This is a genomic window from Mesotoga sp. Brook.08.105.5.1 (assembly GCF_002752635.1).
Lineage (GTDB): Bacteria > Thermotogota > Thermotogae > Petrotogales > Kosmotogaceae > Mesotoga.
Map to the genome: position 1 here is coordinate 1 of NZ_AYTW01000028.1, position 100,292 is coordinate 100,292.

Annotated in this window: 79 protein-coding genes, 1 pseudogene and 1 CRISPR repeat array; of the genes and pseudogenes, 30 read left to right on the forward strand and 50 right to left on the reverse strand. The window is 45.8% G+C overall.

The features are described 5' to 3' along the window. Positions 1–536 precede the first annotated feature (536 nt). Positions 537–1,601 carry a GntR family transcriptional regulator gene (locus V512_RS09760; RefSeq protein WP_165775387.1) on the reverse strand — a complete coding sequence of 355 codons (1,065 nt, stop codon included), beginning with the start codon at positions 1,599–1,601 and terminating at the stop codon, positions 537–539. A gap of 241 nt (positions 1,602–1,842) precedes the next feature. On the opposite strand from V512_RS09760, the gene V512_RS09765 reads away from it, so the two are divergent. Further along, positions 1,843–2,355 (forward strand): hypothetical protein, encoded by a 513-nt coding sequence (locus V512_RS09765; protein ID WP_133117338.1) that lies wholly within the window; start codon positions 1,843–1,845, stop codon positions 2,353–2,355. Positions 2,356–2,482: 127 nt separating this feature from the next. Continuing rightward, positions 2,483–3,022: a flavodoxin family protein gene (locus V512_RS09770; RefSeq protein ID WP_099830287.1), complete on the forward strand. Its 540-nt coding sequence runs from the start codon at positions 2,483–2,485 to the stop codon at positions 3,020–3,022. 341 nt (positions 3,023–3,363) lie between these two features. Here V512_RS09770 and V512_RS15310 read toward each other — a convergent pair whose 3' ends face one another. The 3 genes from V512_RS15310 to V512_RS14745 form a co-directional block, all read right to left on the reverse strand. Beyond that, complete coding sequence (locus V512_RS15310) at positions 3,364–3,495, reverse strand: hypothetical protein (protein ID WP_258001922.1); 132 nt, start codon at positions 3,493–3,495, stop codon at positions 3,364–3,366. A gap of 399 nt (positions 3,496–3,894) precedes the next feature. After that, positions 3,895–5,007, reverse strand: a complete 1,113-nt coding sequence (locus V512_RS09780) for an FAD-dependent oxidoreductase (RefSeq protein ID WP_207759757.1) — start codon at positions 5,005–5,007, stop codon at positions 3,895–3,897. Beyond that, entirely contained in the window at positions 5,004–5,387 is a 384-nt protein-coding gene (locus V512_RS14745; RefSeq protein ID WP_207759758.1) for an FAD/NAD(P)-binding protein, read from the reverse strand. The genes V512_RS09780 and V512_RS14745 overlap by 4 nt, the downstream gene beginning before the upstream one ends. A 1,411-nt stretch (positions 5,388–6,798) precedes the next feature. Between V512_RS14745 and V512_RS09790 the strand changes: the two genes are divergently transcribed. Further along, entirely contained in the window at positions 6,799–7,332 is a 534-nt protein-coding gene (locus V512_RS09790) for a hypothetical protein (protein WP_099830290.1), read from the forward strand. Here the strand turns inward: V512_RS09790 and V512_RS09795 are convergent. The 5 genes from V512_RS09795 to V512_RS15315 form a co-directional block, all read right to left on the reverse strand. After that, the gene (locus V512_RS09795) at positions 7,329–9,974 is read right to left on the reverse strand and encodes a hypothetical protein (protein WP_112109437.1); all 2,646 of its coding nucleotides are present in this window, start codon (positions 9,972–9,974) and stop codon (positions 7,329–7,331) included. The two genes, V512_RS09790 and V512_RS09795, sit on opposite strands and share 4 nt — an antisense overlap. Then, positions 9,941–10,720 carry a hypothetical protein gene (locus V512_RS09800; RefSeq protein ID WP_099830292.1) on the reverse strand — a complete coding sequence of 260 codons (780 nt, stop codon included), beginning with the start codon at positions 10,718–10,720 and terminating at the stop codon, positions 9,941–9,943. Before V512_RS09800 ends, V512_RS09795 begins: the two co-directional genes overlap by 34 nt. Before the next feature lie 34 nt (positions 10,721–10,754). Next, the gene (locus V512_RS09805; RefSeq protein ID WP_099830293.1) at positions 10,755–11,321 is read right to left on the reverse strand and encodes a hypothetical protein; all 567 of its coding nucleotides are present in this window, start codon (positions 11,319–11,321) and stop codon (positions 10,755–10,757) included. A 5-nt stretch (positions 11,322–11,326) separates the two neighbouring features. Continuing rightward, entirely contained in the window at positions 11,327–11,941 is a 615-nt protein-coding gene (locus V512_RS09810) for a hypothetical protein (protein ID WP_099830294.1), read from the reverse strand. A 1,800-nt stretch (positions 11,942–13,741) separates the two neighbouring features. Continuing rightward, positions 13,742–13,873: a hypothetical protein gene (locus V512_RS15315; protein ID WP_258001923.1), complete on the reverse strand. Its 132-nt coding sequence runs from the start codon at positions 13,871–13,873 to the stop codon at positions 13,742–13,744. A gap of 502 nt (positions 13,874–14,375) precedes the next feature. Here V512_RS15315 and V512_RS09830 point away from each other — a divergent pair. From V512_RS09830 to V512_RS15320, 3 genes are all read left to right on the forward strand, one after another. Beyond that, entirely contained in the window at positions 14,376–15,101 is a 726-nt protein-coding gene (locus V512_RS09830) for a TetR/AcrR family transcriptional regulator (protein ID WP_099830298.1), read from the forward strand. Positions 15,102–15,213: 112 nt separating this feature from the next. After that, on the forward strand, positions 15,214–17,826 hold the full coding sequence (locus V512_RS09835) for a calcium-translocating P-type ATPase, PMCA-type (protein WP_099830299.1): 2,613 nt from the start codon (positions 15,214–15,216) through the stop codon (positions 17,824–17,826). A gap of 192 nt (positions 17,827–18,018) precedes the next feature. Further along, positions 18,019–18,141 carry a hypothetical protein gene (locus V512_RS15320; protein ID WP_258006291.1) on the forward strand — a complete coding sequence of 41 codons (123 nt, stop codon included), beginning with the start codon at positions 18,019–18,021 and terminating at the stop codon, positions 18,139–18,141. Positions 18,142–19,064: 923 nt separating this feature from the next. Here V512_RS15320 and V512_RS09850 read toward each other — a convergent pair. Genes V512_RS09850 through V512_RS09870 form a run of 5 tightly spaced genes read right to left on the reverse strand, consistent with a single transcriptional unit; the run spans position 19,065 to position 23,669 of the window. Then, entirely contained in the window at positions 19,065–19,892 is an 828-nt protein-coding gene (locus tag V512_RS09850) for a carbohydrate ABC transporter permease (RefSeq protein ID WP_099830302.1), read from the reverse strand. After that, positions 19,885–20,772, reverse strand: coding sequence for a sugar ABC transporter permease (locus V512_RS09855; RefSeq protein ID WP_243392372.1), 888 nt, complete (start codon positions 20,770–20,772; stop codon positions 19,885–19,887). Before V512_RS09855 ends, V512_RS09850 begins: the two co-directional genes overlap by 8 nt. Positions 20,773–20,825: 53 nt before the next feature. Beyond that, positions 20,826–22,106 carry an extracellular solute-binding protein gene (locus tag V512_RS09860; RefSeq protein ID WP_099830304.1) on the reverse strand — a complete coding sequence of 427 codons (1,281 nt, stop codon included), beginning with the start codon at positions 22,104–22,106 and terminating at the stop codon, positions 20,826–20,828. 21 nt (positions 22,107–22,127) lie between these two features. After that, the gene (locus tag V512_RS09865) at positions 22,128–22,916 is read right to left on the reverse strand and encodes a nucleoside phosphorylase (RefSeq protein ID WP_243392373.1); all 789 of its coding nucleotides are present in this window, start codon (positions 22,914–22,916) and stop codon (positions 22,128–22,130) included. Positions 22,917–22,925: 9 nt separating this feature from the next. Then, on the reverse strand, positions 22,926–23,669 hold the full coding sequence (locus V512_RS09870) for a GntR family transcriptional regulator (protein WP_099830305.1): 744 nt from the start codon (positions 23,667–23,669) through the stop codon (positions 22,926–22,928). Positions 23,670–24,278: 609 nt separating this feature from the next. On the opposite strand from V512_RS09870, the gene V512_RS09875 reads away from it, so the two are divergent. The 8 genes from V512_RS09875 to V512_RS09915 all read left to right on the forward strand — a co-directional run bounded on the left by V512_RS09875 (position 24,279) and on the right by V512_RS09915 (position 33,291). Next, complete coding sequence (locus V512_RS09875; RefSeq protein WP_099830306.1) at positions 24,279–25,445, forward strand: ROK family transcriptional regulator; 1,167 nt, start codon at positions 24,279–24,281, stop codon at positions 25,443–25,445. Positions 25,446–25,474: 29 nt separating this feature from the next. Continuing rightward, positions 25,475–26,401, forward strand: coding sequence for a sugar ABC transporter substrate-binding protein (locus V512_RS09880; RefSeq protein ID WP_099830307.1), 927 nt, complete (start codon positions 25,475–25,477; stop codon positions 26,399–26,401). A 24-nt stretch (positions 26,402–26,425) separates the two neighbouring features. Next, positions 26,426–27,637, forward strand: a complete 1,212-nt coding sequence (locus tag V512_RS14645; protein ID WP_099830308.1) for a hypothetical protein — start codon at positions 26,426–26,428, stop codon at positions 27,635–27,637. After that, the gene (locus V512_RS09890) at positions 27,630–29,171 is read left to right on the forward strand and encodes a sugar ABC transporter ATP-binding protein (protein ID WP_243392374.1); all 1,542 of its coding nucleotides are present in this window, start codon (positions 27,630–27,632) and stop codon (positions 29,169–29,171) included. Before V512_RS14645 ends, V512_RS09890 begins: the two co-directional genes overlap by 8 nt. Then, positions 29,172–30,122, forward strand: coding sequence for an ABC transporter permease (locus V512_RS09895; protein ID WP_099830309.1), 951 nt, complete (start codon positions 29,172–29,174; stop codon positions 30,120–30,122). It begins immediately after the preceding gene. Between the two features lie 937 nt (positions 30,123–31,059). Then, positions 31,060–31,905 (forward strand): DUF5685 family protein, encoded by an 846-nt coding sequence (locus tag V512_RS09905; protein WP_099830311.1) that lies wholly within the window; start codon positions 31,060–31,062, stop codon positions 31,903–31,905. Between the two features lie 2 nt (positions 31,906–31,907). Further along, a complete protein-coding gene (locus V512_RS09910; RefSeq protein WP_099830312.1) occupies positions 31,908–32,702 on the forward strand; it encodes a J domain-containing protein in 795 nt (264 codons plus the stop codon). 7 nt (positions 32,703–32,709) lie between these two features. After that, a complete protein-coding gene (locus V512_RS09915; protein WP_133117339.1) occupies positions 32,710–33,291 on the forward strand; it encodes a hypothetical protein in 582 nt (193 codons plus the stop codon). Positions 33,292–33,463: 172 nt separating this feature from the next. Here the strand turns inward: V512_RS09915 and V512_RS09920 are convergent, their stop codons facing one another. From V512_RS09920 to V512_RS09990, 15 genes and pseudogenes are all read right to left on the reverse strand, one after another. After that, positions 33,464–33,739, reverse strand: a complete 276-nt coding sequence (locus V512_RS09920) for a type II toxin-antitoxin system RelE/ParE family toxin (protein WP_099830314.1) — start codon at positions 33,737–33,739, stop codon at positions 33,464–33,466. Further along, positions 33,723–34,010 carry a hypothetical protein gene (locus V512_RS09925; protein ID WP_099830315.1) on the reverse strand — a complete coding sequence of 96 codons (288 nt, stop codon included), beginning with the start codon at positions 34,008–34,010 and terminating at the stop codon, positions 33,723–33,725. The genes V512_RS09920 and V512_RS09925 overlap by 17 nt, the downstream gene beginning before the upstream one ends. Before the next feature lie 282 nt (positions 34,011–34,292). Continuing rightward, positions 34,293–34,397 (reverse strand): annotated as a pseudogene (locus V512_RS15390) (cytoplasmic protein); the annotation flags it as partial. 400 nt (positions 34,398–34,797) lie between these two features. Further along, positions 34,798–35,898 (reverse strand): glycoside hydrolase family 172 protein, encoded by a 1,101-nt coding sequence (locus tag V512_RS09935; protein ID WP_099830316.1) that lies wholly within the window; start codon positions 35,896–35,898, stop codon positions 34,798–34,800. A 10-nt stretch (positions 35,899–35,908) separates the two neighbouring features. Then, positions 35,909–37,540: a DUF4185 domain-containing protein gene (locus V512_RS09940; protein ID WP_243392375.1), complete on the reverse strand. Its 1,632-nt coding sequence runs from the start codon at positions 37,538–37,540 to the stop codon at positions 35,909–35,911. A gap of 4 nt (positions 37,541–37,544) precedes the next feature. Continuing rightward, entirely contained in the window at positions 37,545–38,573 is a 1,029-nt protein-coding gene (locus tag V512_RS09945; protein ID WP_099830318.1) for a LacI family DNA-binding transcriptional regulator, read from the reverse strand. A 15-nt stretch (positions 38,574–38,588) separates the two neighbouring features. Further along, complete coding sequence (locus V512_RS09950) at positions 38,589–39,413, reverse strand: carbohydrate ABC transporter permease (protein ID WP_099830319.1); 825 nt, start codon at positions 39,411–39,413, stop codon at positions 38,589–38,591. Positions 39,414–39,423: 10 nt separating this feature from the next. Then, positions 39,424–40,302 (reverse strand): sugar ABC transporter permease, encoded by an 879-nt coding sequence (locus V512_RS09955; RefSeq protein ID WP_099830320.1) that lies wholly within the window; start codon positions 40,300–40,302, stop codon positions 39,424–39,426. 55 nt (positions 40,303–40,357) lie between these two features. After that, entirely contained in the window at positions 40,358–41,602 is a 1,245-nt protein-coding gene (locus V512_RS09960) for an ABC transporter substrate-binding protein (RefSeq protein ID WP_099830321.1), read from the reverse strand. A gap of 575 nt (positions 41,603–42,177) precedes the next feature. Next, positions 42,178–43,080 carry a hypothetical protein gene (locus tag V512_RS09965; RefSeq protein ID WP_102819138.1) on the reverse strand — a complete coding sequence of 301 codons (903 nt, stop codon included), beginning with the start codon at positions 43,078–43,080 and terminating at the stop codon, positions 42,178–42,180. Between the two features lie 548 nt (positions 43,081–43,628). Further along, on the reverse strand, positions 43,629–43,838 hold the full coding sequence (locus V512_RS15115) for a hypothetical protein (protein ID WP_243392376.1): 210 nt from the start codon (positions 43,836–43,838) through the stop codon (positions 43,629–43,631). 269 nt (positions 43,839–44,107) lie between these two features. Continuing rightward, a complete protein-coding gene (locus tag V512_RS09975) occupies positions 44,108–44,962 on the reverse strand; it encodes a hypothetical protein (protein WP_099830324.1) in 855 nt (284 codons plus the stop codon). Between the two features lie 143 nt (positions 44,963–45,105). Continuing rightward, positions 45,106–45,585: a hypothetical protein gene (locus tag V512_RS09980; protein ID WP_099830325.1), complete on the reverse strand. Its 480-nt coding sequence runs from the start codon at positions 45,583–45,585 to the stop codon at positions 45,106–45,108. Beyond that, the gene (locus V512_RS09985) at positions 45,582–46,736 is read right to left on the reverse strand and encodes a nucleotidyltransferase (protein WP_099830326.1); all 1,155 of its coding nucleotides are present in this window, start codon (positions 46,734–46,736) and stop codon (positions 45,582–45,584) included. The genes V512_RS09980 and V512_RS09985 overlap by 4 nt, the downstream gene beginning before the upstream one ends. A gap of 12 nt (positions 46,737–46,748) precedes the next feature. Next, entirely contained in the window at positions 46,749–47,552 is an 804-nt protein-coding gene (locus V512_RS09990) for a hypothetical protein (RefSeq protein ID WP_099830327.1), read from the reverse strand. A 603-nt stretch (positions 47,553–48,155) separates the two neighbouring features. Between V512_RS09990 and V512_RS09995 the strand changes: the two genes are divergently transcribed. Genes V512_RS09995 through V512_RS10020 form a run of 6 tightly spaced genes read left to right on the forward strand, consistent with a single transcriptional unit; the run spans position 48,156 to position 56,470 of the window. Further along, positions 48,156–48,737, forward strand: coding sequence for a restriction endonuclease subunit S (locus V512_RS09995; RefSeq protein WP_099830328.1), 582 nt, complete (start codon positions 48,156–48,158; stop codon positions 48,735–48,737). Then, positions 48,734–50,287 (forward strand): type I restriction-modification system subunit M, encoded by a 1,554-nt coding sequence (locus V512_RS10000; RefSeq protein ID WP_099830329.1) that lies wholly within the window; start codon positions 48,734–48,736, stop codon positions 50,285–50,287. Before V512_RS09995 ends, V512_RS10000 begins: the two co-directional genes overlap by 4 nt. Positions 50,288–50,296: 9 nt before the next feature. Continuing rightward, positions 50,297–51,703: a restriction endonuclease subunit S gene (locus tag V512_RS10005; RefSeq protein WP_099830330.1), complete on the forward strand. Its 1,407-nt coding sequence runs from the start codon at positions 50,297–50,299 to the stop codon at positions 51,701–51,703. Positions 51,704–51,719: 16 nt separating this feature from the next. After that, entirely contained in the window at positions 51,720–54,839 is a 3,120-nt protein-coding gene (locus V512_RS10010; RefSeq protein ID WP_099830331.1) for an HsdR family type I site-specific deoxyribonuclease, read from the forward strand. Beyond that, positions 54,839–55,561, forward strand: a complete 723-nt coding sequence (locus V512_RS10015) for a SprT family zinc-dependent metalloprotease (RefSeq protein ID WP_099830332.1) — start codon at positions 54,839–54,841, stop codon at positions 55,559–55,561. The genes V512_RS10010 and V512_RS10015 overlap by 1 nt, the downstream gene beginning before the upstream one ends. A gap of 33 nt (positions 55,562–55,594) precedes the next feature. Continuing rightward, the gene (locus V512_RS10020) at positions 55,595–56,470 is read left to right on the forward strand and encodes a hypothetical protein (protein ID WP_099830333.1); all 876 of its coding nucleotides are present in this window, start codon (positions 55,595–55,597) and stop codon (positions 56,468–56,470) included. A gap of 62 nt (positions 56,471–56,532) precedes the next feature. On the opposite strand, the gene V512_RS10025 is transcribed toward V512_RS10020, so the two are convergent. From V512_RS10025 to V512_RS10035, 3 genes are all read right to left on the reverse strand, one after another. Beyond that, positions 56,533–56,898 carry a hypothetical protein gene (locus V512_RS10025; RefSeq protein WP_099830334.1) on the reverse strand — a complete coding sequence of 122 codons (366 nt, stop codon included), beginning with the start codon at positions 56,896–56,898 and terminating at the stop codon, positions 56,533–56,535. A 234-nt stretch (positions 56,899–57,132) separates the two neighbouring features. Further along, entirely contained in the window at positions 57,133–58,608 is a 1,476-nt protein-coding gene (locus tag V512_RS10030) for a hypothetical protein (protein WP_099830335.1), read from the reverse strand. Positions 58,609–59,017: 409 nt separating this feature from the next. Further along, on the reverse strand, positions 59,018–59,260 hold the full coding sequence (locus tag V512_RS10035) for a hypothetical protein (RefSeq protein WP_099830336.1): 243 nt from the start codon (positions 59,258–59,260) through the stop codon (positions 59,018–59,020). A 110-nt stretch (positions 59,261–59,370) separates the two neighbouring features. Between V512_RS10035 and V512_RS10040 the strand changes: the two genes are divergently transcribed. Continuing rightward, positions 59,371–59,805 carry a four helix bundle protein gene (locus V512_RS10040; protein ID WP_243392377.1) on the forward strand — a complete coding sequence of 145 codons (435 nt, stop codon included), beginning with the start codon at positions 59,371–59,373 and terminating at the stop codon, positions 59,803–59,805. Here the strand turns inward: V512_RS10040 and V512_RS10045 are convergent. After that, a complete protein-coding gene (locus V512_RS10045; protein WP_099830337.1) occupies positions 59,792–60,001 on the reverse strand; it encodes a DUF2922 family protein in 210 nt (69 codons plus the stop codon). The genes V512_RS10040 and V512_RS10045 overlap by 14 nt on opposite strands. A gap of 196 nt (positions 60,002–60,197) precedes the next feature. Further along, positions 60,198–60,434: a DUF1659 domain-containing protein gene (locus V512_RS10050; RefSeq protein WP_099830338.1), complete on the reverse strand. Its 237-nt coding sequence runs from the start codon at positions 60,432–60,434 to the stop codon at positions 60,198–60,200. Between the two features lie 804 nt (positions 60,435–61,238). On the opposite strand from V512_RS10050, the gene V512_RS10055 reads away from it, so the two are divergent. The 6 genes from V512_RS10055 to V512_RS10080 all read left to right on the forward strand — a co-directional run bounded on the left by V512_RS10055 (position 61,239) and on the right by V512_RS10080 (position 66,808). Beyond that, positions 61,239–61,526, forward strand: coding sequence for a helix-turn-helix transcriptional regulator (locus V512_RS10055; RefSeq protein ID WP_099830339.1), 288 nt, complete (start codon positions 61,239–61,241; stop codon positions 61,524–61,526). Positions 61,527–61,613: 87 nt separating this feature from the next. Further along, positions 61,614–63,062 (forward strand): PD-(D/E)XK nuclease family protein, encoded by a 1,449-nt coding sequence (locus V512_RS10060; RefSeq protein WP_099830340.1) that lies wholly within the window; start codon positions 61,614–61,616, stop codon positions 63,060–63,062. Positions 63,063–63,221: 159 nt separating this feature from the next. Beyond that, positions 63,222–64,325 carry a hypothetical protein gene (locus V512_RS10065; protein ID WP_099830341.1) on the forward strand — a complete coding sequence of 368 codons (1,104 nt, stop codon included), beginning with the start codon at positions 63,222–63,224 and terminating at the stop codon, positions 64,323–64,325. Then, positions 64,303–64,821, forward strand: coding sequence for a hypothetical protein (locus V512_RS10070; RefSeq protein ID WP_099830342.1), 519 nt, complete (start codon positions 64,303–64,305; stop codon positions 64,819–64,821). Before V512_RS10065 ends, V512_RS10070 begins: the two co-directional genes overlap by 23 nt. A 142-nt stretch (positions 64,822–64,963) precedes the next feature. Beyond that, on the forward strand, positions 64,964–66,010 hold the full coding sequence (locus tag V512_RS10075) for a helix-turn-helix domain-containing protein (protein WP_133117341.1): 1,047 nt from the start codon (positions 64,964–64,966) through the stop codon (positions 66,008–66,010). A 45-nt stretch (positions 66,011–66,055) separates the two neighbouring features. Then, a complete protein-coding gene (locus V512_RS10080) occupies positions 66,056–66,808 on the forward strand; it encodes a hypothetical protein (RefSeq protein ID WP_099830344.1) in 753 nt (250 codons plus the stop codon). A 385-nt stretch (positions 66,809–67,193) separates the two neighbouring features. On the opposite strand, the gene V512_RS10090 is transcribed toward V512_RS10080, so the two are convergent. After that, complete coding sequence (locus V512_RS10090; RefSeq protein WP_099830346.1) at positions 67,194–67,574, reverse strand: four helix bundle protein; 381 nt, start codon at positions 67,572–67,574, stop codon at positions 67,194–67,196. 157 nt (positions 67,575–67,731) lie between these two features. Between V512_RS10090 and V512_RS10095 the strand changes: the two genes are divergently transcribed. Then, complete coding sequence (locus tag V512_RS10095; RefSeq protein ID WP_165775386.1) at positions 67,732–68,457, forward strand: DnaB-like helicase C-terminal domain-containing protein; 726 nt, start codon at positions 67,732–67,734, stop codon at positions 68,455–68,457. 482 nt (positions 68,458–68,939) lie between these two features. After that, positions 68,940–77,722: a CRISPR direct-repeat array (repeat unit 30 nt; unit sequence GTTTCAATTCCTCATAGGTAGTCTGGGAGC). 114 nt (positions 77,723–77,836) lie between these two features. Here V512_RS10095 and V512_RS15120 read toward each other — a convergent pair. From V512_RS15120 to V512_RS10160, 12 genes are all read right to left on the reverse strand, one after another. Continuing rightward, a complete protein-coding gene (locus V512_RS15120) occupies positions 77,837–78,355 on the reverse strand; it encodes a hypothetical protein (RefSeq protein WP_243392378.1) in 519 nt (172 codons plus the stop codon). Then, positions 78,352–78,636 carry a type III-B CRISPR module RAMP protein Cmr1 gene (cmr1, locus tag V512_RS15125; protein ID WP_243392379.1) on the reverse strand — a complete coding sequence of 95 codons (285 nt, stop codon included), beginning with the start codon at positions 78,634–78,636 and terminating at the stop codon, positions 78,352–78,354. Before cmr1 ends, V512_RS15120 begins: the two co-directional genes overlap by 4 nt. Before the next feature lie 18 nt (positions 78,637–78,654). After that, positions 78,655–78,924 (reverse strand): CRISPR-associated endonuclease Cas2, encoded by a 270-nt coding sequence (gene cas2 / locus V512_RS10110; RefSeq protein WP_099830348.1) that lies wholly within the window; start codon positions 78,922–78,924, stop codon positions 78,655–78,657. 3 nt (positions 78,925–78,927) lie between these two features. Beyond that, the gene (gene cas1b, locus V512_RS10115) at positions 78,928–79,917 is read right to left on the reverse strand and encodes a type I-B CRISPR-associated endonuclease Cas1b (protein ID WP_099830349.1); all 990 of its coding nucleotides are present in this window, start codon (positions 79,915–79,917) and stop codon (positions 78,928–78,930) included. 4 nt (positions 79,918–79,921) lie between these two features. Continuing rightward, positions 79,922–80,419 (reverse strand): CRISPR-associated protein Cas4, encoded by a 498-nt coding sequence (gene cas4, locus V512_RS10120; RefSeq protein WP_099830350.1) that lies wholly within the window; start codon positions 80,417–80,419, stop codon positions 79,922–79,924. Next, positions 80,416–82,752, reverse strand: coding sequence for a CRISPR-associated helicase/endonuclease Cas3 (locus V512_RS10125; protein ID WP_099830351.1), 2,337 nt, complete (start codon positions 82,750–82,752; stop codon positions 80,416–80,418). Before V512_RS10125 ends, cas4 begins: the two co-directional genes overlap by 4 nt. Then, complete coding sequence (gene cas5b, locus V512_RS10130; RefSeq protein WP_099830352.1) at positions 82,745–83,449, reverse strand: type I-B CRISPR-associated protein Cas5b; 705 nt, start codon at positions 83,447–83,449, stop codon at positions 82,745–82,747. Before cas5b ends, V512_RS10125 begins: the two co-directional genes overlap by 8 nt. A gap of 11 nt (positions 83,450–83,460) precedes the next feature. Beyond that, positions 83,461–84,411, reverse strand: a complete 951-nt coding sequence (gene cas7b, locus V512_RS10135) for a type I-B CRISPR-associated protein Cas7/Csh2 (RefSeq protein WP_099830353.1) — start codon at positions 84,409–84,411, stop codon at positions 83,461–83,463. A gap of 2 nt (positions 84,412–84,413) precedes the next feature. Next, a complete protein-coding gene (locus tag V512_RS10140; RefSeq protein WP_099830354.1) occupies positions 84,414–86,204 on the reverse strand; it encodes a TM1802 family CRISPR-associated protein in 1,791 nt (596 codons plus the stop codon). Between the two features lie 6 nt (positions 86,205–86,210). Then, positions 86,211–86,945 carry a CRISPR-associated endoribonuclease Cas6 gene (gene cas6 / locus V512_RS10145; protein ID WP_099830355.1) on the reverse strand — a complete coding sequence of 245 codons (735 nt, stop codon included), beginning with the start codon at positions 86,943–86,945 and terminating at the stop codon, positions 86,211–86,213. 1,484 nt (positions 86,946–88,429) lie between these two features. Then, a complete protein-coding gene (locus tag V512_RS10155) occupies positions 88,430–89,797 on the reverse strand; it encodes an ATP-binding protein (RefSeq protein WP_099830357.1) in 1,368 nt (455 codons plus the stop codon). Positions 89,798–90,295: 498 nt separating this feature from the next. After that, entirely contained in the window at positions 90,296–90,577 is a 282-nt protein-coding gene (locus V512_RS10160; RefSeq protein ID WP_133117342.1) for a hypothetical protein, read from the reverse strand. A gap of 922 nt (positions 90,578–91,499) precedes the next feature. Between V512_RS10160 and V512_RS10165 the strand changes: the two genes are divergently transcribed. After that, complete coding sequence (locus V512_RS10165) at positions 91,500–92,888, forward strand: transglutaminase-like domain-containing protein (protein WP_099830359.1); 1,389 nt, start codon at positions 91,500–91,502, stop codon at positions 92,886–92,888. An 803-nt stretch (positions 92,889–93,691) separates the two neighbouring features. Here V512_RS10165 and V512_RS10170 read toward each other — a convergent pair. The 3 genes from V512_RS10170 to V512_RS10180 form a co-directional block, all read right to left on the reverse strand. Further along, on the reverse strand, positions 93,692–94,966 hold the full coding sequence (locus V512_RS10170) for a hypothetical protein (protein WP_099830360.1): 1,275 nt from the start codon (positions 94,964–94,966) through the stop codon (positions 93,692–93,694). Between the two features lie 224 nt (positions 94,967–95,190). Next, entirely contained in the window at positions 95,191–95,850 is a 660-nt protein-coding gene (locus tag V512_RS10175; protein ID WP_099830361.1) for a DUF6518 family protein, read from the reverse strand. Positions 95,851–96,449: 599 nt separating this feature from the next. After that, the gene (locus tag V512_RS10180) at positions 96,450–97,736 is read right to left on the reverse strand and encodes an MFS transporter (RefSeq protein ID WP_099830362.1); all 1,287 of its coding nucleotides are present in this window, start codon (positions 97,734–97,736) and stop codon (positions 96,450–96,452) included. Between the two features lie 535 nt (positions 97,737–98,271). Here V512_RS10180 and V512_RS10190 point away from each other — a divergent pair. After that, entirely contained in the window at positions 98,272–99,744 is a 1,473-nt protein-coding gene (locus V512_RS10190) for a thioredoxin-like domain-containing protein (protein WP_099830364.1), read from the forward strand. The last annotated feature ends 548 nt before the right edge of the window (positions 99,745–100,292 follow it).

Consider the following 100,292-nt stretch of genomic DNA (forward strand, 5'->3'; position numbering starts at 1 on the left):
GGAGTCTTTCCTACGGATACTTCTCTCTTAAAGATGGCTTATCTAGCAATAATAAATATAACAAAGAAATGGACAGTAAGAACCCTTGAATGGTCAAAGATCCTAACTCAACTTGTGATAAAGTATGAAAGATTAGCTAAGTACATAAGCTGATTCTTAAACCCATTACAAAAAAGGGGTTTACACAAAAAAAGAGACAGAACCGCGTCTGAATTTGAAGTGGTTCTCATCCCCGCGGAGCGGGCCTTGCGTCCCCGGATGAATCTCCGGGCATTGCGACCTGGCGTGGTCTTCGCCAGCCTTGCGTCCACTGAGAGCTTTTCAGTGCAATGCGTCCCACCGAAGGTGGCATACTCTCACTTCCGCCGATGATTCTCGGCACATCACTTCCTGCGCAGCAGCATCACTTCCTCGCGCCAGCGAGCCTCACTTCATGCCGAAGGCAGCCTTGCGTATTATCCGCTCTTTCCTACCCCCAATCTGCCACCTGCTACCACGCTTCTGCTCGCGAACACCTTGCCTTGGACTCTCACATCTCACTGGGGATACTCCTTCACTCTTGCTACGGAGCTCCTCTCTATCAATTCTGGTTTGTGAACAACTCTGTGAGTATTGGAGCCATTTAGCATATCTAGAAGAATCTCGACTGATTTCCTTCCTACCTCTTCTTTAGGGTGGGCAAAGGTGGTGAGGACTTCTCTGAAATCCCCGATTGGTCCGTCATCGAATCCGATTACGGAGATATCTTCGGGTATATTCAAGGCCAGTCTTTTGGCTACTAACTGAAGCTGAAGAGCGGTCGCGTCATTGTAGCAGAATACTGCTGTCGGACGCAGCTGAGCGGGGAGAGACATGAGTTCGTGAGCTATCTGCATAGGCGCTCCAGTGAATTCCGAGACGTTGAAGGACTTCTCGTAAATCTTTGTGAACCCAAGCTGCTTGCAACGGTCGACGAAACTCTTAGCCCTTATGACACCAGGCAGATGTGTTGACTTGTAGATTACAGCAACTCTCTGGTGACCGTATTCAAAGAAGATTTCCGATGCCTTTTCTCCTCCATAGGCGTCATCGAGGACATTGCAGCTTACGTTATCAATATTCCAGTCACTGTGGACGAGAACGATCTTCACTCCAGATTTGGCCATCGACTTTACGAGATCCTTGTTTGACCTCTTAGTCGCGCTGTAGACTGGGTCGATTATCAAGCCCTTCACTCCTGATTCGATCCACTCTGAAAGAATCTGCCTCTCCTTCACTGGATCTTCAGCCGAATTACCTAACAACATCTTGTATTCGTTCCGGAAGAGATGGTCTTCAGCTCCGAGAACAATATAAGGGAATATGTAGCTGGTTATCTGTTGCACAAGAATGCCGACAAGGTGGTTGTCGTGTCCATAACTGACGAAGGTTCCAAGGCCCGGTCTTCTTACGATAGCCGCTTCGAAAGAGAGCCGATCCAAAGCTTTTCGGACTGTCTCTCTGCTGGCACTAAACTTGTTCATCAATTCCTTCTCTGTGGGGAGTTTATCCCCGACGGAATATTTCCCGGACTTGAGTTCTTCGAGTAAGTAACGTTCAATGAGAGTGTACTTCGGAGTGATGGCAATCGCCCCCAGTTAGAATGTACGTACATATAGGATTTTACACTTCAATGTTAGTTGAGTCAAGTTTTCTTAGCAAGGACCTAGCCTCGATCGATATTTGCCTTTCAAAGGTTATACGGAGAACAGTCCTTTCTGACAGAAAAGAGAACACCTGCCGGTGAGAATAGCCGTAAGGTCCTTTCTGAAGATTCTTTTCGAGAAGATCGAGATGATATACTTCAATCGGGAGGTGGAAATGATGAAGAAATTACTGCTTGTAGTATTGATGGTTGTGGTTCTTTCTGTTTCTGCGTATGGATACACTTTCAACTCAAACAATATCGGAGCTTCAATCGCATACTTTCCCTTCATCCTTCAAACCTACTCGGCAAGGGGATATTATCACTTCGGTTTCAAGATAACGAATCCCTGGAGTATTGGCCCGATAGATTTTACTCAAGTTATGTTGTATGCCGGTCCCACAGTTTCCTACAGCTATGACAACGTTCATCACAGTTTTGAGGCAGGCATCAGCGGAAGACTCTTTTCTGGAATCGAAAATCTTTCTTTCAATCTTTTTGGCAGAAGATTCATGATTGCCGTGGGCCTAAGAGGTTCATCTACCTTCTCTTTCTCGACACTGAAGCTTGCAAAGCCTCAAATATCACCGGCTCTGAGCATTATCGATGTCACCAAAATGACAGACAGAATGAATTACTCGTTGTTCTTCTGGCCGCTGCCGGTGCTCCTGGGATTTGATCTGTACTTCTAATTGTTCAATGATGTTGTTCCTCAGTGCTCTTGCTTCCTACAATAATAGGAGTTCGCAGAGAAGAATGAGCTCTTCCGGGTGAAGGATTTTTCTGATATGAAAATTACTAAGAGGATGTGATCCGCTTATGAGAGTATTCTCTGTTATGGGCAGTCCAAGATTGAAGGGCAATACTATGCTTGTCCTGGATAATTTCATGAAGGGAATTAGAGATGGACATGATAAGCTGGAACTGAAATCCGTCTTTCTTCATGGTAAAAAGATCGAACCGTGTGCGGGTTGCGACAAATGCAAGAATGATGGCGAATCCTGCGTAATTGAAGATGACATGCTTGATCTTTATGGTGAAGTCGTTGCCGCCAATGTGATTATCTTCTCTACGCCTATTTACTGGTGGAACATGAGTGCTCAGTTGAAGACTTTCCTCGACAGATTGTACGCGCTCGACTACGAAAAGGCCTTCAAAGGAAAGAAGTTTGTTCTTCTCATGACTTACGGTGGTGAGGATCCTAATTCTGGAGCCGAGATTGTCGAAAAGAGCATGAGAGAGATCTGTGACTTCGTTTCTATGGAGTTTGTTGCGAGCTTTGGAATGTGCAGCGAATTGAGTGAAGATGAAAGAGCGGAGGCTCTTGTAAAGGTCTACAATCTTGGTCTTGACCTTTGAGCTCTATGCAGAACCAGTAGAACTTTGAAAGAATCTATTTGGCTTGAGTCCTTTCAGAGTCGAAGATAGCGTTGAATTCATTCCAAGGGCATTATGAGATTCGAATCTCTGCCACATTCAGATAGTGCCCCTTTCTATTCCAATCATTACCCACATCATCTTCTATGAAGCTCGTCCGTCTCTTGCTCTCTCATCATCTCGCGGTTTTTGACTAAGAACCCGGACACGAAGTGTCGGATGAACCAATCTTCTGCTCTTGATCTTAAATCCCCTCTCGAGAGGGGTGTCGACGGCTTCATCGTCGACGGGGTGTGTGCTCTTAAGATCGGTGGAGCGTGAAGCTAGAGAAAGGGCATTTTCGAGACGTTCGCTTCGCTCACGAGAGGACGAGAACTCCCTCTCTCCTGTTTCTCGTACTCTCTCCTCATCTCGTACTCTCGATGCTCTTCTTTGAAACAGACACCCTCCGCCACTTCGCGGACCTCCTCCCTCAAGAGAGGACTTAAGATCAGGATGATCAGGAGCAAAATACGAATTCACACAAGGACCGGCTTGTCAGTGGCGTTAACTCCCTTGAACGAAAAAAACGTCGCGATTACTGTCATTACAACTGCCGGTTCAGAAGTTCCCTATGTCTAACGAAGACACAAGAGAGAGTCTTGGAAAACTGATCAATCGAGAATCGGGAGACTGACGATCAAGGAAACACTCCTGTCCACTGGCGGAGCTGATTAAAAGGCTGTTCTTGAGTCTTAGAGTGTTCCTGAATGAAAATACTTTATCCGGGCGTTGAATTCCCTTGTTCTCCGCAGCAAGAAACGCACTCAGTCTTTAAATCACAGTTTCTGCGAAACTAATCCTAGGATTGCTCCTCATGCCGGCGGCTTTTCACTTTGCCCAAAGACCATGCCGAAATCCTTGCACAGGAACTGAACAGCTCTTCTTCCGGAATCCAGGGCAACCGGAAGCCCGCCGGGTGCTCTGAGTCGCTGGCCAGCAAAGTACAGATTCCGGATGTTTTCAGGCTTCGAAGGATAGTATTCCATCTTATACTCCTTGGTTGCTACAGTCATCCAGGATCCTTTGAATGATCCCAGATACCTCTCATAGGTTAGTGGTGTTGCCACATCCCAAACGGCAGTCTTCTCGGCGGTCTGGGGTAACTTCTCAGATAATATCTTAATGAAGTCCTTTGCCAGCTTTTCTTTTTCAATCTCGTACGTGCCGTCTTCCTTTCGGGCTTTCGAGTAATCATAAGTATCTCCAATAATTGCCGAGGTGACTGCCGTACAGCCTTTGGGCGCGTATCCCTCGTAGCCGGCGTAATTGCAGATCTTAATAACTTGTTCCTCCTTCCCACCGCACATAAGTGGCCTCATAGGCACAAAACCCATTTTCTCCGGCAGCCCTTCCAGGTCGACCTCAATGCCGAGACAAATGAATGTGTTAAGCAAAGGTTTTGTGACTTTGCGCATCCTTTCTGTCCATGGTTCTCTAATGGGGAAATCGAATAAATCGTCGATTGCTGAGAGAGTGTCCCTGGTGACAATCACGGCCTCCGATTGAAGGAGTTCACCATCCACGACAACACCGTCGGCGATGCCGTTTCTCACCGAAACTGTGTTTACCCGCATTCCGTAGCGAATCTTGCCGCCCAGAATATCGAATTTCTTTGCCATACGCAAAGCCATACTGAGGGAGCCACCTTCAGGATAGCCGCCGTCGCCGGAGGCCAGAGTCGCGAAGGTGAAAACCAGGGCAGTAGCACTGTAATCGGGGCCTATGATGTTCTCGAACAGGCGCTGTAGTAGTTCGCTCTTGTATCTCATGCCATATTCTTTAGCCGACTGTCTTGCATAGTAGGGCATTTTGGGTAATGCTGGCAGCATCCTCAAGATCGTACCCAGGGACATGAATGACTTCTTCTTAGTCTTCAATCCCTTGATGTCGGTCACCGGCATATTGAGCTTTGCGAATCTCTTCAAATCGCAGCATAGTTTGCTGATTTCTCTTCCATCCTCAGGTGAAAGCTCGATAAGATGATTGTGGAGTCTCTCCACATCACGGTAAAGGCGTGCTGTCCCTCGTATTCGAATGTGAGAAACACATCGCGATAGTGTACTGCGACGCTATCGTCTATAGCGCCAACTTCCCGCCAGAGTCTGTTAAGAGGTATATCCGGGGATGAGCCGGTGAGCCAATGCATTCCACCTTCGAATAGATACCCCTTCCTTTTCCAGCTTGTCGAAGCTCCGCCCGGAATAGTGTGGCTCTCGTAAATAGTGACGTCGAATCCGCTTTGGAGAGCGTAAATCCCTGCTGTCAAACCTGCAATACCCGCACCGACTATGGCTATGTTTCTCACATTTTCCTCCTATGTGTCGACTATCCAACTGCTTTCGAAATCCTGAAAGTCCAGGCTTATCACAGCTTGCTCTTCAATCCCGAATTGAGTCTAGTAAGCTCCGAGATGACTCACTTTCTCTCATACTTGATCGATGAGGACTCTTGATCAATTGTTTTCACACATTTCGATGCCGTTCCCCACCAGTATGTAATTCACCCTCAACGACGAAACAGAGGTGCGACCAGTCGCGTCCAATCAGGACTACTAGAGGGCAAAAGCGCTGTTCTTAATGCGACTGTACGCTAGCGAAACTTACAAGAAGCACGAAAGGGTTCTCGTTGACTCGCATCGAATACTGGTCGCGCCGTAATGTACATGGTGAGTTCCGAATACGCTTATCGTAAAATCAAATGTGTGGCGAGCCGACTCTCCGCTTCGTAAACTGCCCGACAACGGCAACTGTCTTTGTCTAGAGTCGCTTCATGCGGACAAGAGACTCTTTTGCAGTCTCAAGAATCTCTTCTTATGACTCCAGCAGAGCGAAATTCCTTCTGAATTATATGGCGTTTCCCGAATACACGTCTAATGATATACCCTTTTTGATATTGTGAGAACAGGTCTGAAATCGATTCTAAGGAAGACTTTGCGAAAACAGATCGTCAAATGCGGCAGGTATTCCAGCCTCCGAAATCATTTCATCATCTTTCAGACCTCGGGGAAATCCCGAAGCATCGAGTCTCTTGAGATGTTCGCAAATCTAACCTAAAATGTCTGGAAGAAACCCACCGTCTCAGGAATCTGCTTATCTTCAACTGCATGGCGCTCCACCAGCGAGTCCTATTTCATTGATAATCATTGTCTCGATGAAATCTGACCTGGAAGAACGATCAGAACCAAGTCTTGCACCCTTCACGCAAAACATCAATTCATTCTCCTCTCGTTCAAACCAAGTTTTGCGCTCAACTCATCTGATAAGAAAGACAAGTCAACAAAAAAGACGCCTGAAAACAAATGAAGAAACTGTCGAGGATGTGAAAGATCTCCTATGGAATTAGATATACCGAAACCCCAAACTTTCGATAATTGCTCTGAAATTAGAGCATTGTCAAACACCAAACCAAGGAAATCTCTTCATCTGTATTCGCCCTATTTCCAGTGTGCGGTGGAAGTCTCGATATTGATTACCTGAACGTAGGCAGGAGTCTCAATAGCCAAGAGCCTCGACTGTCCTCAAACAGCGCAAATCGAGAATCCAGAAGAGGGTGTAAACTCTTCGGACAAAGACCCGGAGGATGCCTGAAATGAAGAAGGCAGATGCTGATTAGTAGTAGGGCAAATGATTAAGTATTAAGATTAAGTCATTAAGTATAATTAATCCATTGATTATGATAAGATTGATTAAAGAGATAATGTTTTGGAGGTGAGACTAATGAGAAAGACGCTACTATCGGCAGTGTTCGTCACCTGCCTCGTGATGATAGTCTTCAGTGCACAAAACACTGCTTCTCAGGAACTGAGAATCATCGTTGAATCTGTGGCTTTGCTAGACGTCTCGAACTCATCAGTCTCTTTTGAGATCCCCCAGGAGATGATCGTACCCGGGTCAGCAATCTTTCTCCAGAACATTGAAGGTGGCCACTTGAAGTACACTTCTCTTACGGAAGCTGGGAGTTTGAGAAAGATTACCGCTTCGCTCTCCGACTTCTCGTTGCTGGAAGTGCTCGAGATTGGTATTACGGTCAGTGCGCCCGATAGTGGAAGGGGAAGGGTTGGAGTTTCCAGTGGAAGAGTCTTGCTCACGGCTGACCCTCAACCTGTGGTTGAAGGTATTGGCAGCGGATGGACCGGTACTGAAGATGCAGATGGTGCAATGGTGGTTTATGATATCAACATGTTCTCCGCGGAAATGCTAGTAGATGGTGTGGTAAATCTGGAAGTCTTATTCACTCTTACAGAAGGTTAATCGAGAACTCCCGAATCAATAAAGATTATTTCCTCGCTCTTCTTTCTTATTTCAAGAGTTACTTCTATTATGTCGCCGGGCTTCAACTCCAGCTCGACAGAATCCCTGTCTGCCACAAATCCTTTGGGAAGTGTTCCGGCCTCAAGGCGCAGTAGCCATTTGCCGGGCCTTAGATTTGGAACCGAAATCTCCCCATTGTCTCTGGTTACAAGTCTGAATCTCTCATCTTCACTTTCCAGTACGAGATTCACGCCTCTGATGGAGAGGGGAGTCTGTTCCATGTTCCTTACCCTAACCCTAAGAGCCGCCGATTGGACCAGTGTTATTGAAAGATCCTTTTCTTCATTTGCCGAGATTGTTATCTCAATCGGCAGCCTATCGCTGCTTATCAAGCCTCTCTGAAGAGAGTCATTGTCAATGTCAAAGAAATAAGTGCCGGGCTTCAGCCCGCTAAACATGAATCTCCCGTCTTCGCCAGTTATTGCTACGAGGTTGTTGAGTTTTAGAACAGCTCCCTCTAAAGGTATTTCGTTTCCCTCTGAAGAGATTACGATCTTCCCTGAAAGCGAACCCAGGTCTCTTCTTGGCCAAAATGGGATTGAAAAGGGGAAGGAATAACCTGCAGTGAAAGCCCCTGAAGGAATCCAGTTTGTCTTATCCGTCATTGCGATACTGGCCGAAGCGTTAATCGAACCGCCGTTTTGAAGGATCTTCGAAAAGGATATTCTGGCCGTGAGCTTCACAGGATCAAAGTTGTTCATCACATATGTCAGTGATCCGTCGAATCTGTATCCATCTTCCATCAGAAGAGTGCCGACTAATGCAGCCGTGGTCTCGAATCTTTCCTTGACGTAGTCTTTGAGGGTAAGCCTCGCGTTTAGATAGGCGTTTCCCGATAATCTGTAAGATCCGTAGACATCAAGCTGAATGGTTTTCTTATCAACGTTCTCAATCCGACTAAGCTGAGCGGAAAGAGAGCCAAATAGGCTGAAACTCCCTGGATAGTATGAGGCTGCCAGATTTCCGCCCAGGGTGGCGGCCGGAGTTGTCAGGCTCCTGCTGCCGCTTGAATTGTAGTAACCCCCCATGCTTATCCTCAGTCCGGAAAAGGTTGGAAAGTCAAACCTGCCGCGAAGAGAATAGCTGTTCAACAACCCCTGCAGAGCGAGATCGAAGGGATTATCGCGCTGGACCGTTCCCTCGAAAGAGATCCTGTAGGAATCAGGTTCCTGCCATACGACAGCGGCATCGAGTTTGAGCGCTTCGCTTCCGGGCTGTCCGCTGATCTTCTTCGAGTAATCTGCGGCCGATCTCAGCTGAAAGTAGCCGAGGCGGCTGGAAAACACATATCCCAGCTTCAGCCCGTCGTACTTCCCATCTAGGAAGGAGACTCTTAGAAGGGAGCTTGTCGAGACCGGTTCCAGACCGGACTCTATTGCCAGAGATGAATGAATTATATTCGACGAGCCGAAGCTTCCGTCAACAGCAACCCCTGCCGATAGATTTTCCAGGAGATTCCAGTCTGCGAAGAGCCCCAAAATGGACAGGTCTTCCGAGAGTATTGCGCCCATTCTAAGAGAGTCAAGACTTAGATTGAGATCGAAGCCCCTTGCTGACGTTCCAAGATTCACCGAGGCCAGGCCCGCTCTGCCGAGAACTCCGTATCCGACTTCAAGCAATTCCCCTCTGTAACGTAGATCTAATGAAAATCTGTTGTCTTCATCTTTGCCAATTATCGGCAGAGAGCCGTTCAGACTTATGCTTCTGGTTTTCGCGTCATTCAGAAAGCCGTCAATCTTCAAAGCCGCGTTCAGCAAGAAGCCGTCTGAATAACCGGCAGTGATCGACAGCCTGGTGGGCAGTACTCTGAATCTGTTTGCCAGGGAATCGGCCGGAGGAAGAAGAAGCACCGAAGATCGACCCGACACGAGGCCTGCCTCTCCCGACTCCCCTGTCGCCGTTAAAATGATAATGTGATTTCGCTGTTCTGTGAGGAAAGCGGAAGTTTTCACGGTGACCTTCACTTCGCCGGAAGCCGAAGGCTGGAGCTGAAGTCTTTGTATACTTAGCCTTAGAGTGTATGACATATTGTCAATGGCTCCCAGCTCAAGATAGGCAGGAACGTTGCCGTTATTGGCAACCGAGAATACGACCGAGTATTCTTCCCCAGCAGTTACATAAGAAGGAGCCTCAACAAGCCGGATTGCTAAAGACATGCTCGCGGCCACTCTGACAGTGAAATTCAGCTCAGCCGACTCGCCTCTCTTATCTTTGACTTCATAGCGTACATCATACTCTCCGGCTAGAGGTGTGGAGGGCACGAGGAAGCTTAGAAGGCGTATCTCGAAGGAGTCGGCCCCCACCTGAAAGGCTGATACGCCAAAAACGTTTCGCCAGCCGGGCGGCAGCGACAGCTCCTCAGCGAAGTCTAGATCATCATGGGTGTTGTTTGTTACAAGAACAGCAATCGTGACTATCTGACCTGGCACGACTTCTCCGGGAGGAGGAGTCGAGAGAACCAGTTCAAAATCTACTGCACCTAGCAGCGCGGAAAGTGAAAGCAGAAGAAATATAAGAAAGGAGGCTCTTATACGAGACTGAACATCTCTCACTCTATCTTCATTGAATACTGAGCGCCCCATACGTCTTCACCGTCTCTTATAAGAGCAAGGACTCTGTAGTCTCCTGGAGAAAGACCTTCAAAGGGTACAACGAAGCGGCCGGAGGTCTGAGGATATAATCTCAGGGTGTTACCCATGAATTCGCCGACAACTTCTCCCGCTTGATTGAAGATGCTGGCCGATACCTCGGGTCTCATCCACCAGTCAGAGGTATTCTTGATATCCATGATCAAGGAGTAGACTCCGTCGTTATTCGAGAGACTTCTTCCAACAATCTCGATGCTTCTGGATTCAGGTTCGCCGAAATTTGTGACGACCTGGACAGCGTAGCGCGTCTTAGTTCTGACTGTAATTCCCTCCAGCTCTTCATCTGCGAAAGCGATAATGGGCTCGACCATGATGACTCCCCAGTAAGTGCCGGAAAGATTCTCGTCTGATGGAACAATAACCGAGAAGGAGTAGGTCATGTTCGAATTTCCGGGCACTGTTACTTCCGGCGCCTGAAGTTCGATCCAGTTAGCATTTGATCGTTGCAGGCTTCCGGCTTCGGGATATTCCGTCGAACCCGTGTGGTGAAAGAAGTAATCTGTCAAGTAGAAGCGAACTATCGCCGGCTCGCTCGCGTTGTTTTGGAGTTCGATTCTTCCCGAAAGCACCTGGCCTGAGGAAGCAGCGAATATATGAGTTAGACCGTTTATTATGAGAACATCTGCCCTCAACGTGATCACCGAAAGCATTAGGAGGAACAGGACGAACTTCTTTGACATGTTTATCAGCTCCGTTTTAACAACACTAACAGTATTATATTTCGCCCAGATCTATAACCGTGAAGGTAATTACACTGTCACCCAAGAAGCTCACATCGTCCGGGTCCAATAGATATTGAACATAGAAGGTTATGACTTCCCCTACTGGATGAAAAACGATATCCAGGAAATCGCTGGCGACTCCTTGGGTGGCAAGCGTCAAATATCCGTTGTAGAGCAGCGTAACAGAACCCCTTTTGTTTGAGGGGTTCCAAAGGATCGGCTCCGACGAGAGCCTGAGAGAAATCTGAGCACCGGAAGAGAGAGTCGCCATGACTCTGAACTTTCTGTCTTTCCCTTGACCGCCTGCGATCTCAGGGCGTTCGATAACGATCATCGTTGCATCCTCGGGGCTGACAAGAGATCCCGAGCTGAAAGCAGGGCCGTCTCCCGCTAACTCCGGTGAAGCCGAGACAAGCTCCCAGGCTACGTCAGTTGTGACCTTGCCCGTTGCTGAAAGCGTCACGGCCTGAAGAGAAACGGCAAGAATCAGAATGCCAAGACAAAGAAGCAGCGCTTTGCGCTGCTTCAATGCAATGTATGTCCTGATAAGGAAGATCATTTACTTTATGACTCATCCACCAGTGTGAAAATAACCGTAATAATTGTGTTTACTGCATTCAAGAAATCACCGTCAAGCAGATCGTTTCCTAGATCATTCAGCGCGGTTATGTCTGCAGTGTAGGTCAGCGGATGGCCGGCGTTTGCCTCAGTTCCTGTCCTAGCAAGACCTGGGCCAATTGCAGTGACAAGATCACCACTAAGCGTTGTTCCTACAAACTCAAGTGTAGTACCGCCAGCTCCAACGTTTCCCTTAGCAGAACCGTCGGTAGCGCCTGCAGCAAGAGATATTGAGAAACCAGCCGGAATCGGGCTGAACTCAGTCGTTACCTTTCTCGTGAGACCCGCAAATCTCAAAGATGTATACCTGAGATATGTGGGATCGTGTTCGACAGAAACAACAGGGGCCGCACCGGCTAACTCTGGCTGAGTTACAGCGATCGTCACGCCTGGAGCGTCAGCAGTTGTTGGCCCAGTAGATGCCTCCTCACCAGTTACCGCAAGAAGCGCAATTTCATTCATCGTGATCGTGATCGTTTGCGTGTCTGTGTTAGTGTCCAGCGCCATTACAAAAGCACCCACTAGAATCGACATTGCTAGAATTACGAAAAACTTTTTCATTACCCACCTCATCTAATTTGAATGATCTATATTAGTTGATACTAATACGCAATTTCATTTCCGGATTTCTTCGCGAGCATCTGAACCCAGCTCACAAATCAATTATAGATCAAACGGCCAACTGACTGATGTCTTTTTCATTAAGGTTAAACGACTGTGTTCTCGCGTAGCGATTACAAACAGTAACATTTTCACTCTAGGGAGATGCCCGAAGAAGTTGAAGACTGCACAAAAGATCGTGGCAACTGGTCGATCCGCAAAAAGATAAACTTGAATTCGAGTATTCTACTGCTTGTCATAACCAGTTCGTGCAGGTTATCGACGCAGTTCATATTTTTGAAGAAAGCGAAAGGATTCGAGCGAGAAGCTCTTTACGGTCGAAGAGCAGCTTACACTTCCTTCTGAAAACAGTCCCTTATCTCGCCCGGCGGGAAAAGGGTTGCCTGTGCGTTGAAACAGGCGGGCTGGAGCGGGGACATGCTTTCGAAAGCCGTCGCAGCCTTTGAGTTAATTTATTAGACCAGTATTAGTGTAATAAACGTTCGAACGATTATTTCGTTATTAGTTTTGCTACTTGGGATCCTGCTCAAATAGACCTGTATTTCTCAGAAAACCGGTGGAGAAAGAGAGAAGAACATAGGCCAGTTGAAATGGAGTCAGAAGAATTACGTTTTGTTCTCGTTGCAGCCTTGCCGGGAAGCAGGGAGAATGAAGAAAAGAAAGCTGTTTAGACTGCCGGTACATAGATGAAGAACCTATGAAAGGCTCACATTCTTCGTATATCGCTAGTACGCGCAATGAACAGATATTCTTCAAGGTTCCAGCTGCCGAAGAGCGATGTGAAAGACTTCGATAAGGTCAAAGTGTTCCTCATAAGCTCTGAGAGAGCTCCAGGAACTTTCGTTGACATATGCGAGAGGTTGTGTCTTATCCTCTGATTCGAAGCAAGCTGCGTGCGTTGTGTCGGACGGAGACGATTCATGAATTGATAACGGCTTGCTCAAAATTATGAATCTCTCTGATCTGTAAAGAAAGCGACTTGGAGTTGAACATGATCTCATCATTTAACTCGTTGTCCGGGCAGAGTAGGGTTTTTTGCTGAGCCGAATTGAATACTGGACCGTTCAGTATGATTGTTCAACGAAGATAATTATATCGAGCTTTTGAAGAAGAAACTGCTGGCGACGGCACCGAATGTAACTCCACAGAGAATCGCCGGTTTGCCTCTACAGCCAACAGAACCGAGATTTCTAAGCTCCATCTCGATGGGAATAAGATAGCAGATATCTCAGCTCAATAGCCCCAAGAGGGCAAGAGTCCAGAAAGGAAGACTTCACTGAAAAGTGTTGATGGAACAGAGATCGATGGCGTACTGAATCTGCCTGTCGGTTTCGATGATTCAAGAGATATTTTCTCGCAGTCCCGGTTCAAGGAGGGTTTACCAGGACGGCCTTTGCAGCGATGATAGCGAGTAGCTACTAACCGATCGAATGACTAGTGTCTAAAGCTCATCATCTCGTGGCTCTTTGCTAATAACCTGGACACGAAGTGTCTGATGAACCAATCTTCTGCTCTTGATCTTAAATCCTCGCTCGAGCAGCTCATCATTACCCACATCATCTTCTATGAAGTTCGTCTCTTGCTCTCTCATCATCTCGCGGTTTTTGACCAAGAACTTGGACACGCAGTGTCAACGATGAACCGCTCTTCTGCTCTTGATCTTAAATCCCCGCTCGAGCGGGGGGGACCGCTTGCGGTGGGGTGTGTGCTCTTAAGATCGGTGGAGAGTGGAGCGTGAAGCTAGAGAAAGGGCATTTTCGAGACGTTCGCTTCGCTCACGAGAGGACGAGAACTCCCTCTCTCCTGTTTCTCGTACTCTCTCCTCATCTCGTACTCTCCATGTTCTTCTTTGAAACAGACACCCTCCGGCACTTCGTGGCCCTCCTCCCTCAAGGGAGGATTCAAGATCAGGATCATCAGGAGCCAAATACAGTTACACTGCCAAAGGAGAAGGAGCATAATGTGATTTCTTTTTGGCTCCCCAACTAATGGGTAATGATGAGCGCCTTCAAGGGAGGACTTAAGATCAAGATCATCAGGCGCCAAATACAGTTACACTGCCAAGGGGGAAGAAGCATAATATGATTTCTTTTTAGCTCCTTAACTTATGGGTAATGATAAGCCCTCAAGGGAGCACTTAAGATCAAGATCATCAGGAGCCAAATACGAATTCGCGCAAGAATCAGCATATTTATGGCATTTGACTCCCTGACTTATGGATAATGATAAGATTTCTAAGAGCTGAGGTGGCCCATTCTTTTAGTGGTAGTCTCGTTTTCTCCAATCAATTTTCCCAGCCACTTTTCCATCTATTGACAGTCAGCAATAACGGTATATAATCTTTTTGACTAACCAGTCAGTCAGGAGGTCGAAATTGAAATCCTCAGATGTCAACGAGGCTCGAGAAAGAATAATAAAATCATCGATTGCGTTGTTTTCTCAAAAGGGATTTCACGCCACAACTGCAAGCGAGATAGCGGAAGCTGCGGGCGTAACCAAAGGTCTCATATACTATTACTTCAATAGCAAGGAAGAGATTCTTAGCCACATCGTGGATTCTCTGCTAAAAGACGCGACGACGATAGCGATGGACTTCGTTCAGGCAAGTATTATCCAGATGATAAGAGATGGCGAGCTAGATATAGAGCATGACAGGATGAAGTTCATCGATGAAGACTCGGTTGCGCGTTTCGTGAAGAGGTCGCTCTTCTATTACAGCAGGGTACTCGATTATCTAATTGAGAACAGGCTAATTCTGAGAATATTGATGTTCGAATCCTTGAAAGAAAGCAAACACCACGACGACCTCTTCAGATTGCTTGATCTCACAAGAGATACCGAGGACAACCAGATTTTCAAATCGATTTCCGAGGCAGATAGCGACTTCAACTACTCGTCAGAAATGACGCTTTTCAAATTCTTCTTCTCGATAATTCCACTTGTAACCTTTGCGGCTTACTACGACGACCTCAAAAAGAAGAGTCTGATGAGTGATGAAGAGTTGCGCAATTCGTTTTTACAATCATTTCGAGTTGTTCTCTCTTCTCTGATAAAAGGGACCGAGATTTCTTTGAGGAAAGGAAATCTTGGTCAATCGTGATCGGAGCTCGCCAGCGAGAAGTTTTCACGAAGCTTTCTGGTGGGACTTCCTAGTTTTAGACGATTCTCATCTGGAATGAATAGTTAGATAAATGAAAATTGTGGAGGATACTATGACTTGGCATTTCATTGAGATAAAAGCAGTTACCGAACAACTTGAAGTCGATCCAGAAGTAGGCCTTAGCTTTTCTGAAGCGGAAGAACGTCTGGGCAAATACGGCGAAAACATTCTCCGCGAGGAGAAAAAGAAGACGAATCTTGAACGCTTTGTAGAGCAGTTCAAGGACGTTATGATAATCATTCTGATTGCCGCCGCGGCGATTTCGTTTCTTGTCTCGATCTTCGAAAAGGAAGGGTTCTTTGAGCCGGTTCTGATAATGCTTATTGTCATCTTGAACGCTGTTATCGGTGTAATACAGGAGAGCAAGGCAGAGAAGGCTCTGGATGCCCTGAAAAAGCTTTCCTCGCCAAACGCCAGGGTAATCCGTGACGGAGAACAGAAGTTGATTCAAGCATCGAAACTGGTGCCGGGAGATATTATCCTAATTGAGGCCGGTGATTTTGTTCCTGCCGACGCGAGAATCATTGAAAGTGCGAGTTTGAAGGTCGACGAGTCTGCCCTGACCGGTGAATCGGTCCCCTCCGAGAAATCGGCAGATGCAATCGTTAAGGAAGAGGCCTCTATCGGTGATAGACACAACATGGTTTTCTCGGGATGCGGCGTCAGCTATGGAAGAGGGAAGGTCGTCGTCGTTGAGACTGGAATGAAGACAGAAATGGGAAAGATCGCAGGCCTGCTTTCAGGAGAAGAAGACACTCAGACTCCTCTTCAACATAGACTGGCCGCTCTTGGGAAGTATCTCGGCATCGCCGCTCTTATCGCCTGTGGAGTGATTTTTCTTGTCGGGCTTATTGAAGGTATTCCAATAATGGAGATCTTCATGATCTCTGTTTCGCTCGCGGTTTCAGCGATTCCGGAAGGGCTTCCGGCGATTGTGACCGTTGTGCTTGCCATTGGAGTCCAACGAATGGTGAAGAGAAACGCTATTATTCGGAAGCTGCCCGCCGTGGAGACTCTCGGAAGCGCTACGGTAATCTGTTCAGATAAGACGGGAACTCTCACACAGAATAAAATGACCCTGGTCAAGGCCTTTTCGGCTTCTTCGTCAGTTACTGAGGAGATCAGCGATGATAACTCGTCTGACATAAAGGACCTCTTGCTGTACGCTACGCTTTGTTCTGACGGCAGAGTCGTTATTGAGGATGGAGAAGAGAAGCACATCGGTGACCCGACTGAGACCTCTATAGTGCTGGCAGCCATGAGAAATGGGATCCTAAAAGATGAGATAGAGAAGAAGTATCCGAGACTGGCCGAGATACCGTTCGATTCTGAACGGAAAATGATGACAACTATTAACGGCATCGATGGAAAAAACGTAGTAATTGTAAAAGGCGCAATAGATTCAGTTTCCACAAGATGCACATCAGGAGATGTTCAAAAGGGTAGAGAGATCGCGGAGGAAATGGGTAGCAGCGCGCTTCGAGTTCTTGCCGTCGCCTACAAAGAAATCCAAAAAATTCCTGCGACCCTCGATCCAGCTGAGATTGAGAGTGGTCTTACGTTTCTCGGTCTCGTAGGTATGATAGATCCGGCGCGTCCCGAGGCGAAAGAGTCCGTCAGACTGTGCCGGCAGGCAGGGATCAGGCCGGTTATGATCACCGGCGATCACAAACTCACAGCTGCGGCTATTGCCAGAGAAGTCGGCATCTTGCTTGATGGAGATGAGATTGTAACCGGAATTGAGCTGTCAAAAATGCCTGATGATGAACTGGACAGGAGGGTAAGAAATATCTCGGTCTATGCAAGAGTGTCGCCGTCAGACAAAATCAGGATCGTTCATGCATTGCAAAAGCAGGGTGAAGTCGTTGCAATGACGGGGGACGGGGTGAACGACGCTCCAGCTCTAAAAGCTGCCGATATCGGATGCGCGATGGGAATAACCGGAACAGATGTTGCGAAGTCCGCGGCCGACATGACCCTTACCGACGATAATTTCGCGACGATTGTATACGCCGTTAAGGAAGGCCGCGGCATATACGACAATATCAGAAAAGTGGTCGGTTTCCTTCTGGGAACAAACATTGGAGAGATACTTACAGTCTTCACCGCCATGATGATCTGGAGAGAAGCCCCGCTGATATCTGCGCAACTGCTCTGGATAAACCTCGTGACCGACAGCCTGCCAGCGATCGCGCTCGGCATGGAGCCAGTGGAGAAGGATGTCATGAATAGAAAGCCTAAACCTAAGAATGAAGGCATTTTTGCCGGGGGACTGGGACTTCAGGTTCTTCTTCAAGGAGCTATGTTTGCCATTCTCACTTTGATTGGCTTTGCGATTGGCTGGAAGAGCACCGGAGATGTTATTGCAGGAAGAACCATGGCCTTTGTGATTCTTTCTTTGACTCAGATCTTTCACTCGTTTAATATGCGGTCAAGTCACTCGCTGTTCAGAATCGGGATCCTTTCAAACAAAGTGCTATTTCTTGCTGTGCTGACTTCGTTTACGATGGTGGCTGCCGTTGTTTTCATCTCTCCTTTCGCGACAATCTTCGGATTGGCTCAACTGGAGACACCGATGTACGTTCTGGCTCTCCTTCTCTCGCTGGTGCCTATTCCCGTAATTGAGATTGCGAAGTTGATTGGACTGATTCGCCACAAGCGTTGACAGAATGAAAGTAAGGCAGCTGCCTGTATCTGGGTCGGCTTTGCTCTCAAGTTTCTTCGCGCGACACAGTACTACTGTTACAACGAGTCGCCAGTCGATTCTCTTGTCCATATGGTTGCAATCGCGGGCTGGGACGATTTCATATCGGTTGCGCGTGCGCCCGTGCCGAGAGCGTGGCTTATAGGAGACAGCTTGAGTGAAGATCTCCATGACGGAGAGTATCTCTGGATTTCTTACTATGACACGGTCTTTCTCAAGGGAAATAGCTATGCGGTAAGTTTTGTCCAGCCAGCGGTGAAGGATACGATCGAATGAGCTATCAATCCAGTGAAGGAGCCTTTTCAGAACCGGTGACAACGTCGTCAATGTACAAGAGCCATGGCTACAGTTCTTTGGGTTTTGATTCTTGGGGAAGTTCCCGTTTTATTGCCAGAGAAGACGGTTCTATCAAAACTGTTGGCCTCATACTGCCAACACATAGAATGAAAGAGATTAGAATTGTGGCTCTGAAAAATCGAGTCTGATTTTCTTTAGAAAAAGTACTTCCGGGGGCAGAAGTTACTTCCGATATAGGAAGTAGTTTCCAATCCTTTGTGGTCCTTCGGAGTTCCGTTTCTTTCCATTGCGTTGATGCTCCGTCCTGTAAATCCGGATAATGTCGAGAGCTGTTTCATGTTGCTGGCCTGAAAGAGCGACATGTCATCATTTTGTACGTGTTTCCGCATCTTGCTCTTTGACGATAAACATAGAACGGCTTTCATGTGAACCATAGTGGCATAATCTTTTTGTATTAGGTATCCTCTAGGGAGGAGCAGATGAAGAGCCCTGCTTGACTTTTTTTTCTGTCCGTAGGAATAATCTCGCAGATTTTTGTTTTCTATTTCTCGTTTAGTCTGAAAAATGGAGTCTGACCCTATTTAATTTGACCAAAAAATGGAGTCTGACCCTATTTAATCTACGCTCTATTCAACAATCGACGCCTTTCCTGGCGCAGTTGCAACAAGCATTCTTGGCATTTCGCCTTACCCCCTGTTCAAAAACTGTTTTCTCGTTTCGATTATTATCCCATACGATAAACTACATGCTTCGGTTCTTGAAGACAATTCCATGAATTGAAGAATCGTAAGTGTTTTTGGGGTGATAGCGAAAGCATTGAATTTGTTGAAGGAAGCAATCAACCATGGTTTTTTCCAGCTGCTTCTTTTGGACTCGTAACCTGCCAATCCTAAATCCAGGCTTTACTTAGAGCTTCCCATTGTAAGGCCCCGAACGAGGTCGTTTTGCACAAGGAGACCGAAAACTATCATAGGGAGTACGGTGATTATTGCCGCTGCGCTCATTACACCCCATTCAATATTTCTTTCGCTAACGAACATGTTGACCAGAACGGGTAGAGGTCTGGTGTCTCTGCCTGTAAGAACTAGGGCAAACAGGAACTCGTTCCAGGCGATGAGGGCGCATAGTATGGACGTGGCCGAGAGACCGGGCATGACGAGGGGGAGGACAACTCTCCTCAAAGATTGAAATCGCGTGCACCCATCTATCATGGCAGCTTCTTCGAGAGAATTGGGGATCTCCTGAAAGAAACCGCGCATCATCCAGATTGCAAACGGGACGCTGAAAAATGAAAGCGCCAGTACGATAGGGAGGTAAGTGTTTGATATTCCTAGATATCTTGCGATCATAAAGAAGGGCAGAACCATGACAATCGGCGGCGTCATTCTCGCCAGCAGGACGACGAAAGCGATAGTGTTTGCATGTTTCCAGTCAAACCTTGCCAGAGCATAAGCCGCAGGCACCCCAAGCAAAAGCGCTATGACTGTCGAGAAAAACGTTATCATAACACTGTTGATCAGAGAACGGACAAACTCGGAATTTCCGAAGAACTTCGCGTAATTCTGGAAGGTGATACGTGCTGGAACCCACTTGGGTGGCATCGAGAACTGGTCGGCCTCAAATTTGAAAGAGGAAAGCAGTATCCACGCCAGTGGTACCAGAGTCCAGATTAGCGCCATAGCTATGACCACAAAAACCACTATTCTGGTGAAAGGTTTCTTCCTAAGCATAGTTCTTTCCACCGCCTATTATCTTCATGTAGAGTATTGTGAAGAAAACCGCTATGGCGAAAGTAAGCATGTTAATCGCCGAAGAAAAGCCGACGTTATACGCCTGAAAGGCAGTTCTGTAACCGTAGAAGGCGAGAGTCTCCGTAGCAGTTCCGGGACCTCCTCCAGTCATTATAAACACAATATCGAAGACACGCAGAGATGTGAGGGTCCTTATTACCACTGCGACCAGTATAGAAGGCCTGAGAAGCGGCAGCGTTATGTAATGGAATCTCTGAAGGGAACTTGCTCCATCCACAAATGCCGCTTCATACGGTTCGTAAGGGATTGATTTGAGCCCTGCAAGCAAGACGAGAGTCACAAATGGAATGTACTCCCACGCATCTGCAACAATCAATACAGGCATCGCCGCAGAAGGATTTGACAGAAGGGGTTTTTCGACAAGTCCTCCAAGCCCGAGCTGTCTCAATATATGAATAATTGGTCCATAGTCACTGTTTAGAACAAAGCGCCAGACATACCCCACAACGACGGGAGCGATCATGAATGGAACGAGCAAGACCGACTGAACAATCTTCCAGCCTTTGAATTCCGTATCCAGGGCAAGAGCTATGCACAGCCCCGCAATCAGCTCTATTAAGACCGCCCCCAAAACAAAGTAGAAGGTCCTTCCCACAGTGTCCAGCGTGAAAGGGTCGGTGAATAGCCTGACGTAATTGCTGAAGCCTGCCGCTCTTATGCCCAGATCCGGCCTGAGCAGATTCCACCGCAGAAAGGACATCACGATAGTATAGGTCAGTGGTATCATGAAGATTATGACTATAAAAACCATTGAAGGAAGAATATACCAATAACCTCTAGATCTACGTCTCGACTTCATTTGATCACCTACCATAGAAAATGCCGGGCCTTTCGACCCGGCTCCGTATCAAATCAATAGTAGCCTCCGTCTCTCATAAGTCTGTCAACTTCCTTGACTGCGTCATTCAAAGCCTTTTCGGCAGTTTTCGTTCCCGCCAAGAATTCCGAGACGGCCGGAGCTATTATGCCGCTCACAATGCTTCCGCCTTCGGGAATCAAAGGTACTATTGGCGTCGGGATGCACTTTTCCATAGCAGCAGCGAAATCGCCGATCCATGGGAAAGACTCTGCGAGCTCCGGACTGTTCAGAGCAGAGAACCGTGCAGGAATGTTGCCAGTAGGCGCTGCTTCAACCTCGTTCTGCGTCTCTGTTACATAAAGTAACCACTCCAACGCCGCTTCCTTGTCCGGAGCGGCACTGCTGACCGAGAACCCCCAGGAAATGTAGAGCATCGGAAGCTTCTCTCCCAGTTTTTCTTCTGGTCTCGGGAATCCAACGAAACCACCCTTGCCAACTACAGACGACCTCGATTGATCTTCGACGTAGAACATTCCAGTTGTCCAAACCTCTGCCATTGCGCTCCGCCCACTTATGAATTCGTTCAAGGCTTCCTGGAAGTCATAGTTCATTGCAGCGGGATTGGCGAACTGGAACATGTACTTCACTTCTTCCAGAGCCTCGATGCCGGCTTCGGAGTTGAAGATCGGGCGCATGTTCAAATCGAGCAATGCTCCGCCTTTTGCCCACAGCCTCTGCATGAAGTGGGTTGCAAGAAAGATGCTTCTTCTTCCCATGAGAGTTACCCCGTAAAGATCAGGCGGCCTGTTGAAAAACTCTGCGACATCTCTGTATTGCTCTAAAGTCTGCGGCGGCTGAAGTTCGTAGCCGTATTTGGCAATGAAATTAGCCTTTTCAGTCGGGTCTTCGAAAAGGTCCTTTCGATAGATTATTCCTCCGAGTTCGTTCATGTAGGGCACGATGTACGTCTTTCCATTCAGCTTCGCGTTTCTTATTCCCGGAATATCCGACTCGTCGATCTTCTCGTATCCGGGAATATCGCTGATCGGATAGATGTAGTTCCCAATCGAAAGAGCGGGGTACCAGAGCATAGAAATGTAAGGTACGTCTATCTCTACCCTTCCGGAAGTGTACCCGAGCATTAGTTGATCAAGGTAATTTGCATAAGGAAACTGCTGAATCTCCACTTCGATTCCGGTCTCTTTTGTAAACCCCTCCATTCTGGTCTTCCAGGCGTCTGTGTGAATTCCAACCTCGCTTGAGAGCTGAAGCGGAACCGCGAAACATGAAACAGTCAAGAGAACAACAAGAAAAAGCAGAAATCTGTTTCTCATAGAATCCCCTCCCTTCGGTCGTTATACAAGATCTTCGCTGTACATCTTCTCTATTGCAGTCAAGGTTATTTCGATCGCATCTTTCACTGAGTCTTCGATTTGGTCTCTCCTCGGATTTTTAACGGAAAGATCAACCTTTGAGCCGGCAGATTGCCTGTATCTGTTCGCATAGCATACACCTATGAATCCAGCCTTTACGCCACGCAGGTAAGAGATCACAAATAGTGCCGAAGCCTCCATTTCGAGTGAGACTACCCTTCTTCTGCTCCAGCTCTGAAAGTATTCGGGATCGCGTTTGTAAAAGCAGGAATGAGTCCAGTTGATTCCCGTAATGATCTCTCTTCCAAGAGTTCTTGCCGAAGCCGTCAGAGATGAGTAAACATCTGGAGAAGGCACTGCGGGAAAATTCGCCGGGACGTAGTAGTTCGAGGCTCCATCATCACGTACGCAACCATACGGCACAACGATGTCCCCCTCATTTACGTACTCCTGCAGTCCGGCTACGCTGCCGATCCTTATCAGCACCCTCGCCCCCACATTGATAAGCTCTTCATATGCAATACTTGCTGAAGGGCCACCCATGCCGGTAGAAGTAACGGAGACTGGTTTGCCGTTGAACTCACCTGTATAGGTGATAAGACCTCTGTTTTCCGCAATCTTTTTTGTGCTGCTAAGTCTACTGACAATCTTCTCAACTCTTCCCTGATCTCCCGGGACGATAACTACTGGCGCTATGTCTCCCGCCTGGCACTCGATGTGATACTGAAGCTTTCCTTCAAGTCCGACTGGCTCTCTGTAATCCTCCATCATAATGTCACCTCAAATCTTCTTTCTGAGAACGTGTATTCTGAACACCGCCGTGTTTATGAAATCCTCCGAGTAGAGCATGGGAACGTTTTTGATATCCCTGTGAACTTCCTTCAGCAGCACTATTGATGAGCCCGGTCTCATTTTGAGCAGTCCGGCCAACTCTTCGTCGACAAGTCTCGATTCTATTTCGGCAATTGCGTATCTGATTGGATCCTTGAAGTTTTCTTCCAGAAGATCAAATAGAACCAGTTCCTTTGCCTTCCTTCCCTCAAGCGTCTTTAACAGGGCTTCGGTTTTTCCGGGAATCCTCTCGGATGCGATGTAAGTTCTGGCAAATATTGCAGGTACGCCATCGGCTGCATAGACCCTCTCTGTGAGCACCAGGCTCACGTTTTCAGGCATCTCTAGCTTTTCTGCCAGCCTTTCATCGGCCTTGACCTCGCAAAACTTGTCATAGATGAGCTCGGGGTTCTTTCCCGAGCTGGAGATGATTCTCGTCAGACCCCTCAAGTATTCAATCCCCGTATGAACAAGCCCGCTGTCTTTCACAACAAAGGTTCCGAGACCCTGCCTTCTTACGACAAGGCCGTCCTTTTCCAGCGCCGTTATTACTTCTCTTAGAACGGTCTTGCTTGCACCATAATCCTCGCAGAGCTTCTCTATTGAAGGAAGCTGCGTCCCGTCGCTCATCTTCTGGACTTCTCTCTCTATTTGCGAATATATGATCTCGTAAAGTGATTTTCTTCTTGCCATGAATTCGATCTACCCCCAATAACTCTAGTCATCATACGTATTATGTATGATGTATTATGAGTATACAAAATAAAGTCTTCATTTCCGTACTTAATTTCTGGCGATGTCGACCGATTCCAATTGCCTAGGCGTGATTATTTGGATTGTTCTTATCTTCAGGCATTATTGCAGCCACAATGAAGAGCTTTTGATTTCGGCCTTCGATTCACAGCAGAATTATTTTCTCAAAGAGCCGTTCCTGTGTCCATTGAAATACAAGACCCACGCACTTTCATGTAAGGAACAAGGGTTAACGAAGATTTGTAGGAGGAAGATGGGTTTTTTCGAGAATAGAGAAATCATCTCTAACATTTTTACGACTCGACTACGGTTCAAGAGAGAAGAGTGAAAGTGATTAGTTGTCAAATCCTGCTTGTAGGATCCGCGCCGTCGAGCCAGATTGCCCTTTGGCATTGACGCTTCAAGGGCTATAATTCAATTGAATTAGTTAGTAGTTTTTATTTACCAACTGGAATGATGTCCTTCTGGTGTTTTCTGTAAGCGATCTCCCGGTTGTCAGTCATGAATCGGCGGAGAAGAAAATGAAGGAAGGAAGCGGGGGGGGAAGAAGTGGTATCGAAACTTACTGAGATCAGAACGAGCGAAATTCTGAGGATAATTAGAGAAAGGAAGAGTACTTCTCGAGTCCAAATAGCGAAACTGACCGGACTCAGCAAACCGACCATATCTTCAATTGTCAACGACCTTGTTGAAGAGGGAGTTGTAAGAGAGAACGGGCTCGGACAGAGCAAATCTTCCGGTGGCAGGAAACCTATAAATATCTCTTTCGCAAAAGATTACAGAAACGTACTAAGTGTTGACATAGGCGGAACCAAGACTATCTTCGCGTTGATCGATCTCGACGGAAATATCTTGAAACGCGACACTATAGACACTGACCTTCTTCGAACCGAGAGGGGTCTAGTAGATGAGTTGAATGAGAGGCTCGAGAGTTACATAGAGGGAGTCGGAAAAGAGAAGGTACTGGGAATCTCTTTAGGCATTCCCGGTACGGTAGACAGGGCTACGCAGAAGATAAAATACATGCCCTCCTTCGACATCGGCAATCTTGATCTCAAGACGCCGGTCGAGAAGAAGTTCGGGATTTCGACGCTGATCGAAAACGATGTTACACTTGCCGCCTTCGGGGAGTCATGGATCGGTTCTGCAAAGGAGTACAATGATGTGATTCTGGTTTCGATCGGAACCGGTATAGGCTCAGGTATCGTCATAAATGATTCGGTTTACAGAGGATGCGTCGGTGGAGCCGGCGAAATCGGCGAATTTGTCACCGACTGGTCTACGGAATCAAAGATGAATGCTGGATTTGGAAGGCTCGAACAGTGGTTCTCGGGATTTGCTCTCGAGTCTTTCTGCAGGAAAAACGGCTGGGAATTCAGCGTAAAGGACCTATTCGAGAAGATGGACTCCGATGAGAGAATCCTCAAAAGAATTGTGGGAGGCTGCGAACATCTTGCGCTTGCATTTGCCAATGCAATTATGCTTCTCGATCCGGCAAGACTTTTGATAGGGGGTGGTATTGGCTTCAACCAGTATGACCGGATTTTCCCGATAATCGACAGCACTCTGAGGAAGGTTCTTCCTCAAGAGCTTTACAGACCTGATCTACTTGTCAGAGCGGCTCTTGAGCCTTACAGTGTTGTCATCGGCGGAGCTTATTTTGCTCAGAAAGAGTTGCTCCTTAAAGAGGTTCTAGGGGGAACTTCGGGATTTTGAACGGCAGGAAACTACAAGAGGAGGTACTTATGAGAAAGATTACTGTTCTACTGGCTTTGATCTTCGTTCTAACGGCAGGAATTCTATTTGGGACGGACGTTGCAGTTTTGCTTCCCGGAACCGTTGAATTCTTCAGCGTCCAGAGAGTAGGGTTGGATGCGGCCGCTAAGGAGTTTGGACTGAACCTGATCTATGCGGACGCAGAATGGGATGCAGGCAAGCAACTGTCTCAGGTTGAGAACTTCATTGCAAGAGGTGTAGATCTCGTGCTACTTTGCGCGGCGGATAACATGGCCCTTCGAACGGCGGTAACTCGCTGCGACGAAGCCGGAATTCCATTGATAACATTCACAAACAGCATCGGAACAGATCCTGAAGGCAAGTATCCGGGTGTCATTAGCCACATAGGTCGTTCTGAGATAGGATCAGGCGTTGTCCAGGCAGAATTTGTCGAGAAGCTCTTTGGGAACGCCGACATCGACATAATTCTTATAGAAGGTAATCCAGGTACAACTGCCCAGAGAATGAGAGAAGAGGGTTTTCTCTCCGTTGCTGAAAGAAATCCTTCCTGGAGCATAATTGAGAAGCGCCCTATCGACGGCTGGACAAAGGAAGGAACGCTTGCGTTCATGGAGGCTTTCCTCCAGAGCGGCAGAAATGTCGACGTCATTGCCTGCCAGTGGTGGTCGGGAGCCATAGCGGCATCGATGGCGCTCAAGGAGAGAGGAATCACCGACGTAGTGGTTTTGGGCCTGGAGTATGCGAAAGAGCTCGTTCCTTACATTGAAGCCGGAGACGTTTACGCTTCCACGTATTTCTCGGTTATTGAAGAAGGCTACAAAGCAGTTGAGGCCGCCCATCTATACCTGACCGGCCAGGAAGTGCCAAAGTTCATCGAGATCCAGCAAGTAATGGTTACAAAGGATAACGTGGCCGATTTCGAACCGGAAATGTAAGAGAAATACGATAGGAGGTCGCTGATGTCTGAAGCAGGTAAGATCAATATCCTCTCACAGCTGTTCTTTAACGAGGAGCTGTCCAGGGATAATTCAGGAAGCCTTACAGAGAAACTTTCGAAGGCAAAGAAGGCAGGACTTGAGAAGCTCATTATCTGGTCGGTCCGGCCCGAATATCTTTCCCCGCTTGTCTCGATTTGCAGAGACGTCGGGGTCTCTCCGCATCTCTGGTATCCCATGCTGGCAGACACGCCAGTAGATTTCGATACGGACGCCTTCAAGATAGTCAGAACGATAGAAAGCGGCCGGTCGGAGATACTGGAATCCCAAAAGGCCGGCGGTGAGGAGTTTGAATTTCTTTGCCCCAACAAGATAAGTCAGGAGGAGGCCTTTCTAAGCCGCTTCGAAGAAATCCTTGGTCTTGCCGACTTCGACGGTGTCTTTCTCGACAGGATCCGTTTTCCTTCGCCGGCCAACGGGATAGGAGAGATGCTTACCTGCTTCTGCGACACCTGCAAAGAGAGATCGAGCGCAACGGGTTCAGCCTTTGAGGAGGCAATTCACGGTTTTTTAAGAAAGCTCGGTTCGAAGAGGGGAATGGACGAAGTACTTGAAACTCTCAAAGAGTTTTACATAATTACCGGGGAATTTCTCGAGTTCAGAAGGTCATCGGTGCTCCAGCTGCTAACTCAATATTCCGACAGGGCGAAAAACGTGGGCCTTGAAGTGGGCGTGGATCTTTTCTCCCCTTCTCTTAGAAATATCGTTTCGCAGGATTACGAGAGAATATCCAGGCATGTGGATTGGATGAAGCCGATGATTTACTGCAAAACAATGGGGCCGGCCGGACTTCCGATGGAACTTCTCTCTCTGGCGCAAATTCTCGTGGATCACGCCTTGCGGCTTTCGGAGAGAGAAGCGCTTGAGATTATCGGAGAGCTGACCGGCCTTCTGTTGCCTGAAAGCTTTGAAGAAATAAGAATGAGCGGCATCGATCAGAAGAACTATGTACTCGAGCTGAATAAGATCGACCAGATGAATCTCAATCCGGTAACCAGGATCTTCCCAGGCTTTGAGGCGGTCAATATTCCACCTGTATGTTCGGTCGGACTGGACGAAGTCGGGAATTATGTAGAGGCAACTCTTAGAAAAGGCCATGATGGGTTTGTTCTCTCGTGGGATATAAGGCACATAAGCGATAAGATTCTCGAGTATGTGGGTGATTTAGTTGAATAGAGATACTACCGGCTCTAGACTCATTCTAGAAGTGAAGGAATTATCCAAGAGCTTTCCCGGTGTTCAGGCTCTTGACAGGGTAGACATGGACGTGAGAGAGGGGGAGGTCCACGCTCTTCTGGGAGAGAACGGATCGGGAAAGTCGACGCTCACAAAATGCATTGTCGGAGCTTATCAGAAAGATGCCGGGACTATTCTCTACGACGGGAAGGAAACAAGCTTCTCATCTCCAACGGAATCTTTCAGGCAGGGAATAAGTGTTATCTATCAGGAGAGGAGCCTCATTCCCAAATTCACTGTCGAGCAGAACATATTCCTCGGTGACGAGATGCAGGTCTCGGGCCTGCTTTCAGAGAAGAATATGAGAAAGAGATTTCGCAGCCTTTGTGAATCGTATGGATTTGATCTCTCACCGGACGAGAAGATATTCAGGCTCGGGGTGGCACAGCAGAAGGTTGTGGAAATCATGAAGGCACTTTCCAGGAATTCGAGGGTAGTGATTATGGATGAGCCGACGGCCTCGCTTTCGAAGGAAGAGTCGGATCATCTCTTCAAGATAATCTCGCAACTTAAAAGCAGGGGAATCTCGATTCTGTATATCACACATATCCTGGAAGAGGTCTTCAGAATTACAGATAGAATTACAGTCCTCAGAGACGGCAGAAAGGTCTCCACTCTGAATACTGCTGAAACTGACAGAGAAGAAATCGTCAATTTAATGGTCGGTGAAGTCTTTCATGATATCGAAGATATTTCGAGCTCTGCAAACTACGATCTTCCACCCGTCATATCTGTGAAGAACGTTCAAAAGTTGCCTAGAGTCAGGGATATCTCATTCGAAGTCTATCCCGGTGAAGTGCTTGGAATTACCGGTCTCACCGGCTCGGGAAAAACAGAGCTGGCCAGGGCGATTTTCGGCGCCGAGAAAGCAGACAGCGGCGAGATAACTGTCGAGGGCAAGAGAGTGAATCTGAGCTCGCCGGTAGATGCCATAAATGCAGGGATAGCGCTGATCCCAGAAGACAGGAAATCCGATGGCCTCATAATGCTTTTCGAGGTCTTCAAGAATATTACTCTCCCTGCGATAAGCGATTTCACTGTGACACCCGGATTGATCCTGACAAAGAGAGAGTATGTCAAGGCGAATGAATACAGGGAAAGGCTTAATATCCGACTTGCTTCGATACATCAGCAGACGAAGTTTCTCAGCGGAGGCAACCAGCAGAAAGTCGTAATCGCAAAGTGGCTGCTGACCAGCCCAAAATTGCTGATCATGGACGAGGCGACACAGGGAATCGATGTGAAGGCAAAGAGTGAGATTTACTCGATTGTGAGAGAGCTTGCCGAGAACGGCTTCTCCGTTATCTTCATTTCCTCGGAAGTGCCGGAAGTTCAGAGAGTATCCGACAGAATCCTTGTAATTGCAGATGGAGAGGTCGTGGGAGAATTCAAACGCGGAGCTCGCCAGGACGAGATCCTGAAGAAGGCGTTGAGCGGAAAACAAGAGCATCTAGATAATCAGGTGGTGAGTTGAATGTCAGGACCCGCTGTTAAGTCGAGGTTGGTAAGCTTTCTGGGAAAGTACAAAATCATCATAGCATTCTTTGTGTTGGCGCTGGTCATCTCGCTTATGACACCCAATTTTCTGTCTTGGAGAAATATCATAAACATATTCAGGCAGAGCTCGATAATCGGCATAATGGCTATCGGCTCCACCTTTGTCATTATCGGCGGCGGGTTCGACATCTCGGTCGGATCACTGCTGGCTCTTTCCGCCGCTATGGCGGTTGGACTGCAATCTTCTATGCACTGGTTCCTCGCAGTGATTGTTGTTTTGCTTGTTGGTGCCGCCTTTGGAGCGGTAAATGGATTCCTTAGCTCGAAAATCCATATCCCGCCAATCATTGCCACTCTGGGGACTATGACGATTATAAGAGGGATCGTTTATATGTATACGGGCGGCTATCCTCTCTATGTCGATTCAGAAGGGTTTGCTTTCATCGGCAACGGCTACATAGGGCCGATTCCCTTTCCAATAATTTTGCTGCTGATCCTAGTAGCTCTCGGTCAGTTCATTCTTGTCAAGACGAAATTCGGCCGGTACTCCTGTGCCATCGGCGGCAACAAAGAGGCGGCAAGACTCTCAGGAATCAAAGTCGACTTCTACATAACCCTGACCTTCGTTGCCGGAGGAGTAATGGCTGCAATGTCAGGAATCGTCTACGCCTCAAGGCTGCTTTCAGTTACACCTCTTGCCGGCCAGGGCTATGAGCTGGATGCGATAGCTTCTGCGGTAATCGGTGGTACAAGTGTGTCTGGGGGAGAAGGTTCAGTCGTAAGAACTCTCATCGGGGCGTTGTTGCTGACGATGATAACCAATGCGTTCAACCTGATTGGGATAGATCTCTATGTTCAATATGTGTTCAAAGGACTTGTAATTCTGGCAGCGGTTGGATTCGATTCATTCTACAAGGCCCGTGGCTAGAAGGTGAACTCTGCATACGAGAAAAAGTACTTCCGGGGGCAGAAGTTACTCCCGATATCGGAAGTAGTTTCCAATCCTTAGTGCTTCGGAATTCCGTTTCTTTCCATTGCGTTGATGCTCCGTCCTGTAAATCCGTATGATGTGGAGAGCTGTTGCATACTGCTGGCATGAAAGAGCGGCATTTCATCATTTTGTACGTGTTTCCGTATCTCGTTCTTCAACGATGAACTTAGATGGCTTACATGTGAACCATAGTGGCATAATCTTTTTGTATTAGGTATCCTCTAGGGAGGAGCAGATGAAGAGCCCTGCTTGACTTTTTTTCTGTCCTTAGGAATAATCTCGCAGATTTTTTGTTTTCTATTTCTCGTTTAGTCTGAAAAATGGAGTCTGACCCTATTTAATCTTCGATAATTAAGACCATAAAGGCTCTCGCAGTCATAATTATTCGGAAGAACTATCTAGCAGTCGATGATGCAGAAGAAAGGGAACTTGATGATCTTTTCGATAAGTGGTTGAATAATCTGAGTGACATTCGAGTATCAACGATAAGAGACAGTATCAATCTTACGAGAAGGAACTACCCAAAGATATATCTTGCTTGCAAGAAGTTCTTTGCGAATCTGGAGGAAGCTTTGTCACAGAGAGGTGTCTTCAGCCAGACAAGGTCTCAATGTTTCTAGGTTTTGCAAGTTCGTAAAGCTTTCACAGGTAATCGAGTATGTTTATAGGATACTAGTACTCACGGCAAGGCTGGCAGTGGACTACAAACGAGATAGGGTAAAGTCTGTAGATCAGCGTGAAGAAGCAGTAACACCTGTGAGATAATATATTCCTTGGGCATCTGAAGATTCCACAGAGATGCCCACAGCAGTAACAAGAGAATCAAATGAAGCCTGAACAGGTAAAAAAAGCAGTGATCTAAAACGAGGTACGTATGCTTGGATATTTCAAACCGGGGAACTCGATTTCGCCCGAAGCGAGAAGACAGTATCAGGTTATCTACTGCACGCTCTGCCATAATCTCAAGAGGCTATACGGAACAAGGGCTTCAATGCTTTTGCAGCATGATCCGATTTTCTTCTCGATTCAGTCAGGTTTTCTGCCTTCGATCGATGAAGAAAAGGTAATAAAAAAGAGCTGTATTATACAACCCAAGAAAGTTGAAGTATTGGCAGGGTATGAGGCTTACTTTGATCCATTGTCTGATCTTTCTGTATTGATGATCCTTATAGCCCTATGGGACAAGGAGTTTGACAATGAGATTACTATAAGAAACAGGATCTTCTTGAAGATCCTTGGCAAGGTCTTCAGACTATCCGAGAGGAAACTTGCGGAGAGGGAGATATCGATTTCCGATCTGAAATCAGAGTGCTTAGCCGCGCTGGAAGTCGAACGAGATCCAAAGCTTAATCCTTTGGACAGGCTAAGCAAATTCATAGAGTTCGGGGGAAGATTGACCGCTGAATTCTTCCCTGCTAATGGAAACTCAGAACGCAGCGAATCTATTTCCATAAATATGCTGAAAATCATGTACCTTGTCGATGCGCTGGAAGACTTTCATTCTGACGTAGCTAAAGGGTCTTTCAACCTCTTACAGGGTCAGAACCGTGAAGACATGATAGGTTTAGTCGAGAATGGCGTGGAGTCTTCGTTGAAGGCCATATATCTTCAAGGAAAACCTTCACTGGACACTTATTATAGAGAGATCGTATCAAGCGCAATGAATACTGTGATGAACAGTCTTGAGATAGCGAAAGAGAAATTCGATAAGGAGGGCTGAGAATGGCCAATTATTACGAGGTGCTCGGCGTAAAGCCAGATGCAACTCAGTCTGAAATTCGGAAACGTTATCGTGAACTCGTAAGTCTTTATCATCCCGACAAACATTCCAACAATCCGCTTCGTGAACTCGCAGAACAGAAGATGAAAGAGATAAATGAAGCCTACGAAGTCCTCGGGACTCCGGAAAAACGCGAGGAATACGATTCGGGAGTCCATACGGAAAGAAGTTATCATTACAGTGACAGGGCTTCCCAGAATTACGATATTCTGATCGCCAACGCAACCGAATCATACTCTCAAAGGCTCTGGGGGAAAACCATCGAATACTGCACGCAAGCGATAGCTATCGACAGCTCGAGATATGAAGCGTTCGGAATAAGAGGAATTGCGCAAAGCAGCCAGAACAACCACTCGAAAGCGATTGAGGACTTAGAAACCGCAATCAGGAATGGTGGACAAGACGATTGGATATTCGCTCAACTGGCCTTTAGCCACGCCGAACTTGGTAATCACGCTGAAGCGATAACATATATCAAGAAAGCTATGCAAGTGGGTTCCAGAGAGCCGAACTATCTGGCTTTTCTAGCTATCCAGTACGAAAAGCTAGGTAGCCAAACCGAGGCTTCGAATACCTGGAATGAACTGAGGTCTGTAGATCCAAACAACGAAACACTCAAACAAAGAGATCAGGTCTGGAAAGTGGGCGGTGCCTACGTCAACAAGAAAGACGTGGGAACTACTGCCGCTGCTTGTGCCACCTGTATCTTATGTGATCTCCTCTGCAACTGCTGTTGACATTGATATGGATAGAGCCCTGGAGCTTTTGAGAGAGTATGGATACTTGGTTGTCTTCTTTGGTACAGTAATAGATCAGTCTGGCATTCCGGTCTTTATCGTGTCGGGCGGGATACTCATAGCCGCAGGCATACTTAAACCGGTACCCGTTATACTCTTGTCCATTCTCTCTCTGCTCTCCACCGATATTCTGTTTATTCTGGTGGGTAATTACTTCAGAAATGCAGTCAGCGGCAATTACTCCAGCTCAAAAAGTGTATCTTGGCTAAAGCGTTTTCTGGTTCTGGGAACAGGCCTTTTTCTCTCTTCACCGCGACTCTTCTACCTATTCTCGAAAGTGATTCCCCTAATAGGGAAATATGTGCCCGTGTTCGCCGGATTCAGCGATTCACCGAAAGCGACCGCTATCTCTCTGTTCGCAGTCGGAGACCTGATATGCACAATTCTGTTTCTGGCGGGCGGCTTTTTCTTAGGAGACTTATTTATTAGCTATTCCAGGAGCATAGCCGTCCTAACAGGTCTAGCTTTTCTGATAATATTCCTCGTAATCAGCAGGGCTATGAAGAGAGAAGTGAAGAAGAAGATCTAGTGTAGACTGAACTCGACCGATCTTAAGAGCACACTCCCCGTCGGCAGGAGCATGACGCCACCCCGCTCAAGCGGGGACTTAGATCAGAAGCGTCAAGAAGATCCGCTGTGAGCTTAAGAACAAAGACCGGCTGAAGGCTAATAAGAAGATAGAAAGAAGAACACATTTGATCTTATCTGTAAGCGTCTCCACTTCTGACTATCTGAATTACGAGCACCAGAAATTGACCGCCTTTCAATTGAAATATTACTCTATAACTGCCGACTCTCAATCGAAGAAGGCCATTATACTTCCCAGTAAGAGGCTTAATGTCTGGTTTCTTGTTCGACGAACCATCATAGAACTCACAAAGATCTAGTAAAGTATCGTTTTTCCTGTCTTGCTGCTTCTGGTCCAGTTTTTCAAGTTGCTTGTCGGCCGCGTTTGTGAGTTCAACGATGTAGTTCATATCTTCTGACTACTTTTAGATCTTCTTCTGTCATCTGATCTAGTATTCTCGTTAGCTCTTCGTTTTCTTGTGGATCACATGGTTCAGTTGTTGCCATTATCTTGAAGTACATAGAATTATATCCTTCTGTTTTTATAAGGTTCCACAAAGCATGCTCTATGATTTCGCTGGCACTTCTGCCCTGAACTTTTTTCAACTCTTTGAGTATCTTCCACGATGAGGGTTTCAACATGATGTTATGCCTTTCCTTAGTTTCTCTGATATTTTCCATGGCTTCACCACCGTTACACATCGTGTGTAAATTATACACCCATCATTCCTTCTTTTCTAAAGTCGTGCGGTTGGTTTGTTTTCGACACTCGAATGTTCATTTTTTCTTGCTAAGGCCTTCCATTGAATACATTCTAAAATGCTTTGCACAGGCTTCTTGGGAGATACCTGTTTCTGCTTTCGATTTCTCAACCATCTTCTTGTAGTGTTCGCAGCGGTGAAAAATGGAGTCTGACCCGTTTATTTCGTTTATTTACACTTTTTCAATTCCATGTAAGTCCGCAGGCAGCATGGTTTTCAATTGTGCGGACAGTGTCCCCACAATTTGAGGATAAAGCCGGTAAAAACGCAGGTAACGATAGAGCTGGCGGCGATTGCAATTACTCACATAGCAGTGAAAAATGGAGTCTGACCCTATTTATTTGTTCTCTATTTATTTGTTCTTTTTTTGCTGAGGAAACCACTTCCTCAAGCCTTCGCCTTTCTTCTCCTCAGGGCATTCGCCTTCCCGAAGCAACTACCGCACTGAAATGGCCGACAACTATCACAGCGGAGTCAAAGAAGAGACAGAACTCCATGAAACGATTCTAATGGGTTCAAGAAATGCTGTTTTCAGTTGCTAGTACTAATAATAGTCATTCCAAAAGAACGCGCTTATCGAATTTCTTTACAGGAAAACGGGAGCAGCAACTTGACGCTTCTGCTTGCTTCTGGGGAATCGCAGTCAATGAATTCGGACAGCACCGAAAATCGCTCACAGATCGAGTGATCGTCGGATTAATTCACTCCTAATCAGCATAGGGCAACCTATCTTCAGGTGGCAGCAGTGATTCGAAACTTTTGTGAGGTTCTGCCTGGTACCAGAAAGCAACAGATGAATAGTCGTCAAAGCGATTGTTGTTATGCCCCTTTTCTATGGTTACTTTCAACGACTTGCTGAAATAAATCGGATCCTCTATATGAAATCTGTACATGCTCATGTAACCCTTCCAGTTGCTATCTCCCGGAAGTACCAGTCCAAAGTAATCTGACGCATATCTCTGAGATGGACACCAGGCCATACTGAAGTAATCTTCAGTGCCCGTACCGTGGAGGGAAGGCGGCCACGAATCGTCATCGATGAAAATCATGTCGTCGCCTTCTCCGTACCAATCCCACTGATCTGTCTCTCGCATGTTATGAACATAGAAGAAGCAACCGACGTAATGACCTTTGCCTTGAGCATCAAGAACGACGTAGTTGTTCCTGCCGGTCTTGTTCTGGCCTTGAAACTCGAAGATGTTGTTCGCTACAAACGGCTCCAGAGCAAAATCCTTTAGATTATTGGGAGCAAGTGTCTTCACCAGAACACTTTCATCTCTCGAAACGCCCTGCTTTCTTCGCCATTGCGCATGGAAGTAAGCTATGTTCTCTGGCAACTTTGGCCAGAGTTCGTAATCAATATAGTAATAGGCAACAAGATCTTGGGAAGAATTCTCATTAGTAATCTCTATCCGTGCCCTTTTTCTGAATGGCATAGGAAAGAAGCAGTTGAATCCACGACCATCTTCGGGCGACATTTGTATGGGCAGCGAAGAGAAGTTAACTGTCTTCCCATGACCGGCACCGAAAAAATCCCCTATTGGAGTCTCAACACTTGGCGCACTTTCGTCATCCCAGAAGACCCGGAGTATGCCCTTGCGCAAGAAGTGCTTCTCAGTAGACCTGAATGTCATCCAAATATGGCTGACAACTCCTGGTCCTTCAATTTCTCCCAGAACCAATGTCTCTCCTGCTGCTATTGCTTTCCAGTCCCTGTTGCCGCCGCTTTCATCGTAAGATGATATTCTTCCTCTCCTTGCATCTTTTAGTGTCATCAGGTTTCTAAGAGTTCCACTAGAAAAGTCCATCCTAAACCTCCTATCTGACTAATCTGGCTTTCATTAAATAGACGTTGTATGGCATCCATAATGACATAATGAAGTAAATGTACTCTCCTTCGTTTTCAACTAACAGAGGATTCAAAAAGGCCCCGTACAAGCCCGGATACTCCCTGGAAGAAACAAGCTGATATGGTTTACTCCAGGGCCCCCATGGATTGGCAGATTCTCTTATCTCAAGATCGTGACTGTGCTCATTCAAATAAGTTATTATCCACTTCCCGAGGAAGTGATTGTACATTGCAGAACATTCGCCAACTGGAGCCTCAATAATTATCGCTGCGTCTTCTTCTTTTCCTGACCACTGAGGAATTCCTGAGTTATCTAAGCCTGAGAAGTATTCATACGCACCAATTTTCTCTATTTCTTCGCCATTCACTTTCATTAATTTGACTCCACCGAACCTTCCGCTAGGGATGCCAAAGAAGAATAAAGTATCACTGTTCACGTCACATCCATCAGGAATCTTTAGCCATTGGGATGCCTTCGCAATGCCTACCTGGGCAAAGTTACTCTCCGAACTCCATTTCACTGAGTCAAGTATTTCCCAGGTCTGTCCGCCGTTCTCTGAAACCGCCAGTCCAGAATAGCTCGTGTTCCATCTCCCCGGTTCTCCCCAGCGGTTGACCATCATATAGTGGATATACAGTTTGGAGTTCACCGCTACTCCGTTAGTAGGAATCGCGGTAATATTTCCGGGCATTGAATGAATCAGTTCTTTTGCTGCTCCGGAAGATTCTTCTGGTCCTCCCCAGTAGAAGGCTTCGCGAAGCTCTTGCGCTGCAAAGTTCACAGAATTCTCGGTAATATCCGCAAAGATCACTTCATAGTCGGAAGTGCCCCACTCTTTTGCGCCAATCCCATACCTTGCCGAATTCAGAAAGCCCTCTTTGTCATCGAAAGTGCCCGCTTCAATCCAGTTCTTTCCATCCTGGCTGTAGCTGAAGACGTAAACATTGGAGAATAACCTGTTTTCAATTCTCAGGTATGGATATAAGGAATTCACTTCAGCGATTTTAACGAATTCTCCTCCGATGATTCCGCTAGCTTCCATTCTCTTGTTGCCCAAATGGCCCCACATAATCCAACTCCGCATTCCGCTGAAGAAAAGTAATCCACACAAATTCGTTGCTCCAACAGGAGCAGAGTTGCTTTCGATTCTTGTTTCTATTGACCATCCTCCGGGTAGCTGCGATTTCAGAAGTTTCGGCGCGAGATCAACACTAGACCATAAATCGGCTCCTTTTCCGACATTGAGTTTGATTTTGTTTTCGGAAAATTCGTATGTCGAACCTCCATCACCTGTTATGAACCCTTCAAAAATGATACCGTCACTTGGATCTTGGTCGGTGGTGAATGCCATAACATTCTTGCGCCAGTTTGTGTTGTTGATTCCAAAAGTGTCACCAAAAACAAAGAATGTGATCTCACCATCGTTGAAACTGTGACCAAGATCGGTTCCGAAGACGTCATACTTGAGCGTGTTGTTGATTGCGTTGGGGCCTGTAAGCTTTGCTACCATTTCCAGTTCTGAAACATCCTTAAGAGATGTGGCAAGGAGAAACGAGCAAATCAACACCACGCTTAATAGGAGTACCGCTACTCTTATCATGAAATCAACCTCCTTGCTTTTCTGAAGAGAGATCATTAACTGAATCACGAATTATCAATTCACCTTCGACGACTACGATTTGAGAGTTTGATTCATTGTTCTTCATCTCTCTTTTCAAAAGTGCCACGGCGTTCATCGCCAAGGACTCGATAGGCTGTCGGAATGCAGTAATTGGCGGAGACGTTACTTCAAGCCATTCAATGTCGTCAAAGGAAACAAACGAAAGTTCTTGTGGAATCTCTACCCGAAGGGTTTTCAATGCCTGAAGAAAAGCCTTTGTTATGACAAGGTTACCGGTTATGAGTGCCGTTGGTCTATGAGAGAGGATTTCAATAGTTTGGGACTTGACATCCTTTTCTATGAATAATCCGAATCTTTCGAGGGTGAATTCTTTACTGAGACCAAAATCCTTCATTGCCTCTCTGTAGCCAGCTAATCTCTCTTCTCCCATTGACGTGTTGGGAACACTCTCTACAAAAGCAATTCTTCTATGACCCTTACGGTACAAGTATCTAACTATCATGTAGACTGCGCTTCTGTTGTCCACATTCACCTGACTTACACCAAGCCCTTCAACGTTTCGATCAAAGAAGACTATAGGGATATCCATCCCTTTCACCCTCTTGTAGATTGAAACATTACCGGTTCTATCCACAGGCGCTGCAAGGATACCGGTAACGTTCTTGGAGACCATTATCTCAAGATACTCACGTTCCTTCTCAAGAGACTCCCTTGTCGTAGAAAGCAGTATCTCATATCCAGAATCATAAAGAAGCTCTTCTATCTTTGTCACAAAATGTGCAAAGAATGGGTTGAATGTGTCCGGAACCAGCACGCCTATAAGATTTGTCTTCTGATGCTTGAGGCTCCTGGCAGAATAGTTGGCTATATATCCAAGTTCATCTGCCTTCTGCAAAATTCTCTTCTCCAGAGTCTGACCAACTTCACCCTTCCCGTTAAGAGCTCTTGAAACAGAAGCTACCGAGACACCCAGTTCTTCGGCAATTGCTTTTATGGTAACCCTTCGCGCCAACGATTCCTCCTCCAATCAGAGTTTCATTCCGGTCATTTTTATGCTCTGCATTAACTGTTTCTGCAATACCACAAATACTATCAAAGTGGGAATAAGAGCTACCGTGCAAGCAGCCAGTTGAATAGCCCATGGATTATTATACTCTCCACCATACTGGGCGATTCCCAGTTGCACTGTCCTCATTTCCGGCGAATTAATTATCACAAGCGGCCACATGAATGAATTCCAGTTTGCAAGGAAAAAGAAGACCGCAAGTGCTGAGAGCACGGGCTTTGAGAGCGGCAGTACGATCTTGAAGAAAACCCTCACCAATCCGCTTCCGTCAATTATTGCCGCTTCTTCCAGTTCTCTAGGGAACCCCAGATAGAACTGCCTCAAAAAGAAAATCCCGAAAGCGTGAGGAATAGCCGGTATTATAAGCCCTCTGTAAGAGTCGATCCAGCCGAAGTTTCTCACAATAAGAAACAGCGGGATTAGGATTGCAGAAAACGGAATCATCAGAGTACTGATCACAAGAATAAATAGAAAATTTCTGCCTCGATAATTGAGTCTCGCCAGTGAATATGCGGCCATTGAGTGAAGAAGAAGTGCAACTATAGTAACAACGGAGGCAACAAAGAAAGTGTTTAGCATATATCTGGCGAAAGGTACTTGCGAAAATACCTTTGTATAGTTTGACCACACCGGGTTCTCGGGGATTAGTTTCGGCGGGAAAGCGAAGATCTCGCTAGGTGACTTCAGAGAACTCACGAACATCCAATAGATTGGAAAGAGGAAGAACATCGCTAGAATCACTAGCAAAAAATACCTCAGAATTCCCTTCACTCTTCTGGTCTTCATAATTACCCCCTCACGATCCTGTGGAGACGTTACCGCCTCTCAGTGCTCTCAGCATGAAATAAGATACTCCAAGAAGAATCGCAAATAGCGTGAAAGCCTGAGCCGATGAGTAACCGAACTGGTACATGTTAAAAGCAGTGTAATAGATGTAGAATGCCGCTGTTGAAGTACTGTAGAATGGACCTCCCCCTGTAAGGATGTATATCTGATCGAAAACCTGGAAGCTCTGCAAAAAAGTCATTACGAGAACAAAAGCGACAGTTGGTTTCAACAGAGGAAGAGTAATGTTAAAGAACTTCTGTACACCTGACGCACCATCTATTTCAGCAGCTTCATAGTATTCATTCGAAATCTCGTTCAGGCCTGCAAGAAAGATTACCATGTAGTAGCCAACACTCATGTATAGACTAACCACAGCAATGCTGTAAAGAGCTTGAGACATAGAGCCAAGAAGTGGTTGTCTAGTTATTCCAAAGAATGACAGAAAGTAGTTGACGAAACCATAAGGCTGAAACATGTATTTCCAGACGAAAGAAACCGCAACCATAGACATGGCGGTGGGCGCAAAGAAAATGGCCCTGAAAAGCCCTATTCCAGGCCCCGGCTTCTGAACAAGCATTGCCAAGAGAAGAGCAAATACGAAGTTCAACGGAACAAAGAAGACCGAGTACTTTAGAGTCACAAGGATACTGTTTCGCCACTGTGGGTCTTGAAACATTGTCCTGTAATTGTCCAGACCGACAAAGAGCATATCACTTAAGCCATTCCAAGAAAAGAAGCTTATTACAAGAGCTACAATAGCAGGGACAATCGCGAAAATTATCAGTCCAGTTATGTCTGGACCTATAAAAGTGTATCCAACCAGTCTTTCCCGATTTTTTCTATTCACAGCAATCCTCCCGAAAAACCAGCCCGGGATTCAATCCCGGGCCAAGAAAATTCACTTACTTTCCGGGAACTCCACCTGTGTATCTACTAAGATATGCATCGATAGCCGCAGAAGCCCCTTTTGCAGCAGCCTTGGGATCCATGCCTGCAAACATAACGGCTTGCAAAGCGTCTGATACGGCCTTAACCATTTCCGGAGTGAATGTCGGCTCCGACTTCGACGTCTTCAGAATCTCCAGAAATACATCATTTGGTGGAGTACTGTAGAACACTTCTCCTGCATCGAGAACAGAGTATCTGGGTGAGAACTTACTATTAGTTACTGTGCACCAGTCAAGCGGGAAGTCTATCTGCTCTGCTACCAGCCATTTGGCAAACTCGGCGGCTATGTCTGTGTTCTCTCCTCTGGCATTTAGCATCATCTTCCAACCACCATATACGCTGATGCTCTCTCCTCCCTTTTCGTAAGGAGGAATTGGAAATACTCCAAAGTCGAATTCAGGGAATTCTGTCTGTAATTGCTTGACGCCCCAGAATCCACAGACGATCATGTCGGCAAGCCCGTTTCCGAATATACCAATATCATTTGCTCCAGCTGGAAGCGAGGACGGAGCCAACTCTTCTTTGACAAATGATCCCCAAAGATCAAGAGCAGCAACGGCGCCCTCTGAATCGAATGTCGATTTCTCCCAGTTTTCGTCTACGACGTCTCCACCCGCAGTCCACAGGAACGGATACCATGTGAAGTTCTGATAGTAGCCAGGTACAACTTCAACGATGATTCCGTGGCGGTTGGGAGTTGTAAGTTTTGCTGCAATTTCCGTCAACTCCGCCCAATCTTGAGGCTGGGCGATCCCCTTCTCTTCGAAAGCAGTCTTGTTGTAAAACAAAGCTACTGGCTCCATTTCAAGTGGAAGGGCATATATTTCCCCTCCAACAGTTACAGCCTCAATCGTCTCGGGCAAGAAGTCCGAAATGATATCTGCAGTCAAGTATTCACTGAGCGGCAGAGCAATTCCAGCATTGACGTATCTGAGAAAATCACCTGGACTTATGAAGAAAACATCAGGTCCTTCGCCAGTTGCAAAGGCAGTGGTGAGTTTAGTCCCAGTGTAGTCTCCCCAGGGGAAAGTCTCAAATACCACTTTCTTGTCCGGGTTTTCTTCATTCCAGAGATCAACAAATCTCTGAATTGTAGCATCTGCGTATGTGTCAGTAAACTTCCAAAAAGTGATCTCTGCAGATACCGCAGTAACAACAAGAAGCGCAGAAACTAGAAACAGTAACAAGAACTTTTTCACTTTGACCCCTCCTTTTCAGCTCGAAGATATTCTCAGTAAACGTTTGGGACATAGATATCACTAATAGTCTGCTATTGCTTTCTGGATAATACGTAAACGTTTACGATATATCATAACAAGAAACCACTGTTTCAACAAAGTCTTACTACAGTCGATTATTCACAGACTGGACGAAATACAACCAACCTAGGCACCCAGTTGATCTATTGCTCCATTAGCCGCCAGTAATTTACTGAAAGCAAGAACTTAGTTACAGCATTCTCTGCAGACCACTTAAACACTCAGAAATCGTTGCAGACAGTTTTATCACGTCGTTGAAGATCCCTTGATGCAGGAAAAGACAGATGTCAACCTCTTGAAATTCCCTGTTACCTAACCAGTGTTTAATAGCTAGCGACCCAGAAAAGAACATTTCAACCCAAAACACCGAGAGGAGTAACAGGAGTCTTTCATACGCAACATGAAAGATAACACTCACTGTATGAAGACGAAAACTCACATCCGGATTCTACAGTGACTTCTAGAAAATAAACATAGAAATAACTGTGTTGACAATCCGAAGAAGAGAGACGGTCTCACCAATCTTTCAGTTTGCTCCAGGAGGCCATAAGGGATTCCAGAGTGTCGTTGTTCATCCTTCCCTCGATATCTTTCTCTGTGTAACTTGATCCCCAATTTAATGCTCTTATCACAGCCTTTGAGAGGAGAATCCGCGCCTTTCTGTCCGTTATGCCTGTGTTCATTTGCATTTTGGTTTGCTCGCAGAAGTCTGCCCATAGCTCGTTAAGTGTTTCCTCTGGAAGATCTTCGCAAGAATTGTAGAAGCTCATGAGATCAACAACGTCATCACAATTCTCAAGCTGAAGCTTAAGCGTTTCAATGTTTTCTGCCCCTAAGAACTCTCTAATTGCGGCATAGTTATACTCATCAAAATAGAGACCTACGGGTGGACTTACACCCCACTTCCTGTACTTGTCTACCGGAAACAATGAAGTAGGGTACGCCAGAACGAACAGGAAAATTACCTGCCTAAGGACAGAACTGGCCACAGCCAGGTAGAAGAGAACACTTTCAGCTGAGATCGAGAGATTTCCTTTGTTCATAGTCGAAATGCTTTCGTCGAGTTGAGGAGAGTGATTGTAAGCGCAGAGGCTTTTGAATGCCTTTTTAAGTGATTCTTTCAACAGATTCAGCCTTTCAGTATTGCAGAATTCTGCCGCTGCCATGTGTTCTATACTCAAGTCAACCATTGCATGAAAGTTAGGTTTGTTCTTCTTTCCATGAACCCACTCGAGATGCTTTTCGTGCCCATTCTTGTCAGCAGTTACATGTCGGTATATGTGCAAGACAGAAAGCTCCAGAAATGGTCTCAACAATGCCAAGGAAGCGAGCATATTCCCGTCCAGCCATGACGATATGCTGTCGCGCAAATACAAGAGACTCTCATGGAAGCAGTAATGCCTGTTCCATACATGCATTCGCAGGATCTCAGCAGCGGTCCTTGGTTTGAAATCCAGTTGAGCATTAATAGAGATGTCCAGAATATCCTGGAACTCAAGGTAAGCCTGAATGCCATTAACTAGTTCTGAGAATTCCTGATTATCTCTAAAAAGAGAGAAAAGATCTTCAGTATACGGTTTCAGATTCTTTCTGCTTATTCCAATTATTGTCAGAAGAATCCTGTCTGGGGAACCTTGATAATCCGGGTCTCTAACTATGCTTAGATATTCCCTCTGCTCAGTAAACCACTTCTTGAATCTTTCGAATTTCGTCTTGTCCGCCGTTTTTTCACCTCCTCACGTAAGTATACTGCCGAAATGGCTGCTTTCCCGACTGACAATCACCATTTCAAGAGGTTCTATTTCTTAGTCCAGAATTGTCTCGAATGTTTATTAGCAGATGCCACATACCAATTTCGCGAATCACATATACTATCGATCAAATTGGAGCATACATAGCTGTGTTGAGATCTTTCACTCATAACATCCCATACCACTTACTGATAACTCCACGCAATTTGCATTAATCAGGTTTCTTTTCCCAGTTCGTTCCAGTTATCGGTGAAATATGTGGAGATACCCAAGCCGGGCATGTATTCGGGATAGATCAGCTGAAACTCCTTTCGTGCTTCTTCATAACTTCTATCGGAGATCACGTGCAGACCCTTAGCCATGAAAAGCAGTGCCAGAGAGGGAGCTCTTGATTCACCAAGGTTGCAGTGAATCAATAGATTCATGCCTTCGCTATAATGCTTCTTGGCGAAGTTCATGAAATCAACAAAGGTCTGTGGCATGAAAAGAGGAATATCTGGATCAACGATGTTCAGATAGAGATTAGCTCCTCTCTCAAGACTCAGGTAATTGGGGTGGTTCTTTGGTAGTGAACCTTTGTACCCAACTGCAATGACGTGACATGGATGCTTGCAGGCATGAACTACAGCCCATCCCGGTCTGGAATGGAAGCAATCCGCTTCAGAGCCAACATAGAGACGATCATGTACTTTGGTTATGTTGGATTGCCTTCCTTCAATTTTCTTTGCTGAAACTCAAGGGCAGTCCAGAAAATGTTCCATGCGAGGGATTGATAACTCCACAATTCTATAATCGTAATCTTTCTATTTTCAAGATTGGTTGATCCGTGGGCCGAATAGTCATCCCTTAGCTTATTGAACTTTCTTACAAGCTCATAATAAGACCTTTCAACGAAATCCCCAGTACCACTATCGTACTTCTTCATCTTCTTAAGTGGATCAATCCCTGCATTTACAAACTTTCCAAGGAACTTCTTTTCATTTTTTGGTGGATCTCCAATTATCGCCTCAACTGACTTATAGGCATTATGAAGAGCATTTTCAAAGGCACATTTCTCAAATCTGGTGGGCGGCACGAAATCAGGATCACTCAGTATTTCTGTACCTCTCGGCATACAGAAGTCTCTGTGGCTCATTGCAAGGAAACCCGCGCTCAGAAGAAGCTTTTCACTGGAGACCAAAACCGGTACCAAACGAAAGACATTTCTGAGTCTGTCTTCGCCAATAGCCAGACTGTTATGCATAATTGTCTCGAAGCTTAACGGATCAAAGTACTCAATATTCACCGTATGATATCGCATAAGAGATTGAAGATGCAGAATGCTCTTAGTGTTTATTAAGTTCAGAGGGAACTTGAGTAAGTAAAAAGGCTCTTCGTGAGGTAGAGAACCCATCGAGAGTAGAAATGCTCCCTGGAATGCATCGGCGATCCTTTCAGAAAGGTTGTCCGATTCCTCGCCATCACCAAAGACAATCACATGACGTCTTGAATGAGTTTCGTTACCCAAAAAAGGGTTACCTTGCTCATCGACAACAAGAACTGTCTTCAATAAACATCCTATCGCTTTGAGGGCTTTCCGAGAAGCTCGAAGATAATGCTGTGTTACTTTGCGACCACTACGCATAATATAGGTGCTCTTGTGGTCTTTGCTGCCTTCTGGAACGCTTAAACCAGTTACTAGATAACCGTATTTCATGAAAACCTACCCGGTCTTATGGTACGGAAGGCTTTGGTCTTTAAGGGAGTACGGTCTCTCTTCTTATTTGAAGTTGGATGTACTCCCTTGCCAAACCATGTACCTGTAGCAATCCAGACTTCATAATAGAAAAGCCATAGGGATGTCCAGGGGATTATTGTCTCACCAATAAGCATAGTTGGTTTCCATTCATAGTGTTTCGGATAATATAGGCAGAGCGATCCATCAGAGAACAAATGAGGAGGATTTCTCCCATCCGATTTCTCCAGTTGTGGTTTAGTAATTCGGACTCTAGGGCGTGATTGGAGACGATAGTTCAATGTGAATGTGTACGTTGATGAAATCGTTGTGGGAGATATTTGCCCGCTTATTCTCAGTTCACCGCATTTAGCTATACATTTGAACCCTGGGAATGTTTGTTTCAGGTGGCTGTATTGCTCCATAATTGTCAAGGGTTTCAGTATGTTCTTCTTCACCTGCTCTCTCCAAAGAATGTATTCTTCCTCACAGTAGTTGAATTCAGCTCAGAATCCCCCACACTACTGAGATTACCTGTTGCGTTTCCCATAGTCAGACGCTCCGCTTCCCTAAGTGCCTGAATGTCTTCAGAGTATTTGGTCAAAGCTTCTTTTGTCTCAGTCTCACCAAACATCTCTTCAAGATGTCTAGATATATCATTGATTCCCCTAATAGAGCTAAGGGTTTTCCACCGATTCGCGAAATCAGAGACAAATTCCTTAAAGGCCCTGAATTCAGCAGAATTAGCCTTCCAAGATTCTGCAAAGTTTTCTCCGTTTTCTATAGGATTAAAAACAGCGGGAGGAGACTGCAGACTGCACACATTGGAAAGAATTGAGTCAAGAATATGGCCCATATCATCAAACAAAGAGCCCTTATCCTGATAGTACATACCAGCCAAGGTTGTCAGAATTATACTCCTAGGCGCTTCATCATTTTTCGTTGAGAAATAGAAATCTCTTCGTCTCTTTATGAGTTGTACTGAACGTTTGAGAGTGGGTTTGACTTCAAACGGAAGGTCGTGAGGAAGTGGTTCCTGCTGAGCTACCTCAATAATCTTTCTCTGCAGTTTAATGCATCGATCTTCAAACCACTTTGCATATAGCCTTGGAGCAGATGGCACCCAATGATTGAGTTGCTTATCCGGAACTCGCAGTCTTTCTGACTCAATATTCGCAAGTGGGTAAGCAGGTAGAATGTCCATATGAAAGTCATCAACATACTTGATGCGAACACATCTTCGCTTTTTCTCTACCATGTTGGCGTATCTATCACTATCCCTGAATTTCCTGTAAAGCTTATCAAGCAAAACGTTTGGGCTCAAATCGGAATGCCATATTTGTTTTATCTTCAACACAATGTCAAGATCATACTCCTCACCAGACAAAGGTTTTACAGTAGTGCCTATTTTGTAGGAGCCTTGCGGAAAGACATCGATATCGTTCCCCTGAAATAGATCTTCATCACTATCAAGGAAATTGAAAATTGCATCATAGGTCTGACTTGCCTTTTCTCTTTTTGTTTGCGGCAGTTGTAGTTCATTTCCAATACGTTGGAGTAATTCATCCATTACAGGTTTTGAAGTAACAAAATAAGCTTCATACAGCACACTCATCACTCCTCACAGAATCCATAGGCTATTTTCCGAAATCTTGGCGCTTTGTGAATTGATTTCTACACCCTCTGACTCAATCTCATTCTCTGAACACCATTTATAATGATCTTTCTCGTTGCTCATAGTACTTCTCAATGCGATTTCTTGTTCATCTGTAGGTAGGAACTCATATATTTCAGCCAACAGGAATTCATTGGATTTGGGATTCAGTTTTGACATTTTCTTTGGTTTGTATAGCATTATTGTCCTCAGATACCGAAATTTCAATATCCGAAAAGGCTCCTTTGGAAGAATCCCAGACTCGAGAAGCTCCTCGCGGAATTCTCTTTCAACGGTAACCTCCCTATCTTCCCTGCCATAAAACCACTTAAGAAAATACCTTAGTTTCCATCCCGGAATTCGAATCCTCAGATCGTCTTTGCTATCTTGATCAATTGGCATGCAATTATCGTCTTTTGCGTTCATCTTCGTGAACGTTGAGGTAGCTCCAGGGTAATATTTAATGACGCCTCCGACTGGCTGAAATTGCTTGTTGATTCTATTCCCTTGAACAAGAAGGTATCTGTCATCAATCTTAATTCTAAACAGATATGAGATAGAGAGCCTAACCTCTTTTTTGAGTAAGCACCTAAGAATGATCAAGATCGAACGAAACACGAAATTCTCGAGACCAAGAAACCAGGTCAAGGCGAACGAGATTAATCCCGAAATCAATGCAGTGAGCAATAAATTCATCAGGATTCCTGACATTAGCGACAGAACAAAAAAAACGAGAAACAGCACCGACATCTTTACAATGAAACCAGCCATCAACAGTCCTCCTTTGAAAAGAATACTCTTTTCAGGAAACTCAAAGTCTCTCGAAACATCTAGGTCCTATTCAGCAATATTCAAACGTTTACTTGGTCTGAACCACTCCCTATTCAGGAGTCTCATGCTGGTGAGATTCATTTGAGTCTGGAGAAGTGTGTGGAAAGAGAGTGATTTGGAGAAGGATATCCAGTACACTTGTAGTGACAGTTTTATTTGCACGAAACTCGTTTCTCAAATCCTGGAGCCCCAGCTCTAGGATTTCTATTAAGAATGATACTACTATTTACACAGTTTGTCAAGCGATGAATTGTCGTAAGATACTTACAATTTATATATTGCTTCAGTCATAGTTAGATTGTGCTATACTAATAACAGATTGGCAGTCGCTTCCTGAGACCTATCAGTTCATTTTAGCACTCAGTCGGTTGTTTTCTGATGAGTGTCAATCCGTAAAAAATTTTTAACAAAGGATTCTGTCAAAAGGGGCCTGATGAGCGTCGATTGGTGCAACCTCCGAGAGCGTAAGAAATTAGCGATAATAGATTACGTTGATCCATGCTGAAAACTTACGTCGATTTCGTTTCTATTTGGGAGCTACAAATGAGGATAACTGAGAGAAAACTCGAGGAAATCGCCGATGTAATAATCGGTATAAATGAGGCTAGAGGTAAGAAGACGGGGGAATTCACTTATCACATAGTGAACCCAGCTGATCTGGATGATTCGAACGACTTCGATAGGCTTGAACCCGTAAACCTTGAAACGGAGGTCGGAGATCATAACCTAGTCCATCGGGACGATTTACTAATAAAGAGAGTCAGTCCTAACTTTGTAACGTTAGTCACGGGTGAAGTCTCCAACGTAGTTGTTTCAAGCAACATGTTGATTATTCGCTGTCATCAAAGCGTTGTACCAGTATTTCTTGCTGGATATCTAGAGCTTAGAGGGCTAGAGGCTCTGAAACACTATACGGAAAGAGGAATGACAATGCACTCGGTAAGCAAGAAGGAGCTGAATGAGTTCTTGATCCCCTTGCCGGATTTGAAGACTCAGGAGATCCTTGGAGAACTCTGGTTTCTGAACAAGCAAAAGCGGGACTTGCTCTCGAGGCTTTCGGAAAAAGAAAGCGATCACATAAAATCTATATATATCAGAGCACTAAGTGAGGGGAGAGGCAGATGACGACTAGAAAAGACATCGAAAACGTATTATGGAGAGGAGCAGACACCTTCAGGGACACGATCGATGCGGCCAACTACAAAGACTTCGTTCTTTCGATTCTCTTTGTGAAGTATCTTAGCGATACTCACACGGAGTTACTGGAAGAACTCAAAAGCAATTATGACGACGATGTAAGACTAGAACGTCAACTAAAAAGGCTTCCGGTTGTCATGGACGATGAGCACAAGTTCGATTACCTCTACAAAAACAAGAACAGCGATGACCTTGGCCAATTAATCAACGCCTGTTTGAGAGGTATAGAAGATAAAAACTTCGAGCAGCTCAACGGTGTTTTCAGAAGCATAGACTTCAACAGTGAGAGTCTTCTGGGAAACAAGCCTCATAGAAACGCCATACTGAGAGAACTGTTAGATGATTTTGTAAACCTCGATCTACGCCCTTCACAGATAGAGACAAAACCCAGTCAAATTCCCGCAGATGTCATAGGCGACGCATATGAATACATGATCGGCGAATTTGCCAGCAGAGCCGGAAAAAAGGCAGGAAGCTTCTTCACTCCTACGGCGGTCTCTGAACTAATGGCTCGTCTTGTTGAACCAAAACCTAATGACAGGATATACGATCCCACATGCGGTTCAGGCTCTTTACTGATTCACGCGGCAAAGAGAGCCGGAACGGAAATGGACAAGGTCCAGATCTACGGGCAGGAACTCAATGGATCGAGCCTCTCGATGGCGAAGATGAACATGTATATACACAGGATCCTGGACGCAAAGATCGCCTGGGGCGATACTCTTGCCAATCCGCTCCATCTGGACGAAAACGGTAACCTTATGCTCTTCGATGTCATCGTTGCAAATATGCCCTTCTCGAAAGATAAGTGGGCCTCGGGCTTCAATCCGGGCGGTGAGAACGCTGGAAACGGGAAGAAGTTCTCAATGGAAGCCGCACGCGACAAGTATCACCGTTTCGACTGGGGAGTGCCTCCCGCCAGCAAAGGTGATTGGGCCTTCCTGCTTCACATGATTCACAGCATGTCCGAGCGGGGAAGGATAGCCGCAGTTGCTCCTCATGGAGTTCTATTCAGAGGCTCTTCAGAGGGGCGAATTAGGAAACAGGTGATCAAGAATAACCTTCTGGATGCCGTTATTGGGCTACCTTCAAATCTCTTCTTCGGAACATCGATTCCGGCTTGCATAATGGTATTCAAGAAGAACAGAGACAGGAACGACGTAATCTTCATCGACGCCTCAGGAGAAGACCACTACGAGAAGGCCAAGAACAAGAACACCCTGAAAGAAAAGCATATTGAAGAGATAGCGAAGGCCTACTTTGATAGAAACGACATCCCGAAGTTTGCTCACATTGCCACTCTCGAAGAGATAAAGGAAAACGACTACAACCTCAACATCCCCCGCTACGTTGATACCTTCGAGCAAGAAGAGTTCATTGACATAGAAGCGGTACAGAAGAACATAAGAGAAATAAATGTCGAGCTTGAAGAAGTGCAGAAGAAAATGGACGAATATCTCAAAGCGCTGGGCTTATAGGTGGCTGCAATGAGGGATGATATTAAAAGGCGGATAGAGCAAATCAGGCGGGGAGAGGTGCCTGAGGGGTATAAAAGAATCGGTGGTAGAATTTTTCCTGAATCGTGGTCATTGAACAAAATCAAAGACTTCGCAAAAACAAAGAGTGGCAAGACACCTGATAGGGACAGACATTCCGAATTCTATCAGGGTGGAAATCTGAACTGGTTCAAAACAGGAGAGCTTCTCACAAAATACCTTAGTAACAGTGAAGAGAAGATAACTCCTAAAGCATTAGCGCTGTGTGGAATGCCTGTCTTTCCCAAGAGGAGTATAATCCTTGCTATGTATGGAGCAACAATTGGTAAAGCTTCTATACTAGATGAAAACTCGACTACAAATCAAGCATGTTGCTGCATCTTTCCGTCTTCATCATATGATACTGAGTATATTTTCTATCAAATCACGTTTAATAGAGAAGCGTTTGTCAAGATCTCCGCGGGAGCTGCACAGCCAAATATAAATCAAAGTCTAGTACAGAACTTCTGTCTTCCACTCTGCGAAACTAATGAGCAAAACCGAATAGCAGAGATTTTGTCAACTTGCGACAGGGTTATCGACCTGAAGAAGAAGCTGATAGAAGATAAGAAAAAGGTAAAGAAGTGGCTCATGCAGACGCTGCTAACAGGAATGATCCGCGTCAAGGATATTGAAAACGGGACCCCATACGAAGAACTCAAGAAACGAATCGAGCAGATAAGAAGGGGGAAAGTTCCTCAGGGATACGACAGAAATGGCATTCTTGGTATTATTCCTGAGGAATGGCAGGTTTTCCAAATGTCAAGAATAATTTCTACATTAACCGATTTTGTGGCAAACGGAAGTTTTGCTTCATTAAGAGCTAACGTCAAATATCTGAGAAAGCAAGATTATGCAGTGCTTCTCAGATTGGAAGATCATAGCAATGACTACAAAGGTGAGTTTGTGTATGTTGATATGTATTCATATCAATTCTTGAGAAAATCAGTACTTAAACCGGGCGATATCATAATAGCAAATGTAGGAGCGCGTTGCGGTTTTGTGTTTAGGGCGCCAAGCTTGAAGCTTCCAATGACTTTGGGTCCTAATGCGATTCTACTGAGAACAAATCAAGATGATTACTGGGTTTACTACTTTCTTTCGAGTTCTATTGGTCAGTCACAACTGAGCCAGATCAAAGGTACTTCAGCTCAACCGAAATTCAATAAGACAGATTTCAGATCTCTATCCATATGTTTGCCGGAAATAGCTGAGCAAATTAGAATCGCCGAAATTCTCTCAACCGCTGACACAGAGATTGATCTACTGAACAAAGACCTCGAACAATGGGAGCTAAAGAAAAAATCACTCATGCAGCTACTTCTAACAGGTATTGTAAGGGTTAATGCAGAGAACTGAAGCCGGGGGTGAGCTCATGCTTGACCACAGAATCTTCAACGAAAGACCGGAGAGCCAGGAGAGGATGATAAAGCTCCTCCAGAAGCTGGGATATGAATACGTTCCAAGGGCCGTGGCCGAAGAGAAACGCGGAAGCAAGACTAAGGTCATTTTTGAAGACGAACTGGTCAAGTTTCTCGGAAGACAGATCTTTGATTACAAGGGGGAGAAGCTACATTTTTCAAGTGAGTCCATAGGCAAGGCTATTAGAGAGCTAGACGCTCCCATCACCAACGGCCTAATGATGACTAGTAAAGTCATATATGATCTTCTCTGCATGGGAAAAAGCCTGGAGCAGACTCTTCCAGACGGAGCGATGCAGTCTTTCGATATCAAGTACATCGACTTCGACAACCCTGCAAACAATATCTGGCAGGTAACTGACGAGTTCGAAGTAGAGAGGCCAAACGGCAAGTTTGCACGGCCGGATATTGTGCTTCTTGTCAACGGTATCCCCCTTGTAGTTATAGAATGTAAGAAGTCAAGTGTAGATGTAATCGAGGGAGTAAGACAGAACATCAGAAACTGGCACCCTGATTACATACCCCACCTATTTAAGTTCGCTCAAATTGTAATAGCAACCAATTCGAACGAGTTTTTGTATGGCACATGTGGAACAGCCGAAAAGCACTTCAGCAGATGGAAGGAAGAGCAGAAGGACTGGCAGGAAGAACTCTGCAAGAAATGCTCCCCTGATGGAAAGATAGTAGAGCAAGACAGAGCAGCAGTTTCTCTTCTGTCAAGAGAAAGGTTGCTGGAGCTTACCAGAAGCTTCATTATATACGACGCCAATATAAAGAAGATAGCGAGGTACAAGCAGTTCTTCGCAGTCAAGAAATGCATGGACAGGATCAAAATGAAGGACGGCAAGGGAACAAAAAACGGGGTGCTCTGGCATACGCAGGGCTCGGGAAAGACTATAAGCATGATTATGCTCGTCAAAATGATCCAGCGTGACAAAGATTTCGAGAATCCACGTTTCATACTCGTTACTGACAGGAAGAACCTCGACAAGCAGATACTTGAAAACTTCAGCAACACGAAGATGCATCCGACAAGGGCAACTACGGGCCGTGGTCTGGTATCTCTCATAAAGGACGACGGAAAGACTGTAGTTACTACCATAGTTAACAAATTCGAGACAGCCATAAAGATGAACTTCAGGAAAGAAAACAAGAACATATTTCTGATTATCGACGAAGGTCATAGAAGCCACTACGGGAGACTGAATACATATATGAACGTGGTGCTTCCGAATGCAGTAAAACTCGCCTTCACGGGAACACCACTAATCAAAGAGGAAAAGAAGAACACCTATGACAAATTCGGACCCCTCATAGATTCTTACACGATGGAGGACGCAATCAGCGATGGGGTTACTGTTCCGCTTGTGTATGAAGGAAGAATAATACCTCAGGGAATTTCTAACGCGAAGATTGATGAGATTCTCAAATACGTCACCGCCCCACTTAGCGAAGAAGAGAAAGAGAAACTCAAGAAGAAGTACAGTACATTCTTCCATCTCTCACATACAACAAAGAGGTTGGAAATGGTTGCAGTGAACGTGTACGAACACTTCATACACTATTGTCGGCCAAAAGGCTTCAAGGCGATACTGACTTGCTCCTCCAGAGCTTCTGCGATCGATATGTATCACGAACTCGAAAGTCTCGGAGATCTCAACTCAGCGGTAGTAATAAGCCCATCGGATACCAGGGAGGGCGATGACGATGATCTTTCGAACTCGAGCAGAGAGAAAATAAATAGCTTCTTCAGCAAAATCGTGATCCCCCTTCACGGTGATTCGGAGACATACGAAGAATACGTAAGAACCACCTTCAACAGAGAAGACAATGATATTGAGCTCATCATTGTGAAAGATAAACTTCTTACGGGTTTCGACGCCCCAATAGCGGCTGTTCTTTACGTTGACAAACCCATGCGGGATCACAACCTCTTGCAGGCAATTGCAAGGGTTAACCGTGTCTATCCTGGGAAGGACTTCGGGCTCATCGTCGATTACTATGGAATCTTCAAGAAGCTTCACGGTGCGCTAGACCTCTATTCAGATGAAAAGTCAGGGATGAATCAGTTCGATAAGGACGATATAAGAGATGTCCTGAGCGGGCCTCAGGAAAACAGCAGAGAACTGCTTAGAGTGAGAGATAACCTTCTCAATCTTTTTCCTTCTATCCCAATTGATGAGAGACGGACTATCGTTTGGCAGGAATGTCTTGAGAAAGACGATCTCCGGAAAGAATTCTACGAAAGGCTCAAAGAGTACTCAAAGATGGTCGATCTTCTCTTTTCGAGTTACGAGTTCTTCAACTTCGTCGGAGTAGAGAAAGCAGAGGAGTATAGGCGTGAGCTGCTCTTCTTCACTAAACTTAGAAATTCCGTCAGTTTAATTCATGATGATAGTGGAGAAATGAGCACAAAGGAATACGACGACAAGATCAAGAACCTTTTGAACAAATACGTGATGGCAAATGATGCCTGGACTGTACAGGAACCGCTTGACATAATGTACAAAGCGAAAATGGATGAGCAACTCAAATCGCTTGCTGACAGCAAGTCAAAAGCCGATGCCATAAAGACCAGAATGATAGCGGAGATAAGCTCGAGAGAACACGATGACCCAGCAATATACATGGAGTTCTCGGAGAGAATAAAAGAGACAATTCGCAGATACGAAGAAGAAAGGAACACTGAGAAATACCTCGCAAATATGGAGAAGCTGGCCGAAGATCTCCGAGAAGGTCGATCTGGAAAGTCATATCCTGCACGGATAGACAACGACAGCGACTCGAAAGCCTTCTACAGTACAGTGCTACATGAGTTACAGGAGCACTCAGGACTAAAAGCGAACGAAGCAATCGAAGAGGATATTGCCATTCTCTCCCAGGGAATAAAACGGGCAATAACCGGAAATACGAAAATTGATTGGCGTGACAATGTAACAGTGCACAAGAGGATCATGGCGGAACTCGACGATCTAATCTTCGATTTCATTGAAGCGCATGGATTAAAGATTTCAACGGATATCGTAGATCTTATTCTAGACAAACTACTTATCGTAGCAAAGAAGAGGTACTGATGGAAATGATAACTTTGAAGCTCAATAACAACAAAGAAATAGAAGTTGCCGTTACAAGACGTCAGATGAGAAACGTGAGACTGAAAGTCTTCCCCAACGAAGAGGTTTCAGTTTCGGCGCCTCACGGGGTATCCCTTGAGTGGATCGAGAAGTTTGTAGAGAAGAAACGAGAATGGATTGAAGGTAAACTAGGCTTTTTCAGAGAGAGTAATGCTAACGATAAACTGAATTTTATAAAGAGCGGGGTCACTGTAAGGATTCTAGGAGAGCAAATCATGATTATCGTTCGAGAATCCTGGCAGAAGAATGTAATTCTGGAAGACGCGAAGCTCTTCATTTACACACCAGATCCAAAGGATGAGGAAACGCTCTCAAAACAACTTGAGGTCTGGATAAGGAAAAAGCAGAAGTGCCTCTATGAAAGTCTACTTGATAAGCTCTACCCAATAATCGGTAAGTATGGATACCAAAGGCCCACAATAAAGGTCAGAAAGATGAAAACACTCTGGGGAAGCTGCAACAGAAAGAAGGGAATCATTACGATGAACTATTATCTCTACAAAGCCAAGAAACCCTGTATAGAATACGTAATGCTCCATGAACTAGTGCATTTCATCTATGCGGGGCACAATAGAGAATTTTACGAGTTCTTGAGTACACACATGCCCGGCTGGAAAGAGCGAAAGAAGATTCTTGACTATGAGGTTGTTCTGGGAGTGTGAAATACAGATTTTGAAAGACTGGAGAGGTGAAAAATGAAACCATTCTCTGAAAGATATGGGTACAAGCAACCAAAGGTAGATATTCAGACCGATTCCATGGATGACGATTTGCGAAATGCCTTGTGGAACGAAGTATATGCCGAGTTTACTGGGGTTCTTTATACTCATTACGAATACTTAGTCATGAGTTCATCAGACGAAAAATTATTCACTGAACTCTGGAAGTCGTTCTTTAAGTTGCCACTTGATGAAATGCCAAGAGACAGCACTAATTACCTTGTGTCTCTCAAAAAACTCTTCTACAGGCTCGAGTGGCATGAAGTATATGATCTCATAGAGTTCATGCTTGACTGGATTGCCAAAGATTCCCGCTACAAGTTCCATCTTAGGGCTTTTAAGAACAAGTTGAATAACGTTCTTGAAAGCAATCTGTCGGGATACAGGATTATTGACACCTGTGTAACTCCAATAGTAGATGATGCAGAGATCGAAGAGATAGAAAGTGCAATATGCCTAGCAGATCTACTGAACGGTGTTAAGAAGCATCTCCAAACTTCTCTGGAATTCTTCTCCAGAAAGCATGATCCTGACTATCGGAATTCGATAAAGGAATCAATAAGTGCTGTAGAATCTCTTTGCAAAATCATCTGTGGTAATCCGAAAGCAACTCTTGGCGAAGCACTAGAATCCATAGACAAAAAGGGGTTAGTCCCGTTTCATAAGGCCCTAAAATCAGGATTGCTCAATCTATACGGATATACAAGTGATGAACAAGGTATAAGGCACGCCTTCACAGATGGTAAGAGTGAGGTATTTCAAGAAGACGCACGCTTCATGCTGGTCTCTTGCTCTGCATCTGTCAATTATCTCATTGTGAAAGCTGACAAAGCGGGAATAACAACATCTTAACTATTTTCGCAGTTTTTTCTTCGTTTGCATTTCTACTTAAGAATGACTTGGCTTGAACGGTTTCAGGGCAGGAGTGCCTGCACAATGCTAAATATTGCGTACAGCGCTATGCTTCCATAAACTAAATCAAGACCCCTTGAGTGGGAAGAAGTTATCCGCTTAAGAGAGCGGTTCTTAGTTTTTTTCATCTCCTCCTTCAAAGATTCTGGAAGAGACTTCTTTATTTCCTCCGGTAATTCGTTTATGCGAAACCTAGAGAATAGGGGCAATGACAAATCTTGACTATCCCTTCTGTTGAGATTCCAGTGAAGTCTCTCAATTTCCATTGCCCTCTTGCTCATTTGTGTGAAAAGAACTCTGTTGCGCCTTTCTGCAAAATACATACCAATGGTAATGGCTAACAGCAATGCTGATTCTTTAAGCCCCATCGATTCTCTAACAAAAAGACCGACTGCATAACAAAAATCCCCAACAAGCTGAATCTGTGTGCGTTACTATGTCATTGTGATATGCGATCAATGAACTATACTCCGTCCGAACGTCTTCTGCATTCGTAAAAACGCCATTTTCAGAACTAATCGCCGACTTTTCCTCCATTCTAATTACCTCCGATTTCTAGCTGATTCAGATGCCATCTCCCGATATAGTCATTTAGAGCATTCTCACTGCCCAGAAAGATCTTTCTTCAGCTGTGCGAAGCTTTGGAACACACTTTTGCTCGAAAGCCTATTTAAGCTTGTTTCCATCCTAGATACGTCTTCTATGACAATCAAGTTGGTGTGGGCAGCCCTATTTCTTTCTTCTAGAATTATCTCCCACTCCTCGCTAAGAACATTCAGTTCCACTCTTGTGAAGTGCGGGGGTATTCTTGCTTCATGTGTAACTCTGTGAACGAATGATAATCTTGTCTTTCCTAATTCTGGCGGTCTCCACGCTCCACAATATTTAGTATTGAAATTGACAGCTCTTCTTCCAAACGTATGTACTCCGCTTACCCCCGGTTCCGTACACAGCTTGTTGAAAAACGTGGGCATTTCTATCGGATTATCCAGGAGTGTTCTCAGCCACTGAACTATCGATAGCCTGATCTCGTTCTCGAACACTTTCGCGAATGGCATTAAAACAGGGGTGTATTCAGGCTTAAATTGAGTACTCAAATCAGGGTAAGCTGAGTCCAAAAATATACATGCGCCGCTCTGAAAGAAATCCTTAACTCTCTGCGCATTATGGAGCCAAAGAGAAGACTGCCAATCAAGGTAAGTCTCATCGATTGCCACTGTTTGGGACTCATCTGTATAAGAGCATAGAGTTGATATTGCATTGGAGATACTTATAGATAAATCCTCGATAGTCCTGACAAAGTTCTTTTCATTACTAGGATTTCTGCTTAGCCCTTGTTTTATCCGGTCAAGCTGTGCAAACCCTGAGTGCAAAAGACTGACAGTCTCTGTTTGAGCCTGTTTCCTTACATGATAATTCTGACAGTTAACCGCTGCTAGGCAACTAACTAGACCGTTCAACAAATCAGCAAGAGATTTGAATTCTCTCTTCCAGTCAATCACTACTTTCTCTTCTTTAAAGCCTTCATCTATTAATCGGAGCCTCTTCCTTTCCTGACAGTCCATGCTGGCAATCAAGCCAAGATTAATCAGCTGTGATTTGATTGATTGAGTACTTGTCTTAATGGCTCGAAAAGATCTGTAAGCGAAGTCTTCCGTAACAACAATCAGTGGAAGATCATTGTAATCTAAACCAAGGGTGCTACAGATAAGCTTAACTGTTCTGGAAGCTTCTTTGGTTCTGATAGTATTGTCTTTCTCAAATACACCGACTGCGTCATACTGCTGAATTGCTGAGTAATATTCTCTTGCAGCTGCTTTCTTCATCCAGTTCTCCGGTGGATCCACAAGAGCAAAGAAAAGAAGATCTTTGCCACTTCTTCTATCGAGAGATTCGAAGATGTTTCCCAAAAACGCTCCAAACTCTGCATCTATTTCCGGATCGAACAGAATGAAAGCAAAAAGCTTGAAATCTCGGAGAGCTTCCCTAACGTATCTATATTCAAGTTCCTTCTGACCCGTTTTTCTCTGACGGGATAGATTTTTGATGATTGTGTAACTTGTTATTGGGTAACCCATACTTCACCTCAGGAACAACAATCTCTAATACCGCTTTTGGTACTGATACCCAAACAAGTACTAATGAAAGCCGCACACTTCCCAAATTATTATAATCATTGTTACAGTAAAAACCAAATTCAACCAAACTGACTTACTATAGCAGAATAAGTATTAGCCAGTCTTCCAAGTTATTAGTCATGACAACTGCTTCATGCTTACTCCTTGTAGTTTATTCATAAGCATCAGTTCATAATTAAGAAATCCAGAAAGTCATGAAAGGCCTGATAACGAGCGAAAATAACTGCAAAGAGCCCCGGAAATCTGGGGCTCATAGAAAAAACCTTTCATCTGAACTTGATTAGCCATTAGTGGCCACTTGGGGAAGCGGAATCTGTCCATATGAAAATATTTTTCGATGTGAAGCTTCTTAATTCACCAACACCTTCATCGCCGTCTTCCAAAGGCCCTTGTTCAGGAACATGACGACTAGGTCAATCAAGACGTCCAGGATGAAGTCGAAGAATTCTGGATCGATCTTCCATTCTTCATCCGGAAGCGCGTCCTTTATCATCTGTTTCACTTTCTCTTTCTTCTCAGCCCCGTTGCCGGGACTCTCCACATAACTTGCGAAGACGGTTATTAGAGAAATCAATTGTCGTATGAAATCCATAACTACCTCCTGTTGATTTCGTCCTTCGTCCAGGATCGTGAACCCGTCCCTCGTCCTTGGATAGACACTGAGAGCATCTTTGAGCTATCATTTCTCTGGAGGTGGTCTTAATGGCCGATTCTTATCAGAATCTAGATGTCTATAAGCTTAGTATGAAGTTTGCCTACGACGTTTATCAGATTGTCTCCACTTTCCCTGACTTCGAGAAATTCGGCCTTTCTTCCCAGCTTAGGAGAGCCGTTATCTCCGTTCCCTCTAATATCGCCGAAGGATCAGGCCGTCAGTACAAGAAGGAGTTTGTGCAGTTTCTCTTCCTGGCAAAGGGTTATCTCAGAGAAGCAATGACACAGCTCGAACTCTCGAAGATGTTTGGATATATAGATGAAGAGACTTTCAGTCAGATAAAGGATCAGGCGAACAGACTCCATAAGATGCTTAACAGGTTGATCTCCAGACTGAAGAACCCGGGTGGCTCAGCCACCCGGAGCCAAGGACGCCGGACGGGTCCTCGGGTTTGGACGATGGACGGTTCTAGATCAGATTAAACAACTCATTCTTCTGGGTATCGATCACTGCCGCGTAGTCAACCGCATAATTTGAAGGGATCACCTTCAGAGTTATGAGGTTTCCCATCACAGTCTCGACTTCAGATTGAGTGAGACTCGCCTTGGGCTCCTTTATGTAGAAGCCCTTGGACTTCTTCGCGGCTGAATCGTACCACCTAACGCTCAGGTTTCTCATGTGAGTTCCTCCTTTCGAGTAACGGTTCTCAGTTGACCGTTATCCGTCCTCCGAAAGAGCTATAAAGTGCAGTGGCATTGCATTTTCGATCCTAATCGGCGAACGGACTACGGCCTACGGTTACATTGTTTCACCGGTCAGAGGTAAGAAGTTCCCAACTTCAAACCTCCAGCCTCTACCCTCTTACATCAGTCTCTTAATCGATCGGTCCGAGGGTCTGGGTTTCAACTAGCTTGATATCGGCGATGATGTAATCGGTGAGGCCTGCGATGTTATAGGCTGCGTCATAAGCCTCCTGCGCAGTCATTGCCGAATCGACTTTGAGAGTCTGCCTCGAGAGGACTGGTTTGTCGTCCTCAATAACACCTGTATCCCAGGTGATCGAGAGTGCCTTCTCAGTTCCTACTACCATTACAGTTGTGCCAAGTCCCATGAAAATTCCTCCTTGATCTAGAGACCGGGGTCAGAGGTAGGGGGGTTAGGGGTTTGAAAGATCTTACCCACCCGCTACCACGTTCCCGCAACCTCCGTTTTTTATTCGTGGCCACGTGAGATGAATATATATCACCGGGTCAAAAATCTCCAAGCTCAGGTGAAAAACACCTGACTTTGGCTCTGGAATTACGGGAATGTATAATCAGAATGTGGAAGCAAAGGCTCGTTTCTCGAGAGTGACGGCCGTTAATTCTAAGAGCGGTTCGACACAAAAAACGAAATAAAATCGATGAAAGAACAAGAAATAGAATCAAAGAAATCGAGCAAAGAAAATAATCCGATCTAATCAGCAATAATCATGAATAATAAGCTGTATTTGAAAATCGCTCCGGTCTCTCAATACTGAAAAGCTCATGAATAGTTATTGACAGCATTTATGGGAATGAGATAGAATATATACAACCTGTTTTGATTGACTTACGGAGCTTATGGAGGTTCTTCAAAATATGGATAGTTTTGAAAAAACTGCTTTTATCTTTTGTTCTCTTTGTTTAAGGGTTTCTTTCTTGAAGAACTCAACTTCAGGTTTGTCCCCGTAGAATGACATTGGAATTCCTGACTGCACAGGAAACAAGTCCGTTCAAGTTTCAAGCATACTACTGCGTTTCAAAGCTAAAGACAGTCCGGTAATATCAGCATGAATATGAAGAGATGATTTGAAGTATATCGAAGGCTTCGAAGCCGATGCATTCAGAAAATAGAGTTCTGAATGAACTGCTTCCATGCAGAGAGGAGGTGATTTATGGGCAACCTGCGCGATGAGAGGATCATGAAGCAGCTTAGCCAGAGGGAGCTTGGAGAGGTGATCGGGAAGGACCAGAAGTATATCTCCGAGGTCGAATTTGGAAGGATAATTCCCTGTTTCCAGAAAGCGGATACGCTTGCCCGTTTTCTCGAGGTTCCGGTGGAGAGGATCTTTCCCTGTTTCACGAGAACTTCCCGCTTTCCCGGCTACAAGGATATCATGTATCTCTACAGTCTCGGATATGACATAGGGGTATATGAGAACGTTCTGAGAGAACTAACATGAAGGAGGCACAGTATGACTAACGAGAACAGGGTTATTAAAAGGCAACCGAATAGGAAGACACACAAGGGAACCGGGAGGTGATACACCATGAATCCGGCAGTAAAAAACGAGAACGGATCCCCTGCACGAGACCCGCTCTCAAGAAACAAATGTAACAACACGCAACTAAATACTACCACTTTCAGGCGGGAAAGGTCTAATTCTGTTTACCCTTTTTGCAACAGTGATATTACTTCGGCAATTCACGCAGAAGAAGCGTCAGGAATAGGACAGAATTTCTCTTGTCCATACATTTCCAGGCAATTAGCTCCTGAGAAATCGGAGAACGGAGAACGGCTGACGGAGAACCGTCACCCGTTCCCCTTATCCTACTCCCGAATCAAAGCCTTCGTGGAATGCCCTCACAGGTTCTATCTCCGTTATTTTGAAGGCCTGCCAGAAGCTCAGGGAGAGGGAAGAAAACATAACGGTCTCATCTTGAGGGCTGTGTTCAACGCTTATCTCGGTAATTCTCCTACTCCATTGCTCTTTGGAGAAAACCTCAAGAGGGATATGGAGCAGATAGAGTTCGGAGTTCAATTCCTCAAGAGCAAAGAGGTTCTTGCCCTCAATATCCCCTTCGCTCTGGACAGATTCTCCAATCCGGTACCCTTCGACGAACCAGAAGTCGTGTTTAGGGGCATAGCGCAGTGTCTTTACACTGCGCCGGGGTCGGAGACAGGTGGTAGCAGGTTCGTAAGATCACAATTCAATTCAAATGGAGGAAATGATGATCAGGGAACGTCATCCGATGTCCGTTCACCGTTCGCCGACAAAGCTGTAAGGAGCTTTGAATCTGATTTTCTTGGTCTTTCGGATGACGGAGGACCTGAGACGGTCAACCAGGCTCTTACCCTCTGTCACTTCAAGGCGGGGTTTGGCGATCCCGACTGGGAGAGGCTTCTTATATACGCCTGGGCCTTATCGAGAGGGGGATATAACATAGGCAGGATAGAATGGGTCTCTCTTTCTGCGGGGGCTTCCTTCTCGAAAGAGATAACGAAAGAGAACCTCGAAGAGGCGGGAATCAATCTCTATGCCTGGATAAACCAGATTCTTCAGAGCGACTTTTCGCCCGAAGCCGGAGATCACTGCTCCTACTGCCTGTATCATTCACTCTGTCCTCTCATGGAGAAGCTTGGAGAGGATCTCACGATAAGTGACAGTGACTCTTTGAAGAAGACCCTTCAGAAGACAGTCGCCTTTCAGGAAGGGGCGAAGAAGATGAAGAAGCTCGCGGATGAGTTCATAGACAGGGAAGGGATAGGAAAGGTTGAGCTAAATGACTATGAATACGCTAGCGATGAAGCTCCAACTCAGATAAGGCTTCTGGATAGAGAGGCGGCTCTGGATACAGTCGTCGGGCTTCCAGATCCATTCAAATTCATCACGTTCAAGAACCTTTCGGAGCTGGTCGACTATCTTCCCGAAGAAGCCTACGAGAAGAAAGAGAAGCTGAAGCCGGTGAGGAGGTTTCGAAGGGCCGCTGAGCGCTGAACGCTGGGGGTATGGGGTAGCGGGTTCGTAAGATCTTGACCAACCCCAAGAGAGTTAACGGTTCACCGAGAGGACATAAGAGCGGTTAGGCCATTGACCTGGCTCTTTCGGAGAACGGCGAACCGTTGACGGACAACTATTTCTAATGGAGGTTTTACCGTGAATTACATAGAACTTATAAACAACTTTTGGATAGCGAACAAGATACACAAGTTCAACTCTCTCGAGACATCTCTTTATTTCTTCATACTAGATTACGCCAACAACGCTAGATGGCCCGAGAGTTTCATAGTTCCAAACGGGATAGTTCAGAGCGTATACGGATGCACGAAGGGACAGCTCACAAGAGCTAGAAGAAGACTTTGCAAGGCGGGACTCATTTCCTATGAATCGGGCGACAGATTCAACCCCGGAAAATACTCGATTTCCGCGTTCCCGATGGATACCCGACACGTCCCTGACGCGTCCTTGACAGATACCCCGACGCGTGCCGAGAATCAGATTTCAACAGCCGCAGATGACGAGGAAATGAATGCTCTCGACCAAAGCACGGTTGATCGCGATGAGAGCCCGAAGAGTCCCCGATGCGTTCCCGATACGTTCTCGACTGATCCCAATAATATAAACAAAACTAAACCAAAGAAAACTAAAGAAGAAAGTACACAATTACCTAACGGTAATTCGTCAGTGAGACTGACGGGTGAGAGTCGGATTTCCGGTGGATTGTCGGCTTTTTCCGGTGTTGAAGAGAAATCAGAAGAGGAAACGGATCGAGAAGAGCAGACGACATTTTATGTGAAAGATGAGTCGTACGATGAAAAGGGAGTCACTTCTTTTTGCGGAGCCCAAACAGACGACGACTCTCCGCCTTTCACATCGGATGAATCTCAGTTCCAGCGGAGATCGGCCGACTTTTGCGTACCGTACGAGAAGATCCGTCAGGCCTTCATTGACCTCTGCCCCTCTCTTCCTGCCCCAAAGGAATCGGCAAAATGGTCGGGTTCGAGAAAGAGAAACGTCCGTGCCCGCTGGAAGGAGTATCCCGCTATAGAGTTCTGGGAAGACTACTTCAGCAGGGTGGAGGAATCCGAGTTTCTCTCCGGGAGAGTGACGAGATGGAGGGCGGACTTCGACTGGCTTATGAAGCCCTCTAATTTCGAGAAGGTCCTGGAGGGGAAGTACTCTAACAGGGGCGACAGGATGGCAGATGTTCTCAGGGACTTCGTGGGAGTTGGACTGGATGGACAGAAGCACATTCGCTGAGGGACTGGCAATGCTGAAGATGGCCTTCCCCGGATTCACTCTCGACAGACCGGCGGCAGAGCTATGGTACAAGATGGTCACCGACATCTCCGATTTGGCCTTCTCGGCAGCCGTGCACAGGTTAATCATGACTACGCATAGACCACCGACGATAGCCGCGATAAGAAAAGCGGCCCTGGATGAAACAAAGGATTCGTTGAGCGCGGAAGACGCCTGGCAGATAGTCATAGAGGACGTGCACAAATTCGGAATCTACAAAGAGCAATTCTACGACGATCCAAGGCTGGAGAATGCGAAAAGGACAATAGGCTGGCAGGAGTTGTGCGATATGACTGGTGATTCTAGAAGGGTAGTCAGGGCTCAGTTCATAAAAGCATATGAATCATACGATTTCAGGGAGAATGACAAGGCGCTCAACGGAAAGAAAGAGGAAGTGAACAAGGAGCTTCTCTCGAAACTCTTCGGCGGAGTTTTACCCGGAGCGAAGAGCCGCTGAGAAGATCCGCTGAACGCTAGTGAGGTGCGACCTTGCGGTTGGAGGTCCGGCGGTTTCTCAGCTTGAAACTCCGTGGCTTGAGACTGGTTTTGACTTGCAACTTGCAACTCAGAACTTGGAACTGATCTTGAAGGAGGAAAATATGGAAGAATTCGGAAGAAGATTGAAGGAAAGAATGATAGACAAGAATATGACTGAAGCCGAGCTCGCACAGAAGGTCCAGCTCTGGTCTTCGATACTCACTTCATACCTGCAGGGAGAAAGGTTCCCGGGGTACTACACATTGCTAAGGATAGCAGAGGCGCTGGATGTCTCTATAGATTTTCTTCTCGGTTTGAAGGATGAGCCCGAGCTCAATAGCGCCGTCAAGAAAAGCTCTCCCGGGGAGAAGAAGAAGTCAAGAGAAGAAGACCTCATAAGGATCACAAACAAGTACATAGGAGACATGAAGACCAAAGAGGCCCGAGTCTTCTACGGAGAACTCATGAAAGGCGAAGAGAAGCTCTCCGGCTTTGCCTTGTATGACGCGGCCAGACTTACTGCCTTTTTCGGAGAGAAGGAAAAGGCTCTGGAGATGCTGAAGCAATTCTGTAAGCGAAACCCGGATGAAACCTGCGGCTTCTGTTCCATTGCCGACATAGAGAGATCCATGGGAAGACTCAAAGAGGCCGAAGGGGACTACAAATGGGTTCTGAAAAAAGACCCGAAGCATTTCTGGGCGACCCTCCGGCTTGGAGAGATGGCCTTTGACGAAGAAAAGCTTACCGAGGCCTACTTCTGGTTCGATAAACTCACGAGAGACCATCCGCTCGACCCGACGGGATACTTCCAGCTGAGCAAGGTACTCGCAAGAATGGAGAGGCCTTCGGCAAGCAGGCAGAACTTCCTCGCAGGGATCATGCTGAACTTCTCCATGGAGATCCCTAAAGTGGCCGACCTTACGACGAAGGTTATCTACGACAACCTGGGAGATTCCTCCAGGACAGAGGATCTGATCGAAGCCGTCGAACTCATACGAAAGAACGCCGACAGGCTCGAAGCCGAAAGGAAGAATGGACACTACGAAGGACTTTCCTTTGGAGAGATGCTCCAGAGGCAGAGAGAATTCCTTTCGTCTTCAAATAGCCTGCAGGATGAAGGCTTGCTAGACGATGAATTCGAAGAAGAGAGCGCCGAGGCCCGGCTCTGATCTCAGTGATGGTTCAAAGAACAAAAGGTAGAAGAGGTGAAAGAGATGATGATGATTCTAAGGCTGAATGAAATAAGAAGGCACCAGTTTCTCGAAGAAACGGAAAAGGCGAAGGAGCTTTATCTGAAGACGATTACGGAAATAGGCTTGAGAGAAGACCCGAATTGGGAGCTTGAAGAGGAGCCGCTCGACGAATTCAAGTATGACTGCGAATACCTCGTGCTCGGCCGAATAGCCGAGGATTTCGGCGATCTTCACATAGCCAGGAGGCTCTTCGAGGAGTGTTACAGGAGATGGCCCGACGACATGAGAAGCGTAAAGGATCTCGCAAGGGTATACAGAAAGCTGAACCTTCCGAACAAGAGCGAGATGATGTACAGGCTGGCCCTCTCATACGATAACGACGACCGCAATGCGTTAAGGGAAATGAGTGAGCTTTACCTCGAGCTGAACAGACCCCTCGATGCCCTCGCATGGCTTCAAAGAGCGCTGCTTCTCGATCCCTTCGAGGCGGAGAATTACCTTCTCGTTGCGAAGGCCCTGAAGATGATAGACAAGGTCGAAGAGAGCATAAAGATGTTTCGCGCGGCAGCGCTTCTGGATGTCCGGCGCTATGAAGCGACCTTGAGAGAGAAGATAACAGAGGCCTACGCAGAAGAGATCGGAGATGCCGAGGAGCTGAACGATATCTACGAAGTGAATGAAGAGATCATGGAATGGATGAAGAGATCAATCAAGTATTTCCATAGCCGAAAAGGGGCGAAAGAACAGCAGGATGCCAGGAGATCGGGTGATTGATGAAAAGGACCTGCTGGGAAGAACCGCTGAGCGCTGAAGGCTGGGTAGAGCAAGGACCGGCGGGCTTCGCCAGGAAGTGATGCTCGCTGGCGCGAGGAAGTGATGCCCGGAAGAGCATCCGGGGAAGTGATGCTGCTTCGCAGGAGGCGACAAAATAGCCAGTCAGGCTACGCCAGGCCAGTCTTTGGTTCGCAAAGGCCAGTCTCGCCTTCGGCGAGTCAAGTTCCGCTTCGTGGTGAAAGAGCCGCTGAAGGCTGTGCGCTGGGGGTATGGGGTAGCAGGTACTTAAGATCTTGACCAACCTCTGAGTCAGCAGCTGACAACGAAGTTTCTTGCCTGTTGGGAGGTTCGTAAGATCTTGACCTACCCCAAGAGAGTTAACGGTTCACCGTTGACCGTTCTCCGAAGTGGAATGAGCAAGTGATTTCGAAAGTTTCCAGAGCATGCGGTTAATGCGTTCGGCACTCTCTTCAATAGTCCCAAGAGTCTCTTTGTTGATGTAGCCGAATTCGAACGAAAGTTCCAACTGAGAAACTGTCTCATTGAGGGAGCCTCGGGCCATGTAGAGGAAATGAACGAATTCCTTTCTGTATTGGCGACCGGCCCCCTCGGCAATGTTAGACATAACGGAGACTGCGGCTCTGCGAAGTTGAGAAACCAAAGCGTATCTCTCTTCCTCCGGAAAAGTTGAGGTAACTGAGTAGATATCCCTTGCGAAGTCCTTGCTCAACTTCCAAACCTCGAGGTCCTTGAATCTGAAAGCCATCATCACACCTCCCGATGATGATGATAGCAGAAGAAGCTTTAGCAGTCCAAGGAAGCGGTTTATTGACAGAACATAAGAGCGGTTAGGCCATTGAATCTGACCTTTTCGGAGAACGGCGAACCGTTGACTGACAACTATTTCTATGGAGGTGAATGAAATGACTGAGTACAAATGGCCGATAGAGAAACTTAACGACGTCCTTCAACCTATGAGAGAAACGGACCTTGTCGTGATAGGATCGAGACCCTCTCAGGGAAAGACTACACTGATGCTCAATATGGCCTACAGATTCGCGAGAGATGGAATCAAGACCGCATACGTAACACTTGAGAAAAGTACTGCACAGCTAAAGGAAAGGTTTGCTTCGAGCCACTTCAGAGACTATGAAGATGCGGAGCGCTTGAGAGAAGAGCTGAACAGGGTTCCGTTGTTCTTCTTCGATCTCAGAGACTGGGCGATAGACGAAGTGGCATATGAAATCGAGGAGGAGAAGTCCTCGCTCAATTTCGACGTCTGTTTCGTCGATTACCTGCAGCTGATTTGCGAGAGAGAGGGAGAGATCGACTGGTTCAAGGAGCTCTCGTTGCTTCTTGAGATTCCCATTATTCTCGGTAGTCAGATGAAGAGGACGGTCATGGATAATCCGTTCAAGGTACCTCAACAGAAGGACTTTCATGACGCTGAAGAGATAAACGCTTGCGCGGATACGATAATCATGCTTCATCACGAACGTTTCTATGACAACAGCGCGCCGAAAGATGAACTGAGAGTCATAGTCTCCAGAGACAGGGGAGAGGCCGTGAACCGCGAGACAGTCCTTCACTTCGACTGGGAAAGAGCGATTCTGATGAAAGAAGAAGAGAAGGAGTCATTACCCAGGTAGCTTGTCCTTTATCGTTCGGCGGGTTCTTAGAGTAAAGCGGTCTTTCCAGCGATCAGCAGGCATCGTAAAGCGGATTTTCTGAACGAGACGGTTGCCCAGCTTGAGATTTCCTTTGAGTTTGGCTATATGAATCGAAATCAGCTTGAACTAATCGAGAGGAAGGCCGAAAGCATTAATAGAATGCTCTGGAAACTCTCCAAATCTCTTGAAAAATCGGAGGACCGATGACGGCTGACCGAGGACCGCTATTCCAGCGTACAGCAGCTCTTATTCTTGCAACTCACAACTTGGCACTTGCAACTGGTTTTCCCTTGCAACTGCTCCACTCACACACCCTAACGGCAGGAAGGAAGAGAGATCCTTCCTGCTCTTTTAGTGATATCTCTTTGATCCTTTTCCGTAGACTACTGAACCAATATGTCTCTAGTTTGTAAAATGTCCCAAGCTGCAGTCCTTGACCAGTTCATTGAACTCTCTCTCAAGATTCAGTTCCTCATAGGTAGTCTGGGAGCATTTCCCTGAATGTTGGGGGAAATTTCAAAATCGGGGGTTTCAATTCCTCATAGGTAGTCTGGGAGCTGCTACTAATGTTGGGGAATGGATAGATATTTCATGTTTCAATTCCTCATAGGTAGTCTGGGAGCTATATAGATTTAGGCTAAAAATGCCTAATTTTAGTGTTTCAATTCCTCATAGGTAGTCTGGGAGCCCACACTATTATATCTTCTGGCAGCTCATCAGTTAGTTTCAATTCCTCATAGGTAGTCTGGGAGCCCAGGATAAGAGCGCAAAAAAAAGAGATCTCTTTTGGTTTCAATTCCTCATAGGTAGTCTGGGAGCCCCTCGATTAATATCATTTTTCGATACATTTCGAAGTTTCAATTCCTCATAGGTAGTCTGGGAGCATTTCCCTGAATGTTGGGGGAAATTTCAAAATCGGGGGTTTCAATTCCTCATAGGTAGTCTGGGAGCGGGATAGAACATGGTTACATTAACAGAGAAAAAGGCAAGTTTCAATTCCTCATAGGTAGTCTGGGAGCCTTGTCAGCTTCTTCGCATAGTCGGGATCGGTAGCGGTTTCAATTCCTCATAGGTAGTCTGGGAGCAATTTCAAGGTCTGTAGCTAGCTCCGACTCATTAAGTTTCAATTCCTCATAGGTAGTCTGGGAGCCTCATACTTACACACCGCCTTCACTTTAGGATACTAGTTTCAATTCCTCATAGGTAGTCTGGGAGCTATGGATGAGAAGAGAACGAGATTCCATCGATAACAGTTTCAATTCCTCATAGGTAGTCTGGGAGCTGACCATTAGAAATGCGCGTGAGTCTAAGTAGCAAGGTTTCAATTCCTCATAGGTAGTCTGGGAGCCCTAATTTCTAGACTTGTAGCCAACTCTGACTCACGTTTCAATTCCTCATAGGTAGTCTGGGAGCACGTGTACTTAGTAGTATAGTATAGTAGTGTACCTAACGTTTCAATTCCTCATAGGTAGTCTGGGAGCGACCCTTTTCCAAAGGAATCGTATTCAGAAATCCGGGTTTCAATTCCTCATAGGTAGTCTGGGAGCTCTACAGAGGGCAAGAGCTTGTCCACGTGGCAGAGTTTCAATTCCTCATAGGTAGTCTGGGAGCGATGTTCGAGCTTCTGTTGCTCTTTATTTGCTCTGGGTTTCAATTCCTCATAGGTAGTCTGGGAGCGATATGCTTTGAATGTCCCGCTTGTGTCCGCAAAAGTTTCAATTCCTCATAGGTAGTCTGGGAGCCCTTCAGTTAGTATCATTTGTCGATACATTTCAAAGTTTCAATTCCTCATAGGTAGTCTGGGAGCGATTTATAACTCACACCCAGCTATAAATTACCCGATGTTTCAATTCCTCATAGGTAGTCTGGGAGCAAGAACCGCCGTGAAGCCCTGAAGTAGTAGCACTGTTTCAATTCCTCATAGGTAGTCTGGGAGCTGAAAGAAATACATCCCACGCTTCGTTCTTTGAAAGTTTCAATTCCTCATAGGTAGTCTGGGAGCATGCTCCTGCGGAATATAAAACTTTGCCAATTTTTCTAGTTTCAGTTCCTCATAGGTAGTCTGGGAGCGAAAGCCACCTATCTTTTCTTTGAGATGGGAAAGTTTCAATTCCTCATAGGTAGTCTGGGAGCCTGTCAAGAGCCCCGTTAGCCACGCAAAGTCCTCTCCCAGTTTCAATTCCTCATAGGTAGTCTGGGAGCGATCCGTTCTGTCCGAGATGCTCCACGGTTGCAGCTGGTTTCAATTCCTCATAGGTAGTCTGGGAGCTAGGATATGCCTCCATAGTGGTCACATGGTTCATAGAGTTTCAATTCCTCATAGGTAGTCTGGGAGCTGACCATTAGAAATGCGCGTGAGTCTAAGTAGCAAGGTTTCAATTCCTCATAGGTAGTCTGGGAGCTGGAGAAAGCGGATCCGACTGATAGGGCAATAATCGTTTCAATTCCTCATAGGTAGTCTGGGAGCAATAGAGAAAGGTCTATTTACTGATAGAGAACAAGGTTTCAATTCCTCATAGGTAGTCTGGGAGCTCTCTTCATTCCTCCGACTCCCTCGATTAAATATAGGTTTCAATTCCTCATAGGTAGTCTGGGAGCGGAAACGGCTCCTTTAGAGAAGCATCTCTGCATCGGTTTCAATTCCTCATAGGTAGTCTGGGAGCTCCAATGTTAACTTGAATAGCCGATTATAGACACTAGTTTCAATTCCTCATAGGTAGTCTGGGAGCATCATGTTAGATTCCATTTTTCCTAACTCACAAAAGTTTCAATTCCTCATAGGTAGTCTGGGAGCGAAGAGAGACTACATGGGTATATCACGTTAGCAAAGTTTCAATTCCTCATAGGTAGTCTGGGAGCGAGTACTATATTACTGCCAGTTGGAAAGTACCACGGTTTCAATTCCTCATAGGTAGTCTGGGAGCCAGCTGCCTCTACGTCACCAACATATTTTTTTGACAGTTTCAATTCCTCATAGGTAGTCTGGGAGCGTTAAGGCATTAGGCGAAAAGGCGGTTTATGATGCGAGTTTCAATTCCTCATAGGTAGTCTGGGAGCAGGCGGCAACTGCGGAGGCCGGTTCATTTGTGCTGGTTTCAATTCCTCATAGGTAGTCTGGGAGCGATGTTCGAGCTTCTGTTGCTCTTTATTTGCTCTAGGTTTCAATTCCTCATAGGTAGTCTGGGAGCTATCCTATCTGGTCTATCCAAGGTTTCAATACAGGAAGTTTCAATTCCTCATAGGTAGTCTGGGAGCCCTTTATGGCCGGCTCAAGCCAGCATATCACATACAAGTTTCAATTCCTCATAGGTAGTCTGGGAGCACTGCTCTTGAGGCCTCCTTTGAACATGATGAACAAGTTTCAATTCCTCATAGGTAGTCTGGGAGCGCTGAAGCTCTCAAACATTGACTTGCCAACGCTGAAGTTTCAATTCCTCATAGGTAGTCTGGGAGCGGCCCTTTCCCAAAGGAATGGTGTTCAGGAAACCGGGTTTCAATTCCTCATAGGTAGTCTGGGAGCCAGGATTTTCTCAAGCTTTTCTGGCGTCTTATTCGCGTTTCAATTCCTCATAGGTAGTCTGGGAGCTATATGTCTCGTACGTGAATCCAGTTACCCTCTATAGTTTCAATTCCTCATAGGTAGTCTGGGAGCTCGTCAAGGGGCTGGCAGATGTAACAATTGGAGAGAGTTTCAATTCCTCATAGGTAGTCTGGGAGCGCCCTTTTCCAAAGGAATCGTGTTCAGGAAACCGGGTTTCAATTCCTCATAGGTAGTCTGGGAGCGCGCACGACTGGCGGGATGCTTTCAAAGAACTCAAGTTTCAATTCCTCATAGGTAGTCTGGGAGCCCTATTTTTTTGCGCTCATGATAGTACGGTTTCGTTTCAATTCCTCATAGGTAGTCTGGGAGCCTATCCAATTGGTCAGGTGGTCCATCTGTACTTGAGGTTTCAATTCCTCATAGGTAGTCTGGGAGCGACAAACTCTCGACCCGTTTTCCTGAATGGGATTTGTTTCAATTCCTCATAGGTAGTCTGGGAGCTCACCGTCTGGCCCTTCGATATCAAAGAAGGATCGGGTTTCAATTCCTCATAGGTAGTCTGGGAGCCCTTTGCCGATGTGCTTGTTGGGAGCTGGCTTCCTACGTTTCAATTCCTCATAGGTAGTCTGGGAGCTCGGATCTACCGGGCCCATTGAGATCCCGATCAAGAGTTTCAATTCCTCATAGGTAGTCTGGGAGCGCGCACGACTGGCGGGATGCTTTCAAAGAACTCAAGTTTCAATTCCTCATAGGTAGTCTGGGAGCCCTATTTTTTTGCGCTCATGATAGTACGGTTTCGTTTCAATTCCTCATAGGTAGTCTGGGAGCGGTTCATCTACGAGCGGTAGCCAGCCTTCCGCAAGGTTTCAATTCCTCATAGGTAGTCTGGGAGCTTATGTAGGAAACGCTACGCCATATACTGACGGAGAGTTTCAATTCCTCATAGGTAGTCTGGGAGCGCTCGATCCTTCGTTGACTTTCTTCCACTGCTCATGTTTCAATTCCTCATAGGTAGTCTGGGAGCTATACCCAGTCATTATCCTCATATGTGTAAGCAAGGTTTCAATTCCTCATAGGTAGTCTGGGAGCGAACTTCAGAGTATGGTAAATGGTTTCGTGCACTACGTTTCAATTCCTCATAGGTAGTCTGGGAGCATTTCACGACTGGCGGGATGCTTTCAAAGAACTCGAGTTTCAATTCCTCATAGGTAGTCTGGGAGCTGAAACGTTGCGAAAGCTAGTCTCTGCAGAATTGCGTTTCAATTCCTCATAGGTAGTCTGGGAGCTTAAATTGCATAGCGAAGTCGGTTAGATTTGCTCCAGTTTCAATTCCTCATAGGTAGTCTGGGAGCAAGATGTTCCCTGGCTTCCCGGAAGCACCGAGGCAAGTTTCAATTCCTCATAGGTAGTCTGGGAGCTACTCCGGGGTTGAAAAGGTCAAATGAGCCTGGGTAGTTTCAATTCCTCATAGGTAGTCTGGGAGCACTTATTTTCGTGCACTGTTACCTCTCTGCAAGTACGTTTCAATTCCTCATAGGTAGTCTGGGAGCGAAGTATCCCACGGCGCCTCACCCGGTGCCCATTCAGTTTCAATTCCTCATAGGTAGTCTGGGAGCGCACAAAGGTGGTGACTGCCAATATTGATATTCGCATGTTTCAATTCCTCATAGGTAGTCTGGGAGCAGTTGAGATAGATGACTATACTGATTATGAGAAAGGTTTCAATTCCTCATAGGTAGTCTGGGAGCCAAACCAAAGTGTATGCCGCGTTCTGGTATTGCTGAGGTTTCAATTCCTCATAGGTAGTCTGGGAGCCAAACCAAAGTGTATGCCGCGTTCTGGTATTGCTGAGGTTTCAATTCCTCATAGGTAGTCTGGGAGCTAAACGAACAAATTATAATTACCCGTCAAATGAATGTTTCAATTCCTCATAGGTAGTCTGGGAGCCAGGATTTTCTCAAGCTTTTCTGGCGTCTTATTCGCGTTTCAATTCCTCATAGGTAGTCTGGGAGCAGTGTATAGGAGTTGTAGATTCGAACCACAGCTTGAGTTTCAATTCCTCATAGGTAGTCTGGGAGCTCGATTCACCGTAGAGGCCTTCACCATTTCTCAGGAGTTTCAATTCCTCATAGGTAGTCTGGGAGCCGATTGACTTGAGCTTTTCAACGTCATCTAAGCCGGGTTTCAATTCCTCATAGGTAGTCTGGGAGCCGAAGAAGAGCTATCAGAAAGAGACGAAGATCGAGGGTTTCAATTCCTCATAGGTAGTCTGGGAGCCTTTTGCTTTCTACCATCTCTCTCACACTCCTTTCGGTTTCAATTCCTCATAGGTAGTCTGGGAGCCAAAATTCGCCCGAATTTTGCCCCGCCATTGAAAGTGTTTCAATTCCTCATAGGTAGTCTGGGAGCCTATCATACTATATTCCATTTTTCCAACTACTTTGGTTTCAATTCCTCATAGGTAGTCTGGGAGCAGGAGAGATTGCATGGGTATATCACGCTAGCGAAGTTTCAATTCCTCATAGGTAGTCTGGGAGCATTCACGTGCATTTCTAATTTCTAGCAACTGCGCGTTTCAATTCCTCATAGGTAGTCTGGGAGCGAAATGCACGTGAATCAAGGTAAGTAGTCAAGTAAGGTTTCAATTCCTCATAGGTAGTCTGGGAGCACCCACACAGCAGACCAGGAGGCGTGATTACTTCTCAGTTTCAATTCCTCATAGGTAGTCTGGGAGCCCGTGAATTTTGTTCACTTACTTATTGCCAGGTTCAGTTTCAATTCCTCATAGGTAGTCTGGGAGCCACCCCCTTTTCCATGAATTTTGAACCATGATAGAGTTTCAATTCCTCATAGGTAGTCTGGGAGCGTTAGAAAAGTAGTCAAAGCTTTGAAAAGGCGCCCAGTTTCAATTCCTCATAGGTAGTCTGGGAGCAATTTGATCAAAGCTCTTAAGTTTTCGTGCCACTGCGTTTCAATTCCTCATAGGTAGTCTGGGAGCATAATATATAGCTATAATGGTATGTTACAATTTGTTTCAATTCCTCATAGGTAGTCTGGGAGCACTGTTTTCAAGTTCAATAGCCTTTTCGATACCTGCGTTTCAATTCCTCATAGGTAGTCTGGGAGCCCAGCTCTCCCGGCGCCGACTCGTGTGAAATTTCTGGTTTCAATTCCTCATAGGTAGTCTGGGAGCGACTCAGTGAAGATTACAGCCAGTGGTGACGCTCTGAGTTTCAATTCCTCATAGGTAGTCTGGGAGCGCAATCCTCCGCTAGCGGGATTGTAGTTGTAGTCATGTTTCAATTCCTCATAGGTAGTCTGGGAGCCATTATTCTCGTATTCCTCCGCTGTCAGATATCTTTGTTTCAATTCCTCATAGGTAGTCTGGGAGCAAACGATGAGATTAGGGCAAAGATCGTTGGCGATGTGAGTTTCAATTCCTCATAGGTAGTCTGGGAGCACTAATGCCGAATGGGCCTTCATTTTGCTTATGGCTCAGTTTCAATTCCTCATAGGTAGTCTGGGAGCTGTCCTGTTATAATCCCATTTGCGCTTAAAATATTGTTTCAATTCCTCATAGGTAGTCTGGGAGCCTGAAAAAAACATCAGATGTCTATTGGTATCCGGGTTTCAATTCCTCATAGGTAGTCTGGGAGCTACGTTCTTCAAAGACGTGGCAGCAAAAGGTGCGAGTTTCAATTCCTCATAGGTAGTCTGGGAGCCCTAAATCAGAGAAGTTTGCAATGGTTGCCGAGGTGTTTCAATTCCTCATAGGTAGTCTGGGAGCTCTGACCGGGAAGATCTCTTACTCTGGGTCAGACGAGTTTCAATTCCTCATAGGTAGTCTGGGAGCACAGTAGCAGTTCGCTCGGCTTTGCTCTCGCTTATGTTTCAATTCCTCATAGGTAGTCTGGGAGCCTGACTCTCTCAATCTCTACCTCGGCGATCGTCTCTAGTTTCAATTCCTCATAGGTAGTCTGGGAGCGAGTTCTTGCTTCCCCCCAGTCCCAAGAGGAGCCGGGTTTCAATTCCTCATAGGTAGTCTGGGAGCCATCATATCCTCTTGTGTTCTTCATGTCATACCTCGTTTCAATTCCTCATAGGTAGTCTGGGAGCAACGAGATTCCATCGATAACATAAGAATGCCCGTGTTTCAATTCCTCATAGGTAGTCTGGGAGCCGATCCGATGCTCGTGGCCGCCGTTCCAAAACTGAGTTTCAATTCCTCATAGGTAGTCTGGGAGCGAGAAATACATTGGGCTGTACTTAAGAGGGAATGTCTTGTTTCAATTCCTCATAGGTAGTCTGGGAGCAATCGTCTGAGAAGGAACTTTCTTTCTCGGATGATAGTTTCAATTCCTCATAGGTAGTCTGGGAGCGTTCAATAGCTTTTTCGATACCCGCCATAATCTGCTGTTTCAATTCCTCATAGGTAGTCTGGGAGCCTATTGTCGCCGCTGAAGCGGTTGGCGAGGATAGGTTTCAATTCCTCATAGGTAGTCTGGGAGCGAAGGAAGAGGAAATTGGCGAAAAGGAGGCGAGAAAGTTTCAATTCCTCATAGGTAGTCTGGGAGCGTATTGTTCCCCGGAAACTTTGGTACCAAGAACATAAGTTTCAATTCCTCATAGGTAGTCTGGGAGCAACTAATCCCTGGTTCGTAAAACTCGGATATACCGTTTCAATTCCTCATAGGTAGTCTGGGAGCCAGAACTCCTTGAGCAAGCCCACGAGAGCTGCTGCCAGTTTCAATTCCTCATAGGTAGTCTGGGAGCGAGGTGGTGCATATCGCATCGATGTTGACGATGCGACTGGTTTCAATTCCTCATAGGTAGTCTGGGAGCTGAAGACCGGTGGTGGTATCTTTGATATCCAATATGTGTTTCAATTCCTCATAGGTAGTCTGGGAGCCAGTTTATCTGAATCGGCAGCCTTTGCGCTTATGGTTTCAATTCCTCATAGGTAGTCTGGGAGCGGTGTCGGCTGGAAAGTCACGCAGATGATGAGAGATGTTTCAATTCCTCATAGGTAGTCTGGGAGCCAGGAGAAACCCGCTCAGAAATTGAATGTGGAAGAAGTTTCAATTCCTCATAGGTAGTCTGGGAGCATTGCGAAGAGCGAAGAGGAAGCGCTGGACTACGGAGTTTCAATTCCTCATAGGTAGTCTGGGAGCGGGTAGCGTGAATATCGAGGTTCTCACGGACGACGAAGGTTTCAATTCCTCATAGGTAGTCTGGGAGCGGCACCATCTCGTCCCCAAAGCCACCCGTACCACGTTTCAATTCCTCATAGGTAGTCTGGGAGCGATAATCAACCGATTCATCAACGTACTCCGTGCTTTTGTTTCAATTCCTCATAGGTAGTCTGGGAGCCTGAAGCCTATCCGTGAGTTTGTCTTTGATCGAATAGTTTCAATTCCTCATAGGTAGTCTGGGAGCTATCGGCTGGGTAACCATGCAATGGGCGGATACTCAGTTTCAATTCCTCATAGGTAGTCTGGGAGCACAAAACTTTTTAAAGGAGTGATAGAGATGGTAGAAAGGTTTCAATTCCTCATAGGTAGTCTGGGAGCCTGAATCGTCCTTGAAGAGTTCATCGACAAACTTGTGTTTCAATTCCTCATAGGTAGTCTGGGAGCGCAAGACCACAGGCGGGAAGTCACAGGCGAGACCTACGTTTCAATTCCTCATAGGTAGTCTGGGAGCCCATTATTATATAGATTATATAGTATTTTCAGTGTTTTGAGGCAAATTATGTTCATGCCTGTTTTTCAAAGACCAATGTCTTATAAATCCCATTTACAATGGAAGAACAAAATTCTAGTATTTCTGTCGATCCCCCGGTGTTTTCCATGAATCAGGGGTCGACGGGATATACAAGTTCTTAACTTCTCTGCCCACATACTTCAGGTTCGCTGGTGGAAGAGATTTTCCAACTTCTGTCTCGATTTTCCAGTAGTTCTTCAGCGAAAAGCCTTTCTTGTGATCGCTTTTTTTGATAAAGCAATTTTCCTTAAGGAATCTGTTGATCATCCGAAGTGATTCTATTGGTTCTCCTGTATCATCAGTGAGTTCAAAGAGGCCATTACCAAATTGGGGCTTAGCCCCTCGAGAACCAAAGTTGCTCATAATTGAAAGGACAGCCTTAAGCTGCTCTTCAATTTGATCTCTATCGCACCTTGGAAGAACTCCAAGCTCAAAAGAGCCAAAATAGTTCATGGCATAACGGTTTTTCTCAAAGACCCTGCTTAACCAATTCTCGTTAATATCGTTGGTTGTAATTTGTGAGGAGGGTTCATTCCCTTTAACCGGCTGCTTGCCTTCAGCTGTTGAAATCAAATTGAACATTCTCTTCCAATCTGTAGTTCCAAATAGATAACAGGCAGGACAAAGGTTTGAAGTCTTTCCTTACTGTCTTTTTCTTTGCTTGATAATTTACAGCGATTATCTGAGGTTGGATCGCAAACGTAATAGCCGAGCCCCCTCGCGATGACTTCATACCACCATCTAATGCTTCCTATGATTCCCGTTTCGTGTACCCGGTCCATCTTTCCATCTGACCCGCCGGTCCATAGCGGGGTAAGAGTCTTCACCTTAAATGTGATCGGTCCACTCTCCATTTTTCCCACACCTCTTTTCTATATAACTCCATCGTTAGCTACTTGTTTCTTATCTATTCCGAGTATTTCGATGGTTAAATGATCTTCTGACCTAAGTTTGTAGATTCGTACTGAATCTTCTTCCTTGTTCATCATTCTTCCCAGGCGTTTTTTAAGGGACTCGAGGCTTGCCTTTGTCAACTCGCCCTCAAACACGGAATTTTGAACCCAGTCCATATACTGCCTGCAGATCTTTAGCGCTTTGTTCACTCTTTTTTCCCCGATATCGTAGACGAGAAGAATGTACACGTTCTATTCCTTCCAGGGAATGTATTCGCGCTCGCCAGTAATCTGCTTTTCGATTTTGTAAAGCTCCAGGCGAATCAGATACCGGTACGACACGTTTCTTTTCAATGCCGGATGCTTTATCGTTGTCTTTAATTTCTCATCATATGCTCTCACAAAAGTCTCTTTTCCAGAGTCGTTCATGTAAATCCCTTCCAGATGTTTAGCGAAGTGCTTCGCCTGTATCTGTTTCTTGTTTATCAGGGAGAAGATAAGACGGTCTACAAGGACAGGTTTGAAGACCTCGGCGACATCCAGATTCAGAGAAAAGCTACGGAAATTAGTTGTGTGAAGGTACCCAATCCGCGGATCAAGATGTGTGCGGTAGATCTCTCCCAGCACTGTGGTATAGAGCATTGTGTTCCCGAAGCTTATTAATGCGTTGAGTCTGTTCAGGGGTGGTTGCCTAGTTCTTGATACGAACTCAAAGCTTGAGTTATCTATTATTGCATCAAAGCATTTGTAATAGAGATCTCTGAAGTTGCCTTCTATGGCCATTGATTCGTCGATGCTTGCAGTTTCTACCAGTCGATCTTTCAATGAATTCAGGCTTTCGATCGCGTTTTCCATGTCTTTTCCACGTCGGTTGTAGTATGCCAGAACATTAAGCATGTTGGTCATCGAGGCGCTGACAAATTTCTTCGCAAGGTCAAGACGTTTCTCCGGATCGTTGTAGAAATTAGCTTGTTGAAGTATCAGGAAGCCGGAATTGAGGTGCTCCCTTGGATAGTATGTCCCTGAATAGTAATCGTATCGGTTGAAAAAGTGGAGAGGGATCTGTTTTTGGGTCAGAAATTCCAACACTCTTTTGTTGAGATCCAACTCTCCAAAAGCGCATATGGAATCCGTCTGCTCCACCGGAAGATGGACCTTCTTTCCGTCTTCTTTCTCGAAGACAAGAGTGTTGTTCATCCTCAATAACTTTCCCGAAGTGAATAGATACAGCATCCGTTTCATATCATCACACCCAACAGTAAGAGTAGTATGCGCAGTTCTTGCACTTGTTCTGAGTTCTTTCTAGAGACGGAATCGGCCCCTCAACAAGGGCTTGGATCTCATCGCACAATGTCTTGATTCTTGCTTCTTCTTCTGCTGTCAACATAACTTCGATCTTCCGCTTTTCTTTTGGAACAAGTAACTGGCCATTCGCTTCGACTCCCATTTCTTTCAGGCGCAGCAGGTAGAAAAGCAATTGATCTCTGGCCCCTTCAAGTGAATACTTGGACTTCTTTATTTCACTGACGATCGTTCTTCCCTTTTTCTCTTCGACCATGTCCAGTCGTATGTTATCTATGGCGATATCTTTTTCTCCTCTGTTTTCGTAGGAGGTTTCATGGATGAGACGACCTAGGGCAAGATTCATGTTTTCGCTTTCTGGAAATATTCTATGGGCCACTAACCACGCTTCCCTGGCACAGTTCGAATATGAAAGCACAAGATAACCGGTTATCTCTATCAATAGACGTCACACCCGGACAAGTGAAAACCCGTCAACTCGTTGTAGTAGCGTTCCAGCTCGTCTTTCTGAACGTAGCAGAAACCGCCTACCACGGGCGGAAGATCGGCTTCACTCTCATCATGTTTTACACGATAGTTGATTATGTAAGGTGCGAGTTTTCTTACTATGCTTTTCTTTTCCGCGAGTAGCTTGAATTTGTCTTCAGCGGTAGTGGGTCTTTGAAGGATGTCTGTGTATTCTTGCCAGGCGGTTTCTGCTTCATCGTCAATTTCAAGGAACACGGGGTATCTCCTACCGCTCTCATCGATCAGCTTAAAATCCGCGATGTTGGCAAATTCGAGCTTGTATATGCTTTCCAGAATTTCCTTTGATTGCATTTCGAAGCCCGATTCTTCAATAGCTTCGAAGTAGTCTTCAACGAGTGAATAGAGTTCCGATTCATTGTATAGGGTGCTATTAATAGCTTTTTTGGTAGCAGATAACAAAACTGAGTCATAGATCTTGCTCGGCGCACGGTGTCCGTTGAAGTCAGTTAATTCAACAAGTCTTATTCTTCCTCTGTCTTTTCTGCTGGATCTGTTGACCCTTCCTGCGACTTGAACGATGCTGTCCAGGGGACCCATGTCGCGGATGCAGTAGTCGAAATCTAGATCAACACCGGCTTCGACAAGCTGGGTTGTAACCAGTATGCAAGGGCCGTCTTCGTCCTTTATGTTTTGAATTCTTTGCCTTCGAACTTTCGGCGGGACTTTTGTAGAAAGATAGTAAAGCTTTTCAACTTCTACATCATGCAACTCGAGAATTTCCTTGAAAGCAGCTTCAGCCGAAGCTATTGTGTTCATAACAATCATCAGGGACTTCCCAGATGACCTTGCTTCTTCCACAGCATTTGGCAGCAGGTTGCTTGTGAATTCTTCAAAGGTCATCTCGTCTATACGCTCCAGTTCAAACCTGTTAAGCGGAATATCTTCATTGACAAGAGATTCGCCGCTTAAGCCGAAACACGATGGCATGGTTGCCGTGGAGAATATGAATCTTGTACCTCCGTATTGGGCGAGTAGCTGCATCACTTTCCCGGTAAGGGCCCAGTATCTTGTGGGAATTGCCTGAATTTCGTCCAGCAGAACTATGGAACCCGGGATCCTGAAGAATTTTGGGGTTCTTTTTCTTGTGAAAATAGAATGGAAGAAGCTCACAAATGTAGTGATAGTTAGCTCGCTGTTCCATGAGTTTATCAGGAGGTCTGCCTCGTACTTCTCGTAGTTCTCATCTTCGTTATCTGTGGAGAAATCTATCTCCGAAAGATGATGCTGCTGTAATAATTGATTTGGAGTCGGCTCGGGCCGACCCGTTTCAATGAAGAGTTTTCGCGCAACATCGTAAGTCTGATCTATTATGCTCAGGAAAGGTAGGCAATATATAATCCTGGGAATATAACCTTCTTTCGTTAGTTTGCTTCGCAATTTCAGTGCCAGTGAGAGAAGAGTCAATGTTTTCCCGATACCTGTAGGACCTCTGAGAGTACCAGTTTTGAAGTCGATATTTGATGTCGCAAGGTCGTAGAATTTGCTCCTAAGAAGGTTCATGGGATCTGTTCCCGGCATGTCAAAACCTTTCGCTTTCCTGTAATCTTCTACAAGTGTTTCGGGAAGATCGTCCCTCTTAGGCAATGGCTTATTTCTGAAGGCAGCGTCGGTTTCATCTGCCCAGCGCAGAAGGGATGAGAGGTACATATACAATACAAAAGGTCGGATATCCTTTCTATCGTCCAGGAAGAAATCTTCGTAATAATCCTGCCAATCGTAGACGAGATCACTTAATTCATCTTTGTCCAGTCGTGGAACATCGATTTTCATACGAAGTTCTTCAAGAAAATCTTCGTTCAGATTTGAGAGCTGCCATTCTATGAGTTCTGAATCGCTATCCAGGTCACAACCGAATCCTGGATTTTCAGCGTGACCATGGTGCCGCTTCAGGAGACTCACTATTACCGGGATGAGATGTTGAATTTCCTTTGGTGCTTTCTGCATCAAGTACTTTCCTATTGCAAAAGCTCCTAAAGCAGAATGCTTGGACCTGTCGCTGTTGAATCTGCGTTTCATGATCTTATTTTGAAACTCAGGAGTTGCTTTTCCGAGATCATGTAAGTATGCGATGGCCTTAACCAGAAAGCCCAGGGTCTTTTTATCGACCCCGAGCAGATTTTCAAAGTCCATGAATAGGCTCGCCGTTTCGATCTCGGAAATCATTAGGTGATAGACACCATCGAGATGATCCATCAACGGCCTGGGCTCTTCACCTTCTCTTGCTGGATGGGAATAAACTTCAGACAAGCATTACCACCTCTTCTTGAGTTCCTTTTATTTTCACGATTTCAGACTGAGGAGGGCTCTTTAACAAAAGAATTCGTTTACCGTCTTCTTCATAGGCAATTTCCGAGTAACTCTGGACTCTCCTCTCGTTATCCATGGAAATCGCATGTGTCTCACGGAAGAGATTTAGCCCGCTCTCGAATCTGATTTCTCCCTCATCAAACAGATAGACTATGGAATCGACCAATACCTCACCATTCATATCATTTGCTTCATATTCTCCGACGTAATCTACAGAGGCTATGAATTCAGAAATGCCAAGGTAAGGAGTGAAGTGTGTCTCATGGTTCTTGAGTTTTCCTCTCAAAGTCAACAAGAGTTCCATACTTCCTGTGACATAGATCCGATACTTGGGGGAGACGACACATTCGACGGGAACAAGGATACTGCCTCCGCTCTTCGTGTGGAGGTATTTCAGATTGAAAGTGGTCTTTCTTACGGGCCTTAAAACCCTGACACCAGTCTTCAAGCCCTTGGCCTCAAAATAATCTGACTGCTCGCTCTTGCCGAAGCCTCCACTTTGAACGCCAATAATGTTTCCCAGCAAACCAACGACGGCTGTACGCGGCGGGACCGAATAAGTCAGCGCCGATGTCGTGGTGTATGGCTTTCTGAAATGGGCGTAGTCACTGGCTATGTCGAAGACGAGGACTTTCATGAGTCCTCACCTCACTTTTCCAGTTTTTCGGTCTTGCCCTCCAGTAAACCTTCTATCTCGAATGGTTCGCCATTGAGGGTGAGCTTCAGTCTAGGGTCTATTCTGTATCGGACTTTCATTATGTTGCTGCTGTATCTATCAAGAAGTCCCTTAAGTTCGGAAATCTCAAGTTTGAAGTCTTTGATCCCACGGATCTTCTCGTCCGGAATCTCAGATTTCAGCTCAATAGCTTTATCAAGCTCGCCAATGTGGAAGTTTGTCTCATCATTATAAACAACATCTATAAGAAGTCTTGGGAGCTGTTCCATCTTGGAGCGGGTAATTAAATCTTTGGTGCCATCCCACAAGGCTTCAAAGAGACAATCGACATCGGTGTCAGTTAGGAGTGTTTCTTTTGCAGTATTCTGATTGAGAACACCATAAAATGCGATGCAAGAATAGGGGAGCTGCCATTTCTCGCTGAAACTTCGTTGCTCGTTTCCTTCCTTTGAGACAAAAGCCGCCGTGCCCTGAACAAAGACAGAATCGGCCCTGTGAAGAGATCTGCCGAATCTGAACTGAACTGGCCCGGTTATAGACATATTGAGCTTTGAGATCGGTACGGTTCCGCCGAAAAGACGCAGATCTATGCATTTCTTAAGAAGAGCCTCTGATGCCCTCTGTCTATCGTACTTTTTACTGTCGGTTATGTCGGAAATCAGCTCTTTTGCCCGCTGTTCTGACGTAACAGGATCTCCGTTAATAAAGACCTCTTGCTCGTAGCCTTCAGGACGTTCTACCTTCTGCACTTTCCCCATATAGTCTCTGATTGTTCTCTTAAGTCTGACATCCGAGACAATGTTTAGCCCGGTAGTTTCATCCATCCTCGGTTTGTTCTCATCCATAGGATCTCCGTTAGGGTTGCCGTCCTTCACATCATAAATAAAGACTATCTCATGCCGGTTCTTAACCAAGTCCGCCATGCTCATTCCTCCTCTTCTACAGTTGCTTCCTCGGCAACTTCTTTTTCAGATGAACCCATCAACAGATTTTTCGAAGCTTCTCCACACAAGAATGCATAATTCAGGTCTGTCAGCGACGACTTCCATTTCATTCCGGCATTCAGCTGATATCTTCCCGCGAGTTCAAAGAGCTTCTCGACAAATCCAATATGAGAGGCGTTTTTTATCTTCTTCGAATAGTGCTTGTACTTATCTCTGAGATACGTGAGATGTTCTTTGAAGTCGTCTGGCTTCATCCTGTAACCCTTGATCCTCTGGTCGGCTGTACCGGTGTAACCCTGGTCTTTCTGAATCGCCACAACAAGAGCGTGGATCATTCCGATTACAAAAGTGAGCTTCAAATCATCGTTTGCAAAAAAGCCGGGATACCGCTCAAAATACTCTTCTAGTAATTCCTCCTTTGGTTTTTTCAAACCCAAAACCCCTCCTTCTAAAGGATTATTCAGTCTGTCCAGGAAATAACCCATTGCAACTATCGAATTGCGATCGAAGAATATACTGCTTAGTTCACTTTCTTTCGCATTCATCTTAAGAGAGTAAAAGTACCGCATCGAAGCCTTCTTGAAAAGATTTAAGTCTGCCTTGGTGCCCTTAAATATCGTCCTCATGAATTCCAGAAAATCATTTGGCGGCACTGGGCTGTCAGAGGAGTTCTTTTTTAGCTGAGCATAACCTTTAAAAACCTTCCACAGTATTTCAAATCTGATTCTGTGAGAACCTAAGGGTTTTAGCTCGGCCTCAATTTCATCTGCTGTTTTTGTAATAGCCGTCATCCTGGATGGCGGGACATCTTCAATGTTCAGGTAGACTTTCACCTCATCCTTGCCTCTTGCTTTGACAAAGAAGACGAAATTCAAGGTCGAATAGGCGTCCTCTTTGCTAAGTTTCTTGATCAACCTTAATTCAAATCTCTCATATCTACCGTCTTCTCCTCTGAACGAATCTGTAAGGCTCTTGAGCGCTGAAAGGCTATTTTCGGTGAACTGTTGGCTCTTGCCTACTCTGTTACCCGCGAATCTTGGAAGGACGTAAACTTGTGAATCATAGAAGTTGAGAGTTAACTTGTCGTCCGCAATCCTTTTACCCAGGGCGAGTTTGGAGAAACAGTCTTGGCAGAGAGGCATAGTAACATCGTGACTCTTGTTGCTCATCATATGTGCAAAACCAGGCTGATCAATTGTGCCAAACTTGAAGATGTTGCTAACTCTGGCACCAACTTCGGTTTCTTTCCCACACAAAAAGCAAACGCCCCTTCGGGAGTTCGGGAGCTTCTGAACTTCATTTAGGAAAACGGACCTGAACTCCTTGAACGCTCCCACAGATCGTCCATCGATCAAAACAGTCAAGAAATAGAATTCATTCTTCTCGGTAATCTGCTCAGCCTGCTCTTCAATATCTCTGACGATCTTCTCTTTGTTCTCTGAAAGAATAACTTTAATGTCATTCGCAAGTTCACCTGGATGCATCTCACAGAATTTCACAAACCTGTCGATCAAACCTGATGGACCTTTTTTTGAAGGTTTCAGAGTCAAAGAGTATGGGTCTGGTTTTGCGGAAGGAGTCTTTCTGTAGAGGTAATTAGCATCCGTTTTGTACGCTAATCTACAGCCGGAATAGAGAAGTTTGTCGTCCTCTGTTTCCAAGTCTATTGTTATGACTCTGGTGTATTTCTTGCCAAGATCCTCCGTCAACTGCTGGGTTTCGTCGAACTCATCTTCATGCCAAATCCCGATTTCGTAAACACTCTTGATCAATTCTGATCACCTCCTTTCGATAGTTTTTATCATTCCAAAACCTTGGGCGTTATTTGAACCTAGTCCCCAGTCGTAGGCTATCGATATAAGCTCGGGATCTGCTTGAAGCTCAAAGCGAAAGTCCCAGGCGATTTGAGTGAAATCCTTGTACTTCACAATCCGTTGAACCGGTCTTGAGGCAAGTTTGAAGGAGAAAACTTCCCCCGCTCTGACGGAATTACCCAATGCACTTGCCTTTCTGTTGAGGTTTTCCCGAATCTGAATTGTGAAATCTTTTTCTGTCGGATTGTAGAAATACGTTTTCTTTCTCCCGTCTGCGGTCATGAGGGTTGAATAGACAGTTATTGGTGATATTGTTCTCGCGCTGATGGAGCTCGCTTCTGGTATCTTGGGCTCAACCTCAATTGATCTCAGTTCAAGTGTTGTCCCTAGCAGTTGAATGCCTCTGTTCTTGATTAGGCTATTTGCAAAGGCCTGAACGTAGTATTCAAGTGGTGATGACAAGTGCAAGCTTATCGGAGGTGATAGAGTTATCGAGCCTTCGCCGATCCTTTGCTTGCGACCAAGGAGTCGGGAGAAAGTGAATGGTCTCAGTACTCTCCTGTTCACAGTTAGGCCGAAGTCGTGGCTTTCCGGGATTGCGCCTGAAAGTACCTCGTATATTGCCGACTGAAGAGGATATGAGTAACTTAGTGGTAGAGAGATGTTTCTTTCACTTTCGAGAGAAACTCTTATTCTCAAGACTCACCCCCGTGATACAAGCTTTGGTATAATCTCTTTGCCAGTCCTTACACAGATTAACTAGGAGTAATTGAAACTATGTAATGTAAGTTATTAGGACTGGCTTTTGTTTCTTTGCACTTCCATATTATATGTTATGTAGTTATGAGCTCGACATAGTACAATAATCATATTACTACTTTTCCTTTGATCAGCCAAACCCGATCTAGAGCTTCACCGAAGCATTATCTACAATCAATGCCAACCAGCAATGAACAACGCACAAAAATACGCACAATGCTCCCAATTGCTATCAATTCCTGACACATTCTCTGTTTCCATACTGAACATCATATTCTCACTTCTGTCACACTTAACAAGCAGTATATATCATCACATTAGCACGTTCATAAGGATTATAGTAAATGTTACCATAGTATTCAAAATGCATTGCCTGTTTCTCTCATAGAAAGCGTTTATGAATCCCAAGGACGGGTCCATGATCTGGGACGAAAGAGTAAGGACGACTCTTTACAGCGTACAGCGGAACTTCTGGTGTGCAGCGGCTCTTCAGGAGCGAGATGCTGAATCAATGGTTCAGGCGGAATCCCGGGCTCTTCCCGGAGGACGGGAGACTGTTGACGGAAGAGTTTCTTTTCATCAGCGTGCAGCGGTTCCTAGATCGAGATCCCGATCAGTTTCATATCGGGATGACGCTCTTTTCTTACTTCAAGAGTAGCTGGCGTGGTCCAGGCCAGGATCTCGATCTTTGAAACAGTTGCAAGTGCAATGTTGCAAGTTGAATAAGAAAATGGTTGTCCGTTATCGGTTCACCGTTCTCCGAGCAGAGCTTCAAGACCTATGAAGCTCTTTGGATGATGATCTTAGGTCCCTCAAGGGAGGAGGGCCACAAAGTGGCGGATGATGTTTGTTTCTAAGAAGAGCATCGAGAGAACGAGATGAGGAGAAAGTACGAGAAACAGGAGAGAGTTCTCGTCTTCTCGTGAGCGAAGCGAACGTCTCGACAACTCACTTTCTCGATTGATCTTATCATAGGACGGGTCCATGCTCTGGGACGGCTGACGGAGGACCGCTCTTCCAGCGTACAGCTGCTCTCGGTCTGACCCTTGGTTATTGGAGAATAATATAAGAACACTAGGGTTTAACTAACACTTCCTCGTAATTGCTCTGAATTTGAGAGAAATCAATTGGTGAATTGTAATTCAGAGATCCATGAGGTCACGGTCGCGGTCTTCTCGGTGGACGGTGGTCCGTTGACGGACAACGTTGTTTTGAGCAGCGATCAGCGGGATCTTTACTTTCAACGTACAGCTGGTCTAATTGAACTCGTCAACCCATATTTTCGCTTTCCGACGAAGTCCTGACTTGCCACCGAAGGTTACTGGCTTCTCGATTCCTATTCCTCTCATCAGAAGATTAGTAAACTGTCGAAGAGGTTTCCTCCTGACAGATTTTTCGAAAGTGGTGTGATTATCACAGGATCTTTAGACTACTCTTTGGTCACCGTGAAGGAGAATGAGAGATCGATCGGATTTCGCCTCGTCAATTAGAGCTTTGGTGAAGCCAGATCTGCTGAAGATAGCGTACTCCTTCTCTTTGAATTCATCCCATAGCGGCAGATCTCCCCTTTTACGCAGGGCAGCGAGAACATCCGTTCCGACAGGCCTTTCACTCCACTTGACTTCTCCCAATAATATTCGTCTCTCTTCTCTGTTCATGCCCACCAGATCGATTTCAGCGTTTCTATCCCACCAGCGACCGATTTCGAAGTAATTCGTTCCGCTAATCCACATGACAACACTGCGCGCGAAATCCTCATATGTGAGCGAGAAGAACTGGTTTTCGGTATCTTTCAGGATGCTCAACAGTCTTTCCCTCTGATCGGTGAGTATAAGATCTTTGTAATAGAAAACATAACGGAAGTAGAATCTGAAGAAGTTGTCTGCTATTCTGTATAGTCCCTTCTTGCTTTTAAGCGGATCTTCACCCACTGGTACTTCTTTCTCGACTATGCCAAGAAGATTTAGAATGGAGATATATTTCATGATGCTACTTTTGTCGATACCGGTTTCGTTTATTATCTCGCCCAGTTTTCTCTTTCCGAGCGAAATTGCCCTCAAAATGGCGAAGTAGTTTCTCGGTTCTCTGAGCTCCTCATTCAGAAGAAACTCGGCTTCGGCAAACAACACCTCGTTCTGGTTGTATATCTTCTCCATGACATTTCCGTAGTAGTCAAGATCGCTGTCAAACTGCTCAAGATAGAACGGTACTCCACCAAGAGTGCCCCATATCTTGAGTAAATCGTCAAATTCGTATTTCTTCTCGAAGAACTCGCCGATTTCATTGAAGGGAAACTGGTTTAGAAGAAGCTGTCCAGTTCGCCTGCCGTATAGAGGGCTCTTATAGCTCAAGACACTGTTCTCCATTACGGAGACGCTCGAACCCGTTAGAATGAGAAAGACATTCGAGTTTGACAAGTATTCGTCCCAGCCCTTTTGAAAAGACGAGATAATGCCCGGTTCTCTTTCTATAAGGTAAGGAAACTCATCTATCACGAGTATGTATCGATCGTGCTTGGAGGCAAGGTACTTGAACAGCATCTCCCAGTTGGAGAATCCGGCTATTATGTCTTCGTCGAAGAATTCAATAACCTTCTCGGAGAGCTTCTTCAGTTGAAGATTCTCAGGCAGTTTCTCCGCCAGGTAATAGATCCCCCGCTTCTTCCTCAAGAATTCCTTTGTGAGTTCTGTCTTTCCAACTCTCCTTCTACCGTATAGAATAAGCAGTTCCGGTTTTCCCCTTTCGAATCTCTCCTCGAGATAGGCTAATTCCCTCTTTCTGCCAACAAACACAATAATCACCTACTTGTTATACTTTACAGTATTATACTATATAGTATATTGATAGCAAATCATCTTCGTATCTCTCTTTCTTTCTAGATTTCCGATTAATTTCTTTGAAAGGACTCAGCATTTTGTATTATATATACTTAAGTCTTCCAGGTAATTCATGAATCTTTCCGACGCTTATTTTCTTCTACGCTATATTGATCATTTGAAAAAGAGCAATAATGTAGGACAATATCCCGTAAAGGGTCCCTGAACAGGAGCCCCAAACAAAAGCATTTTGGGGCAGGCTTTCAGGGAAGGCTCTACGAGATGACGCGCGGGGATGTTACTGGATGATACAACATGTTTTCGGGGCATGATACTCTCCCCTTAGAATATCTGACATGCTGCTTGTAAGGATCTGGGCTTAGGTCTTGACGAAAGGCGGATCCATGATCTTGGACGGGCAACGAAGGACGGCGCTTTTCAGACAGGATGTGACGTTTTAGCAAAAATCCGTCTTCATTCTCTGACGGAAAGCCAAGTATAATCCGAATCAACGGGATAACCATTCAACAGCTCAGACGCAGCGCCGGACATATTCTCCCCAGATACGGTTCCGCTCATGTTCAGGGTAAACACAACACCATCTTTGTAGCTGCAAAAAATCACTTCCATTACTATTTTGCCAAACCTTGTAACTTCGCCCTCGATAGTTCCCGTGTAGGTTGAAAGCGGCCTTACCGCCGTTCCGCTGAAGTCGGCCCCTTCCTGCGAAGTGCCTACTAGATCTATCGGTGTCACAGAACCTCCTTCAACCTTCGTGACTGAGGTCTTCCACGTTCCGATCATATTCGGAAAGCTTGCAAGAAAACAACCAGACAAAACCATAAGCAAGAAAATTGAGCATATCGCGATTGCAGAAACTCGTCTTGTTTCTCCCTCCTGTTAACAAGACAATCAATCTAAAATCACAGGCAGAACTGATCGAGTGCAAATCAACCGGCAAACACGCCAAAGGCCAGTACCAAAAGTCCTTTTTCCGATCAGTCGAGATCTTGCCTTCTCGAACCTCCGTACGGACCTTCAATTATCGAATCAATGGGTGCTGGAAACCGCTTATAGAAAACAGAACCGCGCTTGTTCTGATGTCTCCTAATAGATTGTAGGAGAAGTGATGGCTATTTAGGATCTTATCTTTAGAGTGTATGATGCCAGTTCAAAGGGAACCGAACGTGAAAGGAATACTTCGCTTTTATCAGTAGCTCCATTTCGGGGTAGACCGACTCTCACTACCGTCGCGACTGGCATGAGATTTGTCAGTTGAAGTTCTGAAATCAGCCAATACAGAGAAAAATGAAAATGAAAGTCGGCTTGTTGCCACTACTTGCCTTTGAGAAGGCCTATTCATGGATCTTATAGTCAATTCTCCGAAGTCCTCTTCATTGGAAGAACGTCTTGTTTCTCAACTTCCAGATCTGAGATGGGGCTAGAGAACAGATACTTGAGCCCTCCTGTATCGATTTTAGCCGGTTAGCTTCACTGCTCCACTGGAAATTGAGCGCTTGAAATACGTACTTCTGGGAAAACTGCGAAGGTCATCCCTTGAGATCGCAAGACGAAAATACATCATAAGACTACAATTAGTGTTTAAATTTCTAAAGTCAATCATTATATACTTGCCTTGTTGTGTCCAATCAGGCAACAGAAAAGAGGGCGGTAAGCCATGAAATTGAAACTGGTTCTTGTGATCGTTCTCATTTCTACGGTTGCTTTCGGCGATTTCTTTCAACGGTCCGACGAGTATTTGAGAAGACAGAACGAACTGAAAAGCGCCCTGGAATTCTCACTGACATTCGAAGAGGCTAAAGAGATCATTGTGAAACATTATCCGGAACTCAAGATCGATGAAGAAGTGAGAGAGTTCATCGTTGAAAGAGACATACAGAGAACTATCGTTGACGGTATAGAGATGTATTACATAGACTTGGAGCATAACCTCTTTACCCGCGATCCCGAACTTGTCGAGCGAGAGCCAGAGTGGTCGGCGGGCAACGTCTTGCTGGTCAGGTACCTTCTAGAAGAGTACGGATCAAAGAATACGCCTTTCGCCTCCTTCAAGCCAGCTCACAGCCCGTATTTCAACCCGAAGAATTACCTTGTGGAATATAAAGTAAATACTGAAAGATCCCTCTTGCCGGATAAAGGTTCATTGAGAGTCTGGTTCCCCCTTCCTCTGCAGACAGCGGCTCAAGAGAATATCTCTGTACTTGAGGTGACCCCGAAGGAAGCGGTGGTCGGCCTTCCCAGAACTTCCGGCGATATAGCTTATGTCCTCTTCGAGTTCGATCTTTCGAATCTCGTTGAGGATCTGGACATAACCGTGCAATTTACTTTCACACACTATCAGCAGCAGTTCGATATAGATCCCGATCAGGTGGGCGAATACGACAGGGAAAGCTCGCTTTACAGAGAATACACGAAGTCTGAAGGAAGCATTTATTACGATGAAAGATTCGAGGAGCTTGCCAGAAGCGTTGTTGGAGATGAGACCAATCCTTACCTTCAGGCAAAAGAGATATATTACTACGTTGTCCAAAACATCAAATACACTTTTATGGCCCACGTTGCAATAGAGGCGGCCGGAATTCCGGAAAGCCTTTACTCTTTCGAACACGGTTACGGTGATTGTGGTACTCAGTCGATGATCTTTTCAGCCCTCTGCAGATCGATCGGAATACCTGCAAGGGCGCCGGGAGGCTTTCAGGTTTTCTCCGGACAGCTGGGTTCTCATTTTTGGGCCGAGTTCTACCTGCCGAATTACGGTTGGGTTCCTGTAGACACCTCGGCAGGGCAGATTGCGACCTACACCTATGGTATTACCGAGGAAGAGCGACAGGAGTTCATCGATTATTTCTTCGCCGGCCAGGATCCGTTGAGACTCGTAGTTCAAAATTCCGTTGACTTCTTGCCGGCAGAGAAGCCTTCTGACACTCAGCTGCTTGAGATCACGCTGCAGTCTCCATTTGTTGAGAGCGAATTCGGTAACGAGGAGTTTGATGTCACTATCGCGATTCTTGATTCTTTCAGCATGAAGACGATTTTGTTGAGATAGGGGGGGTCAAAGGGTGTGAGAGGCATTTCAAAGAGCACACTCCCCACCGCAAGCGGTCCCCCCCGCTCAAGCGGGGATTGAGATCAAGAGCAGAAGAGCGGTTCATCAGACACATCGTGTCCGGGTTCCTAATTAAAAACCACGAAATGATGAGAGAGCACGAGACAGATGAGATGAGATCCAGGTTGAGCGCTCGAGCGGGGATTGAGATCAAGAGCAGAAGAGCGGTTCATCAGACACATCGTGTCCGGGTTCCTAATTAAAAACCACGAGATGATAAGAGAGCACGAGACAGATGAGATCCAGGTTGAGCGCTCAAGCGGGGATTAAGAGCTTTGCTTCGTAGTGAGCATCTGTTCGCTGAAAGGCCCGAAATCCGTCAATGGTCCTCCGCCCCACCGAGAAATACCGGTTCTTCGTTCCGACACATCGTGCGTGTCCAGGTGCCTGGTTAAGGGCACGAGATGAGGAGAGAGGGCGAGACGAAGAGCCGGTCTGGGGTTTTGGGTCTGGTAAGAATCGTCAGGAGCCGTCCTTCGTACTTCGTCCCAGATCATGGACGCTCTCATGGGGATGCCCCCGTGGGCGGAGCAGGCAAAGGGCTCCGCTTAACTTTTCGTTTCTGTCCTGAAGAAAACCCTCACAGATTTATGTCTACGATTTCTCCTCTTAATGGGAAAATCGGAGTCTGACCCGATTTATCACTCCGACCCGATTTATCACTCCTGGGCCTCCCCAAATGTTTTTGCAACTGATCCTTTTCTCTTCCTATCTCAGAACAACCTCTAGCCTAGTTTTTGCATTCATTCCCAGGAGCAGTACTTCTGCGGAACCGACTTGCCTATCCTGTTCGATAGATCCAGGTTATCAGTATAATAGGGAGTCCAGTTTCCAAGCGCCGCCAGATGCGCTTTGCAGAATAGCATGCTTATTACCGGGACATTGTAGATCACGGAGTCGGCTCTTACCAAGGTGAATTGTGTCGAATCATTGAGAATACCGATGGCGCCTTCTACGATTGAGCTTGTCCATTCGCTCCCTACATCTGTTGAGTTGAAATCATTCATCAGCTCGTAAGGGGAGACCAGCGAGTACCGTTGGTCCATATCGCTGGAAGCGCCTTCTTGCTCTCTACATGCGGTAAGTACGGTTCTCATGTTATCTATGGTATTCAGATCATCTACAAAGCTTCCGGAATGGCAAGAACCGAGAAGGAAGTTGAACTCAGTCAACGGGTAGCTGGTGAAGACTGTGCTGAACTGCCATGCGAAGTGCCAGACTCCTCCGAGTTTTACCGCGTCGGTGTCACCATGCGCAATAATGTAAACAGTCACTATCTCTTTTTTCAGGGCATACGAGTTGATGCTGGTCAAAGTATTCGCCGCATCCTCGCCGAAGACCCCCTGAACTTCAACCGTTCCTTCAGGCATGGCATCCCTGTATGCCTTGGCCAGATTCAAGAACTGCATATATGTCTGAACTGAATCCTCGTACAAAGGTTCCGAAGACAGCAAACCCTGAACGACAATGATCGCCTCTCCCTCACCCCAGTCTGGGATTATCTTGTCGATCACCGGATTCTTCAAGATACCGGAAGGTTCTTTCAGAACAACGTTCCAATCAATAAGTCTTTCTTTTTTTGGAAAGGGCAATTTCAGCTCATCCGGAACGACTTCATCTACCCTGGGCAGCCATTTCCCTGGGATGATCCTGTATTGTCCGCTATCCCCCACGACAATCGCCTTGACGGGATGGGCGAAGAACGAGCCGGGATCAAGATCAAGAAGAAAGAGGTAAGAGGGTTCGGTTACTACTATCTTGTTGTTCGTCGCGCTAGTTGCACCTATTGCTCCGTCGACTATGGCACTGGGGTTTTCGAGATCGATCGTTGTACCCAAGACCAGCTTCTTAGAGTAGAACGAGCAGATATACTCTGAGCCTTGAGGAATCTCACCGGGAAGAATGGCTTTGACGATTTCTATCGCCGCTTTCAGATCTTTAGGCAGTTTCGGAAGACAGCCAGGAAGAATCAGAAGCAGCAACACGACAGCAAAAGTAGTGATTAGAGCCTTGCGCATAAAAACACCCCCATCAAGCCTCCGCGAAGCAGATGACTTCACGTAATTTGAGTGAACCCTGTCGGTTTAAGAGCAAAGCAACTAGATATCAGACGAATGTATCATATCTGATAGCGAAATCAGCTCATTTGAGGGAGTGTAGTCATTTTGCACTGCGTCACTAGCAACGCAGATTTCTTGGCGTATCTTATCCTTTCAAAATAAACAGTCAGAGCAAATAAAGACTAAAGCATTCCCCAGAATAGATTAAGGGGTGCAGTGAGAAAAAACGCCAATACTCCGATTGTGAAAACCTTAGCCATTTGTCTGGGAGATTGATAAAGCACAAAAAATGTGCCAATCCATAAAATCAACTCCAGGCCGTTCCTGATATCGAGATACCAGAAACCAAAGGCAAGAGCCTGTCTGGTCATAAACATGAAAATTATAGCCGAGATAATAACTGGAATAATCCCATTTCCTCTCGCGTACCAGCATACAAATGCCATAAATGGTGAAATGAATGCCATCGTAATCCAGATCACCATATATGATTCCTGAAAGAAGCCGGCTACAAATGCAGTATAGAGATAATAGCTGCCCACCATTCCGACGAAAAACAAAAAAACATTTGTAGCCGCCCTGAAGGGGGTTCTGCTGTATACGGAAATCAACACGGCAAAGAAAATCCAAATCCCCATCCGTGAGAAGAAATTCCTTAAATCCAGAAACTCAAGGATCGGAGGCAATAAATTACTGGCAGTCTTATCGAGAAACTTTGAAGTTGTTCCCAGTAAAATTCCTGCAAGCAGTACAGAAAGCGAATAGAGTATTTTCTTGTGTATTGTTATCGAAACCGATTCTCTGATCTTTTTGAGGAAGCCCAACACATTATCATCTCGCATAGTGGAAGCATTGCCACCTAATTAAAGACCTTCAGACGCCTGCTCCGCGGATTTATCAAGTTCCTACTTTCCACATTTCCCCTATGGTCTCTTCAAATCTCACTTCCGCGAAGACGCACTCCACTCACAATCTTACCATCAATCATGAACAAGGCACGCCCGGTCTGGGTCGCCGCCGAGAAGAACACGAGATGAGGAGAGAAGGCGAGACGAAGAGCCGGTCTGGGGTTTGGGGTCTAGGGTCTGGTAAGAATCGTCAGGAGCCGTCCTTCGTACTTCGTCCCAGATCATGGACGCTCTCATGGGGGAATCCCCGTGGGCGGAGCAGGCAAAGGGCTCCGCTTAACTTTTCGTTTCTGTCCTGAAGAAAACCCTCACAGATTTCTGTCTACGATTTCTCCTCTTAATGGGAAAATCGGAGTCTGACCCAGTTTATTTTTTCTGGAAAATCGGAGTCTGACCCCGTTTATTTTTTCTCAATCCTCTAGTCTCGCTCTCACAAACGCATCTTCCGGGCCGGCGATGGGTATTGGAATGATTATTGTAAGTACGGAAAGAAATACGGAAAAAAGGAGTCTCTATTCGTCCTTGCCAGTCAGTCACGAAGAACCGTTCCCATCATGACTATAAATCGGAGGCGGAGAAAAGAAAGCTGGAATGCTTGCTGTCAAAGAGAAAATCATCATGATAAAAAGAATCTCCGAGTAGCCGGAAAAATAATCGTAAGCAAACCCAAATGGTAATGGTCCCAAAGAGGAACCGATGACCATTGCCGTCATAGCAGTACCCCTGATTGTTCCCTGATACTTCCTGCCGAAATAATTGGGCCATAGTACATTGGTACTGACTGATTCAAAGGCCATAAAAACGCCGTGCAAAGCGGCATAGACAAGAAGGATCTGCTGACTCGTGCCCAGAAGAAGAATCAAGAGGTTGGCTGCATAAACAAGGTAACCGATAGCTTTGATGATATGGATCTTGAATCTGTCCACCATGAATCCTGCTATAAAAGTCATCGGAAACTGTACCATCGCGATAACACTCAGGATGAGAGCGGCAAAAGTGGGTGTAAAGCCTTTTGTCTGCATGATCGAAACCATGTGAAATGTAACCCCGGTATTGATCATGGCCGGAACGCTCGTACAGTAAATCATGAACCAATAAGCTCTCGTCTTCATGGCTTGTCCTAACATCCATGGATTATCCTTAAAGACGATCCTTTTGGGGGTGTCCTTTTTCTTCTTTTCTTTAGTCTCTTTTGACGTTTTCCCGTCAGGTGTTTCGCCCATATCTTCCGGTTTGTCCCTTACTAAAAACCAGCCAACTGGTAGCATAAGCAAGAACAATGCCAGTGACCAAACACGCCATCCTGTCTCTGCACCAAAATTCTGGATCAGCCAGTTGTTTGCCGGTGGGAAAAAAGCGAAAGACGCAACACCTCCAATCCCCATAATGCTCAACGCCTTTCCGCGGTGGCGGGAAAACCATTGGGCAACAAGCGTTGAAGGCAGTAAACTCATCGAACCCTGACCGAGAAGTCGCAGGAAGAAAAAGCCAACAATGAGCATAATGGGATGACTGACGATACTCATCCACAAGCAGGTCAATCCCAGCAGAGTCGGAATGACTGCAAACATTTTCCTGTGACCGAACTTGTCAACGGCTTTTCCGACCAGGGGAAGCGTGAATCCGGCAATGAGGGTGGCAATGGAATAATAGCCCGACACAAGCGAACGGCTCCAGCCAAATCCGTTGATATAAGAATTTATGAATATCGAAACAGAATAAGTCTGCCCAGGCCCTGAAAAGAAAGCTCCGAGTGCTGCCGCTGCAACTATGATCCATCCGTAGAAAAGACTCTTACCCTTGAAAATCCTCGATTTCATCTGCAGCCCAACTTGTCAAGTTTGAATTTCAAGATTGTACCATACTTTTTCTTTACACCCGGGACAGTTCTTTGTTCTTCGGTGAATCAATTTTTGACAGGAAGAGCGTCAGTAAACGTTCTCCGAAAAGAGCAGCGGGTCTGGGGTTTGGGGTCCACCCGGCCCTGCGCAAGCAGACTGGCGGTTCTTTGAAACCCGTCCTTCGATACTCATCCAAGATCGTGGACCCGTCCTTGGGGAACAGAAGAGCAGTTCCTCGTTCCGACGCTACGCGTCCAGGTTCCTGGTTAAGGGCACGAGATGAGGAGAGAGGGCGAGAGTCCGAACCCTCGAGACGTTTTCGGATCTCATAAGAGAATAACTCTCACAAGAAGCAATGAAACAGCGCAATCCTATCTAATGCATAGAACACCGCCTGCTGTGCTTACCTTTCTCCTACATGTTATGCACTTTTCAAGTGAGTTCGAGGCTGGAAGAATCTCGATGTGATCCAATTATTGCGATTCTCAGTCAAAGCTGGAAAGAGGTGATTGATTTGTATGGAAAAGCAGTCGAATTTCCGTCTTCCGGTAGGTGGATAAATGTAGAGCGACCCTTGACTCTAGAGGATCTCAAAGGGTATGTCGTGCTGTTTGATTTCTGGACTTACTGCTGCATAAACTGCATTCATGTGATCCCGGACCTCAAGTGGCTGGAAGAGAAGTACAATGACAGTCCTTTTCTCGTTATCGGCGTCCACTCCGCGAAGTTTGAGAATGAACGTGAAGAGAGGAATATCAGAGCCGCTGTCGAGCGCTATGAAATAGAACATCCCGTTCTTATCGACAACGAGTATTACCTTTGGGACAGGTATGTGGTTCGCGCGTGGCCGTCCTACGTCCTGATAGGACCTGACGGAAAGATTTTGTCAAAGACCTCGGGCGAGGGCAAGCGAGATTACCTCTCAAATGAGATTTCCAAAGCTCTCGAGGATGGTATGAGGAGAGGGATTCTAAGCAACGAGAGGATTCCGGTTACGCCGAATGTATCCAAGAGAAATTCGACTCTTTCATTTCCCGGGAAGATTGCTTTTGGGGATTCAAGAACGATGTTTATTAGCGATTCGAACAACGATCGAATACTCGTGACGGAGCTTGCCTCTCCTTTTGAAGCAAAGGTTACCGATCAGATCGGAGGCCAAAGTAGCGGCTTTGCAGACGGAACTTTCGAAGAGGCGCGACTAAACAGGCCTCAGGGCATGGTCTATTCAGATGGTGTACTCTTCATAGCCGATACAGAGAACCATGCAATCAGAAAAGCCGATTTGAGAGAAAGAAAATTAAGGACGATCTCGGGCGACGGTTTTCAGGGATTCAGCTGGCAGTACAGCGGCGAAGCATCTAAGGCGCGGCTTAACTCCCCATGGGATCTGCAGTCAGACGGAAGGTACCTCTATATCGCTATGGCCGGAATGCATCAGATCTGGAGGCTGGATTTGAAGGAGAACTCAATTCGTTCATTTGCAGGGAGCGGAGCCGAGAACATTGAAGACGGGTCGCTAAAGGATGCGAATTTCGCTCAGCCCAGTGGAATCTACCTGGATGGAAAGAGTCTTTACGTTGCCGATTCGGAGGTTTCGGGGATAAGGTATGTAGATCTCGAAGCGGAAAAAGTGCACACCGTTGCAGGAAGCGGACTCTTTTCATTCGGTCATATCGACGGGATTCTTCAAAGGGCTCTGTTCCAGCACCCGCTGGGTATTTACGGTAATGATAGATTTCTGTACGTTGCCGACACCTATAATCACGCAATAAGAAAGATCGATCTGGGAATCAGGCGTGTTGAGACGATGATCAAGAATCTGGGAGAGGGAACCTGCACCCTGGATGGAGAAAAGTGCTCTACTCTCGGTCTTTTCGAGCCAAACGATGTCAAATACTATAACGGGCTGTTGTACATAGCCGACACGAATAATCACTTGATTAGAGTTTTCGACGGGAAGGAACTGGTAGAGTTAGTTATTGGCTAAAAACATTCCGAGAGTGTATGAGGAGGTGAGGCTGGAATAAAACATTTGACGTAAGGCTGCCTTCGGCAGGAAGTGATGCCACCTTCGGTGCGACGCATTGCACTGAGGAGCATCAGTGGACGCAAGGCGCCGAGGAGCATCGGCGGGCGCAAGGCGCCGAAGAACATCGGCGGACGCAAGGCTGGCGAAGATCACGCCAGGTCGCAAGGCCCGGAGAAGCATCCGGGGACGCAAGGCCCGCTTCGCGGGGATGAAAACCACTTCAAGATCAGGCGCAAGGCGCCGAAGAACATCGGCGGACGCAAGGCTGGCGAAGATCACGCTAGGTCGCAAGGCCCGGAGAAGCATCCGGGGACGCAAGGCCCGCTTAGCGGGGAAAGAGCTGCTTACAATATAACGCTGAACGCTGTGAAGAGTCGTCCTTAGTCTTCGTCCCTGATCATGGACCCGTCCTTTGGTTGGGAAGAGCCTGAGGTCAGAGGCAAGAGGTCGGAAGAGCGAAGAGAAGAGAAGTCCAGAGATCTTGAGAGTATGTAAAAAAGATTGTG

What these genes read in the sequence shown, in the direction of transcription:
- V512_RS09895 (WP_099830309.1), top strand. Translation starts at nt 29,172, where the DNA reads ATGTCAGGACCCGCTGTTAAGTCGAGGTTGGTAAGCTTTCTGGGAAAG.
- V512_RS09800 (WP_099830292.1), bottom strand. Translation starts at nt 10,720, where the DNA reads ATGTCAAAGAAGTTCGTCCTGTTCCTCCTAATGCTTTCGGTGATCACG.
- V512_RS09940 (WP_243392375.1), bottom strand. Translation starts at nt 37,540, where the DNA reads ATGATAAGAGTAGCGGTACTCCTATTAAGCGTGGTGTTGATTTGCTCG.
- V512_RS10045 (WP_099830337.1), bottom strand. Translation starts at nt 60,001, where the DNA reads ATGAGAAACCTGAGCGTTAGGTGGTACGATTCAGCCGCGAAGAAGTCC.
- V512_RS09855 (WP_243392372.1), bottom strand. Translation starts at nt 20,772, where the DNA reads ATGAAGTCGAGACGTAGATCTAGAGGTTATTGGTATATTCTTCCTTCA.
- cmr1 (WP_243392379.1), bottom strand. Translation starts at nt 78,636, where the DNA reads ATGGAGAGTGGACCGATCACATTTAAGGTGAAGACTCTTACCCCGCTA.
- V512_RS10055 (WP_099830339.1), top strand. Translation starts at nt 61,239, where the DNA reads ATGGGCAACCTGCGCGATGAGAGGATCATGAAGCAGCTTAGCCAGAGG.
- V512_RS09790 (WP_099830290.1), top strand. Translation starts at nt 6,799, where the DNA reads ATGAGAAAGACGCTACTATCGGCAGTGTTCGTCACCTGCCTCGTGATG.
- V512_RS10070 (WP_099830342.1), top strand. Translation starts at nt 64,303, where the DNA reads ATGGACAGAAGCACATTCGCTGAGGGACTGGCAATGCTGAAGATGGCC.
- V512_RS10175 (WP_099830361.1), bottom strand. Translation starts at nt 95,850, where the DNA reads ATGCGAGATGATAATGTGTTGGGCTTCCTCAAAAAGATCAGAGAATCG.
- V512_RS10095 (WP_165775386.1), top strand. Translation starts at nt 67,732, where the DNA reads ATGACTGAGTACAAATGGCCGATAGAGAAACTTAACGACGTCCTTCAA.
- V512_RS10025 (WP_099830334.1), bottom strand. Translation starts at nt 56,898, where the DNA reads ATGGGGCTTAAAGAATCAGCATTGCTGTTAGCCATTACCATTGGTATG.
- V512_RS09920 (WP_099830314.1), bottom strand. Translation starts at nt 33,739, where the DNA reads ATGAACTACATCGTTGAACTCACAAACGCGGCCGACAAGCAACTTGAA.
- V512_RS09965 (WP_102819138.1), bottom strand. Translation starts at nt 43,080, where the DNA reads ATGCATGTATGGAACAGGCATTACTGCTTCCATGAGAGTCTCTTGTAT.
- V512_RS09990 (WP_099830327.1), bottom strand. Translation starts at nt 47,552, where the DNA reads ATGGCTGGTTTCATTGTAAAGATGTCGGTGCTGTTTCTCGTTTTTTTT.
- cas7b (WP_099830353.1), bottom strand. Translation starts at nt 84,411, where the DNA reads ATGGCGGACTTGGTTAAGAACCGGCATGAGATAGTCTTTATTTATGAT.
- V512_RS10010 (WP_099830331.1), top strand. Translation starts at nt 51,720, where the DNA reads ATGCTTGACCACAGAATCTTCAACGAAAGACCGGAGAGCCAGGAGAGG.
- V512_RS09950 (WP_099830319.1), bottom strand. Translation starts at nt 39,413, where the DNA reads ATGAAGACCAGAAGAGTGAAGGGAATTCTGAGGTATTTTTTGCTAGTG.
- V512_RS09805 (WP_099830293.1), bottom strand. Translation starts at nt 11,321, where the DNA reads ATGATCTTCCTTATCAGGACATACATTGCATTGAAGCAGCGCAAAGCG.
- V512_RS09935 (WP_099830316.1), bottom strand. Translation starts at nt 35,898, where the DNA reads ATGGACTTTTCTAGTGGAACTCTTAGAAACCTGATGACACTAAAAGAT.
- V512_RS09850 (WP_099830302.1), bottom strand. Translation starts at nt 19,892, where the DNA reads ATGCTTAGGAAGAAACCTTTCACCAGAATAGTGGTTTTTGTGGTCATA.
- V512_RS09870 (WP_099830305.1), bottom strand. Translation starts at nt 23,669, where the DNA reads ATGGCAAGAAGAAAATCACTTTACGAGATCATATATTCGCAAATAGAG.
- V512_RS14645 (WP_099830308.1), top strand. Translation starts at nt 26,426, where the DNA reads ATGTCTGAAGCAGGTAAGATCAATATCCTCTCACAGCTGTTCTTTAAC.
- V512_RS09810 (WP_099830294.1), bottom strand. Translation starts at nt 11,941, where the DNA reads ATGAAAAAGTTTTTCGTAATTCTAGCAATGTCGATTCTAGTGGGTGCT.
- V512_RS09925 (WP_099830315.1), bottom strand. Translation starts at nt 34,010, where the DNA reads ATGGAAAATATCAGAGAAACTAAGGAAAGGCATAACATCATGTTGAAA.
- V512_RS09915 (WP_133117339.1), top strand. Translation starts at nt 32,710, where the DNA reads ATGGATAGAGCCCTGGAGCTTTTGAGAGAGTATGGATACTTGGTTGTC.
- V512_RS10020 (WP_099830333.1), top strand. Translation starts at nt 55,595, where the DNA reads ATGAAACCATTCTCTGAAAGATATGGGTACAAGCAACCAAAGGTAGAT.
- cas5b (WP_099830352.1), bottom strand. Translation starts at nt 83,449, where the DNA reads ATGAAAGTCCTCGTCTTCGACATAGCCAGTGACTACGCCCATTTCAGA.
- V512_RS09765 (WP_133117338.1), top strand. Translation starts at nt 1,843, where the DNA reads ATGAAGAAATTACTGCTTGTAGTATTGATGGTTGTGGTTCTTTCTGTT.
- V512_RS09995 (WP_099830328.1), top strand. Translation starts at nt 48,156, where the DNA reads ATGAGGATAACTGAGAGAAAACTCGAGGAAATCGCCGATGTAATAATC.
- V512_RS10080 (WP_099830344.1), top strand. Translation starts at nt 66,056, where the DNA reads ATGATGATGATTCTAAGGCTGAATGAAATAAGAAGGCACCAGTTTCTC.
- V512_RS09865 (WP_243392373.1), bottom strand. Translation starts at nt 22,916, where the DNA reads ATGATGGAGGATTACAGAGAGCCAGTCGGACTTGAAGGAAAGCTTCAG.
- V512_RS10035 (WP_099830336.1), bottom strand. Translation starts at nt 59,260, where the DNA reads ATGGATTTCATACGACAATTGATTTCTCTAATAACCGTCTTCGCAAGT.
- V512_RS10015 (WP_099830332.1), top strand. Translation starts at nt 54,839, where the DNA reads ATGGAAATGATAACTTTGAAGCTCAATAACAACAAAGAAATAGAAGTT.
- V512_RS10040 (WP_243392377.1), top strand. Translation starts at nt 59,371, where the DNA reads ATGGCCGATTCTTATCAGAATCTAGATGTCTATAAGCTTAGTATGAAG.
- V512_RS10075 (WP_133117341.1), top strand. Translation starts at nt 64,964, where the DNA reads ATGGAAGAATTCGGAAGAAGATTGAAGGAAAGAATGATAGACAAGAAT.
- V512_RS09835 (WP_099830299.1), top strand. Translation starts at nt 15,214, where the DNA reads ATGACTTGGCATTTCATTGAGATAAAAGCAGTTACCGAACAACTTGAA.
- V512_RS09880 (WP_099830307.1), top strand. Translation starts at nt 25,475, where the DNA reads ATGAGAAAGATTACTGTTCTACTGGCTTTGATCTTCGTTCTAACGGCA.
- V512_RS09860 (WP_099830304.1), bottom strand. Translation starts at nt 22,106, where the DNA reads ATGAGAAACAGATTTCTGCTTTTTCTTGTTGTTCTCTTGACTGTTTCA.
- V512_RS10005 (WP_099830330.1), top strand. Translation starts at nt 50,297, where the DNA reads ATGAGGGATGATATTAAAAGGCGGATAGAGCAAATCAGGCGGGGAGAG.
- V512_RS09770 (WP_099830287.1), top strand. Translation starts at nt 2,483, where the DNA reads ATGAGAGTATTCTCTGTTATGGGCAGTCCAAGATTGAAGGGCAATACT.
- V512_RS10030 (WP_099830335.1), bottom strand. Translation starts at nt 58,608, where the DNA reads ATGGGTTACCCAATAACAAGTTACACAATCATCAAAAATCTATCCCGT.
- V512_RS09910 (WP_099830312.1), top strand. Translation starts at nt 31,908, where the DNA reads ATGGCCAATTATTACGAGGTGCTCGGCGTAAAGCCAGATGCAACTCAG.
- cas1b (WP_099830349.1), bottom strand. Translation starts at nt 79,917, where the DNA reads ATGAAACGGATGCTGTATCTATTCACTTCGGGAAAGTTATTGAGGATG.
- V512_RS10165 (WP_099830359.1), top strand. Translation starts at nt 91,500, where the DNA reads ATGAAATTGAAACTGGTTCTTGTGATCGTTCTCATTTCTACGGTTGCT.
- V512_RS09905 (WP_099830311.1), top strand. Translation starts at nt 31,060, where the DNA reads ATGCTTGGATATTTCAAACCGGGGAACTCGATTTCGCCCGAAGCGAGA.
- V512_RS10050 (WP_099830338.1), bottom strand. Translation starts at nt 60,434, where the DNA reads ATGGGACTTGGCACAACTGTAATGGTAGTAGGAACTGAGAAGGCACTC.
- V512_RS10170 (WP_099830360.1), bottom strand. Translation starts at nt 94,966, where the DNA reads ATGCGCAAGGCTCTAATCACTACTTTTGCTGTCGTGTTGCTGCTTCTG.
- V512_RS15115 (WP_243392376.1), bottom strand. Translation starts at nt 43,838, where the DNA reads ATGAATCTATTGATTCACTGCAACCTTGGTGAATCAAGAGCTCCCTCT.
- V512_RS10000 (WP_099830329.1), top strand. Translation starts at nt 48,734, where the DNA reads ATGACGACTAGAAAAGACATCGAAAACGTATTATGGAGAGGAGCAGAC.
- V512_RS10090 (WP_099830346.1), bottom strand. Translation starts at nt 67,574, where the DNA reads ATGGCTTTCAGATTCAAGGACCTCGAGGTTTGGAAGTTGAGCAAGGAC.
- V512_RS10060 (WP_099830340.1), top strand. Translation starts at nt 61,614, where the DNA reads ATGAATCCGGCAGTAAAAAACGAGAACGGATCCCCTGCACGAGACCCG.
- V512_RS10180 (WP_099830362.1), bottom strand. Translation starts at nt 97,736, where the DNA reads ATGAAATCGAGGATTTTCAAGGGTAAGAGTCTTTTCTACGGATGGATC.
- V512_RS09795 (WP_112109437.1), bottom strand. Translation starts at nt 9,974, where the DNA reads ATGGGGCGCTCAGTATTCAATGAAGATAGAGTGAGAGATGTTCAGTCT.